The sequence below is a fragment of the Xanthobacter sp. 91 genome, from assembly GCF_000702385.1.
Classification (GTDB): Bacteria; Pseudomonadota; Alphaproteobacteria; order Rhizobiales; family Xanthobacteraceae; genus Xanthobacter; species Xanthobacter aminoxidans.
The window spans coordinates 442487-555814 of the sequence record NZ_JNIB01000001.1 but is presented as its reverse complement, the minus strand read 5'-3'; the positions used below and the strand labels follow the sequence as shown (position 1 = coordinate 555814).

103 protein-coding genes, 1 tRNA gene, 1 other RNA gene and 3 pseudogenes (1 of these 108 running past the window's edge) are annotated in these 113328 nt (G+C 66.3%); 54 read left to right on the top strand and 54 right to left on the bottom strand.

The features are described from left to right. The 3 genes from A37E_RS0102815 to A37E_RS0102805 all read right to left on the bottom strand — a co-directional run. Positions 1-2579, bottom strand: partial view of an AAA family ATPase gene (locus A37E_RS0102815; protein ID WP_029555232.1) — the 5' portion only. The gene continues 1339 nt to the left of window position 1, outside the view; the window shows 2579 of its 3918 coding nt (coding positions 1-2579); the start codon lies at positions 2577-2579; its stop codon lies off the left edge, out of view. Between the two features lie 240 nt (positions 2580-2819). Further along, positions 2820-4031: a hypothetical protein gene (locus A37E_RS0102810; RefSeq protein ID WP_156026223.1), complete on the bottom strand. Its 1212-nt coding sequence runs from the start codon at positions 4029-4031 to the stop codon at positions 2820-2822. Between the two features lie 189 nt (positions 4032-4220). Next, the gene (locus tag A37E_RS0102805; RefSeq protein ID WP_029555230.1) at positions 4221-4913 is read right to left on the bottom strand and encodes a hypothetical protein; all 693 of its coding nucleotides are present in this window, start codon (positions 4911-4913) and stop codon (positions 4221-4223) included. Positions 4914-5148: 235 nt separating this feature from the next. Here A37E_RS0102805 and A37E_RS0102800 point away from each other — a divergent pair, with 235 nt between their 5' ends. After that, complete coding sequence (locus A37E_RS0102800) at positions 5149-6525, top strand: transposase (protein ID WP_029555229.1); 1377 nt, start codon at positions 5149-5151, stop codon at positions 6523-6525. A gap of 172 nt (positions 6526-6697) precedes the next feature. Here the strand turns inward: A37E_RS0102800 and A37E_RS0102795 are convergent, their stop codons facing one another. Beyond that, positions 6698-6913 (bottom strand): hypothetical protein, encoded by a 216-nt coding sequence (locus A37E_RS0102795; RefSeq protein ID WP_029555228.1) that lies wholly within the window; start codon positions 6911-6913, stop codon positions 6698-6700. Positions 6914-6935: 22 nt separating this feature from the next. After that, positions 6936-7433, bottom strand: coding sequence for a LysR substrate-binding domain-containing protein (locus A37E_RS0102790; protein WP_197022916.1), 498 nt, complete (start codon positions 7431-7433; stop codon positions 6936-6938). Between the two features lie 95 nt (positions 7434-7528). Between A37E_RS0102790 and A37E_RS0102785 the strand changes: the two are divergent. Both A37E_RS0102785 and A37E_RS0102780 read left to right on the top strand, forming a co-directional pair. Beyond that, positions 7529-8275: pseudogene (locus A37E_RS0102785) on the top strand (type IV secretory system conjugative DNA transfer family protein); the annotation flags it as partial. 5 nt (positions 8276-8280) lie between these two features. Then, entirely contained in the window at positions 8281-8709 is a 429-nt protein-coding gene (locus tag A37E_RS0102780; RefSeq protein ID WP_029555225.1) for a hypothetical protein, read from the top strand. A 679-nt stretch (positions 8710-9388) separates the two neighbouring features. Here A37E_RS0102780 and A37E_RS0102775 read toward each other — a convergent pair. From A37E_RS0102775 to A37E_RS0102765, 3 genes are all read right to left on the bottom strand, one after another. Next, positions 9389-11605 carry a molybdopterin cofactor-binding domain-containing protein gene (locus tag A37E_RS0102775; protein WP_051678738.1) on the bottom strand — a complete coding sequence of 739 codons (2217 nt, stop codon included), beginning with the start codon at positions 11603-11605 and terminating at the stop codon, positions 9389-9391. Between the two features lie 11 nt (positions 11606-11616). Further along, on the bottom strand, positions 11617-12084 hold the full coding sequence (locus A37E_RS0102770) for a (2Fe-2S)-binding protein (protein ID WP_029555223.1): 468 nt from the start codon (positions 12082-12084) through the stop codon (positions 11617-11619). Positions 12085-12702: 618 nt separating this feature from the next. Next, a complete protein-coding gene (locus A37E_RS0102765; protein ID WP_029555222.1) occupies positions 12703-13596 on the bottom strand; it encodes a LysR family transcriptional regulator in 894 nt (297 codons plus the stop codon). A gap of 360 nt (positions 13597-13956) precedes the next feature. Here A37E_RS0102765 and A37E_RS0102760 point away from each other — a divergent pair, with 360 nt between their 5' ends. After that, complete coding sequence (locus A37E_RS0102760; RefSeq protein ID WP_029555221.1) at positions 13957-14784, top strand: SDR family oxidoreductase; 828 nt, start codon at positions 13957-13959, stop codon at positions 14782-14784. Between the two features lie 323 nt (positions 14785-15107). On the opposite strand, the gene A37E_RS0102755 is transcribed toward A37E_RS0102760, so the two are convergent. The 6 genes from A37E_RS0102755 to A37E_RS0102740 form a co-directional block, all read right to left on the bottom strand. Then, positions 15108-16316, bottom strand: coding sequence for a carboxymuconolactone decarboxylase family protein (locus A37E_RS0102755; protein ID WP_029555220.1), 1209 nt, complete (start codon positions 16314-16316; stop codon positions 15108-15110). Positions 16317-16509: 193 nt separating this feature from the next. Next, positions 16510-16680, bottom strand: a complete 171-nt coding sequence (locus tag A37E_RS26780; RefSeq protein ID WP_156026222.1) for a hypothetical protein — start codon at positions 16678-16680, stop codon at positions 16510-16512. Positions 16681-16796: 116 nt separating this feature from the next. Next, entirely contained in the window at positions 16797-17438 is a 642-nt protein-coding gene (locus A37E_RS0102750) for an NAD(P)H-binding protein (RefSeq protein WP_245279256.1), read from the bottom strand. Then, on the bottom strand, positions 17375-17977 hold the full coding sequence (locus tag A37E_RS25115) for an MFS transporter (protein WP_245279255.1): 603 nt from the start codon (positions 17975-17977) through the stop codon (positions 17375-17377). Before A37E_RS25115 ends, A37E_RS0102750 begins: the two co-directional genes overlap by 64 nt. A gap of 5 nt (positions 17978-17982) precedes the next feature. Further along, the gene (locus A37E_RS0102745) at positions 17983-18723 is read right to left on the bottom strand and encodes an SDR family oxidoreductase (protein WP_029555218.1); all 741 of its coding nucleotides are present in this window, start codon (positions 18721-18723) and stop codon (positions 17983-17985) included. Between the two features lie 41 nt (positions 18724-18764). Next, complete coding sequence (locus A37E_RS0102740; RefSeq protein ID WP_029555217.1) at positions 18765-19754, bottom strand: aldo/keto reductase; 990 nt, start codon at positions 19752-19754, stop codon at positions 18765-18767. A gap of 122 nt (positions 19755-19876) precedes the next feature. On the opposite strand from A37E_RS0102740, the gene A37E_RS26775 reads away from it, so the two are divergent. Together A37E_RS26775 and A37E_RS25110 are read left to right on the top strand one after the other, a co-directional pair. Further along, complete coding sequence (locus A37E_RS26775) at positions 19877-20014, top strand: hypothetical protein (protein ID WP_156026221.1); 138 nt, start codon at positions 19877-19879, stop codon at positions 20012-20014. Between the two features lie 202 nt (positions 20015-20216). After that, a pseudogene (locus tag A37E_RS25110) lies at positions 20217-21202 on the top strand (alpha/beta fold hydrolase). 91 nt (positions 21203-21293) lie between these two features. Here A37E_RS25110 and A37E_RS25105 read toward each other — a convergent pair. Beyond that, positions 21294-21872 (bottom strand): annotated as a pseudogene (locus A37E_RS25105) (IS3 family transposase); the annotation flags it as partial. Positions 21873-21999: 127 nt separating this feature from the next. Here A37E_RS25105 and trbB point away from each other — a divergent pair. The 10 genes from trbB (at position 22000) to A37E_RS25790 (ending at position 30373) form a co-directional block, all read left to right on the top strand. Beyond that, the gene (trbB, locus tag A37E_RS0102720; RefSeq protein WP_029555216.1) at positions 22000-22986 is read left to right on the top strand and encodes a P-type conjugative transfer ATPase TrbB; all 987 of its coding nucleotides are present in this window, start codon (positions 22000-22002) and stop codon (positions 22984-22986) included. Between the two features lie 5 nt (positions 22987-22991). Beyond that, on the top strand, positions 22992-23315 hold the full coding sequence (locus tag A37E_RS0102715; protein ID WP_029555215.1) for a TrbC/VirB2 family protein: 324 nt from the start codon (positions 22992-22994) through the stop codon (positions 23313-23315). After that, complete coding sequence (locus tag A37E_RS0102710) at positions 23315-23587, top strand: VirB3 family type IV secretion system protein (protein WP_029555214.1); 273 nt, start codon at positions 23315-23317, stop codon at positions 23585-23587. The genes A37E_RS0102715 and A37E_RS0102710 overlap by 1 nt, the downstream gene beginning before the upstream one ends. Before the next feature lie 12 nt (positions 23588-23599). Continuing rightward, on the top strand, positions 23600-25852 hold the full coding sequence (locus A37E_RS27140; RefSeq protein WP_197022915.1) for a hypothetical protein: 2253 nt from the start codon (positions 23600-23602) through the stop codon (positions 25850-25852). A 14-nt stretch (positions 25853-25866) separates the two neighbouring features. Then, positions 25867-26325, top strand: a complete 459-nt coding sequence (locus A37E_RS0102700; protein ID WP_029555212.1) for a hypothetical protein — start codon at positions 25867-25869, stop codon at positions 26323-26325. Between the two features lie 275 nt (positions 26326-26600). Continuing rightward, the gene (locus A37E_RS0102695) at positions 26601-27101 is read left to right on the top strand and encodes a type II toxin-antitoxin system antitoxin SocA domain-containing protein (protein ID WP_029555211.1); all 501 of its coding nucleotides are present in this window, start codon (positions 26601-26603) and stop codon (positions 27099-27101) included. A 144-nt stretch (positions 27102-27245) separates the two neighbouring features. Continuing rightward, a complete protein-coding gene (locus tag A37E_RS26290; protein WP_081837416.1) occupies positions 27246-27554 on the top strand; it encodes a type II toxin-antitoxin system HigB family toxin in 309 nt (102 codons plus the stop codon). A gap of 1 nt (position 27555) precedes the next feature. After that, positions 27556-28767, top strand: a complete 1212-nt coding sequence (locus A37E_RS27690; protein WP_029555210.1) for an ImmA/IrrE family metallo-endopeptidase — start codon at positions 27556-27558, stop codon at positions 28765-28767. 65 nt (positions 28768-28832) lie between these two features. Further along, positions 28833-29561 carry a hypothetical protein gene (locus tag A37E_RS0102685; protein ID WP_029555209.1) on the top strand — a complete coding sequence of 243 codons (729 nt, stop codon included), beginning with the start codon at positions 28833-28835 and terminating at the stop codon, positions 29559-29561. Between the two features lie 59 nt (positions 29562-29620). Further along, entirely contained in the window at positions 29621-30373 is a 753-nt protein-coding gene (locus A37E_RS25790) for a nucleotide-binding protein (protein ID WP_197022914.1), read from the top strand. Between the two features lie 181 nt (positions 30374-30554). Here the strand turns inward: A37E_RS25790 and A37E_RS0102675 are convergent, their stop codons facing one another. From A37E_RS0102675 to A37E_RS0102665, 3 genes are all read right to left on the bottom strand, one after another. Then, on the bottom strand, positions 30555-30854 hold the full coding sequence (locus A37E_RS0102675; RefSeq protein ID WP_245279254.1) for a hypothetical protein: 300 nt from the start codon (positions 30852-30854) through the stop codon (positions 30555-30557). Between the two features lie 178 nt (positions 30855-31032). Then, a complete protein-coding gene (locus tag A37E_RS25785; protein ID WP_051678736.1) occupies positions 31033-31572 on the bottom strand; it encodes a hypothetical protein in 540 nt (179 codons plus the stop codon). Positions 31573-31626: 54 nt separating this feature from the next. Beyond that, complete coding sequence (locus tag A37E_RS0102665) at positions 31627-31872, bottom strand: helix-turn-helix transcriptional regulator (RefSeq protein WP_029555205.1); 246 nt, start codon at positions 31870-31872, stop codon at positions 31627-31629. Between the two features lie 105 nt (positions 31873-31977). Here A37E_RS0102665 and A37E_RS0102660 point away from each other — a divergent pair, with 105 nt between their 5' ends. The 5 genes from A37E_RS0102660 to A37E_RS0102640 all read left to right on the top strand — a co-directional run bounded on the left by A37E_RS0102660 (position 31978) and on the right by A37E_RS0102640 (position 36847). Continuing rightward, entirely contained in the window at positions 31978-32565 is a 588-nt protein-coding gene (locus A37E_RS0102660) for a hypothetical protein (protein ID WP_029555204.1), read from the top strand. After that, positions 32544-33146, top strand: a complete 603-nt coding sequence (locus A37E_RS0102655; protein ID WP_156026220.1) for a hypothetical protein — start codon at positions 32544-32546, stop codon at positions 33144-33146. Before A37E_RS0102660 ends, A37E_RS0102655 begins: the two co-directional genes overlap by 22 nt. A 404-nt stretch (positions 33147-33550) precedes the next feature. Continuing rightward, positions 33551-33856 carry a helix-turn-helix domain-containing protein gene (locus A37E_RS0102650; protein WP_029555202.1) on the top strand — a complete coding sequence of 102 codons (306 nt, stop codon included), beginning with the start codon at positions 33551-33553 and terminating at the stop codon, positions 33854-33856. Positions 33857-33923: 67 nt separating this feature from the next. After that, positions 33924-34517: a hypothetical protein gene (locus tag A37E_RS0102645; RefSeq protein WP_038192458.1), complete on the top strand. Its 594-nt coding sequence runs from the start codon at positions 33924-33926 to the stop codon at positions 34515-34517. Continuing rightward, positions 34514-36847: a bifunctional DNA primase/polymerase gene (locus A37E_RS0102640; protein ID WP_038192455.1), complete on the top strand. Its 2334-nt coding sequence runs from the start codon at positions 34514-34516 to the stop codon at positions 36845-36847. Before A37E_RS0102645 ends, A37E_RS0102640 begins: the two co-directional genes overlap by 4 nt. Before the next feature lie 1241 nt (positions 36848-38088). Here A37E_RS0102640 and A37E_RS0102630 read toward each other — a convergent pair. Then, positions 38089-38163: transfer RNA gene (locus A37E_RS0102630), tRNA-Gly, on the bottom strand. Between the two features lie 160 nt (positions 38164-38323). Then, complete coding sequence (locus A37E_RS0102625) at positions 38324-38797, bottom strand: cupin domain-containing protein (protein WP_029555199.1); 474 nt, start codon at positions 38795-38797, stop codon at positions 38324-38326. A gap of 125 nt (positions 38798-38922) precedes the next feature. Between A37E_RS0102625 and ettA the strand changes: the two genes are divergently transcribed. From ettA to A37E_RS0102605, 5 genes are all read left to right on the top strand, one after another. Continuing rightward, positions 38923-40578: an energy-dependent translational throttle protein EttA gene (gene ettA, locus A37E_RS0102620; RefSeq protein WP_029555198.1), complete on the top strand. Its 1656-nt coding sequence runs from the start codon at positions 38923-38925 to the stop codon at positions 40576-40578. 22 nt (positions 40579-40600) lie between these two features. Further along, positions 40601-41713, top strand: coding sequence for a hypothetical protein (locus A37E_RS26770; RefSeq protein WP_156026219.1), 1113 nt, complete (start codon positions 40601-40603; stop codon positions 41711-41713). Positions 41714-42075: 362 nt separating this feature from the next. Next, the gene (locus A37E_RS0102615; protein WP_245279252.1) at positions 42076-42723 is read left to right on the top strand and encodes a DUF938 domain-containing protein; all 648 of its coding nucleotides are present in this window, start codon (positions 42076-42078) and stop codon (positions 42721-42723) included. A 127-nt stretch (positions 42724-42850) separates the two neighbouring features. After that, positions 42851-43930, top strand: coding sequence for a hypothetical protein (locus A37E_RS0102610; RefSeq protein ID WP_029555196.1), 1080 nt, complete (start codon positions 42851-42853; stop codon positions 43928-43930). A 15-nt stretch (positions 43931-43945) separates the two neighbouring features. After that, the gene (locus A37E_RS0102605; RefSeq protein WP_029555195.1) at positions 43946-44965 is read left to right on the top strand and encodes a peptidoglycan -binding protein; all 1020 of its coding nucleotides are present in this window, start codon (positions 43946-43948) and stop codon (positions 44963-44965) included. A gap of 33 nt (positions 44966-44998) precedes the next feature. On the opposite strand, the gene A37E_RS0102600 is transcribed toward A37E_RS0102605, so the two are convergent. From A37E_RS0102600 to A37E_RS25090, 3 genes are read right to left on the bottom strand one after another with little or no spacing between them, the layout of a single operon-like run. After that, complete coding sequence (locus tag A37E_RS0102600; protein ID WP_029555194.1) at positions 44999-45340, bottom strand: DUF1491 family protein; 342 nt, start codon at positions 45338-45340, stop codon at positions 44999-45001. A 14-nt stretch (positions 45341-45354) separates the two neighbouring features. Continuing rightward, positions 45355-46041 carry a peptidoglycan-binding domain-containing protein gene (locus tag A37E_RS25780; protein ID WP_029555193.1) on the bottom strand — a complete coding sequence of 229 codons (687 nt, stop codon included), beginning with the start codon at positions 46039-46041 and terminating at the stop codon, positions 45355-45357. Beyond that, positions 46038-47519, bottom strand: a complete 1482-nt coding sequence (locus A37E_RS25090; protein ID WP_156026218.1) for a HAMP domain-containing sensor histidine kinase — start codon at positions 47517-47519, stop codon at positions 46038-46040. The genes A37E_RS25780 and A37E_RS25090 overlap by 4 nt, the downstream gene beginning before the upstream one ends. 243 nt (positions 47520-47762) lie before the next feature. Between A37E_RS25090 and A37E_RS25775 the strand changes: the two genes are divergently transcribed. Both A37E_RS25775 and A37E_RS0102580 read left to right on the top strand, forming a co-directional pair. Next, positions 47763-48251, top strand: coding sequence for a DUF5330 domain-containing protein (locus A37E_RS25775; protein WP_051678734.1), 489 nt, complete (start codon positions 47763-47765; stop codon positions 48249-48251). Positions 48252-48408: 157 nt separating this feature from the next. Beyond that, complete coding sequence (locus tag A37E_RS0102580) at positions 48409-48831, top strand: SufE family protein (RefSeq protein WP_024277798.1); 423 nt, start codon at positions 48409-48411, stop codon at positions 48829-48831. Between the two features lie 63 nt (positions 48832-48894). On the opposite strand, the gene A37E_RS0102575 is transcribed toward A37E_RS0102580, so the two are convergent. From A37E_RS0102575 to A37E_RS0102565, 3 genes are all read right to left on the bottom strand, one after another. After that, positions 48895-49449 carry a hypothetical protein gene (locus tag A37E_RS0102575; RefSeq protein ID WP_029555190.1) on the bottom strand — a complete coding sequence of 185 codons (555 nt, stop codon included), beginning with the start codon at positions 49447-49449 and terminating at the stop codon, positions 48895-48897. 25 nt (positions 49450-49474) lie between these two features. Beyond that, a complete protein-coding gene (locus A37E_RS27600) occupies positions 49475-49603 on the bottom strand; it encodes a hypothetical protein (RefSeq protein WP_280938287.1) in 129 nt (42 codons plus the stop codon). A gap of 180 nt (positions 49604-49783) precedes the next feature. Then, positions 49784-50824 (bottom strand): GntR family transcriptional regulator, encoded by a 1041-nt coding sequence (locus tag A37E_RS0102565; protein WP_245279251.1) that lies wholly within the window; start codon positions 50822-50824, stop codon positions 49784-49786. Between the two features lie 233 nt (positions 50825-51057). Here A37E_RS0102565 and A37E_RS0102560 point away from each other — a divergent pair, with 233 nt between their 5' ends. After that, complete coding sequence (locus A37E_RS0102560; RefSeq protein ID WP_029555188.1) at positions 51058-52155, top strand: Ldh family oxidoreductase; 1098 nt, start codon at positions 51058-51060, stop codon at positions 52153-52155. A 254-nt stretch (positions 52156-52409) separates the two neighbouring features. Here A37E_RS0102560 and A37E_RS0102550 read toward each other — a convergent pair whose 3' ends face one another. After that, positions 52410-52838, bottom strand: a complete 429-nt coding sequence (locus A37E_RS0102550; RefSeq protein WP_029555187.1) for a thioesterase family protein — start codon at positions 52836-52838, stop codon at positions 52410-52412. Then, positions 52838-54103 (bottom strand): phosphoribosylamine--glycine ligase, encoded by a 1266-nt coding sequence (gene purD / locus A37E_RS0102545; protein WP_029555186.1) that lies wholly within the window; start codon positions 54101-54103, stop codon positions 52838-52840. Before purD ends, A37E_RS0102550 begins: the two co-directional genes overlap by 1 nt. A 152-nt stretch (positions 54104-54255) precedes the next feature. On the opposite strand from purD, the gene xseA reads away from it, so the two are divergent. Continuing rightward, entirely contained in the window at positions 54256-55707 is a 1452-nt protein-coding gene (gene xseA, locus A37E_RS0102540) for an exodeoxyribonuclease VII large subunit (RefSeq protein WP_029555185.1), read from the top strand. A 75-nt stretch (positions 55708-55782) separates the two neighbouring features. After that, positions 55783-56007, top strand: a complete 225-nt coding sequence (locus tag A37E_RS0102535) for a DUF2093 domain-containing protein (protein WP_024277804.1) — start codon at positions 55783-55785, stop codon at positions 56005-56007. A 194-nt stretch (positions 56008-56201) separates the two neighbouring features. Here A37E_RS0102535 and A37E_RS0102530 read toward each other — a convergent pair whose 3' ends face one another. Then, positions 56202-57542, bottom strand: a complete 1341-nt coding sequence (locus A37E_RS0102530; RefSeq protein WP_029555184.1) for a dihydroorotase — start codon at positions 57540-57542, stop codon at positions 56202-56204. A 77-nt stretch (positions 57543-57619) separates the two neighbouring features. On the opposite strand from A37E_RS0102530, the gene A37E_RS0102525 reads away from it, so the two are divergent. From A37E_RS0102525 to A37E_RS0102505, 6 genes are all read left to right on the top strand, one after another. Continuing rightward, positions 57620-58498 (top strand): folate-binding protein YgfZ, encoded by an 879-nt coding sequence (locus A37E_RS0102525; RefSeq protein WP_029555183.1) that lies wholly within the window; start codon positions 57620-57622, stop codon positions 58496-58498. 13 nt (positions 58499-58511) lie between these two features. After that, positions 58512-59123, top strand: coding sequence for a DNA-3-methyladenine glycosylase I (locus tag A37E_RS0102520; protein ID WP_038193803.1), 612 nt, complete (start codon positions 58512-58514; stop codon positions 59121-59123). 57 nt (positions 59124-59180) lie between these two features. Then, positions 59181-59545, top strand: a transfer-messenger RNA (tmRNA) gene (gene ssrA, locus A37E_RS26280). 137 nt (positions 59546-59682) lie between these two features. After that, positions 59683-60255, top strand: a complete 573-nt coding sequence (locus tag A37E_RS0102515; RefSeq protein WP_024277808.1) for an SspB family protein — start codon at positions 59683-59685, stop codon at positions 60253-60255. 17 nt (positions 60256-60272) lie between these two features. Then, the gene (locus A37E_RS0102510) at positions 60273-61538 is read left to right on the top strand and encodes an FAD-dependent oxidoreductase (protein ID WP_029555181.1); all 1266 of its coding nucleotides are present in this window, start codon (positions 60273-60275) and stop codon (positions 61536-61538) included. Continuing rightward, on the top strand, positions 61535-62056 hold the full coding sequence (locus A37E_RS0102505) for a dihydrofolate reductase (protein WP_029555180.1): 522 nt from the start codon (positions 61535-61537) through the stop codon (positions 62054-62056). Before A37E_RS0102510 ends, A37E_RS0102505 begins: the two co-directional genes overlap by 4 nt. Positions 62057-62065: 9 nt before the next feature. On the opposite strand, the gene A37E_RS25085 is transcribed toward A37E_RS0102505, so the two are convergent. Continuing rightward, positions 62066-66019: an AsmA family protein gene (locus A37E_RS25085; RefSeq protein ID WP_038192451.1), complete on the bottom strand. Its 3954-nt coding sequence runs from the start codon at positions 66017-66019 to the stop codon at positions 62066-62068. Between the two features lie 63 nt (positions 66020-66082). Then, positions 66083-67495, bottom strand: coding sequence for an FAD-linked oxidase C-terminal domain-containing protein (locus A37E_RS0102490; RefSeq protein WP_029555179.1), 1413 nt, complete (start codon positions 67493-67495; stop codon positions 66083-66085). A 205-nt stretch (positions 67496-67700) separates the two neighbouring features. On the opposite strand from A37E_RS0102490, the gene A37E_RS0102485 reads away from it, so the two are divergent. Both A37E_RS0102485 and A37E_RS0102480 read left to right on the top strand, forming a co-directional pair. Next, the gene (locus tag A37E_RS0102485; RefSeq protein WP_024277813.1) at positions 67701-68210 is read left to right on the top strand and encodes a thioesterase family protein; all 510 of its coding nucleotides are present in this window, start codon (positions 67701-67703) and stop codon (positions 68208-68210) included. Between the two features lie 259 nt (positions 68211-68469). Then, positions 68470-68676 carry a hypothetical protein gene (locus A37E_RS0102480; RefSeq protein WP_024277814.1) on the top strand — a complete coding sequence of 69 codons (207 nt, stop codon included), beginning with the start codon at positions 68470-68472 and terminating at the stop codon, positions 68674-68676. A gap of 19 nt (positions 68677-68695) precedes the next feature. On the opposite strand, the gene A37E_RS0102475 is transcribed toward A37E_RS0102480, so the two are convergent. From A37E_RS0102475 to A37E_RS0102445, 7 genes are all read right to left on the bottom strand, one after another. Continuing rightward, positions 68696-69607, bottom strand: a complete 912-nt coding sequence (locus A37E_RS0102475) for a 50S ribosomal protein L11 methyltransferase (protein ID WP_024277815.1) — start codon at positions 69605-69607, stop codon at positions 68696-68698. A 10-nt stretch (positions 69608-69617) separates the two neighbouring features. Next, positions 69618-70892: a GGDEF domain-containing protein gene (locus A37E_RS0102470; protein WP_029555178.1), complete on the bottom strand. Its 1275-nt coding sequence runs from the start codon at positions 70890-70892 to the stop codon at positions 69618-69620. A gap of 107 nt (positions 70893-70999) precedes the next feature. After that, positions 71000-73411, bottom strand: coding sequence for a UvrD-helicase domain-containing protein (locus A37E_RS0102465; protein ID WP_051678733.1), 2412 nt, complete (start codon positions 73409-73411; stop codon positions 71000-71002). 136 nt (positions 73412-73547) lie between these two features. Continuing rightward, positions 73548-73781, bottom strand: a complete 234-nt coding sequence (locus tag A37E_RS0102460; protein ID WP_029555176.1) for a hypothetical protein — start codon at positions 73779-73781, stop codon at positions 73548-73550. A gap of 76 nt (positions 73782-73857) precedes the next feature. Beyond that, on the bottom strand, positions 73858-74244 hold the full coding sequence (locus tag A37E_RS0102455) for a cupin domain-containing protein (protein ID WP_051678732.1): 387 nt from the start codon (positions 74242-74244) through the stop codon (positions 73858-73860). Between the two features lie 5 nt (positions 74245-74249). Further along, positions 74250-75674 carry an MFS transporter gene (locus A37E_RS0102450; RefSeq protein ID WP_245279250.1) on the bottom strand — a complete coding sequence of 475 codons (1425 nt, stop codon included), beginning with the start codon at positions 75672-75674 and terminating at the stop codon, positions 74250-74252. An 82-nt stretch (positions 75675-75756) separates the two neighbouring features. Then, a complete protein-coding gene (locus A37E_RS0102445) occupies positions 75757-76059 on the bottom strand; it encodes a hypothetical protein (RefSeq protein ID WP_029555173.1) in 303 nt (100 codons plus the stop codon). 152 nt (positions 76060-76211) lie between these two features. Between A37E_RS0102445 and A37E_RS0102440 the strand changes: the two genes are divergently transcribed. After that, positions 76212-78071: an AI-2E family transporter gene (locus tag A37E_RS0102440; RefSeq protein ID WP_156026217.1), complete on the top strand. Its 1860-nt coding sequence runs from the start codon at positions 76212-76214 to the stop codon at positions 78069-78071. 15 nt (positions 78072-78086) lie between these two features. Here A37E_RS0102440 and A37E_RS0102435 read toward each other — a convergent pair whose 3' ends face one another. After that, a complete protein-coding gene (locus A37E_RS0102435; protein WP_029555171.1) occupies positions 78087-82913 on the bottom strand; it encodes an NAD-glutamate dehydrogenase in 4827 nt (1608 codons plus the stop codon). A gap of 296 nt (positions 82914-83209) precedes the next feature. On the opposite strand from A37E_RS0102435, the gene A37E_RS0102430 reads away from it, so the two are divergent. From A37E_RS0102430 to A37E_RS0102400, 7 genes are all read left to right on the top strand, one after another. Further along, complete coding sequence (locus tag A37E_RS0102430) at positions 83210-83758, top strand: peroxidase-related enzyme (protein WP_038193797.1); 549 nt, start codon at positions 83210-83212, stop codon at positions 83756-83758. Between the two features lie 79 nt (positions 83759-83837). Then, on the top strand, positions 83838-84371 hold the full coding sequence (locus A37E_RS0102425; protein ID WP_156026216.1) for a hypothetical protein: 534 nt from the start codon (positions 83838-83840) through the stop codon (positions 84369-84371). 257 nt (positions 84372-84628) lie between these two features. After that, positions 84629-85399, top strand: a complete 771-nt coding sequence (locus tag A37E_RS0102420) for an ABC transporter ATP-binding protein (RefSeq protein ID WP_024277826.1) — start codon at positions 84629-84631, stop codon at positions 85397-85399. Position 85400: 1 nt separating this feature from the next. Further along, positions 85401-86114, top strand: a complete 714-nt coding sequence (locus A37E_RS0102415; protein WP_024277827.1) for an ABC transporter ATP-binding protein — start codon at positions 85401-85403, stop codon at positions 86112-86114. Between the two features lie 54 nt (positions 86115-86168). Next, the gene (locus tag A37E_RS0102410; protein WP_024277828.1) at positions 86169-87377 is read left to right on the top strand and encodes an ABC transporter substrate-binding protein; all 1209 of its coding nucleotides are present in this window, start codon (positions 86169-86171) and stop codon (positions 87375-87377) included. 123 nt (positions 87378-87500) lie between these two features. Next, a complete protein-coding gene (locus A37E_RS0102405; protein ID WP_029555168.1) occupies positions 87501-88382 on the top strand; it encodes a branched-chain amino acid ABC transporter permease in 882 nt (293 codons plus the stop codon). Between the two features lie 10 nt (positions 88383-88392). Beyond that, complete coding sequence (locus tag A37E_RS0102400; RefSeq protein ID WP_029555167.1) at positions 88393-89388, top strand: branched-chain amino acid ABC transporter permease; 996 nt, start codon at positions 88393-88395, stop codon at positions 89386-89388. A gap of 94 nt (positions 89389-89482) precedes the next feature. On the opposite strand, the gene A37E_RS0102395 is transcribed toward A37E_RS0102400, so the two are convergent. The 4 genes from A37E_RS0102395 to A37E_RS0102380 form a co-directional block, all read right to left on the bottom strand. Continuing rightward, complete coding sequence (locus A37E_RS0102395) at positions 89483-90628, bottom strand: benzoate/H(+) symporter BenE family transporter (protein WP_029555166.1); 1146 nt, start codon at positions 90626-90628, stop codon at positions 89483-89485. A gap of 46 nt (positions 90629-90674) precedes the next feature. Further along, entirely contained in the window at positions 90675-91523 is an 849-nt protein-coding gene (locus A37E_RS0102390) for a penicillin-binding transpeptidase domain-containing protein (RefSeq protein WP_081837412.1), read from the bottom strand. Continuing rightward, positions 91523-92365 carry a 3-methyl-2-oxobutanoate hydroxymethyltransferase gene (gene panB / locus A37E_RS0102385; protein ID WP_024277833.1) on the bottom strand — a complete coding sequence of 281 codons (843 nt, stop codon included), beginning with the start codon at positions 92363-92365 and terminating at the stop codon, positions 91523-91525. The genes A37E_RS0102390 and panB overlap by 1 nt, the downstream gene beginning before the upstream one ends. 114 nt (positions 92366-92479) lie before the next feature. Continuing rightward, a complete protein-coding gene (locus A37E_RS0102380) occupies positions 92480-93046 on the bottom strand; it encodes an NnrU family protein (RefSeq protein WP_029555164.1) in 567 nt (188 codons plus the stop codon). A gap of 188 nt (positions 93047-93234) precedes the next feature. Between A37E_RS0102380 and A37E_RS0102375 the strand changes: the two genes are divergently transcribed. Both A37E_RS0102375 and guaB read left to right on the top strand, forming a co-directional pair. Continuing rightward, positions 93235-93759: a L,D-transpeptidase gene (locus tag A37E_RS0102375; RefSeq protein ID WP_348550872.1), complete on the top strand. Its 525-nt coding sequence runs from the start codon at positions 93235-93237 to the stop codon at positions 93757-93759. A 218-nt stretch (positions 93760-93977) separates the two neighbouring features. Further along, positions 93978-95504 carry an IMP dehydrogenase gene (gene guaB, locus A37E_RS0102370; RefSeq protein ID WP_024277836.1) on the top strand — a complete coding sequence of 509 codons (1527 nt, stop codon included), beginning with the start codon at positions 93978-93980 and terminating at the stop codon, positions 95502-95504. A 28-nt stretch (positions 95505-95532) separates the two neighbouring features. Here guaB and A37E_RS0102365 read toward each other — a convergent pair whose 3' ends face one another. The 9 genes from A37E_RS0102365 to A37E_RS26765 all read right to left on the bottom strand — a co-directional run bounded on the left by A37E_RS0102365 (position 95533) and on the right by A37E_RS26765 (position 104474). Beyond that, a complete protein-coding gene (locus tag A37E_RS0102365; protein ID WP_029555161.1) occupies positions 95533-95991 on the bottom strand; it encodes an ion channel in 459 nt (152 codons plus the stop codon). 80 nt (positions 95992-96071) lie between these two features. Next, positions 96072-96371 carry a hypothetical protein gene (locus A37E_RS0102360; RefSeq protein ID WP_029555160.1) on the bottom strand — a complete coding sequence of 100 codons (300 nt, stop codon included), beginning with the start codon at positions 96369-96371 and terminating at the stop codon, positions 96072-96074. Between the two features lie 109 nt (positions 96372-96480). After that, on the bottom strand, positions 96481-98007 hold the full coding sequence (gene ppx / locus A37E_RS0102355; RefSeq protein ID WP_029555159.1) for an exopolyphosphatase: 1527 nt from the start codon (positions 98005-98007) through the stop codon (positions 96481-96483). Position 98008: 1 nt separating this feature from the next. Beyond that, the gene (locus tag A37E_RS0102350; protein ID WP_029555158.1) at positions 98009-100195 is read right to left on the bottom strand and encodes an RNA degradosome polyphosphate kinase; all 2187 of its coding nucleotides are present in this window, start codon (positions 100193-100195) and stop codon (positions 98009-98011) included. A 106-nt stretch (positions 100196-100301) separates the two neighbouring features. After that, on the bottom strand, positions 100302-101033 hold the full coding sequence (locus A37E_RS0102345; RefSeq protein ID WP_038192446.1) for a chromosomal replication initiator protein DnaA: 732 nt from the start codon (positions 101031-101033) through the stop codon (positions 100302-100304). Positions 101034-101037: 4 nt separating this feature from the next. Further along, positions 101038-102120: an AI-2E family transporter gene (locus tag A37E_RS0102340; RefSeq protein WP_245279249.1), complete on the bottom strand. Its 1083-nt coding sequence runs from the start codon at positions 102118-102120 to the stop codon at positions 101038-101040. Positions 102121-102306: 186 nt separating this feature from the next. Then, positions 102307-102837: a CDP-alcohol phosphatidyltransferase family protein gene (locus A37E_RS0102335; RefSeq protein WP_029555155.1), complete on the bottom strand. Its 531-nt coding sequence runs from the start codon at positions 102835-102837 to the stop codon at positions 102307-102309. Positions 102838-102908: 71 nt separating this feature from the next. Then, positions 102909-104198 carry a UDP-N-acetylglucosamine 1-carboxyvinyltransferase gene (gene murA, locus A37E_RS0102330; protein WP_029555154.1) on the bottom strand — a complete coding sequence of 430 codons (1290 nt, stop codon included), beginning with the start codon at positions 104196-104198 and terminating at the stop codon, positions 102909-102911. 69 nt (positions 104199-104267) lie between these two features. Further along, a complete protein-coding gene (locus tag A37E_RS26765; RefSeq protein ID WP_156026215.1) occupies positions 104268-104474 on the bottom strand; it encodes a hypothetical protein in 207 nt (68 codons plus the stop codon). Positions 104475-104774: 300 nt separating this feature from the next. Between A37E_RS26765 and A37E_RS0102325 the strand changes: the two genes are divergently transcribed. The 5 genes from A37E_RS0102325 to gmk all read left to right on the top strand — a co-directional run bounded on the left by A37E_RS0102325 (position 104775) and on the right by gmk (position 109563). Further along, positions 104775-105011, top strand: a complete 237-nt coding sequence (locus tag A37E_RS0102325) for an acyl carrier protein (protein WP_012115109.1) — start codon at positions 104775-104777, stop codon at positions 105009-105011. A 109-nt stretch (positions 105012-105120) separates the two neighbouring features. Further along, a complete protein-coding gene (fabF, locus tag A37E_RS0102320) occupies positions 105121-106383 on the top strand; it encodes a beta-ketoacyl-ACP synthase II (protein ID WP_029555153.1) in 1263 nt (420 codons plus the stop codon). A 473-nt stretch (positions 106384-106856) separates the two neighbouring features. Further along, positions 106857-107894: an endolytic transglycosylase MltG gene (gene mltG / locus A37E_RS0102315; protein WP_245279248.1), complete on the top strand. Its 1038-nt coding sequence runs from the start codon at positions 106857-106859 to the stop codon at positions 107892-107894. Positions 107895-107986: 92 nt separating this feature from the next. Further along, positions 107987-108856 (top strand): YicC/YloC family endoribonuclease, encoded by an 870-nt coding sequence (locus tag A37E_RS0102310; protein ID WP_029555151.1) that lies wholly within the window; start codon positions 107987-107989, stop codon positions 108854-108856. 101 nt (positions 108857-108957) lie between these two features. Continuing rightward, positions 108958-109563, top strand: coding sequence for a guanylate kinase (gene gmk / locus A37E_RS0102305; RefSeq protein ID WP_051460801.1), 606 nt, complete (start codon positions 108958-108960; stop codon positions 109561-109563). Positions 109564-109584: 21 nt separating this feature from the next. Here the strand turns inward: gmk and rnd are convergent, their stop codons facing one another. Further along, positions 109585-110733: a ribonuclease D gene (gene rnd / locus A37E_RS0102300; RefSeq protein ID WP_029555149.1), complete on the bottom strand. Its 1149-nt coding sequence runs from the start codon at positions 110731-110733 to the stop codon at positions 109585-109587. Between the two features lie 66 nt (positions 110734-110799). Then, positions 110800-113124, bottom strand: coding sequence for an EAL domain-containing protein (locus tag A37E_RS25770; protein ID WP_197022913.1), 2325 nt, complete (start codon positions 113122-113124; stop codon positions 110800-110802). Between the last annotated feature and the right edge of the window lie 204 nt (positions 113125-113328).

The following is a 113328-nucleotide window of genomic DNA, read 5'->3' as shown; positions in this document are numbered from 1 at the left end:
CGTAGAGCGGAGACCACATCGTCGGCGAAGCCACGATCGTAGGTCGCGATGAATAGTTGGGCGCCGGCCTCGATTAGCTTGTTCAGCATCCCGGCTAACAGGCGACGGTTATCCTGATCCAGCAATTCTTGCGGATCGTCAAGGATCAGTAGCTGCAGCCCACCACGGTTCTTCAGCACATGTTCCCAAAACGCCAGATAAAATCCGACGAGGCTTGCGCGAAGCGCGGAAGCATTCGAGACATGCTGGGCGGGTGCCTTGGCGTGTTCCGATCCCACTTGAATCTCGATCACGCCTTTGACGCTCATCGCCGTTTCGCGCATGTCGTGCCCGGCGGTATTGTAGGCATTCTGATAACATTGCTTCCGCCAATATAGCGCGCGGGCGTGAAGCTGATTTTGAAGCGTGGCGACTTGCGCTTCGGCGAGTCCACCGAGCGAGACAGCGGGTTCTAAGGCCGCCTGGGCTTCGATGTAGAGCGCAACGCGCGCCTCTTTCGTCCGTCGCGCCTGAAGGGCCTCTTTCATGCGGGCACAGAGCGACAGCGCCGCATCGATCGGTGCGGTGCCTTTCACCGTGCTGTCTAGCGCAACCAAGCGCCCCCTGATGGGTGATATTTCGGAAATCCGCGCATCGTCTGAAGTGCCGGTTCCAAGGACGGCCTTTACCGCGGCTTTGACAGCGGCATCATGTTCCGTGCGCCACATCGCGAACGCGCGCGCGCGTGCCAGTCGGCCAAGCTGATCGAGGAGCGGCTTGGCGACAGCACCGACCGGAAGCAACGGGACGTCGGGCTCGTCGAAGCGCGGGAGCTTCGCGAATTCACTATCGCATAGCGTGGCGACGCCCGGCTTCAGTGCGGCAAGCGCCTTCGCGAATGCTGGTAGCGTGAACAACTCGTCGACGAATGTCGTCCGGATCAAATCGATAGGCCTATCCGGAAGGTCCTTCGCGATGTCGGAAACCAAAGCCGGTGGCATTTTCTCGGCGATCAGCCCGGTCCACTTTGCGACCCATGCAAGTTCCGTCATCGACAACAACTCATGGTCTTCGCGGGCCACTTCGTCCAGATGCTCCGCCACAGCACGTTTTGTGATCGGATCAATGACACCATCGAGTGAGCGGCTGCATACATCGCATGCCGAAAAGTCATGACCCTTCTGACCGGTCGACCACGAGGCGACACGCGCGTAGAGCTGCTTGCGCCGCGCGATATCCGGCTGTTGGTTTAACTCGGCAAGGACGGCAGCTTCCTGATGAAGCTGCGCGATCAGCCCATCGACCTTTTGCCATTCCGCATAGCTTATCGTCGCCAAGGCCTTCAGGCGGCGTGCGCTTGAAAGCTCCCCGATTGTTTCGAGTTGGCCGAGAGCGGGACCGATGCTTTTCTCAAGATCATCACGAGCCGCTTTTTGTGTCGGATCAAAGGCATCGCCAAGCACGGTGCGCGCGGCTTTCAAGGCATTCGTCTTTTGGCCAGTGAAATGCTCTTCCAACGCTGCTAGCTGTTGTTCGATCTCGGCAGCACCGGACGGCTCGGGGAGAGGGTCTGCGTAGGCCATGCTGGTAAATTCAGCGATACGATCCTTCAGGTCGGACCGCGCTTCCGAAAATCGTTTATCGGCCTCGGCAATCTCGGCTTCGCGCGCCTTGCGCATTTCTCCCTTCAGCTTCTCCCGTGCCTTGGAAGCGTGCTTCGCCAAATCCGACAGCTCCGCTAGACCGGTTAGCTGGGCGACGGCGCGTCCGAGATCGGATGCGTCGCCGATCTGCAAATACTGTAAGATTGCAGGCATCACTGTGCCGACGCGTAGTGCCGCCGGATCAACTCTCAACGGCGATACGTTCGGAGGGACTTCTTCCAGCTTTCCGCGCTGGCTCCGTCCGTATTGCCGACGGATCGGCGGAAGATGCGCACCCGTTTGATCCGCGAAGGTCAATTCAACCCATGTATCGATCGGCACCCTTTCATTCGGTCCAGGTTTGTAGCGTTGCCCATCAGGAAGCGGCGTGACAGGAGGAATCGTATGCGCCCGCCCATCGCTGTCGCTGGAGATGCCTGAGAACGTCGCATCGAATTCATGAAGCGCACTTTCCGGTGGGCGTTGTGGCCGCAGGATTTCGCCAGTCAGGCACCAGACAATTGCGTTGAGCAGCGAAGTCTTGCCCGCGCCATTCCAGCCCTCAAAAAGGGTCGCTGATTCGTGCGGCTCGAAGGTAAAATCTTCCGGCGGATTTCCCGGTTCGCCATAGGCGTGGACCCCCGCAAAGCGATGAGCGACGACCTTTACAAGTTTCAGACGCCGCGCGGAATCAGGCGTGACAATTTCGGGGACAGGAAGAACCGGGGGCGTCGTCGCCATGTAATCGCAAATCGCCTCGATGTCCGTGATTGTCACATTGCCCGGCCATTTTGGCCGGTTGCGTCGATACCAGTCGAGCACCGCCTTGCTTCTTGGAGTTTCAAGCCCAAACGTTTCGCCATCGGCGCCAACCCCAATGCGCTCCCCGCCGATCAACTCGGCGAAAAGGCTCTCGATGGTCTGGAGGTGAAGCGGTCTCGGAATGGATGCCTCCATAGCAGTAGACTATAGTCGCAATTAACCCTTCCAGCACGAGCTGCGATAACATAACCAAATTAGCCCAAGGTCGAGAGTACTCGATATTTTATTCGAAACGATCCTACCGCGCAACGGCAGGACCTTGCTCTCAGCCTCCCTTCGGTCGCATCGTACCGAAGCTTATTGGCCGAATACGTTCTTGCACAAGCGCGGACCTCCACTTCGCAACTTGGCACTTGCAGTCTTGTGGGGGTCTGTTCAGTAGTCCATGTTTGCGTGGGTCGTCCAATCATGGCCCCAGCGCTCTATCCACTGCTCGACGGCGTCTGCTCCCATGGCTATCGCGCCAGCATATTCAGAGAGAGTTTTGGCATCAAATGATGGATCGACGCCCGCATCCACGAACCGGTGAGGAAATTCCAGCGCTCCCGTCGACAGCATGTCGTGGACTGCATCGAACACCGAACAGCATTCCTCAAAGTTGTCGACCTTAATGGGGATGAATGAGAAGCGAGGACTGTCGGCAAAGTTCGAAAAATTCGCTGGAATGACTCCGATACCCGGAAGGTGAAAGAACAGCGATCCCCCGTCGTTTTCGACGCCACCATGGCTGAACGGATTGCGCAGCCGCTCCTTGATCCGCCGGAGCTTGCCTAGTGTGACGCCAGCCCGATGATTGTTGTCGAGTGGGAAGACCGCCTTGAGCTTCTCATCCCATGATTTTTTCAGGAACACCTCAAGGCCTCCTGATTCGAGCGGCAGGCCGCTAAATGCCCGAAGGAGAATTAGTCTGTGCTCCAGTGCGCTGAAGAAGGACTCGATCATCGCGGTGGTCAGATAGTACCCCTCGGTTTGCGCTGCATGCAGGTCGTTGAGCACAGCCGCAACCATGCCGACCGGCAATCCTGTCTCGCTTTTCTTCTTCTTTTTTCCTTTTGGTTTGGCAAACTGGGCCGGCTTGTCGGCCTTGGCGAATGCCTTCTTGGCCTTGCCGCGAAAGTAGCGGTAACGGCTTTCGAACTCACCGAAGCGGTTGGCGATCAGGACCCTGCCCAAGCGGGCCTGTTCGATCGCGAACGGCGCTAGAAGGTCTTCGATCTGCCGCATGGCCGCGCCCACCTGCCCAACGATACGATCGTAAGGTACCTTGGGGTCCTTCGCGCGAAGGATGGTGAAGCCGAACTTCCTCAGTTCAAACCCCACTGGTTCGCCCAACACGCTGCCATAGACGGTCCAACGCACCTTTTCGCCGACCCCACTCCACCGCCAGCCCAGGATGTTGCGGAAAGCGAATAGCACCAGTTCCGGCACCGGAAACAGCTCTGCAGGTGGGCGTGACGACTCCATATCCCAAGGATCCAGGCCGGCAGGGAAATCAGATGAGAAGCCTGCAAGCGTTTTTCTGAGACGCTTGCGGATCTTCGTCAGCGCCTCGTCCGTATTCTGGTCGTTTTCACTTGTCTTGGGCATGAACGATCGCATTTCGGCTGGTGGCGCGCGGAGACGACGGCCGCACTAGGCTGTAGTGAATTTGCGCTTCTGGGTGGCAACACCATCGACGATGTACTGTTGGGTGGCACCCGAGATACAAGGGTCGACACGCGGACCTACCGAAACGAGCGACACGAACGGCCCCAATTTTCCGAGTACCTTGACCACCTAGATGAGGGCCGCAATTGTGCTCATACCATCAAGGTACAGCTTGATGCGGGGCGATTGCATCCCGACTGGCGTGGACTTCAGGAAGGAACCGACGTGGTTGACCGCGTTGGGGCCGACTCTTCCCAAGCCGGTGCCATGAAGCTCCCCCTTGGCCAGGGCAGCGTTCATCGCTTTGCCTGATCGCTCTGACCGATGTGCGATGTGATTGCGGATCGCGATCCACGCGTTAACCGACGCCTTTTGAGCCGCCGTACGTCCTGTGATCCGACCCGCTGATGCAGGCACAAGCCATCTGTTCGCAGCTTCGACTAGCTCGCCAAAGTGGCTGAATGTGATGTTGTTGCCGCCGGCATCGACGAGCTCAATTATGTCACCCTTCTTGATATGCACCGGCACGGAGAGGCTGGCATAGTTGGTGTAAATGGTCTTCTGCTTCGTACTCATGCCCGCTTCGAGGGCGTCTTTTAGGTGTTGCCGGAAGCGGGTCGTGTCACGGTTGATATACGCGATGAGCAGATCGCTGACGTAGCCTTCCCAAAGCACGGCGGCCGCAAGGAACGTGTGCTCAACAAGCAGGGTGCGATCCTTGTCCCCTGTTACGGCGGCGAAGGCTGTGTCATAGAATGAAACCACGTCTGCCAACCCGGCAGCAAAGTCGTTGCGAACGTCATCCGGATCCGTTTTTCTCATATCGCTTACCCCCGCGTGCGATGAGATACATTCCCGCGCCAATATCAAGGACAATCGCCAGGTCGTAAGCTGACGAAGCAATACTATGCCTGATGAGGCACCCAGAACGGCAGCTTACTGTCCGGCGCTACCCAGAACCGGACTGTCGGCAATCGGCCGATTCCGTTGAAAAAGTCGGTGTTGCTGCGGGCTCGAAGTCCTGATTCAGTTGTCCTCATGGATGGAGGGCAGGCCGATGATGGGCGAGCGGACGGGGGCGCAGGAGGCGCTGTTCTACGAGTTCAGCCTCGAACGCCACGTTCCTGCCGGCCACCTCGTGCGCGCCATCGACAGGTTCGTCGACCTCGCCGGCATCCGGGCGCACCTCAAGCCCTTCTACAGCGAGACCGGCCGGCCCTCGATCGACCCCGAGCTGATGATCCGGATGCTGCTCGTCGGCTATTGCTTCGGCATCCGCTCGGAGCGGCGGCTGTGCGAGGAGGTCCACCTCAACCTGGCCTATCGATGGTTCTGTCGGCTTGGCCTCGACGGCCGCGTGCCGGACCACTCCACCTTCTCCAAGAACCGGCACGGCCGCTTCCGCGACAGCGACCTGTTGAGGCACCTGTTCGAGACGGTGCTGCAGCGTTGCATCGCTGAGGGGCTGGTCGGCGGGGAAGGCTTCGCCGTCGATGCCAGCCTGATCAAGGCCGAGGCCAGCCGGCAGAAGGGTGTCGATGGCAAAGCCGGGCTGTCGCCCGAGGCGGCCGGCCGCGCGGTTGAGGAATATCTCGCCGTCCTCGACGATGCGGCCTTCGGCGCGGCCACCGAGGTCACCCCGAAGTTCCTCTCGCCGGCGGATCCGGCCGCCCGCTGGACCGGAGCGCACGGCGGCCAAGCCTTCTTCGCCTATTCCACCAATTATCTGATCGACGTGGACAACGCGATCATCGTCGACGTCGAGGCCACCACCGCGATCCGACAGGCCGAGGTCCTGGCGGCGAAACGCATGATCGAACGGTCGATGGAGCGTTTCGATCTTTATCCGGCACGGCTGATGGGCGACAGCGCCTATGGCTCCGCCGAGATGCTCGCCTGGCTCGTGCACGAGCACGGCATCGAGCCGCACGTCCCGGTGTTCGATAAGTCGGCGCGCCGCGACGGCACATTCAGCCGCACCGACTTCGCCTACGATCATGTTCGGGACCTCTACACCTGTCCGGGCGGCAAGGAGCTGCGCCGGTATCGTCGCCACTTCAGTGTGACCCGCGACAGCGTCGATCCACACGGCTTCATGCGCTACCGCGCGGCCAAGTCCGACTGCGGTGCCTGTGCGTTGAAATCGCAGTGTTGCCCAGCCGAACCGCCACGCAAGGTCTTGCGGTCGATCCATGAAGGGGCCCGAGACATGGCGCGGGACATCGCCGCCACCGAGGCCTACGTCACGTCCCGGCGGCAGCGCAAGAAGGTGGAGATGCTGTTCGCCCACCTCAAGCGCATCCTGAAGCTCGACCGGCTCCGCCTGCGGGGCCCGAATGGCGCCCGGGACGAGTTCCACCTCGCCGCCACTGCCCAGAACCTCAGGAAGCTCGCCAAGCTCATGCCGCGTGGAGCACGAGCGGCTGCGGCCTGAGGAGAGAGGCTCGTTCTGCGTGCAAAAAGAACGATCTCGCCGCGCACCCAGCGGAGGGTTTTTCAACGGAATCGGCCCATACCGGACGTTCGGACGCGCGCTTGGCAGGGTCTGCTCCTGGCGCATCGGTCTTACGCGGGGCTCAGCAGCTTGACGCGTTGATTGGCCGGATTCATCGGCACGCCAGTGCCGCCTTTCGCAGATCGTCAAAGATCGACGTCGATGGCGGATACGCCACGCCGTGATCAACTTGGCCAAGCGCGTGCAGAAGGACGGCCTGTCGATCTTTGGGGATCGCACTCCAGAGCGACGGCTTCAGGACCCAGTGGTCGGTGCCCCGGACCATCCAAGCCTCGACGATTTCGAGGAGGCAGAGGTCGAGGTGCATGTTCGGCAGGTAATCGTGGCGGTCAGGCCTGCACCCTGATCCGGTCTCCGGCCGGGCCGGCCGCGATGATCTGGTCGATCCCCTTCAGAAAGGCTGCCAGAACCGGCGAGCGGTTTTCTGGTCGGTAGCCGACGGCGAGGTCGATGGTGGGCGGCTCCCCCTTGAGGGGGCGGCTCACCACTGACCAGGGCAGGAGCGGCTCCACATAGGCGGGCAGCAACGCGACGCCGCGTGTCGAGGCCACCAGCGAGATACCCATGGCGAAATTGTCGATGTGATGGCTCGGCGTGATGTGGACCTTGTTCCGCCGCAGGTAATCCTCGACCACCTCGCGCAGGATGTGGGGAATTTCGGTGAAGCCGATGAAGGCTTCCCCCTGCAGGTCGCGGGGGTCCACCTGTACCTGCTGCGCGAGAGGGTGGTCGCTCGGCAGGATGGCGAGCAGCGGTTCTTTCGCAATCACCTGATAGGCAACATCCGGCCGCGGCTCGACGCGCAGGAAGCCGAGATCCAGCCCCATTGTCCGAGACATGCGCGTATGCCGAGGATGGCCTCACCCTCGACCAGCTCATGGCCTTCACCGTCTCTGGCGACCATGAGCGGCAGGAACAGGTGCTGGGGCGGCTCGACTTCTTCGAGAGCGCGCTCGCCTTCATGGCGGGCTACGGGCTCAAGAGCTTCCTCATTGCTCAATCCCTGAACCAGATCGAGAAGGCCTTTGGACCGAACAACTCCATCCTCGACAACTGCCACGTGCGGGTGAGCTTCGCCACCAATGATGAGCGCACTGCCAAGCGCGTCTCCGACGCCCTCGGCACCGCCACCGAGATGAAGGCCATGAAGAACTATGCCGGCCACCGGCTATCCCCCTGGCTCGGGCACCTCATGGTCTCGCGCTCAGAGACGGCGCGCCCGCTTCTGACTCCGGGCGAGGTGATGCAGCTTCCGCCGGCCGACGAGATTGTGATGGTGGCCGGGACGCCGCCGATCCGGGCGAAGAAGGCCCGGTACTATGAGGATCAGAGATTCAAAGAGCGAGTGATGCACCCGCCGGAGCTCCAGGCCCCTCGCGATCGTCAGCCTGACGACTGGACCGTCCTTCCGCTGCCGGCGCCATCACAGTTAAGCCTGATGGTCGAGGGAAGCGACGACGAGGACACCACGGGTTCGGAGCAGCGGCGTCAGCCGGAGCTCGCGAGGGTGGCGCCGGTTGAGGCGCCACTGCAATCGGTGAACGAGTTCGAAATCGATCTGGTCGATGAGACTGAGGACGACGTGGCCCGGACCAGTCGCATGACCCGTGTCATGCAAGGCGTCGCGCGTCAGGTTTCGCTCGATCCCAACGACGGCATGGAGCTGTGACGGCGATGGCTCTACGCAAGAAGAAGACGCAGATCTCCGCTTATCTCGATCCCGCGACCATGGGGTTGCTAGCTGACTATGCCGCACGACGTGATCAGCCTCAATCCTTGATCGCAGAGGCCGCGATCGCGTCCTTCCTGTCGCCGGATGCGGCTGAACAAAGGGAAGCCGTCTTCACCAAGCGGCTCGATCAGCTGGACCGACGGATGGCCCGACTGGAGCGCGATCTCAGCATCTCTGTCGAGACGCTGGCGGTGTTCATACGATTCTGGTTGGCCACCACGCCGGCATTGCCGGAGCCCGCAGCCCAGGCAGCCCGAGCCAAAGCGGGGGAGCGGTATGAGGCATTCATCGGTGCGCTGGGGCGGCGGCTCGCGCAGGGACCGAGGTTGGCTCAAGAAATCTCGGAGGAGCGCAGCGATTCGAAATCATGAGTAAGGCCCCTTGCGCCAAGACGGATCGATGGAATGCCGCCAAGAACCAGGCATTGGCTTGCTGCCTTGCGAAATGATGTCGAGCAAGAACGCCTCCACCAGCTAACCTCACGATTGGCGAGGACGAGTCGGTGCATTGTGCTGAGCCAGACGGCGATTGCGGTCCACCGTCCGGCTGCCTACCCCGTGTGAAACTTGGACCGTGGCAGGCGCCGAAAGATAGTGAATGCTTCAGCTAGGTGGCAAGAACATCGAGACCGCACCTTGCATCCAGCGTCATGCACATTGTTGCGTGGGTTTGGCCCTCCGATCGATTTTGGTCGATTCGGGTCCGAAGCGACGCCTGCCACCACATCGCCGTGGCCGTGATGCGGGACGGAACAGCTCCGACGCGGTCACAGCCAACTCGCCGAGTAACACGAGCCGTTCGTCTTCCTGCCGGGAAAGCCACTCCCACAACACGCGGCCGAACCACTCGCGTAGCGTGACATCTACCTCTTCGGCGTCACTGGCGTCCCGATCGGCATCCAGAACCTGCATATTCGTGTGGATCGTGCTTCATGCCGAGCGGCGGAAGCCTCTCTCCCAGCCCTCAGCCAGTCACGGAAATGCGTCTTTCCCCGCCTCTAATCGTCATCTCCGCGACGTGTTGTACATAGAATCCAAAATAAGAGGCCTGTCAGCTCATGTTTAGATCCACGTTCTTCAATGGCAGTTGGCGTACCCGCTTTCCGGTTGCGGCGAAGATTGCGTTAAGAACAGCCGGTGCGGCAACTGCGATGGTCGGTTCGCCCACGCCGCCCCAGAAGCCCCCCGAAGGCACGGGGATCACCGTGACGTCGGGCATCTCGTCGAGACGCATCACATTGTAGGTGTCGAAATTCTCCTGCTCGATGCGTCCGTCCTTCACCGTGCATTCGCCATAGAGCATGGCGGAGAGCCCGTAGACGAAGGAGCCGGCGACCTGCGCCTCCACCTGCTGTGGGTTAACCACATGCCCAGGATCGGTCGCCGCCACGATGCGGTGGATCTTGAGCTGCCCTTTATTGACGGAGACTTCCGCAGCCGCCGCGACATAGCTGCCAAAACCCATAATCTGGGCAAGGCCACGGTGGACCCCATCGGGCGGGGTGCTGGTCTCCCAGCCGATCCCTTTCGCGGCGGCTTCGAGCACCGCCAGATGCTTGGGGTGGTTGGCCATCAGCTTGCGGCGGAACGCCAGCGGATCCTGCTGCGCGGCATGGGCCAGCTCATCAATGAAGCATTCCAGATAGACGGCGTTCTGGTTGAGATTGACGCCGCGCCATGCACCCGGCCGGATGTGCGGATTACGCATGGCATAATCGATCAGGACGTTGGGGAATGTGTAGCCGATGGTCATTTCGGCGCCATCGGGCAGGAGGCCCTGAAACACGAAGGGATCCCCATTGGCGGTCATGGCGGAGGGATAGGCGTAGATCGCGATGGATTGACCGGAGAGGCGCATATGGAGTGCCTCGACATTGCCCTGGGCGTCGAGGGACCCGCGCAGCCGGCATTGGGTGACCGGATGGAAACGCCCTTGCACCATGTCCTCTTCACGCGTCCACATCATCTTGACCGGCGTGTTGGGAACCTGCTTGGCGATCAGCGTCGCAAGGCGCAGATAGTCGGTCTGCAGACGCCGACCGAAGCTACCGCCGATGCGCATGACGTGGATTTCGCAGGATTCAGGCGGCAGAGCCGCCGCCATCGAGACGGTGGCGAGCGCAGCCTCGGGGACTTGGGTCGGGCCCCACACATCGCACCGCTCCGGCGTCCAGCGCACCGTCGCGGCAAGCACTTCCATGGGCGCATGGTTCTGATAGGGGAAACCGTAATCCGCCTCAATGACCCGCGCAGCCTTCGCCAGGACGCCCTTCGCATCCCCGGCGCGGTTACCGACATAGGGGGTCTCGGCCGAAAGCCCCTCTGTGAGCATGGCCGCGATCTGCTCGCTGGAGATAGCCCCGTTCGGCCCTTCATCCCAGACGATGGGCAGCGCTTCTAGCGCCGACTTGGCGCGCCAGAACGTATCTGCGACGACGGCGACGGTTTCATCATCAACTTTCAGAACATGCTTCACTCCGCGCCTGTTCATCACCGCGGAGGCATCGAAGCTCTTCAGCTTGCCGCCGTGTACCGGGCAGGCCTTGGGTACCGCGACCAGCATGCCGGGCATGGTATAATCGACGCCGTAGATCAGCGAACCGTCGAGCTTGCCGGCGGTGTCGAGCCGCTTTACGGGGTGGCCGGCAATGCTCCAGTCTTTCGGATCCTTAAGGACCACGTCGGTGGGCGGAGCTATGGCGCTTGCCGCCCCCGCCACGGCGCCATAGGTGGTCGTGCGCCCGCTTTGGGCATGGCTGATGACCCCCTTCGAGACGCTGCATTCAGCGGCCGGTACGCCCCACTGCTTCGCCGCCGCTTCCACCAGCATGGCGCGTGCCGTCGCGCCACCCTTGCGGACATAATCGTGCGAGCCGCGGATGGCGCGCGAACCGCCCGTGGATTGCGTCCCCCAGGCATTGGCTCGGCTCTTGTTCTGCGCAGGCTTCACCAGTTCGAAGCGAACATGGTCCCAGTTGCATTCGAGCTCCTCGGCGAGAAGCTGGGCGAGACCCGTGAGCGATCCCTGACCCATCTCGATCCGCGCGATCCTCAGGATCACGGTCTCGTCCGGCCGGACCACCACCCAGGCATTGACCTCGCCCGCGCCGGCTTGCGCCATCGCCCTGTCCGGAAAGGGAAGAGAGAAGCCGAATGTAAACGCACCTGCGGTGGCGCCGATGCCGGCGAGAAAGCCACGGCGAGAGAGGGGCGCCTGTGCTGCGGAGGTCCCGGGCAGGGGGCGATCCGAGGAGGAGTGCGTGCTCATGGCGGTGGTCCTCAGCCTTTGTTCGCGGCCATGCGTTCGGCCGCGAGCTTCACGCTGGCCAGTACGCGCGGATAGGTGCCACAGCGGCATATATTGGTGATGTCGGTCCGGATATCGTCGTCACTCGGGCTGGGATTCTGCGCGATCAGCGACGCCGCAGCCATGATCATGCCAACCTGGCAGTAACCGCATTGAGCGACGTCCAACTCGGCCCAGACTTGTTGTACCGGATGGGGCTTCTCGGTGCCGAGTCCCTCGATGGTGACGATCTTCTGGTCTTCTGCAACGGCGCTGACCGGCAAGGAACAGGAGCGTGTTGCCTCACCATCGAGATGCACCGTGCAGGCGCCACACTGCCCTACACCGCAGCCGTATTTTGTCCCCGTGAGGCCGATTTTCTCCCGAATAACCCAGAGTAGAGGTGTATCATCCTCGACATCGACTTCGACGAATTTGCCGTTAATGTTTAGTTTTGGCATGTCGCGCTCCCATCTAGGGACGTGTTGCATTCATTTCGTGGGAGTCAGGGTCTGAAAATATGAAACGATAAATGTCCCGTTAGTGCCGTTGGGAACCGAGACCGTCATATTTGTACCTGGGGCCATTGCGCGCAAATTGGCGATGTATGTTTTGAGCTATGCGGCAACATAGGTACCGTCACGGTTGCGCTTGGAGTCGGAAGAACGTGCACCTTCTGGGCTGGCCGCTTTGTGGCCGAACACGCCCGCCAGACATGGGTCGATCCGATTCTGATGTGTCAGTACCGTGTGACGGGAAGAGCAATGTTGGCATAAAAAGCTACATAATGCGGCACTATTGGCCAACACTGACGTAAAAAGAATCATTATTATATCCGAAATATTCAACTATATTATAACTATATTGTGACGAATCGGTCTGCGCGGATCGCTCAATGCCAATCAGCCTGGGTGGGATAATGAGAATGCCACAAACTTTTCACTGTTTTTCGATCGCACGCTGTTTGTCAGTTTACGTTAGCGGAGCTTGGGGTGGAAAATTAGGTGGCCTGTCCCGCATGAACCTATATCGGCGGTTCATGAGTGGCCGAATTGATGATGACGCCGCCGTTGTCTCTCTCACCCGCGATAGCGAAGGGCATCGACCAGCAGGGAGAAGGCCGCAGATGGCTGACGTCGGCTGGGGTAATAAAGATGATAGCCCGAAAATGATGGGCACCAGTCCTCTAGGACGCGTATGAGGCTGCCGTCAGCCAATTGCGTCTGGACACGATCTTCCATCACAAATGCTAGGCCAAATCCGGCGATCGCCGCCCGTGTGATTGCATTCACGTTGTTAAAGGTGAGTTGTCCCTCGACGCGCACCCTTACTTCTCGTCCATCGCTTTCAAGCTCCCAAGCGTAAAGGCCGCCGGTGCTCAGCATGCGCATGTTTATGCATTTGTGATTAGAGAGGTTGTGAGGCGTTAGCGGAATCGGATATTCTGCGAAATAAGCAGGTGATCCCACGATAGCCATTCGCAAGTCTGGACCGATGCGGACAGCAACCATATCTTTGGCAAGGGCTTCCCCGAGGCGTACTCCGGCATCAAACCGTTCCGTTACAATGTCCGTGAAGCTCGAATCGATGCTCAGTTCCACGTTGATATCGGGATATTTGGGCAAAAGTTTTTCGAGTGCCGGCCAAAGTATCGTTTCGGCCGCGTGTTCCGATGTCGTGATGCGGATGGTGCCTGCGGGCTTCTCACGCAGCTCGCCCAAAGACGACAGTTGCAGTTCAATGCTTTCGAGAGCGGGCCGCAAGGTCTCAATCAGCCGTTCTCCGGCATCCGTCGGGGCGACGCTTCGCGTCGTTCGCGTGAGCAGGCGCACCCCGAGTTGGGTTTCCAGCCTCCGCACCGTATAACTGAGTGCAGACTGCGAGGTGCCCAGGCGGGCGGCGGCGCGCGTGAAGCTCCTTTCCTCCGCTACGGCAAGGAAGGCGTTCAGGTCAACCAAATCCTCGCGCCGCATTCATGAACCTCCAATATGGCTTTATGCCTTTTATAACCTCTAATCGGGCGAATGCGTCACGAATAGGTTATGAATCATTCCCGACACATGAGCGGGTTGCCGTGCAAGGATCCAAGACCGTGACCATTACAATAAGTGGTTTGCGGTTCGCCGAAGAAAAGTCGCGCGGCTTGCCGGTCCTTTTTGGGAGCAGGACACCCTCGTGCAATCAGCGAACGGGCCGAAGGTGTCAGCGAATTCGAGAGCGGCCGCTTTCATGCCAACGCCTGTTGAGATGTATTTGAATACCCGAATTTCTTAGGCGCGTTGTTCTGTCTGCCGCCTCCATGTCAGCAGTCAACCCAGAGAAAGAGATTGGCCATGATCGATGTCATCGTAGTGATCGGGGCAGGCTCGATCGGTCAGGCGATCGCGCGCCGCGTCAGTTCCGGCAAGCGCGTCCTGCTAGCAGACCTCAGATTAGATAATGCCGAGGTTGCGGCGGACGTTCTCGCCAATGCGGGTTTTGAAGTGAGCACGACGACGGTGGATGTCGCGTCGCGGAAATCTGTCGGTGCGCTGGTGGAGGCCGCGACGAAGCTAGGTGAAGTGACCGGTGTCATCCACGCCGCCGGTGTTTCGCCGTCGCAGGCGTCGCCGGAAACCATCCTTCGGGTGGACCTCTATGGCACAGCGCTGGTTCTGGCGGCGTTTGGAAGCGTCATTGCGTGGGGGGGCTCGGGTGTCGTTGTTGCCTCCCAATCCGGGCATCGCCTCGGGGCTCTGACCGCCGAGCAGAATGAGGCGCTCGCCATGACACCGGTGGAAGATCTGCTGGCGCTGCCCATGCTCCAGCCCGACCAGGTCACGGATTCGCTCCATGCCTATCAGCTTTCCAAACGAGGAAACGCATTGCGTGTAATGGCGGAGGCCGTGCGCTGGGCGAAGCGTGGCGCGCGGATCAACACGATTAGTCCTGGCATTGTCATCACGCCGTTGGCGAATGACGAACTGACCGGACCGCGCGGTGCCGGCTATCGCCGTATGATCGAACTCTCGCCGGTTGGCCGTGCAGCGACACCAGACGAAGTTGGTAATGTTGGTGCGCTTTTGATGGGACCTGACGGCGCGTTCATCACCGGCAGTGATTTTCTGATGGATGGCGGCGTGACCGCCTCTTACTTCTTCGGCGAGCTCGCCCCGAGCTAGCCGAAGTTGGGACCGACGGCACGGCCCGCAACCTGTGCCGTCGGTCCTATGCGGCAATCCTCATCGGGACGATATCGAGCGGTGAACGAGACAACCGTCGAAACTGATACGTCGTACTACGCCTGATCGTAAGTCGAAGGCCGTTGCTTAGAGCAAATCTTGTGCACTTCGATCCACGTAATTTGCCCTAAAAGTCCGATGTTGCGCCAATTCCGGACGCAAAAATTCCGAATTTTCCCCGAGATTGCTCAGGCGAGCGCTAAAATAGAAAGCGATCAGATTGAAAAAACCGATCGGCGCTTCCTCTCGATCCCCCCTGAAATTCATGGTTTACGCGGCGCCGCCCGATATTGCGCCTCCGACACTTGCTCCATCCATGTCACGGAGCTTCCGTTCAGGGATTCCAAAATCGCGAAATGCGACATGGGCGCATCGGCGCTGGCGCCGTGCCAATGCTTCACGTTCGGCGGAATCCAAACCACATCGCCGGGGTTCACCTCGATGATGGGGCCACCCTCCTTCTGCACCCAGCCGCGGCCGGAGACGATGAACAGGGTCTGGCCGAGCGGGTGGGTGTGCCACGCGGTACGGGCGCCGGCGGCGAAGGAGACGACGCCCCCGCCGATCCGTGCCGGAGCATCGGCGGCATAGCGGCTGTTGACGCGGACCTCGCCGGCAAAATTGGACGCCGGACCGGGCGTGCCGGTGCTGACTGGCTCAGCGCGGATGACCTTCAGCTCCGGAGACGGAACCGTGTTGGCCGAGGCGGTCGCGGCCGCACGTGAGGCGAACACTTGCTTGAGAACAGGAACCGCCGACATGCCCCGGGGCCAGCCTGCATAAAACGCGACATGGGTCAGCGCTTCGGCGGCTTCCTCACGAGTGAGCCCATTGTCCATGGCTCGATTGGCATGGAAGGGAATCTGCTCGGGTTGGCCGATGGCGATCAGTGCCGCCATGGTGACCAGGCTGCGGTCGCGCGGAGACAGGTTCGGTCGGCGCCACAGGTCTCCGAACAGCACGCGGTTTGTCAGTTCAGCCAAAGCCGGGGCGGTCGGCGCCACAGTGTCGGCAACGAGGGCCGCGCGTGCGACTTCGGCTGCCGCCTCCAACTGGACGCGTTCCGCCGTGTTGTCGGCGGCAGCACCGATTTTGCGCTCGTCGAAGACCTTCTTCGTCTCGGTGACGGCCGAGACGGCGTTGGGCCAACCGGAATAGAAGGCGAGCTGGGTGATGAGCTCACCGATTTCATCCGGCGCCACGCCGTTATCCAGCGCGCGGCGGACATGACCTGCGATCTGCGCGGTCTTGCCCGTCGATATGATGGCCGACACTGTAACGAGGCTTCGATCGCGCGGCTTCAGAGCCTCGCGCAGCCAAACCTCCCCGAACAGCACATCGTCGGTGAAATGCCCGAGCCCCGGGGCGACCTCGTAAACCGCCGGCGGTGCTACCCGACGGCGCGGCTCCTCTGCATGAACCGCGGTCGTGGCCAGAACCGAGACCGCGAGGCTTGCTGCGATGTCCTTCATGAAAGGCCTCCTTGTGATGGGTTCGCAAAAGCTTGGCCGGGCAAACCTGCGTGGGGTCACTGATCCGGGCGTCTTCTCGCCCGAGGAGTCTCGTGTCTTCAAGGCAAGAGCTATCCGCCGAACAGCTCCTTGGAGTGTATCCGGGCATCGGCGGGCACCACGGTCGCTCGGCCCGACCGGCGCCGGAGCGAGGTCATGCGGCAATGCGATAATCCTCCAAGATGATCTGTGTGACATCCAGCGTGCGTTCGCCAATATGTGCCGCTTGTGTGGCCCCCCGGCTGGTGACCGTGCGCTCGACGACATCGCCACGGTTAACGGTTGTGGAGTGCACCCGTTGGTCCATGTTGCTTGGATAGGTCACGCGCGTCGCTTGTGCGTGGGCCTGCCAGCCCAAAAACGTTGCCGCGCTAGGGCTCTCAAAAAATCAGCCCCAGGCTGCCGAGCGTCATTTGCATGGATAGCTCGCTGCTTGCGTTTTCAAGCAGCACCAACGCGCGATCGCACCGCCTCCAGATCATCGCGGACATGCTGCGGCTCGGCGGCGAGCGGCATGTTGCTTTGGTCCCGCACACCATCGAGCGTGTCAACGGGGTCGGCGTCGAGGGCCGCGAAGAGAGGGGCGAGGGTGTCCGGAGCCGCGCCGGCCTCGGCGACGAGTTCAAAGGTCTTGCGCAGGGCCGCAGGGGAACTGAGGCTGCGGACGAGCGCCTCCGCAATCTGCTGGCGTGCAACCACCCCGTCGGCCGGGGTTCCTTCGTGGCGCGTGTCACCCTGCAAAAGCACCAGCCGGTGCTGGCCGGCAGAGTTGTAGTCGAACCACCCGGGCCGCACGATCGTGTAGGGCAGGCCGCTCGCTCGCACGAGGCGCTCGGACCTCCGCTTCCAGTCATGGGCTCTCGTCGCCCTGTTGTAGGCGCCCAGCCGGTCGGTGACACCGATGGCTGTCATAAGTGCGATCCGGGCCTGATGAGGACCCAGTACGGCGAGGATGTTTCGCACCCCGGCGTAGTCGACCGTCTCCGGGTCTCCGTCGCCCGAGGCGCCATGAGTGAAGATCACCGCGTCGATGCCGGCGACCGCGGCTTGCAGCGTGTCTGGCCGATTGAGATCACCGACCACTTGCTCGGCTTCAGGCGGCAGGGCGCGGGCGCGCGCAGCGGCGCAATCGCCATGACCGTCATCAGGCTCGACATCATCTGCGCCGCCCGCGGACCTTCGTAAAGATCGCGGACCATCGCGCGTGAGAGCACGACACCGGCACTGGCGCCGATGGCTTGGACCATCCGCCAAAAAATCATCGTCCCCGCGTCATAAGACAGGGCGCAGCCGGCCGAGCCGATGACAAACAGCACGAGGCCCACCGCCACCGGCAGGCGGCGCCCGTAGCGATCGCTGACCGGGCCCCAGAACAACTGGCCCAAGGCGAAGCCGATCAAATAGCCCGAAACAGTGAATTCGATGGTCCCCGCGCTGGTGCCAAGCGCCCGGCCCATCTCCGGCATGGCCGGAAGATACAGGTCCGTCGAGATCGACGCGAAGCCCATCAGGCCGCTCAGCACCGCAAGCACACGCCAGCCATGCTCGGCCGCCGCCGTGTGTGGGTCCGCCTTATGGGCGCGGAGCGCCCCGCCGTCTTCGTTCACAGCGTGCGAGCCCATGGCATTCACAATTCCTGGGCCGTGGGGCGGAACAGGATCTCGTTGATGTCGAGATCCTCGGGCTGGCTGATCGCGAAGGCCACGATGCGCGCGAAGCGATCCGCCGGAATGGCATAGGCCTCGTAGAACGCCTCGATGCCCTCCGCCACATCTGTCTCAGTGATGCTGTGAACCAGCTCGGAGCGGACGGCACCCGGCGAGATGACTGTGGTGCGGATATTGTAGGGCTTCACCTCCTGGCGAAGCCCCTCCGACAGCATCAGCACGGCCGCTTTGGTGGCGGCGTAGACGGCGCTGCCCGGACGCACCTTGTGACCGGCGACCGAGGACACGTTGATGATATGGCCGCTTTTCTGCTGCGTCATGTGCGGCAGGGCGGCGGCGATGCCGTGGAGGACACCTTTGATATTCACGTCGATCATTCGGTTCCAGTCGCCGATCTTGCCGCGCTCCAGCGGCGAATGCGGCATCAGGCCGGCGTTGTTGAGCATTACGTCGATCCGGCCATAAGTTGAAACGGCCGTATCGACGAGGCGCTTCACCTGTTCGGCGTCGGTGACGTCCGTCTCCACCGCCGCAGCAGGCGGCAGGTCCAGTTCGGCGGCCAGAGCCTGCAAGCGGTCGAGGCGACGGGCGCCCAGAACAATCTTGGCCCCCTCGGATGCAAGATGGCGGGCGGTTGCCTCGCCAAGGCCACTGCTGGCGCCAGCGATGACCACGACCTTTCCGGCGATCGTCTGTGACATTTCGTATTCTCTCTGTCCTTGCCCGGCGGGCGCCGCGTGGATCAGCGGCCCACGGTCGCCAGCAGATGCGCGGGATAGCGGTCGCCCTCGACCTGAATATCCGCCGCGGCGCGATCAATGCGCGCGACGTCCTCAGCGGTGAGGACAATGTCGGCTGCCCCAAGATTTTCCTTCAGCCGCTCCAGCTTCTTGGTGCCCGGAATGGGCACGATCCACGGCTTCTGGGCCAGCAGCCAGGCGAGCGCGATCTGGGCTGGGCTTGCGCCCTTCTCGGCGCCGACCTGCTTGAGCAGATCGACCACCGCGGTGTTCTTCTTCATGGCTTCCGGCGTGAAGCGCGGCAGAATCTTGCGGAAATCCGTATCGGCGAGCTGCGTCTTCCCGCTCATGGCGCCGGTCAGGAAGCCCTTGCCCAGCGGGCTGTAGGGAACAAAGCCGATGCCGAGTTCTTCACAGGCTTCGAGAATGCCGTTGGTCTCCGGCCCGCGCGTCCAGAGCGAATATTCATTCTGAAGCGCCGCGACCGGCTGCACGGCATGCGCGCGGCGCACAGTCTGCGCTCCGGGCTCGGACAGGCCAAAATGCTTCACCTTGCCTTCGGCGATCAACTCCTTGACCGCTCCGGCAACGTCCTCGATCGGCACGTTCGGATCGACACGATGCTGATAGAACAGGTCGATCTGCTGAATGCCCAGTCTCTTGAGCGAACCCTCGGCGACCGCGCGGATCTGTTCGGGCCGACTGTTGGTTCCGGCCATCTTGCCATCGACGATGTTGAAGCCGAACTTGGTGGCGATCACCACCTCGTCGCGCACGGAGCGCAGGGCTTCACCGACGATTTCCTCGTTGGTCCAGGGGCCGTAGATTTCAGCGGTGTCGAAGAAGGTGACGCCTAGCGCCACTGCCTCCCGGATGAGGCGGATGCTTTCCGCATTCTCAAGCTTTTCGCCATAGCTGAAGTTCAGACCCATGCAGCCGAACCCGATGGCTGAAACCGCCAGCCCGCTGTTTCCGAGTATGCGCTTTTTCATGGCTCTTCCTGCTGCTTGAGGGCCGTGGGCCTCGCTTGCAGGGAAGCTAATCCCCGGCGCCGGATTCAATTAGACCGCAGGAACTGCATGCATCCATATTTTCGGTTCATGAATGAGCCGCTATGGGGTTCAGTCTGCGGTGGCCGCTCTTTTCACGGCGCGCGGATACCGACATGGATGAGATCGAGACCGCCATCAGCGCGATGGAGATCAAGGGCGCGCGCCTGCCGGCGCATGTGCTGGAGCTTTCCTACCGCTGATCGTCGGTTCCCGCGGCGCCAGCCCTCGCCGCCTTTGGCTTCCGGGGCGGCGGCTCGACGATTGGCCGACATGAGAACAGGAGCCTACAGCTCATGCCTATCACCGGACGTTATCGCCTCGCTCTGAGCCTCGCGGCGGCCGCTTTGGTCGTATGGTCAGCGGCGGATATAATCCCATCCCGCTCTCGCCCGGGAGCCCCTGATGATCCAGGATCAGGGCAGCTTCGCGGCCGGAGGAAGCATCGCCAGCGAGCCCGGCAGCTTTGATCCGAAGCAGCCGCTCAAACCGGCTGGCCAGACCTATCGCGGAGACCACCTCTACGCTTTTTTATCAGGTGCCGGTGGAGGCGCGCCCCTTGCCGATCGTGATGTGGCACGGCGCGGGTCAGTTCTCCAAGACATGGGAGACGACACCGGACGGCCGGGAAGGTTTCCAGACGATCTTCCTGCGCCGAAAGTTCGCAACCTATGTGATCGACCAGCCCCGGCGCGGCAATGCCGGCCGCAGCATGGTGGAGGGCGTGATCAAGCCTGTTGCCGATGAGCAATTCTGGTTCGGCCGGTTCCGGCTTGGTGTTTGGCCGAACTAATTGGACGGGGTTCAGTTCGACCGCAAGCCTGATACGCTCGACCAGTATTTCCGGGCGATGACGCCGAACACCGGCCCCTATGACGCCAAGGTCATCTCGGACGCCGCCGCCGCCCTGTTCACCCGCATTGGGCCGGGCATTCTGATGACGCACTCCCAGAGCGGCGGCCCGGGCTGGCTGACCGCGATCAGGAGCGGAAACGTCAAGGCGATCGTGGCCTTTGAACCCGGCAGAGGTTTCGTGTTCCCGGAGGGAGAAGTGCCGCCGCCTATCCCAACCTCATTCGACACGCTTCAGAGCGTGCCGGTGCCGATGAGCGATTTTCTGGCGCTGACGCGAATTCCGATCGTCATCTTTTACGGTGACAACATACCGGACGCGCCGACGGACATTACTACGCAGGATGCCTGGCGCGGGCGGCTCGAAATGGCACGGATCTGGCGCGATACGGTCAACAGGCTTGGGGGGCAAGGTCAGCGTCATTCATTTGCCGGAGATCGGTATTCGCGGCAATACGCATTTTCCATTCTCGGATCTCAACAATAACGATATCGCCGATCTTGTTTCCAAATTCATCGCCGACAACAAACTTGACTGACGGCGAATTCGCATCGTTTTGCGCACAAAATGCTCGCGCCGAATCCCCGCAATCGTATCCACGCCCTTCATCCTGAACCGCCCCGAGTATTCTAGACGCCTTCGGGGGGCGCTTTGTGCTGCCGTTCGAACTCGATGGGCGACATCATCCCGTTGCGTCCGTGTTTGCGGGTGGGGTTGTAGAACATCTCGATGTAATCGAAAACGTCCCGGCGTGCCTCGTCGCTCGTCCGGTAGACCTTGCGGCGGATGCGTTCGCGCTTGAGCAGGTTGAAGAAGCTCTCGGCCACGGCGTTATCATGGCAGTTCCCGAGACGGCCCATCGAGGGCTGCAGATCGTGGTGTTTCAGTAACGAAGCCCACTCCATGCTTGTGAACTAGCTCCCCTGACCCGAATGCGCCAGCACGTGCCCCTTCGGTTTGCGTCGCCAGACGGCGGCCAGCAGCGCCTGAAGCACGACGTTGGTCGTCTGCCGGGCCTTTATGGACCAGCCGACGACGCGGCGGGAGAAGAGGTCGATCACGACCGCCAGATAGGCGAAGCCTTCGTGGGTGCGGATATCGGTGATGTCGGTCACCCAGGCCTTGTCAGGCACCTCCACGTCAAACCGGCGATCGAGCGTCTTGTCGACCGCCAGGGATGGCTTGCCTCCATATTGGCCGAGGCGCCGATTTCAGGCAATCGCACGCCACGCCGCGATGCCTGTGTTCTGTTGTTGAATCTCCCCCAATTCCCCCTCTTTTAATCATCCCCGTCCGGGAAGCCCTTGCATCGCTCCCGGCCAGGGCGGGGATGGGATGGCGGATTCAGCTCACAATCCGGAGGGTATGACACGCGGGGTGCGCATGCTGCGCACCGCACTCGGCCCGGTGATCTCCCATCTTCTCGATGACCCTACCGTCGTCGAGGTCATGCTCAACCCTGATGGTCACCTCTGGATCGATCGGCTGTCCGAGGGCCTCGCGAGCACGGGCGAGCGGCTGGCTCCCGGAGACGGCGAGCGCATCATCCGTCTCGTCGCCCACCACATCGGCGCCGAGGTCCACGCCGCCGCTCCCAGGCTCTCTGCCGAACTACCCGGGACCGGGGAACGCTTCGAAGGTCTGCTCCCGCCCGTCGTCGCGGCTCCGACCTTCGCTATCCGCAAGCCGGCCGTCGCCGTCTTTACGCTCGACCACTATGTGGCCGGCGGCATCATGTCGGTACCGCAGGCCGAAGCTCTTCGCCACGGTGTTGCCTCCCGCGCCAACATCCTGGTGGCCGGCGGCACCTCCACCGGCAAGACCACCCTCACCAATGCCCTCCTCGCCGAGGTCGCTAAGACCTCCGAGCGGGTCATCCTGATCGAGGACACGCGCGAACTTCAGTGTGCCGCGCCCAATCTGGTCGCCATGCGCACGAAGGAGGGCGTCGCCTCACTCTCTGACCTCGTCCGCTCCTCGCTCCGCCTGCGCCCCGATCGCATCCCGATCGGCGAGGTACGAGGTGCCGAAGCCCTCGACCTCCTGAAGGCCTGGGGCACAGGGCACCCCGGGGGCATCGGCACCATCCACGCAGGTAGTGCCATAGGCACCCTGCGACGGCTGGAGCAGCTCATCCAGGAAGCCGTGGTCACCGTCCCGCGCGCTTTGATCGCCGAGACGATCGACCTCATCGCCGTGCTGTCCGGCCGAGGCGCGTCGCGCCGGCTCACGGAGCTCGCCCGCGTCGAAGGGCTCGGCCCCGACGGCGACTACCGGGTCTCTCCCGCTATCCCTCCTGCAGAAGAAGGAACCTCCCCGTGACCTCGATGCTCGTTGTCCGCCATCGCCGCTTGCTGCGAACCGCCGCTGCAGCTCTCGCCTTCGCCTGCGCGGTGTCGGCTGCCCACGCCTCCGGCTCCTCCATGCCCTGGGAGACGCCGCTGCAATCGATCCTGGAGTCCATCCAGGGGCCTGTCGCCAAGATCATCGCGGTGATCATCATCATATCGACCGGCCTCGCGCTCGCTTTCGGCGACACCTCGGGCGGTTTCCGGCGGCTGATCCAGATCGTGTTCGGCCTCTCCATCGCGTTCGCTGCCTCCAGCTTCTTCCTGTCCTTCTTCTCCTTCAGCGGCGGAGCGCTGGTCTGATGGCGGGCGATGCCGGCGAAGTGCCGGGCTTCTCCGTGCCGGTCCACCGGGCGCTCAGCGAGCCGATCCTGCTCGGCGGCGCGCCGCGGGCGATCGCCATCTTCAACGGCACGCTCGCCGGCGCCGTCGGACTGGGGCTCAGGCTCTGGCTGGTGGGCCTCGCCCTCTTGGCGCTCGGCCACCTCGCTGCCGTCTGGGCCGCCAAGCGCGATCCGCTCTTCGTCGACGTTGTGCGCCGGCATCTGCGCATCCCCTCCCATCTGTCGGTCTGAGCGGGGCGCACCATGATGAACCTCGCCGAGTATCGTCGTCAGGGGAGGCGTCTGGCGGACTACCTGCCGTGGGCGGCCCTGGTGGGCCCGGGCATCGTCCTCAACAAGGACGGCAGCTTCCAGCGCACCGCGCGCTTCCGCGGGCCGGATCTCAAGTCCTCTGTCCCTTCCGAACTGGTCGCCGTTGCAGGTCGCCTGAACAGCGCCTTCCGCCGCCTCGGCTCAGGCTGGGCCCTGTTCGTGGAAGCCCAGCGGCACGAGGCGGGCGCCTATCCCGAGAGCTACTTCCCTGATCCCGCTTCCGCATTGGTGGATGCGGAGCGGAAGGCCGGGTTCGCCGAAGCCGGCAGCCATTTTGAGTCGAGCTATTTTCTGACCTTCTGTTGGCTCCCGCCGGCGGAGGATGCCGCGCGGGCAGAGAGTTGGCTCTATGAGGGGCGTGGGCGCGAGGGTGTCGATCCACGGGAAGCATTGGATGGCTTCGCTGATCGGACAGACCGTGTCCTGCGCCTCGTCGAGGCGCTCATGCCGGAGTGCCGCTGGCTCGATGACGCGGAGACCCTGACCTATCTGCACGGCTGCGTCTCGACCCGGCGCCAGCGGGTCAGTGTCCCCGAGACGCCCATGTACTTGGACGCGCTGCTCGCCGATCAGCCGCTCACCGGCGGGCTGGAGCCCATGCTCGGGGACCAGCACATCCGCGTGCTCACCATCGTGGGGTTTCCCACGGCGACGACGCCAGGGATTCTCGACGACCTCAATCGGCTCGCCTTTCCCTATCGCTGGTCGACCCGGGCCATCCTCCTCGACAAGACGGACGCCACCCGGCTCCTCACGAAGATCCGCAGGCAGTGGTTTGCCAAGCGCAAGTCCATCGCCGCCATCCTCAAGGAGGTGATGACCAACGAAGCGTCCGTGTTGGTGGATTCCGATGCCGCCAACAAGGCGGAGGATGCCGATCTCGCTTTGCAGGAGCTCGGCGCCGACCATGCCGGCATCGCCTATGTCACCGCCACGGTGACGGTCTGGGATGCCGATCCCCGCATCGCCGACGAGAAGCTCCGGCTAGTGGAGAAGGTAATCCAGGGGCGCGACTTCACGGCCATGGTCGAGACCATCAATGCGGTCGATGCCTGGCTCGGCAGCCTGCCGGGGCATGTCTATGCCAATGTCCGCCAGCCGCCCGTCTCCACCCTCAACCTCGCGCACATGATCCCGCTCTCGGCGGTCTGGGCGGGAGACGAGCAGGACGCGCATTTTGCGGCGCCACCTTTGTTCTATGGGAAGACGGAGGGGTCGACCCCGTTCCGCTTCTCGCTTCATGTGGGAGATGTGGGGCACACGCTGGTGGTGGGCCCGACGGGTGCCGTCCGCAACGCCGGCCTGCGGCGCGTGGATGAATTGATGCGGGACGCGATGCTCGATCCCGCCATCGCCAAGGCTCTCCTCGCCAAGGTGCCGGCCGGGCGCGAGTCCGCCGCAGGCCGGGCCTTCGCCGACACCCTCGCCCGGCTCTCGCTGGTGCCGCCCATCGTCTCCTATTCACGCGCTGGTGCCGACCATGATGCCACGGACCTCCGAGATGACCCCCGCCATGGCGATCGACCTGTTGGCGGAGGCGCACCTGATTTCCGCCGCAGAGGCGGAGGCGCTGATGCGCGCGGTCGAAACCAAGGTGCCGCCACCGAAGTGGCTTCACCCGGCATGCGCAATGGTCTGGCTCCTGCGCCTGACGCCCGCGAGCGTCGCCCTGCACTGAGCGACACCGCCGCGCATGAGGCTGCCACATCCCCGACCAACGACCGTCCCGAGCCGACGCAGGCCCAGAAGGAGGCCGGCAACTACAAGCTCGGCCACCTCCGCCTCGGCGGCCTCGACATCTCCGTTGAGAACCCGCAGGGCTCCGAACGCAAGGGCGTGGACCCGAATGGCAAGGCGTGGTCGGTGCAGATGAAGCACCACTACGGCTACATCAAAGGAACCGTGGGCCGCGACAAGGACCACGTGGACGTGTTCGTTCGGCCGGGCACCGAGACGCTGGCAGACGATGCTCCCGTGTTCATCGTGAACCAGAAAGACCCGCGCACCGGCCGCTTCGACGAGCACAAGGTGATGCTGGGCTACCAATCCATTGGCCAAGCCGAACGCGCCTACCTCTCCAACTACGCCAAGGGCTGGGATGGCCTTGGCGGCATCACCCGCATGACCCTCCCGGCCTTCCGGGAGTGGGTCCGCGATCCCACGAGCACCAAGAACCAAGCCTAGAAAGGGCCTCAGCCATGACCTTCAACCGCAATACCTATCGCAACCGCGACGCCGACAAGCGCTCCTGCGCGACCTGCAAGTTCGCTGCGGTCACGACCTTCGATCGGGCTCAGCACGACACCCGCCCGGCACAGGAAGTCCGCTGCCATCGGCATCCGCCCGTCCTGAACGACAGCGCGCGGTGGTTCTTCCCCCTCGTGGGCGTTGGGCAGAAGTGCTCCGAATGGGAAGCCGATGCTCCGGGCACCCGTGATCGAGAGGGCACGCCGAGCGGCATGCGTTGCAACCTATGCCAGCACGCGAACAACGGCGCGACCGAGTGCCGTCGCAGCGCTCCGGCCGCCGTCACGCACGAAGGGCAGGCAAGCTTCCCAGGCGTCGGCGCGTCGCAATGGTGCGGCGATCACCAGCGCGAGGCCGGAGTGGAGCGCGAGGTCTTTATCGGCGTGGTGCCGGGGTTCTTGAGGGGGTAGAAACATAGCGACGCTCCCACATCAACGTTTGAGATCGACATACCCACAGAGCCCCGGCGAAGCGGGCCGAAGGCCACACCCGAAGATTGTGAGAGCACCAGCATCTCTCGCAATGGGCCGTTTGACAGTGTGCTATAGCCCCCGTGACGAATCGGCGCCTCCGGTAGCGCAAACATTTACAGCCAAGGCGACAGTCCTAGGGGGCGAGCAAACGCTATGTTGAAGATCCGCAGGAAGTCGGGCATTAGAACATAACCGGAACACGAGTTGACAGCATGACCCACGACGGCAGAGCGATCGCCAACTTCGTCCTGGACCAAGCCGAAGTCGCCGGCTTGGACGTAACCCCTATGGCGCTGCAAAAGATTGTGTATTTTTGCCACGCTTGGACGCTCGTCGAGATTGGCAGGCCTCTGATAAGGCACTCATTCGAAGCATGGGAGCACGGCCCCGTGCTTCAGTACCTGTACCGCGAGTTTAAGGAGTTCGGCGCCTCTCCCATCCGGCGAAGGGCGCGCCGGATAAATCTCTTCACGGGACGGGAAGAGACTGTGCCATATGAGTTCGACGCCCCAACGTTGGATCTCTTGACGCGTGTCACCGCGATATACGCCCGGCTGAGCGCGAGCACCCTGCGTGATCTGACCCATGCGCCTGGCGGGCCGTGGTCTAAAGTTTGGAACCACGACGGTAAAATAAGACCTGGAATGCGGATCCATAACGACGACATCGAGCAATTCTACTCTCGCATGCCCCTTTCAGCCTGCGTTCAGTAGGGGATCACGCGCCCGCGACCGTTCTAGGACGGCAACCTGCGGTATAGACTGGCCCCGCTTGAGGCCGCATTCATCGCTCCCAAATTGGGAGCGATTGACAAACTCCCAAGCAGGGACTATCTCAATCTCGGTCGGGAGCCGGGCATGCATATTCTGTCGATGAAGGCTCTCCGCGATTATTGGGAGACATACAAGGGTGCTGACCAAGTCGCTTTAGAACAAGCGCTTAAATCCTGGTATCGCGAAGTAAAAAACGCCCAGTGGAGCACCGCAAACGAGATAAAAGACAAATATCGCAGCGCAAGTATACTGAAAAACGGGCGTGTCGTTTTCAATATTTGCGGCAACAAATTCCGACTCATTGTCGGCGTAAATTATAAACTTAAGACTGTCTACGTTAAGTGGGTCGGCACGCACGCTGATTATGACGGCATAAATGCGGAGGAGGTGTGACATGGCGAGCGTACATCTAATCCGCACGGCAGATGAATACAAAGCGGCGTTGGCACGGGCCGAAGAGATTATGGACGCCGAGCCCGGGACGCCACTTGGCGACGAGCTTGAGCACCTTGCCATGGTGATCGAGGCTTACGAGGAGAAGCACTACCCTATCGGATTGCCAGACCCCATCTCGGCGATACAGTTTCGCATGGAGCAAGAAGGCCTCTCAAATAAGGACTTGACCCCCTATTTGGGCAGCTCTGCGAAGGTCTCTGAGGTTCTCTCTGGCAAGCGGGATCTCACACTTCCGATGATCCGTGCGCTCAACAAGCACCTCGGAATTCCTGCGGAAGTTCTAATTCAGGAACAGGGCGGATCTATTCCGGACGATGTGGAAGGTTTGGATTGGGGCCGTTTCCCCGTAACTGAGATGGTCAAGCGTGGGTTCATAGCTGCTCATAAGAACGCCAAAGCGAATGCGGAGTTTCTTATACGGGGGCTCATGGACCGCGCGGGCGGTTTTGAAGTTGCGGCTCCGCTTTGCCGCAAGAGTGATGGTGCGCGTCGGAACGCCAAAATGGATAGCTATGCACTCGCTGGTTGGTGCATGCATGTTCTGTCTGAAGCCCAAATGAGAAGCCACACCCACAATTATCGCAAGGGCGTTATCTCGCACGCCTTTCTTCGCAAAGTCGCGAAGCTTAGTGCGTTCGATGACGGCCCGAAGCGGGCGGAAATGTTTTTGGCAGAGCACGGCATCAGGTTGATTGTGGCACCGCACCTGTCGAATACCTATCTCGACGGCGCAGCTATGCTTCTCGCCGACGGCACTCCCGTGATCGGCATGACGCTCCGCTACGATCGGCTAGACAACTTCTGGTTTTGCCTGCTCCACGAACTTACGCATGTCGCGCGCCATCTAGCAGACGGAAGCGAGCGGATGTTTGTGGACGATCTGGACCTAAGAGCAAAGGACGATGACGAACGGGAACGAGAGGCCGACGAATGGGCTGAAGAAGCGCTTATTCCTCGCAAGGAGTGGGACGCTCACCCGGCTCAGGACGCCCCCTATCCCTCAAACGTAATTTCCCTGGCGCAACGCGTGGGCGTCCATCCCGCGATCGTCGCCGGCCGCATCCGCTGGCGTGATCGAAATTACCGTATTCTCTCACAGTTTGTCGGCGCCGGTGAAGTCAGGAGGCACTTCAAAGGGCATTGGAACTGACACTTTCCCTGAGCGGGCGCTTGTAGCTGGTTCGCCTCGCATAGATCTGCTTCCGGAGGCGGCCTATGGCCAAGACAGTGAAGGTCCCGTCCTTACAGCACATGGCGCGCAATTGGGCCGATACGCCAACCGGCGTGCGCAAAAAGTTGGTCCGGCTGGCGAACAGCCCTCCCCAGTTCAGTTACGAACCGCTGTTCGCTGCGGTCCGCGACATGCTGGTCTTTCGAGTGACCCATGAGGAGGTAATTGAAGGCATAAAGCGGGCCGAGAAGCGCAAATGGGTGCAAGACCTTCTTATCGAAGCCCTTCCCCTGATCGGCGAGCACTTCTCTGCGATTGAGCCTGACGGTCCGCCCCGACGGGTAGCGCGGCGCTACTATCCACTGGCACGGGACATAATGATCCCATTTGAGGCACCCTTAGAATATAGCGTCGGAGGGCAGGTATATTTCCCTTGGTTTAGCTTCTGGCGAAGCAATCCGCTTGCGGGTCGACAGCTTTCACTTTTTGTCACTTTGGTCGAGGAGATGCTTTTGCAAGACCCTGACCTCGATCAGGCGAAATTTCAAATTCTTGATTTCAGCATACCTCCCGGCAGTACAAGTCGTCAGCTTTTTATTCTGGACGCTAGTGAGGTTCCTTGCCTCAGCGAAAGCGAGAAGAAGGAAATGCTGGAAATTTTCGCGGACGGCTATCGCCTTGCGCGCTCTGAGCTCATGGGAGCCAAGCCGGACAAGGATGCTCGGAGCGACGCCCCGGGCCCAAACCCAGATCAGAAAGATTTTTTCGACTGAGGAGCCTGGGGCGACCCGTAAGCGTCCTCATGCCAAACGCCATTCAATTGGAAACCCGCATGCCAAAGCCGACCATGTTTATTGCGTCCTCAGTCGATAACCTCGACTTGGCTTACGCTGCCCAAGAGGGGCTTGAGCATGATGTAGAGCCCACTGTGTGGACGCAGGGGGTCTTCCAGCTCTCGAAAAGCACCATGGCATCTTTGATGGACCGTCTTGATCAAACCGATTTTGGACTGTTCGTGCTGGCGCCGAGCGACGCGCAGAAAATCAAATCCGAAACGAAGGATGTGGTCCGTGACAACGTGATATTCGAGCTCGGGCTTTTTATCGGGAAGCTTGGTCCAGAGCGCTGTTTCATGATCGTTCCACGCGATTCAGAAGAACTTCACCTGCCTACAGATTTGCTTGGACTTACCCCGGCTTATTTCGATGCCGATAGGCAGGACGGTAATATGGTTGCCGCTTTGGGTCCCGCGTGCAGCAAAATTCGTAAATCGGTAAAACTACTAGGCTCCCTGCAAGCCGAAGTCATTGTAGCAGGAGCGGAGATAGTTCAGGAAACCCAGCTCGACGAGCTGTGCAGCGACCCAGACGACTGCAAATCTCTTATCCAGTCTTGGATGGGACATCGCCCAGCAAGTGACAACACCAAGGCGATTAGATTCGCAGATGTGGACCGGGAGCTGGGACTGGCGCCGGGGTCCACGGAAGCATACATCGCGGAGGTTGCAACGCGCTGGAATTACATTCCTGTACGTAAAGGAAAGGAAACAATCTTGTTCCAGCAGCGCCCGTACTCAATGCGGTAAGGTATGCCGACAATATAGAGGGATAGAAATCCGCTGCCGCCCGCTTCAGTCTGCAGGGGCGCAGGGTAGACTGGAACTTGAATGTCGGAAATGGAATCGTAAAACGGCATTTCGAAAGGGCGTGTCGGAAAGTCTGCTGTGGGGCAGCGCTGGTAGCGTCCAGTTGGTCGCCTAAGCCCTATCAAGCTCGCGGATTGAGGAAGGGGTTCTCTCGGTCACGTTTCTCCGGCAGAGCCTCGAACGCCGCGTCGATCCGGAGGCGGTCCCACACGTTGCGGGAGTTGATGAGCTTTGGCTTCGGCATCCGGCCATCGGCGACCAGCTCATCAAAAAGAGTGGTGGAGACGCCGATGTAGGCGGCAGCGATCGAGCGGCTGAGACCGCGCGGCGGGAGGGATAGGGGCAGGACGTTTCTGCGGCCGTCGGCGTCGGTGATTACTTCGGGCGCCTGGGACGCGCGCTGAGGCTTGGTAGGGGGCATGGCGGCTCTTCGTTGGTGGGTTAGGGTCGCCCTGCTCTCAACGCTTCCGCCGAGGCGCAAGACAGGCTCTCGCCGTTCTCGGCCATGAAGGTGACGTGGGCGGTTCCGACCATCGCCGCTGCATGCTCATCAACCTATAGCCTGTCGCTGGCTGAACCATATCATACGTGACCTGCGCTCACCTCTTGCGGACTGCCTCATAGGGGTTCATCCCCGACAAGAGACGCTGCCTGAGAGCCTCAAGTTCAGCAATTGTCGCAGCCGCATCCGAGCGGACGCCACGCCCGATCTCGACTCCCTCTCTGAAGGGCGCCATGTGCTCTCCATCCACGCGCCATTCGATCTTGTCGTCGGGAATGAACTCGAACGTCCCGTCAAGATAATCGGGAGCCGGCGTGACACAGAAGAAGTGGCCATCCTTCTCGACAACGGAATGTAGGACGTAATTGGGGGGTTGTACCCACCAACCGGCGACGTGCCGCATGATTCTCTCTGGATCATGATCCTGCAAGAAGCGCGCATTCGCGTGGCATTGCTTCGCGGGCATGCGCATATACTCAAGCTCATGAATGGGCCGGCGCGTGACAATAACGACCGGAAGCGCCTGAATTTCTGCGACGGTGCGTGTCTCCCAATCAGACGGGGGAAACATCCAATCGCCCAAGCCCGCGAGAAATGTTTGTCGCACCCGCTCCAACTTGCGCTTCGCGTCCCCCATCCTTCTCTCCTCAGCTGGAAGCCACGGAAACAAGCTGCAAACGTCACCCTCGCGTTATCCCTCGCGCATCTTCAGCCGCACGCCGGGGCCTCCGTCCTTCAGCTCCCCATCTGCAACGAAGATGATCCCGGCCCTCTCAAGCGCCTTTTGGATCGCCTGAAGCGTGGATGCCTTTGGGTCGGATGATCCCCTCTCGATGTTATTGAGCGCAGTCGCGGAGAGGTCCGCCGCTTTGGCTAGATCGGCCTGGGTGAGGCCAAGCATGGCGCGGGCGCCGCGAATTTGCTGAGGCGTTATCATGACGCTTGCATATCGCAGGATTGAAAATTTCTCAATCACGCTTGACGAAATTAAAGGTTGAGGTTAATCCAATCCTACTTGAGAAAATCTCAAGCGAGGTTGGCGATGCTCAACAAATCACTTCTGATGCGCCGGGCCTGGGCTCTCCATCGGCAGTCCATGGCGCCCTACAGCCGGGCGGCCTTCGCTGCCCACCTGCGGCAGGCGTGGCACGAGGCGCGCAACGCCCCGGCGACGGACTGGGCGGTCCTCCAGCGATACATCGTCGTGTCGCGCGGCGCACACCGGGCCGAGGTGATCGGCAAACTGGAAAACGCCTTGGCCGCCGCCCGCTCTCGCTCGGCCAAGTACAGCCGGGCCGCCTCGCCCGCCTCGTGGTCAGCCGGCAAGCACCGGTCCGCCGACCTAATGCGCCTCGCCAACGTCGAAGCCATCCTTCGCACCGAGAAGGCCGCAGCCGGCCTCGCCGCCAGCTACACCGCGAAGCGCGACGGTGCAGCCTACGTGCTGAAGCGCAACGGCGTCGAGTTCGGCCGGTTGATCGGCGCGGCCGACCGGCTCGCCTTCACCACTGACGATGCTGCCCTCGCTGAGCGCGTGCGCGCCACCTTCGTGCCGTGGGCCGGTGTCCCGGCAGCCCTCGCCAAGGTCCGGGCGGCCGACGAAGCCCTATGGCTGTCCCGCATCGCCTGATCCATCCCATCCCCAAAACAGCCAAAGGAAAAGCCTTGCCCGCGACCTCCTCTCTCTCCGATCTCGTCTCCTCCCTCAAGACAATCATGACCTCCATCCAAGCAATGGATGCGGCCATCGGCGCCGAAATGCTGACGCTCCGCATGAGTGCGCCGGCTCCCCATCCTGATCTGATCGCTCTCGATATTCACGGATCGCGACCTTTTACACTGTCCGATGAGGGGTATTGGCAGCTCACGTATCGGCTGGACATTGTTTTGTTCTGCATCGGGCGGAAAGACCTCATCCCGATGTTGTATGCTTGGGAAGCCGGACAGGCTGGGCACGCCACCTCCGCCGAGCTGCGGCGGTTGGAAAAAAGCAAGTTTGCGCTCCTTAGCAAGGCGGATGCGGTGGCGGGCGAAATCGCCATGGTCCGCGCCGCGACGCAGGATGACGCGTCCTTGAAGCTGGGCGCCTTGCGTGCGTACCTGGGCGGGAACGAACTTCCTGCATGGATCGGCGAGATGGCGAGGGACGAAGAGACGCCCGCCGAGACGAGGCTGCTCGCCAGCATTTTGCTAGACGCTGTAGCGGCTTGAAGGGGGCATGGGCCTGGCGACGGCGGATTTCAAAAGCAGGTTTGAAAATCCGCCCGGTGCCCTGCGGGGACGTGCATTTTTGCACAATCTGACCTTGCTGCGAGTTTTCAGCGGTCCGCCGAAATCAAGCATTCTCGGTCAGCAGTGTGCAATTGTGCGCATTGGATGTTTCAGCCAGCTTAAAACGCACTCCGGCCGGCGGATATTGTAATTCGCGAATATCGCGAAACGACACTACATATCAAAAACTGTAACCAAGGGCCTTGCCCCGGTCCGCAAACTGGAATACGTCTTTCATTCATCGGGTCGACGCGCAGGACGTGCTGAACACCCACCCTTCGCTGCACGTCCTGCATCCGAGCGTTTTCGCGCGCACTTCGTGCAGCTCCTTGTGGAGCAGAACCATGACCAGCACCGCCGTCGCGCTCGCTCTCGCGGCAAAGGGAGCCTCCTTGAAGGGGCCGATGTCCGCTGACTGGAACAGTGAGCAGCCTCCCATCACCTCACCCCATAAGCAGCATTCCATGCCTGCTGGCTGGGATGGAGAGCGCCTTCTGACGATCCGCGACCTTATGGTCCTCGCCGGGCTCAAGAGCCGCACAGGCGCTGAGTCGCTGGTGCGGCGTGCGGGCTTCAACCCTGTCTACCTGGGCCGGAATGTTCGCTTCCGGGAGAGTGAGGTGAAGCGGTTCCTTGCGGGCGAAGCGTGACCGCGAAATGAAAGAAGCCCGTCCGTTGGCGCGGTCGGGCTTCTGAGCACTCGGAAGGAATATGAACATGTTCCGTATCATCGAAAATGAAGCTAATTGCAAGCCGTCTGCGTCAGTTTCCTGTAATTTCTTTATGAAAAACCCGGAACGGAAGGCGTTTATCGATCAAACGCCCTCTTCCGATGTCCATCTTATTGATGTCGACACCCGCGATCGCATTGAACACACCAGACGCCTCTGCATCTTGCGCGACATAGGGTTCGAGATGTGGACGGTCCACGAGCGGATCACCCCGATCCGGGGTGCCGGAGGATTTCAGCAGCGATCCTCAGCTCTCCTGATCCATCGTGACGTTGGCGTTGTGGATGATGAACGGACAGCGCAAATCTTGAGCATGTTCGCGAGCCGGAACTATGTGCTGCCCGGTTTTCGCCACCTCTCCGCATACGACTTTTGGAACGAGCGCTGGTGTGAGGAATTCGTTGTCCTCGGTCGCGCGCGCATCAGCGTCGAGCAGATGCTGCGATGGACACGCCCCCGCAAGCCTGAGCTCGATCAGATCGAGGCGGAATTCGAGAAGGCGGCCCGCGCCGTCGCGCTCAAGAGGCAGAAGGCGCGCTCACATCTCCGCTTCCGCCAATCTCAATGCGTGGTGGCATGATGGGCTGCGTTCTCCACCCACCCTTCGATCCGGCCACGATCCAAACGAACGCCAAGCTCGCCTTGGCGCTGGCGTCTTCGCTCGCGGTTTTTCCATGCGATGACACCAAGCAACCGCTGCATGGCACGCCATGGAAATCGGCCCGGTCCGGCCAGATCGACAGGGTGCAGCGGTGGTGGGCGGCCCATCCCGACGCTATGCCCGGCATTCACCTGGGCGCGGTCGGCCTGATCGTCATGGACGCTGACGGCGCCGAGGGCATCGCCGCCTTCGAGCGGATTGCGGAGCAGCATGGTGGCGTGCCCGAATGCCCCATGGTGGACACCCCCTCAGGCGGCCGGCACTACTATTTCCGCCAGCGCTCAGGCGAAGCGCTGGGCAACAGCCGGGGCTCGCTGCCGCCCAAGAGCGAGTGCCCGATCGACGTTCGCGGTGACGGCGGCTATGTGATCGCCCCCGACGCCACGCGTGATGACGGGGTATATCTCTTCCCGGATGGTGATCCGCTCGACATCCTGCATGCCCCAGAGCTGCCGGATTGGCTGCACGACATCCTGACCGGCAAGCGGGAGGAGGAAGAGCCAAGCCGGCCACCCTCTACTCCAGTTCCTGCAACGGTTCCGGCCGCGTCCGCACCTGTTTGCCGGCCGGGTGCCGCGCGGACCCTCGACATGGGCCACCCCCGTCTCCGTGCCTGGGTGGAAAGCGCCTTCGACGCCGAGATCAAGGCGCTGGAGCAATGCGGAACGGGCGGCCGGAACAACCAGTTGAACACGTCCGCATTCGCCGTCTTCCAGCTCGTCGCGGCGGGGTGGGTAGCCGAGGACGTGGCCCATGGCGCGCTGGTGCAGGCGGCCGAAGCATGCGGTCTGGTCAAGGACGACGGCCGCCGATCGGTGCTGCGGACCATCTCTTCGGCCCGCAAGGGCGGCATGGCCCAACCTCGGCAGGTGCCCGAGGAGTTTCAGCGAGACGAGGAGATCGCCGCAGCGGCCGTGGAGCTGAACCGCGAACTGGCGGTGTCGTCGGACGGCACCATCCACGACGCGGCGACGGGCGAGGTGATCGAGCCGGAAGAAGCGACGGCCGTCATTCCCGAACTCCCGCGCCACCTCCTTCGGGTCCCCGGCCTCGTTGGAGAAATTGCCGACTGGATCGTCGATACCTCGCCGTCACCACTCCCTGTGCTTGCCATGGGCGCCGCGCTGACGTTGATCGGAACGTTGATGGGCCGCAAATGGTTCGGTCCGACGCGCTCCAGCACGGTGCTCTATGTGCTTGCTCTGGCCCCGTCCGGATCAGGGAAGGAGCACCAAATCCAGGCCATGCGCCGCATGATACGCGGTGCGGCGGTGAACAATGCGTTGGGCGGGAGGAGCTTCACCAGCGGGCCGGCGATCGAGGGGCAGGTCAAGCGGCAGCCTCTTACCTTGAACTGCATCGACGAAATCGGCGCGTTCCTGAAGCGCGTGCTTTCCGCCCGTGCCTCCACGTACGAAGGCGATATCGCTCGCCTCATCCGCGAGCTTTGGGGCATCAACGACGGCGTGTGGACCACCACCACGAGGGCCTCTGAGGCCGGCGTCGATATCACAGCCCCCCATTTTTCGATCTACGCGACGGGCGTTCCGGAAGAGCTGTTCGAGGCGATTGGGTCGGGAGACTTGTCGAACGGCACGATGAACCGCTTCCTGCTGCTGCCCACTGCCGAGGCAGTGGCGGCGGGCAAACCGGCCCTCGAAGATCCCGCGCCACCTCTCGATCTGCTGAATGCGGTAGCCGCGATTGGCTTCGACGAAGCGGACTTCCAGAGCCGCTGGACCGCGACGTTCATGGCCGTCGAGCCGAGATTTATCCCCTTTGCCTCAGGCGAGGTGGAGGCTGCTTTCTATGACTTCAAGAATGAAATCGCTGGCAACCTGAAGGGCGCGGGCGATTTCCGGGCGCGCACTGCGGAAATGGCCCTGCGCCTTGCCACGATCCGTGCATTCGGCCTCGATCAGCGGTCGCCATCCGTCGCTGCCGATGACTTGGCCTGGGGAATGGAGCTTGCCTCATGGAGCGCGTCGGCCATGGAGCGCATGTGCATGGACTTCATGGCGGAGAACGAGACGCAGAAGCTCGCCAACAAGGTGAAGCGGACCATCCGCGAGTTGGGCGGGCGATGCGATCGCACAGCTCTCATTCGCCGGCTGAAAAACACCGTTCGGGCGCGAGACCTGACCGAAACTCTCGATCTGCTGAAGGCGGGCCACTTCGTTGCAGAGCAGAAGGTGGACGCAGGCCCCAAGGGCGGGCGGAAGCAGACCATCTACGTCTTGACGCGTTAGCTGGGGCTATCACGCGCCGCTATCGTCCTTGAGGTGACGGTAATATATAGCCTCTGAGTTTTTTCCTTATTTCCAGTTCTTTCCTTCAGGAAGAAACTCCGGCGGGCTAAAATCGGGCGGTTTCTTCCTAGTAATTTACTCCCCGGAAAGGAAAAAACTGTGTGCCGTAAATGATTGATATATATAATATATATCCCATATTTATGAGTTTCTTCCTTATTTCCTTCCTACCTTTCTCCGTCGATGATTTCGCGTCTCTCTATCAAGGGGGAGGGTATAAGGAAGGAACATCGCGCGCACAGGGCAATGGTCCGCCACCACGATGCGAACCCCATGGATGGCGCTTGCATCAGTGGATGCCGGTATGACGACGATGCCTTTTGGCGGAAAATTCACGGATTTTGGCCGGAGATGCGGTACGGGCGCCTTAGGCGGATCAGAAAGTCGCATGCGTGACAGTGAAAATGCCTCTAATCGCAGCGGCATTGGTGAGCGGAAGCTAATAAATGCTAAGGGCCCATCGCCATTTGAGGATGCCGGCCCTGTTGACATTTGTTGCGCTTGGACAGCCCGCCTGGGAGGCGACAACGCGCGTTCCGGGAAGATACGCGCCCGGCTCCGAACGCGGGGCTCCTAACAATTCCAAAGGTTCCCAGCCGCCTTTGGGCCGGCTTCGGCGCCCGAGGAGCCGATGTGCAGGCCGCCCGGATGCTAGGCGATGCTAGGGTGAAGGCTGCCGACCTCCTGAGAATTCCGAAGGTCAGGGGAGCGAGAACCTCCGAAAACCAGACATGCGGGAGGCGCCTCGGGGGCCGGCTACAGCGAGAAGACGGCTGACGCTCAAGGGCCTCGCCTGTTGGAGTTTGTAGACGTGAAGGCTGCCGTCGAAGCCGCCATGGCCGAACGGGCGAGGCACCGCGCAGCACCTCGCTTGGTGGAGAATGTTGAGGTTGGGAGCGCGGTGCTCTTATGAAAACTTATGGTCGAGAGCGCCTTTCACCACACCAAGGTGGGAAGCCCCTCAGGCCGCCAGTTCATATGGCCGGATCAGAAGCCCGGCCGGGATGCCTCCGCCACGTGACCAGCCTCGGTGCAGCGCGCGGCGTTATCTGGAGCGCAGCGCAATGGCCACCGACAGGCCAAATTTCGTCGCGTGGGTACCGGGTGGGTACCAAGCGCAAACTTAAGCCCACCGCCCGAAGGCGGCGTTGCTGCAAGTCTTTGATTTTCCTGAGAGAAACTGGAGCGGGCGAAGGGATTCGAACCCTCGACCCCAACCTTGGCAAGGTTGTGCTCTACCCCTGAGCTACACCCGCATCCATTTGCCGGCGAGACAGTGTGTCGGCGGCAGGTGCGGTTCTATAGAAAATGCCGGCGGCGAATGCAACACCCCTTTGCATTCTTTCTCCGCCGGCCTGTGGATGGCTTGGCCGCAGCGCCCCCGCAAAGCCTTGCAGCGCAAGGCCGCAATACCCCTCACTCGCGATGGATCGGGTCTATCCACTTCACCGCTTCCGGCTTCTCGACCGGTTCGATGTCGAGATTCACCACCACCGGGTCCTGGCCGGAGCGCACCAGCACGCATTCCAGCGTCTCGTCGGCGGAGGCGTTGATTTCCTGGTGGGGCACGAAGGGCGGCACGAAGATGAAGTCGCCCGGCCCGGCTTCGGCCACGAACTCCAGATTCTCGCCCCAGCGCATGCGGGCGCGGCCCTTGACCACGTAGATGACGCTTTCGAGATCGCCGTGGTGGTGGGCGCCGGTCTTGGCGTCGGGGTGGATGTGGACGGTGCCGGCCCAGATCTTCTCCGCCCCGGCGCGGGCGCGGTTGATGGCGGTGGCGCGGTTCATGCCGGGGGTCTGGGCGGTATTGGGATCGAGGCTGTCGCCGGGAATCACCTGCACGCCGTCGGTGCGCCAGTCCTTGTGGTGGTGGTGGTCGGAACCCATCTTTTCCTCCAGAGCGCGCCGGCGGCATTCGTCTCGCGAAACACGCTGCGAACCTTGCCGCGCCTCGCCTGCGAGGCTAGAACGGCGCCAACTTTCCCGCACCCCTTTTCAGGAGACGGCGGCCCATGGCCCCCTATCAGTACGCCTACCACATGCACGGCATGACCAAGACCTATGCCGGCGGCAAGAAGGTGCTCGACAACGTGCACCTCTCTTTCTACCCGGATGCCAAGATCGGCGTGCTGGGCAACAACGGCGCGGGCAAGTCCACCCTGCTGCGCATCATGGCCGGCATCGACAAGGATTTCACCGGCGAGGCGCGTCCGGCCGAGGGCGTGCGCGTGGGCTACCTGCCGCAGGAGCCGGCGCTCGATCCCACCAAGAACGTGCGGCAGAACGTTGAGGACGGAGTGGCCAAGCAGAAGGCCATTCTGGAGCGCTACAACGAACTCGCCATGAACTACTCGGACGAGACCGCGGACGAGATGACCCAGCTTCAGGACGAGATCGAGGCGCAGGGCCTCTGGGATCTCGATTCGAAGGTGGAGCAGGCCATGAACGCGCTGGGCTGCCCGCCGGACGACTGGGAGGTGACGCGCCTGTCGGGCGGTGAGCGTCGCCGCGTCGCACTGTGCCGCCTGCTGCTGGAGCAGCCGGAGCTGCTGCTGCTCGACGAGCCCACCAACCATCTCGATGCCGAGACGGTGAACTGGCTGGAAGGGCACCTGCGCACCTATCCGGGCGCGATCCTGATCGTCACCCATGACCGCTACTTCCTCGACAACGTCACCGGCTGGATCCTGGAGCTGGATCGCGGCCGCGGCATTCCCTACGAGGGCAATTATTCCTCCTGGCTCGGCCAGAAGCAGAAGCGTCTCCAGCAGGAGGGCCGCGAGGACGAGGCCCGCCAGCGCGCCCTCTCCCGCGAGCAGGAGTGGATCGGCGCCTCGCCCAAGGCGCGTCAGGCGAAGAACAAGGCGCGTATCCAGCGCTACGAGGAGCTGCTGCAGCGCGCGTCCGAGCGCCAGCCCTCGGCCACCCAGATCGTCATCCCCGTGGCCGAGCGCCTGGGGCAGAACGTCATCGCCTTCGACCATCTCAGCAAGTCGTTCGGCGAGAAGATGCTCATCGACGATCTCTCCTTCAAGCTGCCCCCCGGCGGCATCGTCGGCGTCATCGGGCCGAACGGCGCGGGCAAGACCACGCTGTTCCGCATGATCACGGGGCAGGAGAAGCCGGACGGCGGCTCCATCGAGATCGGTGACTCGGTCAAGCTCGGCTATGTGGACCAGAGCCGCGACGCGCTGGACGACAAGAAGACCGTGTGGGAGGAAATCTCCGACGGCAACGAGGTGATCTACGTCGGCAAGAAGGAGATCCCCTCGCGGGCCTATTGCGCGGCCTTCAACTTCAAGGGCGGCGACCAGCAGAAGAAGGTGGGCATGCTCTCCGGCGGTGAGCGCAACCGCGTCCACCTCGCCAAGGTGCTCCAGCGCGGCGGCAACGTGCTGCTGCTCGACGAGCCCACCAACGACCTCGACGTGGACACCCTGCGCGCGCTTGAAGAGGCGCTGGAGGATTACGCCGGCTGCGCCGTCATCATCTCCCATGATCGCTTCTTCCTGGACCGCATCGCCACCCACATGCTCGCCTTCGAGGGCGACAGCCACGTGGAATGGTTCGAAGGCAACTTCGCCGACTACGAGGAAGACAAGAAGCGCCGCCTGGGCACGGACTCGGTGATCCCGAAGCGGATTCAGTACAAGAAGTTTTCGCGGTGAGGGGAGGGAGGCCTCTCAAATAATGTCCTTAACCTCGAAAATAACTTACTCAAACGTGCGGCTCACGATGCGTCGTGAGCGGCACGTCTTGGCTATTGGGTCCGGATTCATATATAAAAAAAATTCAAAGTTCTATATTGTAACGGCTTGGCATAATTTATCTGGAAGAAATTCTCACAGTTTGAGGCCACTGCATGATATAGGTGGTCTTCCAGATAATATTGTCGTAGATTTTCCTGTTGAGTACGAAGTGGGCGGTATAGTATATTACTCCCGTGTGCCTATTCGTATATCTATAGATGACGGTGGTGGCGCTAAGTATCTCGTCCATGCCCAAAGTTGGCCGCGAGTCGATGTCGCAATTATTCCAATCGACTTAGATTCATCGTTTCAAGTGGAAATGTTTCTCTCAACAGGGGAGGTTCGGGAGTACGAGTGGGCAATTTTTGCCCAAAAAAGTCGTGATATTAAGCTTGATATTCCATCTTTAGAAGGAAATGATTTAATATCTGTTCCGTATATCGATGTGCACCAAAGCAGAATTAAACATACAGTTGGAGATGATCTGTTTCTAGTCGGATTTCCTGCGGGCATCGTCGATCGGCATATTAATCCAATTTGGAAGCGGGCGACGATTGCAACCGATCCAAGCATGGGTTGGAATGGTCAATCACAGTTTTTAGTTGATGCGGCATCCCGCAAGGGGATGTCTGGATGCGTCGCGCTCTATTTTAGCAGAGATGGAAATATTCCGTCACCTGATGGTTCAACATTGATGCTTTTGAGGCCGGTTTACGCCATCCACGGTGTATATGTTGGGCGTATAGGAGATGATCTTTTCGAGGCTCAGGTTGGTATAATCTGGGATAAAAAGGTTATTAACGATATTATTGACGGTAAAAAATATGGAATTTCGACGAAAATAATAGAACTTGATCCCGATAAAATCAGGGAAACTGTATCTGAAATTTACCCCACGGGGGCAGATCATATGAAATACATAAATGGAGAGCCGGCTCTCGACTTCTTGATACATGATATTATGGTTAAATTAAACGGAAGAGCCAATCCTAGCGAGGTCGGTGCTGAAATAAGACGTTTGGCGGGTCAAAAGGTCTCGTCCTTAGGGGGGTAGATGTTGGGGTTGGCCCCAGTTGTAACTCCCCAGCTTGCCACCTCTCCCCATCCGCAAGCCCGCGTCCCCAAACCACCCTCGCGCCCCGGCCGACTGCAATGGAGCGGCAGCGCAGGGGAAGGAGAGCCGGGGCCCCGCGCATCGGACCGCCGCAGGCGCTTCTGAAAACCACCGCTCTCAGGTCTTGCCCGCTGCGCGGACGTTCTGCGCTGGACCCCGGATCTGCGCTCCGGCGGTGCCGTCGCTTGTCCGGGGAACGGCTCCGGCTGCCCCGTCGCGGGCGGGGAGCCCCTCCGCAATCCGGTTGAGCCGCCGCGTCGGGCGGGCCAAGATCGCGTGAACGATCCCTGCCGGAGATATCCGTGACTGAACCCGATCTCGACGCCCGCCGCTCGGCGCCCGCGACGCTCAAGAACCGCGGCCCCATCGGCGACCTGCTGCTGCCGCTGCTGCCGCGCGCCGGTACCGTGCTGGAGATCGCCAGCGGCTCCGGCGAGCATGTGGTGCATTTTGCCCGCCGCGCGCCGCATCTCGTCTTCCAGCCGTCCGATCCCTCGCCTGCTGCCCGTGCCTCCATCGCCGCCTGGACCGCCGCCGAGGGCCTCGCCAACGTGCGCGCGCCCCTCGCCCTCGACGCGGCGGGGGAGGAGTGGCCGGTGGGGAAGGTGGATGCCGTCGTGTGCATCAACATGATCCACATCAGCCCGTGGGAGGCGACGGTGGGGCTGATGCGCGGCGCCGGCGCCCGCCTGCCGGCGGACGGCATCCTCTTCACCTATGGCGCCTATCTGCGCGACGGGGTGGAGACGGCGCCGAGCAACGTCGCCTTCGATGCGGATCTGCGGCGTCAGGACCCGCGCTTCGGCCTGCGGCACCTCGCCGAGGTGGCAGGGGAGGCGGCGAAGCACGGCCTCGCTCTGGCTCGGGTGGAGGAAATGCCGGCGAACAACCTGTCGCTGGTGTTCCGGAAGGTCGCGACTGTTTCGCCGCGCGGTGTCCCTGTGCCATAGTCGGCGCCGGCGCTTGCCAGAGGCCGGGCCTGATTCTCCGGCCGACGCCCCCGTCCGGGGCCGCCCGCGCGGCGGCCTTCAAGGGGGCCCTTCAGCGTTCGAGGGACACACTCGCTCGGGGAGAACCATGGCGCGCGTCGTCGATCCGTTCATCAAGCTGTCCTCGCCCCGCATCTTTCTGGTGCGGATGCTGGTGTTCCTGGCCCTGTGCGCGGCGCTGGCGGCGGTGCTGCACCGGCAGATCGTCGCCGCCTTCCTCAACAATCCGGGCCTCAACGGCGTCATCTTCGGCGTGCTCGCCGTGGGCATCATCCTCGCGCTCCGGCAGGTGTCGCGCCTGTTCCCGGAGGTGGACTGGGTGAATTCCTTCCGCCTCGCCGATCCCGGCCTCGCGGTATCACGCCCGCCGACGCTGCTGGCGCCCATGGCCGCGCTGCTGGGCGAGCGGCTGGGGCGCATGACCATCTCGCAGGCCACCATGCGCTCCATCCTCGATTCCATCGGCACCCGCCTCGATGAGAGCCGGGACATGGGGCGCTACCTCACGGGCCTGCTCGTGTTCCTCGGCCTGCTGGGCACCTTCTGGGGCCTCCTGGAGACCGTCTCCTCCATCGGCGCGGTCATCGGCGCGCTGCAGGTGGGGCCGGACGTGGGCTCCATCTTCGAGGACATGAAGAGCGGCCTCGCCGCCCCCCTCGGCGGCATGGGCACGGCCTTCTCCTCCTCGCTGTTCGGCCTCTCCGGCTCGCTGGTGCTGGGCTTTCTCGACCTTCAGGCGGGCCAGGCGCAGAACCGTTTCTATACGGACCTGGAAGACTGGCTCTCCACCACCGTGCGCGATCTCGACGACGGGCCGCGCGATCGCGCGCTCGCCGCCGACCGCGAGGCTGCCCCCCGCGTGCCCGCTGCCCCCGCTCCGGCACAGGTTGCCGCCGCCGCGCCGCTGGCGCTGCCCCCGCCGGTGCTGGACCTCGATCCTTTGGTCTCGGCCATGGGGCGGCTGGAGAAGACCATGACGGAGGCGGGCTCCCAGCGCGTCACCACGGCGCTGGCCCAGCTTGCCGAGAGCCTGCAGGGCCTCGTCACCCATATGCGCTCCGAACAGGCGCTGCTGAAGCAGATGATCGAGCAGCAGCAGGCGCAGCAGGAGCAGATGCGGCGCCTACTCTCCAAGGTCGAGGACGACGCCGGTCCGCGGCGCAACTGAGCGGAGGCAGAACCCATGGCCCTCGGCCGGCGCGGGCGCGACCGCCACATCGACTACTGGCCCGGCTTCGTGGACGCCTTGTCCACGCTGCTTCTCGTCTTCACCTTCCTGTTGTCGGTGTTCATCCTCACCCAGTTCTTCCTGACGCAGGAGATGGCGGGCAAGGATGACGTGATGCAGCGCCTTCAGGCGCAGATCCGCCAGCTCACCGACCTGCTGTCGCTGGAGCGCGCGAACAGCCAGTCCTCCGAGAGCGAACTCGCCTCCGTGCGCGCCTCGCTGGAGGCCAGCGAGAGCGAGCGCGACAAGCTGCGCGGGCAGGCCATCGCCGTGCCGGCCCCCTCCGACACCGGCCGCGCCAACGCCTTGTCCCGCGAACTCGATCTCCAGAAGGACGTGGCCGCCCGCGCCGCCGCCCAGATCGAGCTGCTCAACCAGCAGATCGCGGCCCTGCGTCGGCAGATGGCGGCGCTGGAAGAGGCGCTCAACATCTCCGAGAAGCGCGACGCCGAGAGCCAGTCTAAGATCACCGACCTCGGGCGCCGCCTCAACGTGGCGCTGGCCCAGCGGGTGCAGGAACTCACCCGCTTCCGCTCCGAATTCTTCGGCCGCCTGCGCGACATCCTCGGCAACCGGCCGGACATCCGCGTGGTGGGCGATCGCTTCGTGTTCCAGTCGGAAGTGTTCTTTGACGCCGGCTCGGCGGTGATGAAGCCGGAGGCCGTCGCCTCCCTCGACAAACTGGCGGGCGCCATCCTCGACCTCGAGAAGTCCATCCCGCCGGACATCTCCTGGGCGCTGCGCATCGACGGCCACACCGACAACCGGCCCATCTCCACCGCGCAATTTCCCTCCAACTGGGAACTGTCGGCGGCCCGCGCCATTGCGGTGGTGCAGTATCTCATCGCCAAGGGGGTGAGCCCCAACCATCTCATCGCCGCCGGCTTCGGCGAATACCAGCCCCTCGATACCGGCACCTCCGACGAGGCCCGCGCCCGCAACCGCCGCATCGAGCTGAAGCTGACGGAGCGCTGAGCGGGAGGGGAGGGCAGGGGGAACGGGGCGCCGCTACTCCACCAGATCCAGAAAGTGTCGCCCCTGGCGGTCCTCGATCTCCAGCACGAAGATGTCCGGGTCAAACTTCAGCTCGCGGGCGATGCGGGCGTCGGCGTCCGCCTCCGGGCTACCGGGGGCGACCAGGACCGAGAACTTGCGGTCCGCGGGGAAGGATTCATCGAAAGCGGACTGCGGCGCCGGGCCGTAGAGCGCGGCGGTGCCGTCGAGGCGGGCCACCTTCACGAAGATGGCGCCGGCCTCTTCCGCGCCCTTGCGCACCAGGGTCGCATAGCACCCCTCCACCTGGCAGCGGCGGATGAGGGCGGAGACGAAGATCGCGCTCTTGAGGCGCATTCAGGTGCGCGCCATCAGTTCAGCGCCATGCCGGAGACGGAGCCCAGCTCGCGCACCAGCTTGTCGGTGATCTCGCCGTCGGCGGTCAGGTTGCGGTCGCGCTGGAAGCGCACGATGGCGGCGCGCGTCTCGCCGCCGGGCCGGCCGTCCACCTTGATGGGACCGTAGCCGAGCTTGGACAGCGCCTTCTGCACCGAGAGGATGCGCGGCGAGGCGCCCACGTCCGCCGGCGGACGCACGGCGCCGGTGATGTCCCCCGACGAGACGAGGCCCGCGGGCGGGCGGCTGGGCGGCGGCTCGCCGCGGGCGTCCGCGGTGCGCGCGCCGGTCGCCGGCACGAGGGGGGCGGCGGTGCCCGTCACCGAGGTGCGGATGGAGAGATAGCCGAGCGAGCCGGTGGTGGCGCCGCCCGTAGGTGCCGACGTCGTCGCGGTTCCGGTGCCCGTGGCGGTGAGCGGGACGGTGGTGTGGTTGACCTTTCCGGCCCCGGCCGGTCGGGCCATGGGCAGCGGCGCGCTGGGCGGCGAGGTCTGAAGGACAAGCACGTTGGCGAGGAAGGCGCCGCTGCCGGCCAGCGCCACCAGCGCCGCCATCACGTCCATGCGGCGCAGCCGGCGCGCCTGCCGTGCAGTCTCCTCGGCCTCGGCGGCCTCGGCAAGTTCCGGGGGCGCTGCGTTTGCGGTGGCCGTTTCCAGCTTCATGCCGTCCTCTTTGCCCGTGTGTCTTCGGTCCGCGCCGGAAACGGCGCAACGACCCCCTGTCCCTGTCCGTACCCTGGGGCCTCGATCGCGGCTGCGACCGGCAGGCTCACCGACACGCTCGTCCCCCGGCCGAGCGCGCTTTCCACCCGCACATCGCCGTCGTGCAGCTTCACGAGACCCTTCACCACGGCGATGCCGAGGCCCGAGCCCCGCGCCTTCTGGATGCAGTCGCCGGCCTGGAAGAAGGGCTCGCCGAGGCGCGCCACGTCCTCCGGCCGCATGCCGGGGCCGGTATCGCGGACGCGGATGATGAGTTCGTCGCCCTGCATCCTGACGCCCACCTGCACCCGCCCCCCGGCGGGCGTGAACTTGACGGCATTGGAGAGCAGGTTGAGCACGATCTGGCGCAGAGCGCGCTTGTCCGCATCAAGCAGCGGCAGGCGCGCCGGCACCTTGGTCTTCACGCTCACGCCGGTGCGCTCGGCATCGAGTGCCACCATCTCGGCGCAGCCGGCGACGAGGGCGCCCACATCCACCGCCTCGCGCTCAAGCACATAGGCGCCGGCCTCCACCCGCGACAGATCGAGGATGTCGTTGACGAGGCCGAGTAGGTGCTGGCCGCTTTCATGGATGATGCGGGCGTAGTCGGCCTTGCGCGCATCGTCCAGCGGCGCGCCGGTGGGCGTGGCGAGCAGTTCGGAAAAACCGAGGATGGCGTTGAGCGGCGTGCGCAGCTCGTGGCTCATGGCGGCGAGGAAGCGGCTCTTGGCGGCGTTGGCCGCCTCCGCCTCGGCGCGGGCGCGGGCGGCGGCGTCGGCCTTCTGGCGCTCGGCCTTCATCTGCTCGGTCTGGGCCTGCTGCCACGGCGCTCGCCAGGAGACGCGCACCATGCCGCCCCGCATGGCCCGGCACCGGACCTCGGCGGTGAGGAAGGCCGGCGCGCCGTCGCCGGCCGCGTCGCAGCGCAGGCGCAGCTCCAGCGTGGCGGCACGGCCGCGCGAGGCCGCTTCCACAGCGGACAGAAAGGCGGGGCGGTCGGCCACCAGAACGCGCTCGAACAGGGCCATGCCCTCCAGCGCCGACGCGGGAGACGTGGCGAAGGGGCCGCCCTGGCGCTCCACCCGCACCACCTCGCCGCGCGGGCCGTGGCAGGTGACGAGCAGCATGTCGGAGGGCGGCGCGGCGCTCGCCTTCGTGGCGGCACGGGCGAGGCCGCCGGCCACCGCCGCGAGGGCCGCGCAGACGAAGCCGCTGGCGAGAAGGGTGGTGGCGTTGAGGAGGCCGCCGGTGGCAAGGCCCGAAACTTCCGCGAGCAGCACCAGCCCGCCGGAGCCGAGGCCGAGCAGGCCGAGGCCGCTCAGCACCGCGCCGGTCAGGCGGCCGAGGCCGGCAAGGCGCGGCAACGCTTCCCGGTCCCCGCCGTCGCGGGTCGGGAGAGGTCGCGCACCGGCCGCTGCATCGCCGAAGACGTGAGCCACGTCGCCCCCTGTCAAGTGCCGTTGTTCGCCAGCGCGTGTCGCCGCCCTGGCATGACGTTTCGCAAAACCCTGCCACGGTGGGCTTTAAGCGAACGCTAAGCCGGCGCCGATCGCGCGCTGTCAGCGTTAACGATGTCTTGAAAAGTCGGGGCACGGCCGGCGCGCATCGGCCCACGGGCGGGCGCGTCGGTGGTAGTGTCGAAGGGCGCGAATTCAGCTTCGCCGCCGTTTCAAGAGGGAGCGATGTTCTTCCTGTTCCGCCTCGCCTTCTGGGTCGGCCTCGTGCTGCTCCTCCTCCCCTTCGGCCTCAAGGGCTCGGATGGACGGGACGTGAGCGTGTTCGATGCCTTCGGCGCCGCCCAGGCGCTGGTGGCGGACCTGCGCGGCTTCTGCGATCGCCAGCCCCAGGCCTGCGCGGTGGGCGGGCAGATGGCCGGGCACTTGGTGGAGAAGGCTCAGGTCGGCGCGCGCTGGGTCTATGAGTCCATCGGCCATCACGAAGGCGCGCCGCCGGCCCCCGTGCAAGGTGCGGCCCCCGCCCAGCCGGGCAGGAATTCCGCGGAAAAGGGCAGCGCGCTCGACCTCACGCCGCAGGACCTGATGCCTTTGTGGGGCGGCGGTGACGCGGCCAAGATGGTGGTGCCGCAGGGCTTCCAGCCCGTCGCCGGGCAGCCGGCGCAGACCATGACCCCCACCCCTCTGCCGCCGCTGCCGCCTCGCCGCCCGGCCTGAGGTTGATGGCGCGGCGGGTTGCGTCGCGCCGATCCGGTACCATGTTCGGGATGTGGATTAGGCAGGCATTGCTTGCCGGCTGTGCTATGCTGCAGCGCAAGGACAGGCGGCCCTGCCCTTTTTCCCGGCCGTCATCTGGTGACGAGGAATTGGCCTCATGAACGCTGACGATCTGATTGCGGATTTTGAATTTCTCGACAATTGGGAAGACCGCTACCGGCACGTGATCGAGCTCGGCAAGAAGCTGCCGCCCTTTCCCGAGGCCGAGCGCAACGACACCAACAAGGTGCAGGGTTGCGCGAGCCAGGTGTGGCTCATCTCCCACGTAAAAGAGACCCCCGCCGGCCCGCTGCTGGAGTTCGAGGGGGATTCCGACGCCCACATCGTGCGCGGTCTCGTGGCGGTGCTGCTCCAACTGGTCTCCGGGCGCACGCCCAAGGAGATCATGGAGACCGACATCCTCGGCGTGTTCCGCCAGATCGGGCTTGAGGGCCATCTGACGCCGCAGCGCTCCAACGGGCTGAGGTCCATGGTCGAGCGCATCCGCGGCCATGCCCGCAATGCGATGGCCGCGGCCTGATGCTGCCGGCCGGCTTCCGGGCCGGCCCAGCTCCCGCCGTTCGCTAGGTTTCGCCAACCCTTATCAGGGCACCGCGCGCACGCTGATGCTGGCCTCGGCGAGGCGCTGGCAGAGCCGGCGCTGCCCGGCGATGGGCCACCAGTCGTAGAGGAAGATTTCCATCGGCCGCCAAAGCGCCACCCAGCCGAGAATCAGCAGGCCCTCGGCGGCGAGGCTGGCGAGGTTTTCGAGCCGTGGCTCGGCGATGAGCCCGGCAATGCCCAGGCACAGCGCCAGCACGAGAATGCCGATGGCGAGCGAGACGCGGCCGACCCGGAACAACTCCGACAGCTCCGCCGAAAGCGCGCGCGCCCTCAGGGCGAAATAGCCGCGGATGGCGTCGGGCAGACCCGCCGCCTCGCTGGTCAGCGCCTCGTCGGGCGGCAGATGGACGACGATGGAGAGCGGAGCGCCGCGCGGCAGCTCGCGCGCCCACTCCACGATGAAGGCTTCCGCCTCCGCGTCGAGGTCGCGTTCCCGGAAAGGGAACGGGTCCAGCATGTTGAAGAGCTGCGGGACCCGCTCGACGCGAATCTCGATGGTGGAGCCTGCGGAATCAGGCCCGGCGACCGGGGTCACGGCGGGAGGTTCGGGGCGTCGCGCCTCAGCGATGGGTGCGGCGGGCGCGCACGCGCACCGGTACCATCTGCCTCTGCTTGGCGGCGAGCTGCGCAAGCGCAACCGCGGCAAGACCAGCGAGGACGAGGGCGGAACCGGCAACGAGGGACAACATCAGATCCTCCACCACCACGCAGGCGCTCGTATTTTCCGCACCTTTCCGAAGGGAGGGTGCGACCGATGCGCCGGCGAACAATGCAATCTTAACCGGGTTCGCGCGCTTCGCCACCCGTTCAGATCAAGAAATGTTCCGTTTTGGTGCGATCGGAAGACCTGTCACGGCGATTTGAGAGGCTCAGAGCGGCGAGAGGTAGGGCAGGGGGCCCGGGGCGAACTCCCGCCGCACCCGGTCGAGCCGCTCCACCGCGCGGCCGAATGACCCGCGCAGGTGGTCGCGCAGGGCGTTTGCCGCACCCTCCACGTCTGCCGCCGCGAGGCGTTCGGCGACATCGAGATGTTCGGCGATGAAGGGCTCGCGGCCGTGGGGCTGGGGCGCGCGCACATAAAGAAAGGTGAGGGCGACCAGCAGCGTCTGGCAGGTGGCCAGCGCCTCCATCAGCGTGGCATTGCCGCAGCGGCCGAGCAGGCCGACGTGCAACTCGGTCTCCAAGGCGCCGAGGCGGGCGCCGTCCACCGCGTCGGGGTGGGCGGCGGCATCGCGCAGGTTCGCCAGCAGCGTCGCCACCTGTCCGGGGGCGAGGCGTGGAAAGGCAAGCCGCAGCGCCGCCGGCTCCAGAATGGCGCGCATCTCGAACAGCTCGGCCACATAGGCGGGCGTCAGCGCCGGGGCATACCAGTGCAGGCGGGCATCCTTGCGCACCACGCCGCGCTGGTTGAGGCGCGAGAGCACTTCGCGGGCCACCGTGCGGCTCACGCCGTAATAGGCGGCGAGATGGTTCTCCACCACGCGGAAGGCCCCGAGCGCGGTGCGCGAGACCACCTCCTGCTCCACGTCCGCATAGATGCGCTGCCAGGTCGATTCGGGGGCGAGCTGGATCGGCGCCGCGCCGCTCACATCCACGGAAGGGACCGCGGGCGCCGGCCCGGCGAGGGGCATGACCTCGAAGCCGTGGCCCTCGCTGCGGCTGACGAGCCCCACCCGCTCCAGCCGCGCCAGCGCCTGCCGCGCCGGTGCGCGGGAGATGCCGAATCGCTCGGCGATGCGGGATTCGAGCAGGCGCTCGCCGGGGGCGAGGGCGCCGGAGGCGATCTGCGAGGCGAGGATGTCGAAGGCGCGTTCATGCAGACGCGGGGCGATGCCGGCCACCGGGCGTGGTCGCCGCTCGCCCGAGGGCAACGCCTTGCCCGCAGACGCCGTGGGGGCCTCACTTGTCACGTCCCGTCCGCTCACGCTCCACGTCCATCGTTCCAGCCGCACCGGTCGCGGCCCGGCGGCAAGGTGCCCCAGGCCGGTGCAAATGCCAAGTTGTCCAAAGGGTTGCCTGCCCGTTTGCCGGCTGACCGGATGCCGCACCGTCGGCCGTGTGAAAGGGAGTTTACACCATCACCGTCCAATGCATACAAAGGACACTCGCTGAGCCACCCCAGCGCCGCCTCAAGGATTGCCCCATGTCCGCGCCGACTGCCGCGCCCGCTTCCGCCCGCTCCACATCCCTCGAACGGCACCGGGAGGACGCGCTGTTTGCCTTCTGCAGTGCGGCCCTCGCGGCGGCGGGGGCGGATGCGGCCAGCGCCGAGGCGGCGACGCGCGCCATGCTGCACGGCTCGCGCTTCGGGGTGGACAGCCACGGTGTGCGGCTGCTGGACCATTATGTGGCGGTAATCGCGGGCGGCCGGGTGAACGGCCATCCCACGCTCGACTTCCGGACCAGCGCGGCGGCGGTGGCGACGCTCGATGCCAACCACGGCCATGGCGCCCGTGCCGCCTATGCGGCCATGGACCGGGCGATGGAGAATGCCGCCCTCTACGGCATCGGCGCCGTGGCCATCCGCAACTCGTCCCACTTCGGCGCGGCGGGGGCCTATGCGCTGGCGGCGGCGGAGAAGGGCTATATCGGGCTCGCCTTCTGCAATTCGGACAGTTTCGTGCGCCTGCACGGCGGGGCGGAGCGCTTCCACGGCACCAATCCCATCGCCATGGGCGTTCCGGTGAAGGGTGAGGCGCCGTGGTTCCTCGACATGGCCACCAGCGCCGTGCCCTACAATCGGGTGCTGCTCTACCGCAGCCTCGGCCAATCCCTGCCGCCGGAGGTCGCCTCCGATGGCGACGGCTTCGACACCATCGATCCGCACAATGTGGAAATGCTGGCCCCGCTGGGCGCCGCCTTCGGCTTCAAGGGGGCGGCGCTGGCCGGGGTGGTGGAAGTGTTCAGCGCCGTGCTGGCGGGCGCGCGGCTCTCGTTTGACATCGCACCCATGGGCGGGCCGGACTTCGGCACCCCCCGCAATGTGGGCGCCTTCGTGATGGCGATGAAGCCAGGCGCCTTCCTGCCGGAGGAGGAGTTCGACGCCGCCATGCAGCGCTATCGCCGCACGCTGCGCAATTCACGTCCCGCGTCGGGGGATATGGTGATGGCGCCGGGCGATCGCGAATGGAAGGTGGCGGACGAGCGCCGCCGCGACGGCATTCCCATCGACCCGGCCACTGCCGAGGCCTTCGACCGCCTCGCCGCGCGATTCGGTCTGGCCCGGCCGAAAGCCGTTTAGCCTCAGGCCTTTCAGCCGAAGATGACCGCCGCGGCGATGATGCCGTAGGCGGTGAGGAAGAGCAGGCTGTCCCGCAGGACCTGTCCGCGAACCGCTGTCATGATGAGCCTCGTGGATTTCACATTCGACTATTTCTCCGAATTTAATATCTAATGTGAATCCACGTCAAAAACATAATTTTAATGTGAATTTGGGGTGCGCAGAATTCCGGCATGGCCGCCGCGATTCCTGGAACTTGGGGGATGTGGCGCCGGTCAGGCGATCCGGAGCGCTTCGAGGGCGGCCCGCATCTCGTCGGACAGGGGCGCGGCGCGGCGTTCGGTGAGATCGAAGAGGACGATCACCGTCTCGGCCGTGGCCATGCACTGGCCATCCTGGAAGATGGCCTGCCTGAGGCCCACGGAACTGCGGCCGAGGGAGATGACGCCCGTTCCGATATCCGCTTCGCCCGGCCAATGCATCTCCGCCCGGTAGTCGAGCACGAGACGGACCAGCGCGAAGCCCATGCCCTGCGGCGCCAGACGGCGCGGCGTCAGCAGCAGGTGGGTCCGCCCCGTCTCCAGGAAGGTGGAGAACACCGCATTGTTGACGTGCCCGAGCATGTCGGTGTCGCCATACCGGATGGTGTCGCGCGCCTTCACCGGGAAATCGTCGAGGACGGGGAGGGGGGCCTTTTCGGCCATCAGCCGGCCTTCCCCAGCGCCCGCCAGCCGATGTCGGAGCGGAAGAATCCGTCCGGCCAGTCGATGCGGGCGACGGCGGCATAGGCGCGTTCGCGGGCCTCAGCCAGCGTCGCTCCGGTGGCGGTGACGTTCAGCACCCGCCCGCCGTTGGAGACGAGCGTGCCACCCTTCATCCGCGTGCCGGCCTGGAACACGGTGACTCCCTCCAGCGCCGAGGCCTCGCCGAGGCCGCCGATAGGCGAGCCGATCTGGTGCGGGCCGGGATAGCCGCGCGAGGCATAGACCACCGTCATGGCCGCGACGGGGGACCACAGGGGCGTCACCTCGGCGAGGCGGCCGGCGGCGGTGGCGTGGAGCACTTCCACGAGATCCCCCGCGAAGCGCGGCATCAGCACCTGGCACTCGGGATCGCCGAAGCGACAATTGTATTCCACCAGCTTGGGGCCGTTGGTGGTGAGCATGAGCCCGGCATAAAGCACGCCGCGATAGGGCGTTCCGGCCTTGACCATGGCGCGGGCGGTGGGGATGAGGATTTCCTCCAGCGCCCGGCGCTCCAGCTCTTCCGTCAGCACCGGGGCGGGGGAATAGGCGCCCATACCGCCGGTGTTGGGGCCGAGGTCGCCGTCATAGGCGCGCTTGTGGTCCTGGGCGCTGCCGAAGGCGACGACGGTCTCGCCGTCCACGAGGGCGAACAGGCTCGCCTCCTCGCCCTCCATGAATTCCTCGATGAGCACCTCGGTGCCGCCGCCGGCGAACACCTGCTCCACCGCGTCCACCGCCTCCTCGACGGTGAGGGCGACGACCACGCCCTTGCCGGCCATCAGCCCGTCCGCCTTCACCACGATGGGCGCGCCCTGCGCGCGGATGTAGGCGGCGGCCTCGGCGGTGGAGGTGAAGCGGCCGAAGGCGGCGGTGGGAATGTCGTTCGCCTTGCACAATTCCTTGGTGAAGAGCTTGGAGCCCTCCAGCCGGGCGGCCGCCGCGGTGGGGCCGAAGGCGAGGATGCCGGCGGCGGCGAGGCGATCCACAAGGCCGGCCACCAACGGCGCCTCGGGGCCGACCACCACCAGGTCGATGGTGTGCTCCTGACACCATTTCACGATGGTGTCGTGGGCGGACAGCGGGATGCCTTCCACCACGTCCGCGAACTCGGCGATGCCCGGATTGCCGGGCAAGGCGTAGAACTGACCGATGGTTGGGCTCTGCGCCAGCTTCCAGGCGAGGGCGTGCTCACGCCCTCCCGAACCGAGCAGCAGGATGTTCATGCGGCCTCCCCCGAGTTTCCGACGGATCTTGGTTTTCTGTTCTCTTCGCCTATCGGCTCAAGGCCGCGCAAACAAGGGGCAGGGCTCTGCGCTCGCCGCATGGGGCACCTTCCCGTTATGCTGGTACACCACCCGTCCGGGTTCCGATTCGCATGACAGATGATGCCGAAGTCAGGGCCAATGCGCCCGAATGGAGCGTTTCCGAGCTGTCCGCCGCCCTGCGCCGGACGGTGGAGGACGCCTACGGCCACGTTCGGGTGCGAGGCGAAATTTCCGGCTATCGCGGCCCCCATTCCTCCGGCCACGCCTATTTTTCGCTGAAGGATGCCGGCGCGCGGCTCGATGCGGTGATCTGGAAGGGCACCTTCCAGCGCCTGCGCCTCAAGCCCGAGGAGGGGCTGGAGGTGGTGGCGACCGGCAAGCTCACCACCTATCCGGGAAAATCCGGCTACCAGATCGTCATTGAAACGCTGGAGTTCGCCGGCGCCGGCGCCATCATGGCCATGCTGGACGAGCGCAAGCGTCGCCTCGCCGCCGAAGGCCTGTTCGATCCCGCCCGCAAGCAGGAGCTGCCTTTCCTGCCTAGGGTGATCGGTGTCGTCACCTCGCCCACCGGGGCGGTGATCCGCGACATCCTCCACCGCCTCAACGACCGATTCCCCCGCCGGGTCCTGGTATGGCCGGTGCGGGTGCAGGGCGAGACCTCGGCCGCCGAGGTGGCCGCCGCCATCCGCGGCTTCAACGATCTGCCCGAGGGCGGGCCGATTCCCCGGCCGGACGTGATTGTGGTGGCGCGCGGCGGCGGTGCGCTGGAGGACCTGCTCGGCTTCTCCGACGAGGCGGTGGTGCGGGCGGCGGCGGAGAGCATGATTCCGCTGGTCTCGGCCGTGGGCCACGAGACCGACGTGACCCTCATCGATTTCGCCGCTGACGTGCGCGCGCCCACCCCCACGGCTGCGGCCGAGATGGTGGTGCCGGTGCGCACCGATCTGATCGCCACGGTGGAAGATCTCGGCGCCCGCCTGATCGCCGCGCCCTTGCGCCTTCTCGACCGGCGCCGAGCCGATCTGCGCGGCCTCGCCCGGCTCCTCCCGGCGGCGGAAACTCTGCTGGCCCAGCCGCGCCAGCGCCTCGACCTTGCCGCCGAGCGGCTGCCGCGCGCCTTGCGGGCCAACGCTTCCGCCCACCGGCTTCAGCTGGCGGCGGTGCAGGCGCGCCTCTCGCCGGAGGCGCTGCGCACGCGGCTGGCGCGGGCGGGCGAACGGCTTGAGGTGCTGGATGGGCGCATGCGCCGGGCGCTGGAGGTGCAGAAGGAGCGCCGCACGGCGCGCCTCGCCTCGCTCTCTCAGCTTCTCAAGGCACTCTCTTACAAAGAGGTGCTGGGCCGCGGCTTCGCTCTGGTGCGGGATGCCGGCGGCCATGCGGTGCGGCGGGCGGCGGACATCGCGGACGGCGCGGCCCTGAGCCTGGAATTCGCCGATGGTCGGGTCGCCGTGCACGCGGGGGAGGGGGCTCCGGCACTGGATACGCCCCCTCGGGCGGCGCCGCGCCCCGCCGGCCGCAAGCCGAAGAAGGTAGAAGGGCCGACACTTTTCGACCCCTGATCGTGCGCCCCTTTCGCGTTGCGGCGCAAAGGGCTATCCTCCCGGCAAACCAGTTTTCGGGACGCTCCCCAGGTGATGAACAGATTCGAACGCTTCCCCGAGCCCCATGGCGAGGCGGAAGTGCGCTACCTCGATGGTGAATTCCGCATCCTGCGGCCCGGCAGCTTCGTGCGCTGCGCCGTGACCGGGCAGACCATCCCGCTCGACGAACTGCGCTACTGGAGCGTCGATCTTCAGGAAGCCTATGCCAGCCCCGAGGCTGTGCTCACCCGCGTGCGCGAGCAGCCCCGGCAGGGGTGAGGGCAGCGCTCTCGCGCCCCGGACGCATGCAGCGACAGCGGAATGCGAGCCGGGGCCCAGCGCAAGGGCCCGCCGAAGGCGCGTCCTGATCCCACTGTTCTCAGACATTGCCCTGCTGCGCGGAACTCTTGCGCTGGACCCCGGATCAGCGCTCCGGCTGCGCCGTCGCTTGTCCGGGGAACGGGGCGCCCGCCTCAGCCCTGCGGCTGAAGCGTCTCCAGGAAGCGGATGGGCTGGCCGGCGGACGGCCCCGTCAGTTCGCCTTCCCACATCACCTTGCGGCCGCGCACGAAGGTGCCCACGGGCCAGCCGGTGACCTCTTTCCCGTCATAGGGCGTCCACTGCGCCCGCGAGGCGATCCAGTTGTTGGTGATGGTGGCGCGGCGCTTCAGGTCCACCACGGTGAAGTCGGCGTCGTAGCCCACCACGATGCGCCCCTTGCCGGCGATGCCGAACAGGCGCGCCGGGCCGGCGCTGGTGAGGTCGATGAAGCGCTCCAGCGTCAGGCGGCCGGCAGCGACGTGATCCAGCATCAGCGGCACCAGCGTCTGCACGCCGGTCATGCCCGAGGGGCTTTCGGGATAGGGCTTGCTCTTTTCTTCCAGGGTGTGCGGGGCATGGTCGGAGCCGAGCACGTCGACGACGCCGTTGGCGATGGCCGCCCACAGCCCGTCGCGGTGGCGCTCGCCGCGCACCGGCGGGTTCATCTGGGCCAGCGTCCCGAGCCGCTCGTAGCATTCCGGGGCAGCCATGGTGAGGTGGTGGGGCGTCACCTCCACCGAGGCCACATCGCGCGCGTCGGCGAGGAAATCCATCTCTTCGGCCGAGGTCACGTGCAGCACATGCACCCGCGCGCCGGTCTCGCGGGCGAGGTTCACCAGCCGCCGGGTGGCGGTGAGCGCCGCGATCTCGTCGCGCCACACCGGGTGGGAGGAGGCATCACCCGGCACGCGCAGGCCCTTGCGCTCCTGCAGGCGCGGCTCGTCCTCGCAATGGAAGGCGGCGCGGCGGCGGATGACCTTCAGGATGTTGCGCACGCCGTCGTCGTCCGGCACCAGCAGCGAGCCGGTGGAGGAGCCAATGAACACCTTGATGCCGGCGGCGCCGGGCAGGCGCTCCAGCTCCGGCAGGTCCTTCACATTGTCATGGGTGCCGCCCACATAGAAGGCGAAGTCGCAATGCATGCGGTTCGTGCCGCGGGCGATCTTGTCTTCCAGCGCGGAGGGATTGGTGGTCTGGGGAATGGTGTTCGGCATCTCGAACACGCCGGTCACGCCGCCCATGACGGCGGCGCGGGAGCCGGTCTCCAGGTCTTCCTTCTGCTCCAGCCCCGGCTCGCGGAAATGCACCTGCGTGTCGATGACGCCGGGCAGGATATGAAGGCCGGTGGCGTCCACCACCTCGCCCGCGCTCGCGGCGGAGAGATCGCCGATGGCGCGGATGCGCCCGCCCGTGACACCGATGTCGGCAACGGCAATGCCGGCGGGGGTCGCGACCGCGCCGCCCTTGAGCAGCAGATCGAAAGTCACGGGCATGGGAGGGGCTCGCTCTTGATGGGGACAGGCTGGCGGCCTTAAATCTGTTTTTTATTTTGCTGACAAGGACGGCCCCCATGCCGCTCATTCATTTGAACGATCGTACCCTCATTCGTGCCGATGGCCCCGATGCGGTGAAGCTCCTGCATTCCGTCATCACCTGTAACGTGAAGACCATGGCGCCGGGAGACGCCCGCTATGGCGGCCTGCTCACCCCGCAGGGCAAGATCATCTCCGATTTCCTGTTCTACGGCCTCGCCGAGGAGAGCTTCCTGTTCGACGTCCCCGCGGAGCGGGCGGAGGACCTGCTCAAGCGGCTGATCTTCCATCGCCTTCGGGCCAAGGTGACGTTCGAGGTGGCGGCCGACCTCGCGGTTGCCGCCGTGTTCGGCGATCACGGCGCCCTGCCGGAAGGCCGGCTCTTCACCGATCCGCGCTTCCCCGGCCTCGGCCAGCGGCTGGTGCTGGAGAAGGCCGTCGCGGACGGGCTTTCGAGCGACCTTGCCGCCTATGAGGCGCACCGCATCGCCCTCGGCATCCCCAAGGGCGGCGCCGATTTCACCTATGGCGACACCTTCCCCCACGAGGCCGACATGGACCAGCTCGGCGGCGTGGACTTCAAGAAGGGCTGCTATGTCGGGCAGGAGGTGGTGAGCCGCATGGAGCACCGCTCCACCCCGCGCAACCGGCTGGTGGAGGTCATCTTTCCCACCCCGCTCGCGGTCGGGCAGGAGATCGTGGCGGGCGACAAGAGCGTCGGTCAGCTCACCTCCGTCACCGAGGGGCGGGGCATCGCCACCGTCCGCCTCGACCGCGCCACCGACGCCCGCGCTGAGGGTGTGCCGCTGACCGCCGGGGCGGTGGAGGTGGAATTGCGCAAGCCCGAATGGGCGACCTTCCCATTGGACTGGGAAAAGAAGGTCAGCGCGCTGGACGCCAAATTCAAAGCCACCTGAGGAGCCCAAGAGAATGGACGATGCCGCGCCGAAGCCCGTGCGCCAGCCCTTGATCGCGCACGCGGACGGCCATGCCCGCTGCTTCTGGTGCGGCACCGATCCCTTCTACATGGCCTATCACGACGATGAATGGGGCGTGCCCGAGCGCGACAGCCGCGCCCTGTTCGAGAAGCTGCTGCTGGACGGCTTTCAGGCCGGCCTCTCCTGGATCACCATCCTGCGCAAGCGGGAGAATTTCCGCCGCGCCTTCGACGGCTTCGAGCCGGAGATCATCGCCCGCTACGACGCCGCCAAGGTGGAGGCGCTGATGCAGGATGCCGGCATCGTGCGCAACCGGGCGAAGGTGGAGGGCGCGGTGCTGTCCGCCCGCGGCTATCTCGATCTGCGCGACAAGGGGATCGCGTTCAGCGATTTCATGTGGGATGCGGTGGACGGCGAGACGAAGGTGAACCGCCCCCGCCGCATCGCCGACGTGCCCGCCGAGACGGCCGAATCGAAGGCCCTGTCCAAGCGGCTCAAGGCGGCGGGCTTCAAGTTCGTCGGTCCCACCATCGTCTATGCCGCCATGCAGGCGTGCGGCCTCGTGGACGACCATCTGGAAGGCTGCCACTGCGCCAAAGCGTGAGGCTTGAAGGGAGGTGCCGCGCGGAACCGGGGACAGGGTGGCACATTTCGCCCCGCGCCCCTTTCATCGGCGGACGGCGGCGCCTATATTCACCGGGCCGGCGCAAGTCGGCTATGGCGATAAATCGGTGTTGGAATAAGCCTTTCGGACCCGGGGGCGGTACCCGGCGCCTCCACCAAAGCCCGTTTTTCCCTTGGGAAAGTCGGGCTCCGGCGGGGGCGAAATAGGATCGACGAGGGTGTAAAGAGCATTCTTTCGCTCGGCATTGTACCGCCGTTATCGGGCTAAACTTATAGTTGCCAACGACAACTATGCTCCGGTTGCTCTGGCCGCGTGAGCGGTTTGACGATCGAAATCAAAGTCCTACCGGGTAGCACTGGATAGGCGGGGTTCGGAGGCACCTGGCAACAGAAGCCTCCACTTCCCTCCCGACCGGCCGAAGGGGGGAAGCGCGCTCCTTCGTTCGTCCTTTCGGCCGCGGCGCCACCTGTTCACGGTGCCGCCCGGAAGGTCTCCGGAGCCTGGCTCGTCATCAGGCCGGAGGGACTTAAGCGGGCTCATGACGGTCGATCACATCCGCTACGATCTTCTCGCACAGGAGGCCCTGCGCTCCGTGGTGCGCCGTGTGCTCACGGACGTGGCCAAGACCGGCCTGCCGGGCGACCACCATTTCTTCATCTCCTTCGATACCCGCGCCCCCGGCGTCCGGCTTTCCCAGCGCATGCTGGAGAAATATCCGGAGGAGATGACCATCGTGCTCCAGCACCAGTTCTGGGACCTGATCGTCACCGAGACCTCGTTCGAGGTTGGCCTCTCCTTCGGTGGCATTCCCGAGCGCCTGCTGGTGCCCTTCACCGCCCTCAAGGGCTTCTTCGACCCGGCCGTGAAGTTCGGCCTCCAGTTCGAGACCCTCACCGCCGATGCGGACGGGGAAGAGACGGACGACGCCCCGCTGGAGACGCCCGTCTCGGCCAATGGCGCGGCCTCCAATGCACCGACCCCGCTCAAGCCCGCGCCCGGCGCCGCCTCCGAGCCGGCGCTGGCCAGTGCGGCGTCCACCGCCGAGGGGGCGGAAAAGCCCGCCGGCGGTGCGCAGGTGGTGCAGCTCGACGTCTTCCGCAACAAGAAGTAGCCGGCCGGACCCCGCCGGTGACCGCCGAGACCGATGTGGTCGTGATCGGGGCCGGCGCCGCCGGCCTTGCGGCCGGAGTGCGGCTGAAAGCGGCGGGTGTCCCCTTCGAGATCGTCGAGGCCGCCGCTGTCGCCGGCGGCCGGGCGGCGACCGACACCACCACCCTTGGTGTGCCCTTCGACCTCGGCTGCCACTGGCTGCACGATGCGCGGGACAATCCCTTCACCGCCCTCGCCGATGCGCACGGTTTCCGTGTCGGTCGCAGCGCCGTGCCGCGCAGGCGCCTCCTCCTCGGCGACCGCTTCTCCAATGACGCGGAAAAGGATGCCGCCGATGCGGAGGTGGATGCCGTCTTCGACGCCATTCACGCCGCCGGCCGGGCCGGCCGCGACGTCTCCGCCGCCGCGGTGATCGCGGAGCGGGGCGCCGGGCGCTATGCCGTCCTCGCGCGGCACTGGCTGGAGCTGATGTCGGCCGCCGGGCCGGCTGATATCTCCACCGTGGACTTCGCGCTCTATCGCGACACGGACGACAACTGGCCGGTGCTCGACGGCTATGGCGCGCTGGTGCTGGCGGTGGCGGGCGATCTGAAGGTGACGCTCGGCTGTCCGGTGCGACGCATCGATCGCAGGGGCCGGCGCCTCTCCATCGAGACGGAGCGGGGCGCCATCGCCTGCCGCGCGGCGGTGGTCACGGTGTCCACGGCAGTGATCGCCGCCGGCCGGCTCGCTTTCGATCCCGCCTTGCCGCCGGACGTCGCGGAGACGTTCGCCGCTTTGCCGCTCGGCTTCGCCGAGAAGGTGGCACTGCTGTTCGACCGGGACGTGTTCGGCGTGCCCGAGCGCACCGGCCTCGATGCGGTGGACCCGTCCCGTCCCGACCAAGCCGGCGCCTCGGTGATGCTGCGGCCGGGTGGCGCGCCGGCGGCTCTCGTCCATGTGGCCGGGCCGGAAGCGCAGGCGATGGCGGGCGAGGGGCCGGATACGCTGGCCGATTTCGCCGTCGGTGTGCTGGTGTCCGCCTTCGGGGAGGATGTGCGGCGCCATGTGGTGCGTCGCCTGACAACCGACTGGGCCGGAATGCCCTTCATCGGCGGCGCCTATTCCTGCGCGCTGCCGGGCAAGGCGCATCTGCGCGCCAGGCTTCATGAACCGTTCGATTCGCGCATCGTCTTCGCAGGGGAGGCGCTGGGCGGCCCCGCCTTCTCCACCTGCCACGGCGCGCACATCTCCGGCATCGCAGCCGCCGAGACCGCCCTCGCCCAATTGGAGCACGCCGCATGAGCGCGACCCGTCATCCCCTCGCGCTGGTGGTCGCGGTGTCGCGCAACGGCGTCATCGGCGTCGGCGGCGGCCTGCCGTGGCGCCTGCCTTCGGACCTGAAGCGCTTCCGCGCCATCACCTGGGGCAAGCCGATCCTGATGGGGCGGCGCACCTTCGAGTCCATCGGCAAGCCGCTGCCCGGACGCACCTCGGTGGTGGTGAGCGCCGATCCCGCCTTCTCCCCGCCCGAGGGTGTGCTGAAAGGCGCCTCGCTGGCGGAAGGGCTTGCGCTGGCGGACGATGCGGCGGATGCCATGGGCGCGGACGCCATCATGGTCATCGGCGGCGAGCGCGTGTTTCGCGAGACGCTCCCCATCGCCCGCTGGCTGCACCTCACCGAGGTGGATGCCGCCCCCGAGGGCGACGTGCTCTTCCCGGCCTTCGATCGCAGCCAATGGCGGGAGACCGGCCGCGAGGGGCCGATCCGCGGCGAGAAGGACGAAGCCGCCTTTACCTATGTGACGCTCGAACGGACCTGACAGGCCCGCTCAGCGCGCGCCCACCAGACCGGGCGGGCGCGGCAGGTCGCCGAAGCCGGAGGTGGGCGGCAACTGGCCGTCCGTGGGCGCCGGCACGCTGAAGCGCGGCGGGGGCGGCGGCTCGACCCGGTCGGTGCGGCGCGGCGCGGGGGGCTGCGTCTGGCGCACCACCGGCTGATGGCGAGGCTCGCCCGTGGGCTCGGGCGTGGCGTGGCTTTCCAGCTGGCGCTCGGGTTCGGCGCGGGCCGGCGCGGCCTGATGGGTCTGGCGGGACTGGACCTCGCCCGGCGTCGCGCTGCCGGCGGTGCCTGAGGCGGTGGGCACGCCGAAGCCTGACGCGGGCGCATCCCGCCGCTCGATCTCCTGATTGCGATCCACCGCACGCGGCACCGGCACCGGAGCCGGCTGGGGCGCGGGCGGAGCTATGGCCACAGGGGCTGGCGCGGGCGCCGGAGCAGGGGCTGCCGGTTGAGCAGGCGTCGCTGCCGCCGGAGGGATGACGGCAGGTTTCGCCGCAGGCGTCACCGGGGCGACCACAGCCGGGGCAGGGGCGGGAACGACCGGAGCAGGAATAACCGGCGCCGGGGACACGGACACGGGCGCGACGGGCGCCGGCGCTGCCGGAGCGGTCGCCGGCTCGGGGGCCGGCGTGCCGCCGCGCTGGCGGTCCTCCAGACGGCGGGTCTCACGCTCGATGGCCCGCATGGCGATGACGCTGGTCGCTGCCGCCGCGCTCACCCGCCGCTCGGGCGAAGCCACCGGCCCGCGCCAGGAGATGGCGCCGCCGGGCACACCGCCGGCGGCTTCGGCGCCTTCGAGGTCCATGCCGGCATCGAGGACCAGCCGCGACAGGTCGAGGCTACCGGAGAGGCCGACGCGCACAGTGTCCGCCGTGGTGCGGGCGGGGGAAAGGCGGGCGACGCCGTTCACCACGCCCAGCGTCGATTCCACGAAGGCGAGCTTGAGCGGCCCCTTGGCCAGCGCGCGATCCAGCATCTGCGCGGTGCGGCGCTCATCAGGCGGCGGCGAGAGGGGGGCGGCTTCGGCCAGTACCGCGTCGAGGGCGGCGGGGCTGGCATTCTCGATCACGAGGTCGCGCACGCCGAGGGTGCCCTGCCCGGAGAGACTCTGCACGATGGTCTGCACGCTGCGGCCCGAGCCGCCGAGATCGAGCAGCAGGTTCACGCGTCCCTTGGGCGGGGTGCGGGCGCCACTAGGGGCGATGAGGGCGCTTGCGTCCACCTGCTCCAGCACGAGGCGGCCGTCGGCCTGGATGAGGTCGTTCTGCCGCTTCAGCCGGAGCGAGGCGGCGACCCGCCCGCCGCCGAGGCTGCCGGAGAGGTCGCGCAGGTCGAAATCCGTGCCGTCGCTGACCAGCACGACGCGGCCCTTGTCCAGCGCATAGGGGCCGAGCGCGGCGATGCGGCCGGCGGAGAGTTCCAGATTGAGGCCGATACCGCCCGCCGCTGCCGGCGCGAGCCGGGCGGTGTTCCACAGGCCGGCCGGCCCGCTCTCCGCCCCGGCACGGGCGGCGAACATGCCGAGGATGCGCGGAACGGAGAGGGTATCGAAGGCCAGCTTGCCGGAGAGGCGCGGCACCGCGCCGGGCTCGAACTCCACGCTGCCGGAGACGGGCGCCGCCGCCAGCGAGCCGGTCAGCTCGCCGAGGCGCCACGCACCGGCACGGCGGGAGAGGGTGAAGGCGAGGGCGGTGGGCACCGGGCCTTCCACGGCGGCGGAGGCCTGCGGAAGCAGCCGGCCGAGGTCAGCGCCGTCGAGGCGCATGGCGAGATTGGGCTCGATGCTGCCGCCGGACAGGCGGGCCGTGCCCTGCGCCTGCGCCGTGAGGTCGGCGACCGTGATGCGGCCACGCACCTGCGCCTCGTCCTGCGTCAGCGGATCGACGGAGAGTTCCACACGGGCCGGGCCGAGCCTTTGTCCGAGCCCGTCCACGCCGAGGGCGGCGAGCGCGCGGCCTCCGTCCGTCGCGTCCGCCTTCAGGGCGATGCGCAGCGGCACGCCGGCGGTGGTGCGGGCGAAGGCGACGTCGCCGGAGATCTGCCCCAGCGTGCCGGCGATGGTGACATTGCGCCCGCCGGCCTCGCCCCAGACGACGGTGCTGTTGAGTTTTACGGGGGAGGCGATGGGCAGGAGGTTGCCGATGACCTGCGCCGTTTCCTCTCCAGCCAGAAGCCGCGCCACGGGCACGAGCCCGTCGGCCCTGGCGCCGGAGGCGGTGATGTTGAATTCGCCGCGCGGGGTGGTGGAGAAATTCTCCATGCGCCCGGCGCCCTCGACGCGCAGGCCGGCGAAATCGTCCATCACCATGCGGGCGAGGCGCCAGTTGCCGCTGGTGGCGGAGCCTTCGAGGTTCAGGCCGCGCAGCGGCAGGCCGGACAGGGTGAGGTTGCGCCCGTCGATGGCCACCTGCCCGTCCGCGCCCCCACCCACGGCGGCGGAGGCGGTCTGCACGGCGGCGATCAGCGGGTCGAGGTCGAAGCCGTCCAGCGACAGGCGCAGGTCGAGCTTGGGCGGCGCGTTGTCCGGCAGCGCAGCCGAGGCCGAGCCGCGTACCCGGCTGGCGGCGAAGGTGGCGTCCAGCATGTCCACCGCGATGCGCGACGGGCCAGCAGTGACGCGGCCGGAGATGCGCACCGGCCCCTTGGCCGCCGCCACATAATCGCGCGGCGCGGTGGGGGCGGCCCAGCGCAGGAAAACGGCTGGGTCATCGGCGGAGAAGGAGACGTTGCCGTCGAAGCCGCCGCCGCCATTGGCGCGGGTGGGCATGCCGGAGAGGCGGAGGGAGGCCTTGCCGGGCAGCTGCGCCTCGGCGCTATCCACCCGCCAGCCGGCGGCGGAGCCGGAGATGTCGGCCCGCACATCGCGCACCATGGTGCCGCCGAGCACCAGCTGCTCCACGGAAAGACCGATGCGCGAGGCGATGTCCGGCGCGGGCAGGGCCGCGACGCCGCCGAGGAAGCGGGCAAGCGAGGCGGCCGGGCTGCCGCTGCCGGCGTCAGCGTCCTTGGTGCCGGTGGCGGCGCGCACGGCATCGATGTCGAGGCTGCGGGCATTCAGCACCGCATCAAGGCCAATGGCGCGGCCGAGGGCGAGGCGCGCGGAGCCGGTGAGCTGCGCCGGGGTGGCCGAGCCGCCCAGCGCGAGGTCGAGGCTTTCCGCCAGCACCGCTTCCGGGCTCGCCTTCAGCGTGCCGGAGAGCTGCCACGCCTCCGCCCCGTCACCGGCATGGCGGGAAAGGGTGACGCGGCCATCGAAGCGTGGCTTGGCGCCGGCCACGTTGAGGCTGCCGTCGAGATCGAGGGCAAACGGGCGGGTGCGCCCGTCCAGCACGATGCGCAGCTTGCCGGCGCCGTCATCGCCGATCTTACCGAGGGTGGAGCGCACGGCGAACCGCGCCGCGCCGGCCTGCACCTCGCCGTCCAGCCGGAACGGGCCGGAGAGGGAGCGCGCCTCACCCTTGAGGTCCACATCGTCGATGCTGACGCGATGGTCCGAGGCGCGGTCGAGCAGATCGAGGCTGCCGTCCTCCACCTCCAGCCGGGCGATGGAGAGTTCCGCTGCCCGTCCGCTGCCCGTGGGCATGGCGACGCGGCCGGCGCTGTCCAGCACCACGCGGATCTGCGGCTTGCGCAGGGTGACGCCGGTAGCCTGGATGTCGCCGCGCATCAGGGCGCCGAGGGAAAGCTCGGCGGTGAGTTCCTTCACCGTGCCGCCGGTGGACACCACGTCGCCGAGGGTCACGTCGCGCAGCACGATGCGGGGGGCGGGCAGAATCTCGGCGTCGATGGAGCCGCGGATGACCACGGGCAGGCCCAGCGTGCGGCCCATCTCGGTCTCGAACGTGCCGCGCCACTGGTTCCAGTCCACCACGAACGGCGCGGCGAAGGCCGCGCTGATGGCGAGGACTATGGCCGAGGCGAGGCTGATGAGAATGCCCTGCACACGCGTCTCCCGATGAGGCCCCGATCGTAAAGGGACGCTTAACCCTATGCGCAGGGATTGCGATCAGATCGCGACGATCTTTCCCGGATTCATGATGTTTTTGGGGTCGAGTGCCCGCTTGATCGCGCGCATGGCCTCCAGCGCCGCGGCGCCGTGCTCGCCTTCCATGTATTTCATCTTGCCCTGGCCGACGCCGTGCTCGCCGGTGGAGGTGCCACCCATGGCCAGCGCCCGTTCCACCAGCCGCTTCATATAGTGCTTGGCCTTGGCGAGATCTTCCGGGTCGTCCACGTTCACCATCAGCGTGGTGTGGAAATTGCCGTCGCCCACATGGCCCACGATGGGGGCGATGAGGCCCATCTCCACGATGTCGCGCTTGGTCTCCATCACGCATTCGGCGAGGCTGGAGATGGGCACGCACACGTCGGTGGCCACCGCCTTCGCGCCCGGCCGCATGGGCAGGACCGACCAATAGGCGTCGTGCCGCGCCTGCCAGAGTTTGGTGCGCTCCTCCGGCTTCACCGCGAACACCGAGGGGCCGCCGCCATATTCCGCCGCCAGCTCGCCGAAGCGATCCGCCTGCTCGTGGACGCTGGCCTCGGTGCCGTGGAATTCGAGGAAGAGGGTGGGCGTCTCGGCCAGCGTGAGCTTGGCGTAGGCGTTGGAGGCCTTCACCTGCTCTTCGTCCAGAAGCTCGATGCGCGCCACCGGGATGCCGCTCTGGATGGTGGCGATCACCGTGTTGCAGGCGGCCTCGATGCTGGGAAAGGGGCAGACGGCGGCGGAAACCGCCTCCGGGATGCCGTAGAGCTTCAGCGTGATCTCGGTGACGATGCCGAGCGTGCCCTCGGCGCCCACATAAAGGCGGGTGAGGTCATAGCCGGCGGAGGATTTGCGCGCGCGGGTGGCGGTGGTAAGGATTTCGCCGGTGGGTGTCACCACCTTCAGGGACAGCACGTTGTCCTTCATGGTGCCGTAACGCACCGCATTGGTGCCCGAGCAGCGGGTGGAGACCATGCCGCCCAGCGAGGCGTCGGCGCCGGGATCGAGCGGGAAGAACAGGCCCTGGTCGCGCAGCTCCTCGTTGAGCCGCTTGCGGGTGACGCCGGGTTCGATCACGCAGTCGAGGTCGGCGGTGTTGACGGCCAGGATGCGGTTCATGCGCGAGAGGTCGATGCAGATGCCGCCGAAGGGAGCGTTCACATGGCCCTCCAGCGAGGTGCCCGCGCCCCACGCGATCACCGGGACCGACAGCTCGTCGCACACGCGGACCACGGCCTGCACATCTTCCGTGCATTCAGCGAAAACAACGGCGTCCGCGGGCTCGTTGGGCAGGTAGGTCGTCACGTTCGCGTGCTGTTCCCGCACCGAGCGATTCGTAACGACCTTGTGATCCAGTGCGGCCTGCAGGCGCTGCACCGCCTGGGCGATGCGATCGGGCATTGCACTGTCGGATTTCGCGGCTGCGGCAACCATTTACAAATCCTTAACCTTTGTCTGCGTCAGGCGAGCGGCGCCCGGATGACGCGAAAGTGGATTGAACCGTTTTAGGAACAGTTTCGACTTGACAGTGACTTTTATGATTCTGTCCGGGGCGCGATTTCAGGGTGACGGATGCCTCCTAGCACGGCACAGTGCTTCCACAAGCGGCAAAATCTGCAACCAGCGAAGCGAGGCGGCCATGCTCGACCGAATCGACTTTGAACCCGTGTTCTTTGCCCCGTTCGTGTCCTCCTCCATGAAGGTGGAGACCAACTGGATCGATTATAACGGCCACCTCAACGTGGCCTATTACACGCTCATCTTCGACCGGGCGCTCGACGAGGCGCTCGGCCTGCTCGGGCTGGGACCGTCCTACGCCCGGGCGCGTCGCGCCTCTTTCTTTACCGGCGAATCCCACATCCGCTACGAACGCGAACTGGCGCCCGAATCGCCGGTGCGCGTGACCATGCGGCTGCTCGACTATGACGAGAAGAGGCTGCACCTCTTCCAGTCGCTGCATCATGCCACCGATGGCTGGGTGTCCGCCACGTCGGAGCAGATCACGCTCCATGTGGATCTCGGCTCGCGGCGCGTGGTGCCGTTCCCGGATGACGTGCTCGAGCGGATCGCCACCATGCGCGCCGCCCATGCCGGCCTGCCGCCGCTGAACGGCGTGGGCCGCAAGGTGTCCATGCCGTCGCGCTCCTGAGGCGCGATTTTCGAGGCCGCCATGGTCCTTGCGTCCATCGCGGTTCTCGCGGCGCAGTGCGCCGATGGCGGCTGAGGCGATCGCGCCCGGCCGCCTTTCTCTTTTGGGGGCATGGTCGGTGAACTGCCTAATCGGCAACCATGCCTTTACCGTGCGCTCCGCGCAGATCTGGCATGCCAAGCCCGTAGTTCTGGTGCGCTGCACAGAGGCATATATTGCACTGCGATAAAGCCCCGTAGGGCCAGTGCAGGAGGCCTCCATGAGCGCCGTTACCTTTTCTCCCGACACCCTTTCCCGTGACACCCGCGCTGCCGCCCCCAAGGCTGGCAAGGCTGCGGCCGGCAAGACCGCCGGCAAGGGCTTCTTTGCCCGCCTGATGGGCGCCATCATCGCCGCCCGCATGGAACAGGCCGAGCGCGAGCTGTCCCGCTACGTGCAGCTCAACGGGCGTGACCCGCTGAACTGACACGCTTTATGTAAGCCCCTCATCCGCGCGGCCGATCCGACCGCGCGGCGAGGGTCAGGGTGGCCCAGCCCTCGATATGCCGCTGGTTGACGAGGTGCAGCCCCTGCGCGCGATAGGCCGCCAGAGCGGCCGGAACCTGCGCGGTGAGCAATCCCGACAGGACGATGCGTCCTCCCGGCGCCAGCAGGGAGGCGAGCGGGCGCGCCAGCCGTTTCAGCGGCGGCAGCAGGATGTTGGCCAGAATCAAATCGTAGGGTCCGTGGATGCGGATCGCCCGCGCCCCGGCGCCGGCCGCATGGACCATGCGCACCCCCGGCGCCTTGTTGGCCGCCGCATTCGCTCTCGCCGTGCGCACGGCGATGATGTCGATATCGCTTCCCACGATCTCGGTGTGAAACAGCCGCTCGGCCGCGATGGCGAGCACGCCCGTGCCCGTGCCCACGTCCAGCACGCGCTGCGGGCGTCCCTTGCGCGCGGCGTTGACGATGGCGTGCAGGCAGCCCTGCGTGGTGCCGTGGTGGCCGGTGCCGAAGGCCAGCGCGGCCTCGATCTCGATGCCGATGCGGTTCGGCCCCACCCGGCCGCGATCATGGGAGCCATGGACCACCACCGGGCCGACGGCCACCGGGGCGAGGCCTTCCAGGCTCGCGGCCACCCAATCCTTCTGCTCGATCTCGCCGAACGTGACGGCGGCGGCCATCTCCGGGCCGGCCGCGATCTCCACCAGTTCGAGCAGCATCTCCGGATCGAAGGCGGAGCCCGCATAGACCTCCACCACCCAGTCGTCGTCCGTCCGCTCGAAATTGGCCACCGCCACCTCTGCGGGGTCGAATGTTTCCGAGATCAGGTCGGCGATGCGCTGCGCCTGCCGGCGGGGCGCCTCGACCCGCATCACATGGGTGGCGTCGTTGGGGGGGAGGCCTTCGAGCATGGGGAAAACGTCATCCGTTGTCGCTGTGGCCGCCGTCGCCTGTCGCTCCCGTCACGCGGTTGCGCCCGGCGGCCTTGGCCGCGTAGAGGCGCTTGTCGGCCGCTTCGAGCAGTGCCGTCAAGGTCTGGCCGTCCTCCGGCAGCGTGGCGACGCCGATGGAAAGGGTCTGCTGCCGCACCCCGTCGGGCAGCGTCAGCCCCGTCACGCTTTCGTTGAGCATCCGGGCCAGGGCCACCGCCGCGACGTGGGACACGCCCGGCGCCAGCACGGCGAATTCGTCGCCGCCATAGCGCACCACATGGTCCGACTGCCGAAGGCTCTCGGAGATGGCGCCCGCCAGCTGCCGCAGCACCGCGTCGCCGGTGGCATGGCCGTGGAGATCGTTGACCTCCTTGTAGTCGTCCACATCCACCAGCAGCAGGCTCATGGGCCGGCCGGTCTTGCGGGCGATGGCCACGAGATCGCGGCCCAGCGGCTCCAGCTGGCCGCGGTGGAGGACGCCGGTGAGCGGATCGAGCCGGGACGTCACTTCCAGCTGCTCGTAGCGCTGGCGGTAGGTGAGGGTGTCGAACACGTCGGCGATGCGCGGGCGCAGCGGATCGCCGGCCATCTCGAAGCGGTCGAGATAGAGCGCGAGCATCAGGGCATAGAAGCCCGCCGCCATCAGCTTGCCGACCCAGCCGCCGATGCCCGCCGACAGCGGCACGTCGAGCGCGAAATGCAGCACGCCGAAAAAGCCGACCTGATCGAAGGTGAGCACCAGCGCCAGCGTCGCCCAGATGACTGTCACCGGATACCGCTTTGCCCGCGACGACAGGCGCTCGTAGACAAGGATCATGGCAATGGAATCGATGAAGAGCAGCAGCGTGCTCCACACCGCCAGCGCGCCCAGCTGGTCCATGAACGTGATGTCCGCCGGCGCGCCGGGAGCCGGCACCACGTTGTGCTGGCGCAGCAGGAAGACGAGCGCCAGCAGCACCAGATTGCCGAGGAACAGCCCATAGATGGGCTGGCGCGCCACCAGCGCGTCCTCGCGAATGTACACGAGCAGCAGAAGTGCCAGTTTTCCGGAAAATAATACCACGGAGCCGGGCGAGAGCGAGACGCCGAACGGCAATTGTACGTAATAGGCGGCGGCGAGATACGTCTCCATGAAATGGAGCGAGCCCAGCGCGCAGAAGAACACGCCGATACCCAGCGTTCCGCGCAGGCGGAACAGCGCGAGCATGGCGCCGAAATACACCAGCATTTCGGCGCCGAGCAGGAGGATGTTGAGTGCGATCATCGATCTGAAATCTGCGGCGCGGGCGACGCTAGGGGAAGATCAGGGCGAAGATGAGGGGCCGCCCCGACGGACCGACACGCCACCTCTCGTCGCCCGCAAATATTGCGTCAGGCCTTTTCGACGAAGGTATCCACCACCCGCTTCTCGCCCGCCTTGTCGAACTGCACGGTCAGCTTGTTGCCGTCGATGCCCGTGATTTCGCCATATCCGAACTTGATGTGGAACACCCGCTCGCCCCGCTTGAAGGCGGAGGAGGGGGCGGAAGACGAGGCCACCAGCGTGCCCTCGATCACCATCGGTCCGCGCCGCGCCGAAGCACCGGCATCGTAGCGCCCGCCGCGCTCGGAGAAGCCACCCCGTCCGCCGCCGCTCCCGCCGCTGTCCGTGCGGCCACGCTGGGTCTGGGCCCGCTGCCAGCCGGGCGTGGAATAGGAGGAGGCGGCGAAGGGCTCGGCCCGGTCGAACCGGCTCTGGCCATAGCTGCCGCCCCCGCCGTAGGAAGAGCCGCCCCACCCCATGCCGCCGCGACTTTCTTCCACCTGCACATGGGCGTCGGGCAGTTCGTCAAGGAAGCGGGAGGGCACCGTGGAATTCCACATGCCGTGGATGCGCCGATTGGAGGCGAACCAGATGCGGGCCGAGGCGCGGGCGCGGGTGATGCCCACGTAGGCGAGCCGCCGCTCCTCCTCGAGGCCAGCCTTGCCCTGATCGTCCAGCGCGCGCTGGTGGGGGAACAGGCCTTCTTCCCAGCCGGGCAGGAAGACGGTGTCGAATTCCAGCCCCTTGGCGGAATGCAGCGTCATCACCTGCACCGCATCCTCGCCGGCGCCGTTGTCCACGTCCATCACCAGGGAGATGTGCTCGAGGAAGCCGGAGAGGTTCTCGAAGGGCTCCATGGAGCGCACGAGTTCCTTGAGGTTTTCCAGCCGCCCGGCGGCCTCGGCGGAGCGGTCCTTCTGCCACATCTCGGTATAGCCGCTCTCGTCGAGGACGATCTCGGCGATCTCGGTGTGGGACATGACACGCGCCTGCTCGCGCCAGCGCTCGAACGCCTGGATGAGCCCACGCAGGGTGCCGCGCACCTTTGGCTTCAGCTCCTCGCTCTCGGTCAGCACGCGCGCGGCTTCCTGCAGCGGCACGCCGGCGGCGCGGGCGACATCATGAATCTGCTTCACCGTGGCATCGCCGATGCCGCGCTTGGGCACGTTGACGATGCGCTCGAAGGCGAGATCGTCGGCGGTCGAGTTCACGCAGCGCAGATAGGCCAGCGCATCGCGGATTTCCGCCCGCTCGTAGAAGCGCGGGCCGCCGATGACGCGGTAGGGCATGCCGAGCGTGACGAAACGGTCTTCGAACTCGCGCATCTGGAAGGAGGCGCGGACCAGGATGGCGATCTCGGACAGGCGATGCCCGGCGCGTTGCAGCGCCTCGATCTCCTCGCCGACGGCGCGGGCCTCCTCGCCGGAATCCCACGCTCCGGTGACGCTGACGCGCTCGCCCTCGTCGCCCTCGGAGAACAGGGTCTTGCCGAACCGTCCCTCATTATGGGCGATGAGGTGGGCGGCGGAGGCGAGGATGTGCCCGGTGGAGCGGTAGTTGCGCTCCAGCCGGATGACCTTGGCGCCGGGAAAATCGCTCTCGAACCGGAGGATGTTGTCCACCTCGGCACCGCGCCAGCCGTAGATGGACTGGTCGTCGTCACCGACGCAGCAGACATTCTTCGAGCCCTGGGCGAGCAGGCGCAACCAGAGATACTGGGCGACGTTGGTGTCCTGATACTCGTCCACCAGCAGGTACTTGAACCGGCGGTGGTATTCGGCGAGCACGTCCGGATTCTCGCGGAACAGGCGGATGCCTTCCAGCAGCAGGTCGCCGAAATCCACCGCGTTCAGTGCCTTCAGCCGGTCCTGATAGGCGGCATAGAGCATGCCGCCCTTGCCGTTGGCGAACACCGCGCCCTCTCCGGGGGGCACGTCCTTCGGGGACAGGCCACGGTTCTTCCAGCCGTCGATGGTGGAAGCGAGCAGCCGCGCCGGCCAGCGCTTCTCGTCGATATTCTCGGCGGCGAGGAGCTGCTTGAGCAGGCGGATCTGGTCGTCCGTGTCGAGGATGGTGAAGCCGCTCTTCAGCCCCACCAGCTCATGGTGGCGCCGGAGGATGCGCACGCCGATGGAATGGAAGGTGCCGAGCCAGGGCATCCCCTCGATCTGGTCGCCGACCATGCCGTGGATGCGGTCCTTCATCTCCCGCGCCGCCTTGTTGGTGAAGGTCACCACGAGGATCTGCGAGGGGAAGGCGCGACCGGAGGCGAGGATATGGGCGACGCGGGCGGTGAGCACGCGCGTCTTGCCCGTACCTGCGCCGGCGAGCACCAGCAGCGGGCCGTCCAGCGTTTCCACCGCCTCACGCTGCTCCGGATTGAGGCCGGCGAGATAGGACGCCTGCGGCCCGGCTGGGGCGATGGCGGCGCGCGCACGCGCGGCGATGCCGCCGGGCTTCAGGCCGGGAAGCTCTGGCACTCCACCGGGCTCGTGGCCCGGACGGCGCGGGGATTCAGGCGGTCTCAATGCAAAAGGTCTCGGTGCGCGTGATTCGCTCAAGGGAACAAAATGGCATCGCGCGCGCCGGATTGCGAGCTTGGCCGCAGGCGGACCCTTATCTGAGCAGTTCGGCGGTGCCTTCGCGCCGCCAGGTGCGCGCCCGAAGCCGCGGCGCCAGCCACCAGGACAGCGGCGCGGAGACGATCGACGAGCCGAGCACCACGAAGGGCATCAGGCCCATGGCCTCGCGCGCCAGCGGCGACAGCAGCAGCGCCAGCAGGCCGGCGAAGAATGTGACCGCCTGGATCATCATGAACAGCATGGCGGCGAGTTGCAGCCGGATCGACATGGTCGGAGCCTCCTTCCGAGACGGACATTTCGGAAGGTCAACCGGCCCACGTGGACCGGGGTTCCCCGCGCGGTGTTCAGGTTCCCGCGAGGTCGGCGGCCGCATCCGGAAGGGTGGGGGCCGCCTTGGGATCGGCGGCCGGCGCCACGGGCAGATGCACGACGTAGAACTTGCGGACCGCGGTCACGCTCTTCCACACCCCCTTGAAGCCCGAGGGGATGACGAAGGACTGGCCGGCATGGAAGGTCTCCGTATGGCCCGAAGCGTCCGTCAGCTCGACGGTGCCTTCCACGAGGACGCAGAACTCGTCCTCGTCATAGCTCACCTCGATCTCCGACGGTGCCGAGGCCCAGAACCCCGCCGAAAAGGCGCCGGTGCGATCCTGATACCATTCATGCACGGTCGTGGCGGCATCGGGATTCAGCGGCGGGGAAGGATCGAAGCGGATGGAGCGGATGGTCATGGGGGTCACTCCCGGCGCGTCTGGCTCGCTGTGTGTGGCCCATCCTTCGCCCGTCCGCCGTCCTGCCGCAAGGGCGTGCGCAACCCTGCAATCAGCACAACGCCCATCCCGAAGAAGGCGACCAGCACCGCCACCCCCGCGCGCTGGCTCTGCGTCAGGGCGGTGACGATCGCCACCGAGGTCGGCGCGGCGAACGAGGTGATCTTGCCGGAGAGCGCAAACAGGCCGAAGCATTCGCCGATGTTCTCCGGCGGGGCGAGGCGGACCAGAAGGGTGCGCGAGGCCGCCTGGAGCGGGCCGGCGACGGCGCCGATGAGGAGGCCGAGGCCCACATAGACCTTCTCCGGCACCGTGCCGTAGAGGCCGGTTCCCGACGCCGTGGGCACAAGGCCGAACAGGATGGATGTCCGGTCCACCGACAGCAGCCCGATGCAGGCGAACAGCAGCCCGAGGAGCGCGCCGAGGATGACGAGGCGCGGGCCGAAGGCATCGTCCAGCCAGCCCCCCGCCAGCGCCCCGGCCGTGCCGGTGAGGGTGAGGAGGATGCCGAAGATGCCGATCTCGATGGAGCCCCAGCCGAAGGTGCCGGCGGCATAAATGCCGCCGAAGGCGAACAGGGCGACGAGGCCGTCGGCATAGATCATGTTGGCGAGGAGGAAGCGGGCGAGTGCCGGGCGCGTCCTCAGCTTCGGCACCAGCCCGCGGATTTCCGTGAGGCCCTTGCGCACCGCCTCGCGCAGCGGCAGGCCCTTCTTGCGGTCGGGCACGAACAGGAACATGGGCAGCACCAGCACCGCGAACCACACGGCCGTGAGCGGCCCCGAGAAGCGGTCGCCCTCGCGGGTCGCTGCGTCGAGCCCGAGCGCCGGCGGCAGGCCGATGAGGGTGAGGCCGGTGTCCGGCGCGGTGGAGAAGAAGCCGAGCATCAGCGCCAGCGACACCAGCCCACCGAAATAGCCCGCCGCCCAGCCGGTGCCGGAGAGCCGGCCCAGCCGCTCCGGCGGCACGAGGTCCGGCATGATGGCATTGTTGAAGACGGTGGCGAACTCGACGCCGATGGTGCCGATGGCGAAGGCCGCGAGCACCAGCGGGATGCGCGCCGTGTCGCCGGGCACCGCGAACCACAGCAGCGCCGATCCCGTAATCAGCATCAGGCCGAACACCGCGATCCACGGCTTGCGCCGGCCGGAGGCGTCGGCCACCGCGCCGAGGATGGGCGAGCAGACGGCGATAACAAGTCCTGCCGCCCCGGTGGCAAAACCCCACAGGCTCTGCCCCTCGGCCGGTGTCGGGGCCACGGCGGAGGCGAAGTAGGGCGCGAAGATGAAGGTGGTGATGAGGGTGAAATAGGGCTGGCAGGCGGGATCGAACAGGATCCAGCCGACCACGGCCCGGCGCGGGAGGCGGGAGGCAGGCCGGGAGGAGGGCAAGGGCAAATCCGCAATGGCTGGCGAGCGATGCCCCACCATGGCAGTCGCCGCGCCCGAGGGAAACCGTCTCCGTCGCGAAACCTCAGGCGGGAAAGTCGGGCAGGGGCTCGGCCCCGGCCGGCACCACATGCTCCACCAGCGCCGCGATCGCGGATGCAACCAGCACGGCGGCGCCCACGGGCGCGGCAGAGAAGAACTCCTCCTGCACCGCATGGCCGTCCTCGTCCTTGAAGGCGGAGGAGGCGGCGCGCACGACGACCGCCTCGGTCACGAGATAGCCGTCCTTGACGAGATCGCGGGCGATGGCTTTGGGCGGGCGCTTGTCACGCACGTGCAGCGGTTCCTCCTCGCCCGAGGCCCGCCAGACCACCTTGTAGATGTACATGGCGCTTCGCTGCTCCCTGCGGACATCCGTCCCCTGAACGCCACGGTGGAGCCCCTCGTTCCGATCCTTCTGCATTCCTATGGATCAACTGCCACGCCGCAGCGTTAATGCCGTGTTCGGCGCCGCGGGCGCCTGATTGGGGAGAGGCGGCGATGCTGCAGTCACAGGATCCGTCGTTGTCCGGCCCGGCCAGAGGCGCCGATCTGCCCGGACGGGACCGGCTGCTCGCCTTCTTCACCGCCATCGCCATCGTGACCGTGCTTTATGTGGGGCGCGACGTGTTCGTGCCCATCGCGGTGGCCATCCTCCTGTCCTTCGTGCTGGCGCCGGTGATCCTGGTGCTGCGGCGGGTGAAGGTGCCGCGGACGGCCGCGGCGGTGGTGGTGGTGATCGCCACTTTCGTCGGCCTGCTGGCGCTGGGCTCCGTGATTGCGCTCCAGACTTCCGATCTCGTGGCCGAACTGCCGAAATACCGGCTGAACCTCAGCGAGAAGATCCGCTCCGTGAAGGAGGCGACCGGCGGTTCCGGCACCTTCGAGCGGACCATGGACATGATCCAGGACCTCGGCCGGGAACTTGAGGCGCCGGACCCGGCCAAAGCCGTGAGCGAGGAAGGCGGGCCCTTCGCGACCGGCGGGCGGCCGCTGCCGGTGGAAATCCGCGAGCCGCCCCCCGGTACGCTCGGCACCCTCTCCGCCGTGATGGCACCGCTGCTGCATCCGCTCGCGACGCTCGGCATCATCTTCATCTTCGTGCTGTTCATCCTGCTCCAGCGCGAGGACCTCAGAAACCGCTTCGTGCGCCTCGCCGGCGCCCACGACATCCAGCGCACCACGGCGGCGCTGGATGATGCGGGGCGACGGCTGTCGCGCTTCTTCCTCACCCAGGTGGCGCTGAATGCCGCGTTCGGCACGGTGATCGGCCTCGGCCTGTGGCTCATCGGTGTGCCGAGCCCGCTTTTGTTCGGTATCGCCGCCGCGGTGCTGCGCTTCGTGCCCTATGTGGGTGCGGCGGTGGCCGCTGCATTGCCCATCGGCTTCGCGCTGGCGGTGGACCCCGGCTGGACCATGGTTCTGTCGGCGGCCGTGCTGTTCATCGTGGTGGAGCCGCTGGTGGGGCACGTCATCGAGCCGCTGCTCTATGGCCGCTCCACCGGCCTGTCGCCGGTGGCGGTGATCGCCGCCGCCACCTTCTGGACCTGGCTTTGGGGCCCCATCGGGCTTCTGCTCTCAACGCCGCTCACCTTGTGCCTGGTGGTGCTCGGGCGTCATGTGGAGAGCCTCGAATTCCTGGACGTCGCCCTGGGCGACCGGCCGCCGCTTTCGGACAGCGAACTTCTCTACCAGCGCCTGCTGGCGGGCGACCCCGTAGAAGCCGCCGCATCCGCCGAGGATGTCCTGCGCCAGACCGATCTCGACGCCTATTGCGACGGCGTGGTTCTGCCGGCGCTGAAGCTGGCTCAGCGCGATGCCGCGCGGGGGGCTCTCGATGCCGAGCGTCAGGCCCGCATTCGCGACACCCTCGCCGATCTCCTCGAGCATCTGCCGGCGTCCGAGGAGAAGGTCGCGGCCGACGGGGAGGGGGCCGACGATGGCCGTCCGCGGCCGGAAGGCCCCTCCGTGCTGGTGCTTCCCGCCCGCTCGGTCCTTGATGAGGCGGTGGCTCAGCTTCTGGTCTACCGGCTGACAGCGGACGGGGTCGCGGCCGAGGCGGCGGCGCCCGGCGGTGCCCGGCGGCTGGCGACGGGACAGGCGGGGGTGATCGTCCTCGCCTATCTCTCCCCCGCGACGCCCGCGCACCGCCGCTACACCATCCGCAGCCTCACCCGCGACCGCACAGGCCGGCGCGTGGTGGTGGCCGATTTCATGGCCGAGGGACCGCCACCCGTGCTTCAGGGCGAGGCGGCGGCAGTGTCCACCGTGAGGGGCGCGGTGGAGGCGGCGCAGGTGGACGCGCCCGCGTCGGGGCCTTCCGCTCCCGCACTGGTCCCGGCGCGGGCGGGAGCGGCCTGAAGGGGGGCGCCCCCTTCAGGCCTTCACCAGATCGCCCAGCAGGCTCGCGGCCAGCGTCAGCTTGGAGAGGCTGAGGCCGGACTGGGCGATGTCGCGCACCGTTCGGCACATGCGCTCCACCTCCTCGCGGCGGCGGGCCACATAGGCGTCCACGGCGGCCTCGCCGGAGATGCCCTCCGCCAGCATCGCCTCGGTGATGCGGCGGAGGAAGGTCTCGAGCTGCGCCAGCGAGCGGTCCAGCGCCAGCCGGTCATAATAGTCCGGCGCCATGATGCTGCGCGCCTGGGTGAGCAGGTCGTCGATGGCGAAATAGCGGCCGGCAGCGAAGAAGGTGCTCGCCGCGCTGGGGATGGCCTTGCCGGTGGTCTCGGCGATGAGCGCGATGTCGGAGGCCGCCGCCAGCGCCGGCATGGAGGCGATGCGGCGGGCCAGCTCCTCCGGCACTCTCTGGGCGACGAGATCGGCCACGCGCCCGGCGCGGTCCTTGCGCCAGGCCTCGGGCAGGCTCTCGTCGAGCGCCGCGGCCACCGCCGCGACCCCGCTGCGGTAGCGCTCGACCACGCCGGCGATGCCGTCCGCGAACGAGACGTTGCCGAGGAACCAGATGGTGCGTCCCACCATCAGGTCCTGCACCGCTGCATAAAGCTGGAGCTGGACGTGCCCGTCCACCTTGTTGTCCAGCGCGTCGATGGCGGCGGTGAGTTCCGGTAGGTGATAGCTGTCGCGCACCGCCGCGAAGGCGCGGGCGATGGAGGCGGCATCCCCGCCCGTCTGGTCGGAGATGCGGGCCATGGCGGAGGGGCCGCCCTGGTTGACGATGGCATTGGCGAGGCCCGTCGCGATGATCTCCCGGTGGAGGCGGTGGGTCTCGATGGCGTGGGGATAGCGGTCCTGCAATTCGTGCGGGAAGTAGTGCACCAGCTCGCCGGAGAGATAGGCGTCGTCCGGCACGCTGGAGCCGACGAGGTCGTCCTTCAGGGCGAGCTTGGCATAGGCGAGCAGCACCGCCAGCTCGGGCCGCGTGAGATGCTCCCCGCGTGAGCGGCGGTCGGCGATCTCGGCATCGGACGGCAGGAACTCCACCGAGCGGTCGAGTTCGCCGCGCGCTTCCAGCATCTGCATCAGGCGCTGCTGGAAGGCGAGGTCGTCCGCCCCCTTCAGCTCGGCTAGGGACAGCGCGAGGGTCTGGTCGTAATTGTTGACGAGTACGAGGCGCGCCACCTCGTCCGTCATCTGCTTCAAGAGCGCCGCCCGGTCCGGCACGCTGAGGTCGCCCATCTCCAGGGGCTTGGCGAGCGCGATCTTGATGTTCACCTCCACGTCGGAGGTGTTCACGCCAGCGGAATTGTCGATGGCGTCCGTGTTCAGCCGAACGCCCTTGCGCGCCGCCTCGATGCGCCCGCGCTGGGTCATGCCGAGGTTGGCGCCCTCGCCGATGACCTTCGCGTTGAGATCGGCGGCGGCGATGCGCACCGCGTCATTGGCGCGGTCGCCGGCCTGGGCGTCGGTCTCGGTGGACGCCCGCACATAGGTGCCGATGCCGCCGAAGAACAGCAGGTCCACCGGCGCCTTGAGGATGGCGTTGATCAGCTCCGCCGGCGTGGCGCTGGCCTTCGGGAACCGCAGCAGGGCGCGGACCTCCTCGGAGAGATCGATGCTCTTGGCGCTGCGCGGGAAGATGCCGCCGCCCTTCGAGATCAGGCCGGCGTCATAGTCCGCCCAGGAGGAGCGGGGCAGGTCGAACAGGCGCCGCCGCTCGGCAAAGGAGGAGGCCGGGTCCGGATCGGGATCGAGGAAGATGTGGCGGTGGTCGAAGGCCGCCACCAGCTCCAGCGCCGACGAAAGCAGCATGCCGTTGCCGAACACGTCGCCCGACATGTCGCCGACGCCGGCCACGGTGACGGGCGTCGTCTGGATGTCGATGTCCATTTCCCGGAAGTGGCGCTTCACCGCCTCCCAGGCGCCGCGGGCGGTGATGCCCATGGCCTTGTGGTCGTAGCCCACCGAGCCGCCCGAGGCGAAGGCGTCGTCCAGCCAGAAGCCGTGCCGCGCGGAGATGGCGTTGGCGGTGTCGGAGAAGGTGGCCGTGCCCTTGTCGGCGGCCACCACGAGATAGGGGTCATCCCCGTCGAGGCGCATCGTGTCCGCCGGGGGCACCACGGCGCCGCCCTTCAGATTGTCGGTGAGATCGAGGAGCGAGGAGACGAACACCTCATAGGCCGCCGTGCCTTCGGCGAATACCGCCTCGCGGGAGCCGCCGACCGGCAGGCGCTTGGGCACGAAGCCGCCCTTGGCGCCCACCGGCACGATGACCGCATTCTTCACCTGCTGCGCCTTCACGAGGCCGAGGATCTCGGTGCGGAAATCCTGCGGCCGGTCGGACCAGCGCAGGCCGCCGCGCGCCACCTTGCCGAAGCGCAGGTGCACGCCCTCCACGCGGGGCGAATAGACGAACACCTCGTAGAGCGGGCGGGGCAGGGGCAGGCCCTCCACCCTCGCGCTCTCGAACTTGATGGCGATGGGCTCGCGCAGGCGGCCCTGTGCATCCTTCTGGTAGTAGGTGGTGCGCAGCGCCGCATCCACGAGGTTCACGAAGCGGCGCAGGATGCGGTCTTCGTCGAGGCTGGACACCTCGGCGAGGGCTGCGTCGATGGCTTCGCGCAGCGGCGCCTCCCGAGAGGCGCGCGCCTCGGCGGAAGTATCCTGCGCCGGATCGAAGCGGGCGTGGAACAGGCCGACGATGGCGCGGGCGAGGCCGCCGTGGCGGTTCAGCGTCTGCCAGATATAGTCCTGCGAGAAGGGGATGCCCGCCTGCCTGAGATAGCGGCCGAGCGCGCGCACCAGTGCCGCCTCCCGGAAGTCGAGGGCGGCATCGAGCACGAGGGCGTTGTAGCCGTCATTCTCCGCCGCGCCGCGCAGCACGGCGTTGAGGCAATCCTCAAGGCGGACGGCCGAGCCCTCCACCGAGATGGTGCCGCCATCCGCCCGCTCCAGCGACATGTCGTGGACCCAGCTCTTGGGGCCGCCGGCAGGCTCGATGCGGAAGGTGCGTTCGTTGATGGCCTTGAGGCCCATGTTCTCCAGCATGGGCACCCGCGCCGCCAGCGGCAGCGGCGCGCCGAAGGAGAGGAGGCGCAGGGCGATGCGCCGGTCGTCGTCGCCTTCCCGGCGGTAGAAATCAAGGGCGACGGGCCGCTCCTCGGAGAGACGCTCCAGCAGCTCTATGTCGGCGATCGCCGTGGGCACGCCGTAGGCCGCGCGGTAGCCGGGATCGAACGCCTCCACGTAGCGGCGGGCGAGGCGAACCGCGTCGGTGCTGGTCATGCCGGGTAGCGCCGACACGGCGGCCGAAAGGCGGTCGCGCCAGGTGAGGATGGCGTCCGCCACCGCCCGTTCCAGCTCCCCCTTGTCCACCTCCGGGATGCGCCCCTCGGTGCGGCCGATGTCGTAATGCACGCGCGTGAGCGGCAGGCCGGCGACGAAGGCCTGCTCGAAGGACGTGACCGTTCCGCCGTAGGACTTTTCGAGGATGGCGCCCACCCGGTCGCGCACCTGCGCATCGAACCGTTCGCGCGGGAGGAAGGTGAGCACGGAGACGAAGCGGTCAAACCGGTCGGCCCGCGCCAGCACCTTCAGGCGCGGCCGGTCATAAAGCGAGAGGATCTCGCGGGCGTGGGCGAGCAGCGTCGGCACGTCGATCTGGAACAGGTCGTCGCGCGGATAGGTCTCCAGCACGGTGGAGAGCGCGCGGGCGGAGTGGCTGTCCGGCTCCAGCCCGGCGCCGCGGATGACCGAATCCGCCTTGAGGCGTAGATAGGGGATCTCGCGCAGGGAGTGGGTGTAGGCCGTGGAGGCGAACAGGCCGATGAGGCGCACCTCGCCGATGAGCCGGCCTTTCTCGTCGTGGGCCTTGATGCCCACATAGTCCATCACATCCCGCCGGTGCACCCGCGAGCGCAGGCTGGCCTTGGTGAAGAGGAGCGGGGTGGGGCCTTCCAGGAAGGCGCGGATTTCCGGCGTCGTCACCACCGGCGCATCGCCGAGGCGCAGTTCGTGGACGTCAGGATTGCGCAGGATGCCGAGGCCGCTGTTGGCCTCGGCCTTGAGGCCATCCTCGCTCAGCTCGTAGTGGCGCAGGCCGAGGAAGATGAAATTGTCCTCGGTCAGCCATTCAAGCACGTCGGCGGCTTCCTCGCGGGCGTCGTCGCCATAGGGCCGTTTCTCGCGCCGGTAGCCCTTCGAAAGGCTCTTCACCTGCTTGCGCATGGCGGAGAAATCGAGATTGGCGGCGCGCACGTCGGCGAGCGTTCGGTCCAGTCCCGCCTTCAGCTCCGCCGCCGCGGTCTCGTCGATGGCGGCGACGTGGATGTGGATGAGGCTTTCGCGGTTCTCCTCAGACAGGCCCCGGGGGCCGGGGGTCTCCAGGCCGCGCACCGTGCCGTCGCCGTCCCGCTCCACATGCAGGATGGGGTGGGCGGCGAGCTTCACCACCAGCCCGCGGTCGGCCAGCTCGCCGGCGACCGAGTCAAACAGGAAGGCCATGTCGTCGTTCACCGCCTCGATGACGGTGATGGCCGCCCCCGGCAGATCGGGATTGAAGACGCGCACGCTCGGCTGCCCCTTGGGGCGGCCGGCCACATGGGCCCAGGCTTCGCGCAGCAGCAGGACGACGCAGGCCGCCGGGAGAGGCGCCAGATCCTCCGGCGCCACGGCGGCGAGGAAGATGTCGGCGAAGCCGGCCGGCAGATGGGGCGCCTCGCGTTCGACGAGCGCTTTCACCGCGGCCAGAGCCGTCTCGTCGTGGAGTCCGTGCGCGCCGGCTTGAAATCCCATGACGTTCATGGCCTTTCCTCACTGTGTGGCCGCCGGCTGCGGGTCCCCCGCTTACGGCGAGCATGACGTTGTGGCCCGGAGCGGCGACGCTGGAATGACGAGGCGACCCAATGGCATCGAAAGTGAAGGCAGTAGGGGGCGTGGAAAAGGCCAAAAGCGCGACTGCCGCAAATAAAGGCAGGCCCGAAACGCAGGCGGCGCCATCCGGCCGAAAGTCTTCGGCCAAAACTTCTGCACCGAAGACGGCGGTTCCGGCCGCTGAGCCTGCCCGCCAGCGCGACGATCTTCCCGCTGTCGCCCTCGCGATCCCGCCTGCCGAACTCGATGCGTCGAACAAGGCTTATTTCGACAAGTGTGTGGAGAAGATCGGCTTCGTGCCGAACGTCCTCCAGGCCTATACGCTCGACATGGCGAAGCTGAACGCCTTCGCCGGCATGTACAATGATCTGATGCTCGCCCCCTCCGGCCTCTCGAAGCTGGAGCGGGAGATGATCGCGGTGGTCGTTTCCAGCATCAACCGCTGCTATTACTGCCTCACCGCGCACGGGGCCGCAGTGCGCCAGCTTTCCGGCGATCCCATCCTCGGCGAGCAGATGGTGATGAACTATCGCGCCGCCCGGCTCGACCCGCGCCGCCGGGCCATGCTCGACTTCGCCGCCAAGCTCACCGAGCGCCCCCACGCGGTGGAGGAAGAAGACCGGGAGGCGCTGCGCAAGGTCGGCTTTTCCGAGCGCGACATCTGGGACATCGGCGCCGTGGTCGGCTTCTTCAACATGTCCAACCGCATCGCCTCGGCCACGGACATGCGCCCGAACGAGGAATATCACGTCCAGGCGCGCACGCCGAAGGGGTGAGGCCCGGCCGAAGGGCTCGCCTGCCGTTCCGAAAAGATATATTCATATAGATATAGCTTTCCGGATCCTGAGGCGCGGCATGGCTCTGGCACGCCGTCTGTTGATGCTTGTGATACCTGCCCTCGTCTGCGCCGCAGTCGCGGCCGTTCCGGCGGTCGCGGCGGCGGAGCCGGGCGGTGAGGATTGCCGCAAGGCGGCATGGCCGCTCGCATCGGCCCGTACCCGCCTTGCGGCGCCGGTTCGGACGGTGGAGGTCGGCGGACGCCTGTCCTTGCCGCTGGAGGGCGCCGTGACGCTCGCCTTGTCGGATCGCGCTTCCGCGGCACTGCCGTTCCCGCCGACCCGGCAGGGGCGGGAATCGCGGGCCGGATTCGCCCGCATCGCAGTGCCCCCGCCGGGTGGGGACTATCAGATCACGGTGTCGGACGGCGCGTGGCTCGACGTGTTCGCGGAAGGCAGGCCGCTGGCGCCGCTCGCCTTCACCGGCGTGCATGCCTGCCCGGGCGTGCGCAAGAGCCTGCGCTTTCGTTTGCCGGCCGGCGAGGCGGTGCTGGTCGTGACCGATGCCGCCGGCTCCGGTCTCGGCATGGTCATCGATCCCGTTGGGCCTTGAGAGCAAAAACAACTTCGGCTCAACCACGGCGAGTATGGCTATTGATTACCTCCTGCCGCAGCGTCTCTCAGACAATAGTGGTAAGATCGAGCTAGACATTCGTCGGCGCGTCGGTCTATTGACGCAGCCGCGGCGGAGCATGATAGCTTGCGCCCCAAGATCAAGCGCACCAGCCAAGGTGCCGAATGTTGCGGAGATCGGCTGGAGCGCGTCGCTTGCGATGTGCGGCCGGGGAACAGCGAGGGCGCCTTACGATCATGGACAGCGTCTCAGACGTGCCCTACATCGTTGAAGCTTCAGGTCTTACGAAGGAATTCAAGGGGTTCGCTGCGGTCAAGAACGTTGACCTCAGGATCCGCCGACACACCATTCACGCCCTGATCGGGCCGAACGGTGCCGGTAAGACCACGTGCTTCAACCTGATTACCAAGTTTCTGGAGCCGACGCGTGGCACCATCAAGTTGAACGGCCGCGATATTACGCGCACGCCGCCAGCGGATGTTGCGCGGATGGGCATGGTCCGTTCGTTCCAGATCTCCGCCACGTTCCCGTACCTCACGGTGCTGGAGAACGTGCGGATCGCGCTGCAGCGGCCCATCGGCAACTCGTTCCACTTCTGGCAGTCGGAGAAGAGCCTCGAAGCGCTCAACGACCGCGCCATGGAACTGATCGCCGACGTGGACCTGACCCAGTACGCGAAGCACCTCGCGGTGGAGCTGCCCTATGGCCGCAAGCGCGCGCTGGAGATCGCCACCACGCTGGCGCTCGAGCCGGAAATGCTGCTGCTGGACGAGCCCACCTCCGGCATGGGCCGCGAGGACATCGCCCGCACGGCGGACCTCATCAAGCGCGTCTCGGACAACCGCACCATCCTCATGGTGGAGCACAACCTTTCGGTCGTGGCCAATCTCTCGGACCGGATCACCGTGCTGGCGCGCGGCGAGATCCTCACCGAAGGCCCCTATGCCGAAGTGTCGAAGAACCCGCAGGTGATCGAGGCCTATATGGGCACCGGTGGAGCGCATTGAGATGGCCGCGAACGGAACGCCCCTCCTCGAGGTGAAGGACCTGCACGGCCACTATGGCGAGAGCCATGTGCTGCACGGCATGACCTTCGACGTCCATCCGGGCGAGGTGGTGACGCTGCTCGGCCGCAACGGCGCCGGCAAGACCACCACCATGCGGGCCATCATGGGCCTGCTGCGCAAGCGCGCCGGTTCCATCCGCTATCAGGGCACTGAAACGGTTGGATTGGCGCCCAACAAGATCGCCCGGCTCGGCATCGCCATCTGTCCGGAAGAGCGGGGCATCTTCTCCTCGCTCTCGGTGCGCGAGAACCTGCTGCTGCCGCCCGTGGTGCTGCCCGGCGGCCTGACCGTGGACGAGGTGCACGAGCTGTTCCCGCGGCTCGAAGAGCGCCGCAACAGCCAGGGCACCAAGCTGTCGGGCGGCGAGCAGCAGATGCTGGCCATCGCCCGCATCCTGCGCACGGGGGCAAAGCTCCTGCTGCTGGACGAGCCCTCCGAGGGCCTTGCGCCGGTGATCGTGCAGCACATCGGCCAGATCATCCGGGACCTCAAGAAGAAGGGGTTCACGGTGCTGCTCGTGGAGCAGAATTTCCACTTCGCCTCCACTGTCGCCGATCGCCACTACGTGGTGGAGCATGGCCGTGTGGTCGACATGGTGGAAAACGACAAGATCGCGGAAAACGCGGCTCGTCTCGAAGCCTTTCTCGGCGTCTGACGCCGGGTTTCCGACAGCGAGAAAATCCGGTTCCAGCCGGAGGGAGGACACATCATGCGTCTTGCAGCCGTATTGCTGGCCGCCGCCAGCGTCGTCGTTGCCGCTGGCGCCGCCAAGGCCCAGGTTCCCGTCAAAATCGGCGTTCTCAATGACCAATCGGGCCTCTACGCCGATCTCGGCGGCCAGGGCTCCGTGTGGGCCGCCAAGAAGGCGGTCGAGGACTTTGGCGCCGCCGCCAAGGGCCTCAAGGTGGACGTGATCTTCGCCGATCACCAGAACAAGGCCGACGTCGGCACCTCCATCGCCCGCCAGTGGTACGACGTGGACGGCGTGGACGTGATCCTGGACGTGCCGAATTCCGGCGTCGCGCTGGCGGTCAGCGGCGTGACCAAGGAAAAGAACAAGGTCTTCATCAATTCCGGCGCGGCCACTTCGGACCTCACCGGCAAGGCCTGCACGCCCAACACCGTGCACTGGACCTACGACACCTGGGCGCTGGCCAACGGCACCGGCAAGGCGATCGTGAAGACCGGCGGCGACACCTGGTTCTTCCTCACCGCCGACTATGCCTTCGGCCATGCGCTCGAGCGCGACACCTCGAAGGTGGTGGCGGAGAATGGCGGCAAGGTGGTCGGCTCCGTGAAGGTGCCGCTCAACAACGCCGACTTCTCCTCCTTCCTGCTGCAGGCGCAGTCGTCCAAGGCCAAGGTCATCGGCCTCGCCAATGCCGGCGGCGACACCATCAACTCCATCAAGCAGTCGGCGGAATACGGCATCGTCGAGGGCGGCCAGAAGCTCGCCGGCCTCCTCATCTTCCTCACCGACGTGCATTCGCTGGGGCTGAAGACCGCCCAGGGCCTGACCCTGACCGAAGCCTGGTACTGGGACCAGACCGACGCCAACCGCAAGTTCGCGGACGCCTTCGCCGCGGCCAACGGCGGCAAGCGTCCGACCATGGTGCAGGCGGGCGTCTATGCCGGCACGCTGCACTATCTGAAGGCGGTCGAGGCCCTGAAGTCTGCCAAGGACGGCGCCGCCGTTGTGGCCAAGATGAAGGAAATCCCCACCGACGACCCGCTGTTCGGCAAGGGCGAGGTGCGTGTCGACGGCCGCACCATTCATCCCATGTATCTCTATGAGGTGAAGAAGCCCTCCGAATCCAAGGGGCCGTGGGACTACTACACCCTGAAGGCGACCATCCCCGCCAACGAGGCGTTCCGTCCGCTCTCCGAGAGCGACTGCCCGCTCGTCAAGAAGGGCTGATCCAGAATCCGGATCGGGCGGGTCCTCAGGGCCCGCCCGATCCTTCTCCTCCGTGTCCGGTACCCCCAGTTCCGGTTGTCGCTTGCGGTTTCCGCCGTTTCCTCCTGACGAGACGGGTCTTCGATGTTCGAGCTCATCGGCATTCCCCCCCAGGCCCTGTTCGGGCAATTGCTCCTGGGTCTAATTAACGGCGCGTTCTACGCCATGCTGAGCCTCGGGCTCGCGGTGATTTTCGGCCTTTTGAACGTCATCAACTTCACCCACGGCGCGCAGTACATGATGGGCGCGTTCGGGGCGTGGATGCTGCTGAACTATGCCGGCATCCCCTTCTGGGGGGCGCTCGTGCTTTCGCCCATCATCGTGGCGATCATCGGCATGGTCATCGAGAGGACGCTGCTCAAACGGCTGTACCATCTCGATCATCTCTACGGCCTGCTGCTGACCTTCGGCCTCGCTCTCATCCTCGAGGGCCTGTTCCGGCGGCAGTACGGCTCCTCGGGCCTGCCGTACAACAATCCGCTGCCGGGTGGCACCAATCTCGGCTTCATGTTCCTGCCCAACTACCGCGCCTTCGTGGTGGTGGCCTCGCTGGTCGTCTGCCTCGCCACCTGGTTCGTGATCGAGCGCACCAAGCTCGGCTCCTACCTGCGCGCCGCCACCGAGCGGCCGGACCTGGTGCAGGCCTTCGGCATCGACGTGCCGCGCATGATCACGCTCACCTACGGCTTCGGCGTGGGCCTTGCGGCGCTCGCCGGCGTGCTCGCCGCCCCGGCCTATCAGGTGAGCCCCACCATGGGCTCGAACCTCATCATCGTGGTGTTCGCGGTGGTGGTGATCGGCGGCATGGGCTCGATCATGGGCGCCATCGTCACCGGCTTCGGCCTCGGCGTCGTGGAGGGCCTGACCAAGGTCTTCTATCCCGAGGCATCGTCCACCGTGATCTTCGTCATCATGGCCATCGTGCTCATGGTGAAGCCCGCCGGCCTGTTCGGCACGGCCAAGTGAGGGCTGCTACATGAGCTCCGCAACCCATCCTGCTTCCGCCCCCGCCCCCGCCACCTCCGGCGCCGGCTCCAACGTCATGCTCCTGTTCGCCGTCGCCGCGGTGGCGGTGCTGCTGGTGGCGCCGTTCGGCGTCTATCCCGTGTTCCTGATGAAGGTGATGTGCTTCGCGCTGTTCGCGTGCGCCTTCAACCTGCTGCTGGGCTACACGGGCCTCCTGTCGTTCGGCCACGCCATGTTCTTCGGCGGGTCGGCCTACATCTGCGCCCACACCACCAAGGTGCTGGGCTTCACCCCCGAGCTTGCCATTCTCTCCGGTGTCGCCTTCTCGGTGGTGCTGGGCTTCCTCGCGGGGCTGCTGTCCATCCGCCGGCAGGGCATCTACTTCGCCATGGTCACGCTGGCTCTGGCGCAGATGTTCTTCTTCTTCTGCCTGCAGGCGAAGTTCACCGGCGGCGAGGATGGCCTTCAGGCAGTGCCGCGCCGGCCGCTGTTCGGCGTCATCGACATCAGCCAGGACATCCACCTCTACTACTTCGTGCTGGCGATCTTCCTGTTCGGCTTCTTCGTCATCTACCGCACCATCCATTCGCCCTTCGGGCAGGTGCTGAAGGCGATCCGCGAGAACGAGCCGCGCGCCATCTCGCTCGGCTACCGGGCCAACCAGTACAAGCTACTCGCCTTCGTGCTCTCGGCGGCGCTGGCGGGACTCGCCGGCTCCACCAAGGTGCTGGTGTTCCAGCTCGCCTCCCTCACCGACGTCGCCTGGCAGATGTCGGGCGAGGTGGTGCTGATGACGCTGGTGGGCGGCATGGGCACCGTGCTCGGCCCGGTGGTGGGCGCGGCGGTGATCGTGACCATGCAGAACTATCTCGCCGGTCTCGGCGAGTGGGTGCTGGTGATCCAGGGCGTCATCTTCGTGCTCGCCGTCTCGCTGTTCCGCCGCGGCTTCGTTGGCGAGGTCATCGCGATCTGGCAGCAGATGAAGGCCCGCAAGGCCAACAACTAGGCCGTCAGTCGCCGGCCCTGGGGCCGGCCCGACATCCTCCCACCCCGCGGGCGCCCGTCGCTCGCGGGGTTTTTCATTTCAGGGCGCGTTCCCGTCAGCGGCGGCGAACGGTATCCATGGCGAACACGGCGAGGCCGGCGGCCAGTCCCCACACCGGGGCGCCGAGGCCGAGGGCACTGATTCCCGACGCCGTGGTGGCGAAGGTCACGATGGCGGCGGTGCGGTCCTTGTCCACGTTGAGCGCCGCGGTGAGCGAACCCGTGAGGGGGGCGATCAGCGCCAGCCCCGCGATGGTCGCGACCAGCGCCGGCGGCAACGCCGCGAACACCGCGACGAGGGAGGCCCCCGCCGCGGCCAGCAGCAGATAGAACAGGGCATAGACCGGCCCCGCCTTCCATCGCGCCCGCGGGTCCGGGTCGCAGTCCGGCCCCGTGCACAAGGCGGCGGTGATGGCGGCAAGATTCGAGGCATGGGCGCCGAACGGCGCGGTGAGCACCGAAGCAATGCCGGTGGTGGCGAGGATGGAGCGCACGGGCGGCACGTAGCCGCTGGCGGTGAGCACGGCGAAGCCGGGCAGGTTCTGCGACGCCATGGTCACGAGGAACAGCGGCAATGCGATGCTGAGGAGCACGCCGCCGTCGAATTCCGGCGTCACCCACACCAGCGCCGACAGCTCCGGCGCGGGCATCGGTCCCACCACGCCCAGCCCGAGGGCCGCGCCGATGCCGGCGACGAGCGCCGCCGGCACGGACCAGCTCGGCGCCAGCCGGCGGGTCAGGAAGAAGGCGGCCACGACAGGCAGCACCAGCAGCGGGCTCTTCACCGCGTGTTCGGCCAGCACGGTGACGAAGCGCACCAGCACGCCCGCCAGCATCGCTGCCGCCACCGCCACGGGAATGCGGGCCACCAGCGTGCCGAGCGGCTTCACCGCGGCGCAAGCCACCATGAGGAGCCCGGCCACCAGGAACGCGCCCACCGCCCGTTCCATGCCGATCCCCGCCCCGAATGCGGCCAGCAGGGCCGCGCCCGGGGTGGACCAGGCGGTGATGATGGGCAGGCGGTGGCGGATGGAGAGGATTGCGCTCGATCCCGCGATCGCGAGGCAGAGCGCCGCCACCCAGGACGACGCCTGCGCCGGGCTCGCGCCCACTGCCGCGGCGGCGGAGAGAATGAGGGCGAGGGTTCCGCCGAAGCCCACGAGGGCGGCGACGAAAGCCGACACGATGGCGGAGACCGGCACGCTCAACTCCTCGCGGATATCTATCGGAAGGCCTCCGCCGGCAGGCTCAGGGGGCCTGAGCCGACAGGACCGGGACGAGCGCCGCCAGCATCTGCCGCCGTGCCACCAGTCCGAGGGATTCGGGGGAGGCCATGTCGAGGGAGGTGTAGCGCACGAACACGGCGGTGTGGCCGTCCTTCCTCGCGAAGCCCACGAACCAGCCGAACGGGCGCGACCGGTCGATGCGTCCGTCCGGGAAGCGCCCGAAGCCGGAGCCGGTCTTGCCGAAGGTGAGCCAGCCGGCGGGCTGCTCATCGATGGCCATGATGCGGATGGTCTCTTCGACGGCGTCGGCCGAAACCGGCAGCTGGCCCTTCAGCATGCGGCGCAGGAAGTCGATCTGCTCGCGCGGGGAGATGACGAGGGAGGAGGAGATCCAGTAGCGCTTGCCGGGCTCCGCCTCGCCCTTCACCCCGCCCATGTTCTCGTTGCCGTAGGTGAAGACCTTGAGATAGTGGGCCATCCGCTCGTGGCCGAGCTCGGCGGCCAGCACCTCGGAATACCAGACCACCGAGTTCTTCATCCAGGAGCGGGGTGTCTGCGGCCCGCGCGTGACCTCCCGTTCGAGGTCCGCGCCGGGCGGGGGCTCGTAGACCGGCTTGCTGTCGCTCTTGAGGATGCCGGCGTCGTAGCCCATCAGCGCCAGAACCACCTTGAAGGTGGAGTTGGGTGGATGCCGCGCGGCGCACAGCCCCTGCTTCGCCAGCACCCGGCCGCTGTCGAGATCGGTGACGAGCAGGCAGTCCTCGGCCGCGGTCGCCGGGCGCATCCCGAGGAGCGCCGGAGCCAGAACGAGGGACAGGGTGAGGGCGAGGCGGGCGAGGGGCGTTGCCGCCCCGGAGCGCATCCGCCCCATCAGGAGGCCTTGGCCGGCTTGTCCACCAGGCGGGGCGCGTAGGTGTGCTCCTTGGCCGGGAAGGTGCGGGCGCGCACTTCCTCGGCATAGGTCGCCACCGCCGTCTCGATGGCCGGGCCGAGGTTCGCGTACTTCTTCACGAACTTCGGCACCCGGTCGCCGAGGCCCAGCATGTCCTCAAGCACCAGGATCTGCCCGTCGCAGGCCGGCGAGCCGCCGATGCCGATGGTGGGGCAGGGGACTTCCTCGGTGATGCGGCGGGCGAGCGGCTCGGCGATGGCCTCCAGCACGATGGAGAAGGCACCGGCCTCGGCGATGGCGCGGGCGTCGTCGAGGATGATGGAGGCCTCGGCATCGTCGCGGCCGCGCGCCTTGAACGAGCCGAGTGTGTTGATGGCCTGCGGGGTGAGGCCCACATGGCCCATCACCGGCACGCCGCGATCCACCAGGAAGCGCACGGTCTCGGCCATGCGGCGCCCGCCTTCGAGCTTCACCGCGCCTGCGCCGGTCTCCTTGAGCACGCGGGCGGCGGTGTGGAAGGCTTCGGTGGGGCTCGCCTCGTAGCTGCCGAAGGGCAGGTCCACCACGATGAGCGCGCGCTGCGTGCCGCGCACCACCGCGCGGCCGTGGACGATCATCATCTCCACGGTGACGGGGACGGTGGTCTCCAGCCCGTGCATCACCATGCCGAGGCTGTCGCCGACGAGGATCAGGTCCACGTGGCGGTCGAGCAGGCGCGCCGTGTGCGCGTGGTAGGAGGTGAGCGACACGATGGGCTCTCCCCCCTTGCGGGCCTGGATCTCGGGCGCGGTGACGCGGCGGGCGTCGGCCTGAATGGACATGGCGTTCCTCTTGGCTTGGCCGCCGTCTTGGCTGCGGCCGGGGTCGTTCGCGGCTCCGGCGGGAGCCGTCCTCACCTGTGCGTTGTTCTTGTTCCCCTGCGGCGTTGGCCGCTTCTACATCACCGGCACGCCGACGACGTAGGGATGGAATAGGTAGGCGAGGGCGAGATAGAGCACCAGCCCCCCGCCCACCACCAGCGCGTCGCCGGCCCAGTTCTTCGGCGCCACCGGCACGGGCAGGTCGCGCCGCTTCAGCGAGATGCGGTCGAACACCGCCCAGGCCAGCACCGCGCCGAACAGCACGATGGAGGCGATGTCGCCATTGGCGAGCAGATGCGCCACCGCCCACGTCTTCACGCCCACCAGCATGGGGTGCTTGAGCCAGGCCCTCACATGGCTCGGCACATAGGCGGCGACGATGGAAATGGCGGCGAACAGCATCAGGAGCAGCGTGAGGTGCCGCATCCCCACCGGCGGGTTCCACACCTGCATGGGGCCGGACGCGCGCCACAGCGCATAGCCATAGGCCGTGAGCAGGAGGCCGGACGCTGCCAGCAGGGAATAGAAGCCCTTGTAGGGGCCCTCCCCCAATTGGGCGATGAGGCCGGCGCGCAGACCCCGGACAGTCGTCACCAGATGGATGCCGAGGAAGACCACGAGGCCGAGCAGCATCATCACCATGGGGCAGGTCTCCTTCAGGCGCGGACCCGAAACATCCGCCGCCGACGGGCGGACCTTAGTGGGGCTGGAGCCGGATGGAAACGGGGCACCGACGCCCGGCCGCCGGCATCGGCCAGATGTCCCTGCGGCAGCAACACCTTGCGCGCGGTTGCAAGCGTGGCACTATGGCTGACGGGAGGGTAACGGGCATGAGTCTACCGTTGGTTGTGCGGCCGCGTACCGGCCGGGCCGAGGCAAGGCGTCTGCCCGCGATGCGCCCGTCGCCGGCTTCCAGCAGATGGCTGGCGTCGCTTTTCCTCGCGGTCTCGCTCATATGGGTGCTGGCCTGTGCCGCGCCGGCCTCCGCCGGCACCGCGGCCGTGGTGGCGCGGATCGACCTGTCGCGGCAGACCATGACCGTGAGCGTGAACGGCATGCTGCAATATTCCTGGCCGGTCTCCACCGCGCGCCGCGGCTATGTCACGCCCACCGGCGCCTACCGGCCCCAGCGCATGTACCGCAGCTATTTCTCGCGCAAATATTACAACTCGCCCATGCCCTACTCCATCTTCTTCAACGGGGGCTATGCCATCCACGGCAGCTATGAGGTCAGCCGCCTCGGCGCGCCGGCCTCGCACGGCTGCGTGCGGCTGCACCCGTCGAATGCCGCGACGCTCTATTCGCTGGTGCAGACCTACGGGGCGGGAAACACGCTGATTCTCGTCACCCGCTAAGACGCCGCTTTTCCGGCTCCTCGTCCGGCGCATGCGTGCCCTGCGGCGAATCCCTCGCAACAGGTCTTCTATTCGTCGCGCACCCATGGTATCGGCCACTGCCAACTCGTAGCGAGGTTCTTAAGCCCCTCGGCCAGCCCACGGCCGGGTCCAGGCTCAGTCTCTCGTTCCGGCCCCGATCCAGCGGTCGCGTTCCGCGCCGCCACCAGGAGTTGGCCATGACGACCCCCAATGGGACCGCGCATTCGTCCGCAATCGACAGCCGCTCGCGCTTCCGCGAGGCGCTGACGTTCGACGATGTGCTGCTGACGCCCGGCGCCTCCGAGGTGATGCCCGGTCAGGTGGAGATCACCACCCAGCTCACCAAGACCATCAGCCTCAACATGCCGATCATTTCCGCGGCCATGGACACGGTGACCGAATCGCGGCTCGCCATCGCCATGGCGCAGGCTGGCGGTATCGGCGTCATCCACCGCAATCTCTCGCCCGAGATGCAGGCCGAGCATGTGCGGCAGGTGAAGAAGTACGAATCGGGCATGGTGGTGAACCCCGTCACCATCCACCCCGACCAGACGCTCTCCGACGCGCTCGACCTGATGAAGCGCTATTCCATCTCCGGCATTCCGGTGGTGGAGCGGGGCACCGGCGGCATCGCCGGCCGTCTCGTCGGCATTCTGACCAACCGTGACGTGCGCTTCGCCCGCGATCCCGCCCAGCGCGTCGCCGAGCTGATGACCAAGGATCGGCTGGTCACCGTCCGCGAGGGGCAGGTGAACCAGGACGAGGCCAAGCGCCTGCTGCACCAGTACCGCATCGAGAAGCTGCTGGTGGTGGACGCGGACGACCGCTGCGTCGGCCTCATCACGGTGAAGGACATCGAGAAGGCGGTCGCTTACCCCAGCGCCGCCAAGGACGAGCAGGGCCGCCTGCGCGTCGCCGCCGCCACCACGGTGGGCGAGGACGGCTTCGAGCGCACCGAGCGCCTGATCGACGCCGGGGTGGACCTCGTGGTGGTGGACACCGCCCACGGCCATTCGCGCAAGGTGCTGGATCAGGTTTCCCGCATCAAGAAGCTCTCCAACCGCACCCAGATCCTCGCCGGCAACATCGCCACCTCGGACGGCGCCAAGGCGCTGATCGATGCGGGCGCGGATGCGGTGAAGGTGGGCATCGGCCCCGGCTCCATCTGCACCACCCGCATCGTCGCCGGCGTCGGCGTGCCCCAGCTCACCGCCGTGATGGACGCGGTGGAGGCGGCCCTCGCCACCGGAACGCCTGTCGTGGCGGACGGTGGCATCAAGTTCTCGGGCGATCTCGCCAAGGCGCTGGCGGCCGGTGCGTCCGCCGCCATGGTGGGCTCGCTGCTGGCCGGCACCGATGAGAGCCCCGGCGAGGTGTTCCTGTTCCAGGGTCGCTCGTACAAGTCGTACCGCGGCATGGGCTCGGTGGGCGCCATGGCCCGCGGCTCGGCCGACCGCTACTTCCAGGCCGAGGTGCGCGACACCCTGAAGCTGGTGCCGGAAGGTATCGAGGGCCAGGTGGCCTACAAGGGCCCGGTGGGTGCCGTGCTCCACCAGCTCGCCGGCGGCCTTCGGGCGGCCATGGGCTATGTGGGCGGCAGCAACCTGAAGGAGTTCCGCGAGCGCGCCCGCTTCGTGCGCATCTCCTCGGCCGGCCTGCGCGAGAGCCACGTGCACGACGTGACGATCACCCGCGAGAGCCCGAACTACCCGACCAGCGTCTGAAGCGGCCTGGGACTCGCACCGGCGCGGCTCAGCCCGTGCCGGTGTTGCCCCCGCGCATGCGGACCACGAATTCCACCAGGAAGGCCGTGGACCACGCCACCATCATCGGACCGATGAGCGATTCGAAACCGGCCACGGCCCTGAACGCCTTGGCGATGGTCACGCCGTCAGGGCCGAGCGTGGTGTAGGTGGACAGGGAATAATAGATGGCATCCCGCGGGTCGCCGATTGCGTCGAGCAGCACATAGGCGGCGGCCCAGATGCAGACTTCGGCGAGATGCACGAGGCTGAGGCTGAGTACCGTCGCGCTGATGATCGCGGCCTCGACGAAGACGTGGTCGACGTAGACCTTCCCTCTGATGCGGTGCGTGAGGCGCCGACGGATGACCGTCAGCGTGATCGCATGGGTGACAACCGTCAGCATCGCCAGCACGACGCAGGTTGCGACCACCGCCAGAACCGCGCCCGAACCGATCGCCCCGTGCATGTCCCAAGCCCGCTCCCGCTTCAAAGGGAGCAGACCATATCACCAGTCAGCCGGCTGAACTCCCCCGCAATGGCGAGTGATCAGACGTTGCGGCGAGGGTCCTTGGGCGGGGTCACGTCGATCATGCCACTCTCGTCCGGCGTCCCGTAGGTGCGCGTCTCGCGCAGGTCGATGACCCGGAAGGAGAAGCCGCCGTCGCGCTTCATGCCGGGTGCGCGCCCAGTGACGAGGGCATAGACGCCGCCGCCAATGACCAGGGCGGTGATGACGATGCCTGCCACCAGGATTAGGCCGCCCACGAGCGTGAAGAGGGCGAGGCCGACGAGACCCGCCACTACAAGGCCGGCGATGCCGCCGAAGATGTTCACGAGCTGTTTCATGACTGAAAGACTGCCGGCCAATTCAGGCAGAAATCCGTGCGGCGAAGCGGGGACACGGGCAACCTTTTCGTGACCGGGCAGGGGGGCGGGGCCGGGTGGGGACGGCGGATCAGTCCGCCGCGCCCTCCTCATACTGCTCCAGCGCCGGCTCGCGGCCGATGAGGCGGGCGAGCTGGCGCAGGCGGTTCTGCACCCGCTCGTTGATGAGCGGCACCAGCTGTTTCGGCACGCTCAGGGCCAGTTGGTCGCCGCGCACCTTCAGCGGCATGCGGGGCAGGATGCCGGGCATGGCGGCGGACAGCACATAGGCCACCCGCATGGCCGCGCCGAGGATGCGGGCGCGGTCCAGCATTCCGGTGGTGACAAGCTCCAGGATGCGGGTGTCGCTTTCGTCAGCCCCGAGGCCCACGTGGCGGAAATAGACCGACAGCGCCACATAGGCCCGGCCCGGATGATCGATGCCGGCGAAGGCGGCATGGGCGATCATGTTGAGGCTCTGCTCGCCGCGATAGTCGGGATGGGCGCGCCAGCCCACATCCGCCAGCAGGCAGGCGGCGCGGCGCAGCCGGCGCTCCTCCTCCGCTTCTTCCAGCACGGGCGCCGAAGCGAAGAAGCCGTCGGTCCAGGCCACCAGCTCCTCGCCGTGCAGCGGCGAGCGGGAGCGCAGGACGTTCATCTCCGCGGCGGCGATGAGCAGCGGGTCGCCGGCGCGCTCGGCTTCCGGCAGCAGCGAATAGAGCAGGCCCTCGCGCACGCCGAGCGCCGAGATCACCACCTCGGACGGACGGCCCTGCCGCACGATGTTCTCCAGCACCAGCGCGCCATAGGCCAAAAGCGGGCGGCGCGCGTCGGAGATCACGTCGATATGGGCCAGCGCCTCGGTATCGGCGCGATGGACGATGCGAGTGAAGTCCAGCGCCTCGCGGGCCGGTATCACGTAGCCGTGCATCACATGCAGCGGATAGCCCTTGGTGAACATGTGCAGGCGCGCCAGCGCCCGCCAGGTGCCGCCCACCGCATAGAAGGTACGGCCGGCGAGGCCTTCCAGAACCTGCGCCTCGGGGATGGTGTCGCGGACGATCTTCTCCGCCTTGCGTGTCGAGCGCGAGGAGCGGTCCTGCAAGGCGAGGCCGCCCAGAGGCAGGGTCACGCCCGTGCCGACGCTGCCGGCCTTCACGTCCACCAACTCCAGCGAGCCGCCGCCCAGGTCGCCGACGATGCCGTCCGGCGCATGGACGCCGGCGACGATGCCATAGGCCGCAAGTTCCGCCTCGCGCTTGCCGGTGAGCAGCTCGATGCGGGTGCCGCAGATGGCCTCGCACTCGGCGATGAAGGCGGGACCGTTCTGTGCGTCGCGCGCGGCGGCGGTGGCGAGGGCATGGACCTCGCCCACCTGCATCGCGTCGCAAAGCGCACGAAACCGCTTCAGCGCAGCGAAGGCGCGATCGACCGCATCCTGCGGGAGCCGGCCAGTGGAGAGGACCTCCCGGCCGAGCCCGCACAGGGCTTTCTCGTTGAAGACCGGCGTCAGGGCACGGTTGAGCCCCTCGTACACCACGAGGCGCACCGAGTTGGAGCCGATGTCGATGACGGCAACCGGCGCCCCCTGGGACAGCCGGCCGGGGGCATGCGTCAACTCAGCGCCCGCCTCCGCGGCGGACGAAGAGGCTGCGCGGCGAAGAATCCTTGAGAGACTTTCCACGTCCGGACAAGCTCGGATTTGTCATGAAATACTGATGGGCGTTGAACGGCTCCTCGCCCGGCGCCGGGACTATGCGTTCCGACGAGCCATCCGGCAAGACGCGCCAGCTCTGCTGGTTGTCGATAAGGTTCGCAACCATGATCTGGTCGAGCACCTGCTCGTGCACGGTCGGGTTGGTGATGGGGCACAGGGTCTCGACGCGGCGGTCGAGGTTGCGCGGCATCAGGTCCGCCGAGGAGATGTAGACGATGGCGTTCGGGCTCGGCAGGCCGTGGCCGCCGCCGAAGCAGTAGATGCGCGAGTGCTCCAGGAAGCGCCCGACGATGGATTTCACCCGGATGTTCTCGGAAAGCCCGGGGATGCCGGGCCGAAGGCAGCAGATGCCGCGGATGACGCAATCCACCTGAACGCCGGCGGCGCTGGCGGCATAGAGCGCGTCGATGATCTCGGGGTCCACCAGCGAATTGCACTTCAGCCAGATGGCCGCCGGACGGCCCGCCCGGGCAAATTCGATCTCGTCCGCGATGTGCTTCATCAGCCGCGGCTTGAGGAAGGAGGGCGACACGGCCATGGCGTCGAGTTCACCCGGCGTCGCATAGCCGGTGATGAAGTTGAAGATGCGCGCCACGTCCTGGGCGATTACCGGGTCGGCGGTGAAGAAGGAGAGATCGGTATAGATACGCGCGGTAATGGGGTGGTAGTTGCCGGTGCCCACATGCACGTAGGTGGCGAGCTGGGAGCCTTCCCGGCGCACCGCCATGGAGAGCTTGCCGTGGGTCTTCAGCTCGATGAAGCCGAACACCACCTGCACGCCGGCGCGCTCCAGGTCGCGGGCCCAGCGGATGTTGGCTTCCTCGTCGAAGCGCGCCTTCAGCTCCACCAGCGCGGTCACCGACTTGCCGGCCTCGGCCGCCTCGGCCAGCGCCTTCACGATGGGGCTGTCGGAGGAGGTGCGGTAGAGGGTCTGCTTGATGGCGACGACGTTGGGGTCGCGGGCGGCCTGACGCAGAAACTGAACCACCACGTCAAAGGATTCATAAGGGTGGTGAACCAGAATGTCTTTCTCGCGAATAGCGAGAAAGCAGTCTCCGCCGTGGTCGCGGATACGCTCGGGAAATCGGGCGTTGTAGGCCTGGAATTTCAGGTCCGGCCGGTCCACCGAGACGAGCTGTGAAAACTCGTTCAGCGCCTGCACGCCGTCCACCACGAAAATCTCGTCGTCGTTCACGCCGAGTTCGCGGGCGACGAAATTGCGCAGCTCCTCCGGCATGGCGGCGTCGGCCTCCATGCGGATCACCTCGCCGTAGCGGCGCTGCTTGAGGGCGGTTTCGAACAGGCGGACGAGGTCTTCGGCCTCTTCCTCGATTTCGAGGTCGCTGTCGCGGATGACCCGGAACACGCCTTGTCCCTTCACCGCATAGCCGGGGAAGAGGCGCGCGATGAACAGGCCGATCATCTGCTCGAGCGTCATGAAGCGCAGCGTGCCGGTACCCTGATCCGGCAGGCGGATGAAGCGGTCGACCTTGGCGGGGATGCGGATGAGCGCGTTCATGCCCCGCCCGTCCGACTGGCGCACCAGCTGGAGGGCCAGCGAGAAGCCCAGATTGGGAATGAACGGGAAGGGGTGGGCCGGATCGATGGCGAGCGGGGTCAGGACCGGGAAGACGTGGTTGAGGAAGTGCCGCTCCAGCACCTCCATGTCCTCGGGCGTCCCATCCCCGCCATCCACCAGCACGATGCCGGCGGCGGCAAGGTCGCGCCTCAGCTCGCGCCAGCGCGCCTGCTGGTCGGAGATCAGCTGTGCGGCGGCGGCGAGGATGGTGGTGAGCTGCTCGGAAGGGGTGAGGCCATCCGGGCTCTGGGTCTGCACGCCCTCGCGCACCTGCTCCTTCAGGCCGGCGACGCGGACCATGAAGAATTCATCGAGGTTGTTGGCGGAGATGGAGAGGAAGCGCAACTGCTCCAGCAGGGGATGATTGCGGTTCTCCGCTTCCTCCAGCACGCGGCGGTTGAAGCCGAGCCAGGAAATCTCGCGATTGATGAACCGCTGCGGCGACTGCGCGAGCGGGCTTTCCACTTCGGAGACGATTTCGGTGTCGGAGAGAGCCACAGCCTCGTTCATGCCCATTCGCTCCCGTCGCTCCCTCATGCCTCATTGGCGGAAACCGGCCGGACCATGGCCGGCTTGCATGACCACTCTATGACATTGCGCCGGCCTTGCGCGTTCCTCAATCGTCCGCGTCCGGATCGGTCCCGGCGGAGGCCTCGTCCGCCAGATCGCCGGCCGCCAGCACCTGGGCTGCCAGCGCGCGGGTCACCGGCCGCCGGGCGGCCAGCGCGGCCTGATCGAGCGCCTCGACGATGCGTTGGGCCCCCGCCACCGAGCGCGGGATGCGCAGCAACAGATATTGCACGGTCGCCTCGTCCACCGCGAGCTGGCGGTCGGTGAACAGCTTCACCAGCACGGCCGCCAGCAGGGAATCGTCCGCCGGGGCGATCTCGAACACCGGGATGGCGCGCAGCCGGGAGGCGAGGTCGGCTGTGGCGAGGGGGAAGCCGGAGGGCGGCGTACGCGCCGTCATCAGGAGATAGGCCTGCTGCTCGCGGGCGAGATTGAGCAGGTGGAACAGGGCCGGCTCGCTGAAGGTCGCCGGGTCGAGGTCCTCCAGGACGAGCGCGTCGCGGGCAAGGGCCGCCGGCACCGCCTCGCGCACGAGGTCGCGGGCGGCCATCGTCAGGGCGCCCGACCGCTCGGCGAAGATGGCGGCGAGGTGGCTCTTGCCCGCGCCTTCCGGGCCGACGAGGCAGGCGACACGCGACGGCCAGTCGGGAAAGGCGTCGATCAAGGCGAGCGCCGCCGCGTTGCCGGGCGCGGCGAGGAAGTCGTCGCGGCGCAGCGCCGGCTGGTTCGGCAGGTCGAGGGCAAGCTGGCGCGGCGGTTCTGCCGGGGGGCGGGGCATCGGGTCAGCGGGTCTCTGCCGGAGGATCATCGTCCGCCGCGCCCTGGTAGAGCGAGGATTGCATGTAGCGGGCGATGGCGAAGTGCACCAGAACGCCCGCCACCGCCGTCAGCGGCACAGCCAGCAGCAGGCCGACGAAGCCGAACAGGTAGCCGAAGGCGAACAGGGCGAACATCAGCCACACCGGATGCACGCCGATGCTGTCGCCCACCAGTTTCGGAGAGAGCACATAGCCCTCGATGGTCTGGCCGGCGACGAAGATGGCGAGCACGGTGCCGATCATGCTCCAGTCCGGGAAGAACTGGACGATGGCGACGCCCATGGCCAGCACGAAGCCGGTCAGCGAGCCGACATAGGGGATGAAGGTGATGACCCCGGACACGATGCCGATCAGCAGGCCGAAGTTCAGCCCCACCATGGAGAGGGAGACGGCATAGAATCCGCCGAGCAGCAGGCAGACCATAGCCTGGCCGCGCACGAAGCCGGCCACCGCGCTGTCCATGGCTAGGGCGAGGCTCCGCACCACCGGGCGGTGCGGCACGGGCACCAGCCGATCCACCAGCCCGACCATCTCGTTCCAGTCGCATAAGATGTAGAACACAACCACCGGCGTCACCACCAGCAGCGCGAACAGCGAGATCAGCGCCTGCCCGCCGGACCAGACCGACGAGAGCAGGCTCAGCACATGGCTGACCCCCTGGGTCATCAGGTCGGAGATGGAGCGCTGCATATCCGGCAGCCGGTCGCCGACGATGCCGCTCAGCCATTCCCGGTTCTCTTCGGTCAGAAGGCCCTGCAGGCGCGTCACGTAGGACGGCAGGCGCTGGATGAATTCGAACAGCTGGGACGACAGGATGGGCAGCGCCAGCAGGAAGAACAGCATCACCAGCAGCAGCATGATCCCCACCACCACGAGGGCGGAGAGGGCGCGGGCGACGCCGATGCGCTCGAGGCGCGCGACCACCGGATTGAGGAAGTAGGCGAGCACGATGCCCGCCACGAACGGCAGGAGGATGCCGGAAAGCAGCCACAGGACGAAGGCGGTGAGCAGCAGTGCGCCCACCCAGAAGCGGGCCTGGATGCGCACGGAGGTCCCCTCCATCCCGGAATGGATCGGCACGGGCATGCGCGGAAGCCGGGCAAACGCGGCACCGCGACGCGCCGGCGACGTGGGGTCGCTGCGGAGTTCCGGCATGCGGGTGCGGTCGCCGTCCATCACCTTGCGCCTTTCAACCGGCCGCCCGAAGGGGCGCCGATCCTGAACCGTTGCCCCTCAGCTTGCCATATGGCGCGTCCATGCGGCGAGATAGGCAGCGGCGGAAAGGCCCGTCAAGAGGCCGACAAGCACGAGCCCCAGATCGTACAGGCCGGGCACCGTCACCCCGAAGCCGGCGCTCGCCAGCACGAGGGCGGCGAAGCTGATCTGCGCCGCCGTGTTCACCTTGGAAATGAGAAGCGGGCTGATCGTCACCGGCTTGGCCATCACCAGCGACAGCACCACGGCACCGATGATCATGACATCCCGCGACACCACGGCGATGGCGACCCAGCGGGGGATGAGGCCAACCACCGCCAGCGTCACGTAGATGGAGATGAGCAGCGCCTTGTCCGCCACCGGGTCCAGATAGGAGCCGAGCTCCGTCTGCATCTGGAAACGCTTGGCGATGAAGCCGTCGAGCGCATCCGAGATGCCGGCGGCGAGGAACAGCCAGAAGGCAAGGAGCGGCTCGCCGGAGGCGATGGCCCACACCACGGCCGGCACCAGGAAGATGCGCAGCAAGGTGATGATGTTGGGGATGCTCAAGGCTCTTCCGCCACCCTGATAGCGTTGAAAGGCCGGTCGAATGAGAGGGGGCGCGGTGCTCCGCGCCGTCCTCAGCCGCTGATGCGCTCGATTTCCGCGCCGCAGCGCGACAGCTTCTCTTCCAGTTTCTCGAAGCCGCGGTCGAGGTGGTAGACGCGCTGCACCATGGTCTCGCCCTCGGCGGCGAGGCCGGCGATGACCAGGGACACCGAGGCGCGCAGGTCCGTGGCCATCACCGGGGCGCCGGTCAGGCGCTCGACACCCTCCACCACGGCAGTGTCGCCGTCGAGCTGAATGCGGGCGCCGAGACGGGCCAGCTCCTGCACGTGCATGAAGCGGTTCTCGAAAATGGTCTCGGTGATGCGCGAGCGGCCCTTGGCCTTGGTCATCAGGGCCATGAGCTGGGCCTGGAGGTCGGTCGGGAAGCCGGGGTAGGGGGCGGTGGAGACCTCCACCGGCAGGATTCCGGCGCCGTTGCGACGCACGCGGATGCCCTCGTTGGTCGCGTCGATCTCCGCGCCGGCGTGGCGCAGGGTCTCAAGCGCGTCCTCCAGCAGGTCCGGGCGGGCACCGGCCAGCATCACGTCGCCACCGGTCATGGCGGTGGCCATGGCATAGGTGCCGGTCTCGATGCGATCGGGCAGCACCGCATGGCGGGCGGCCTTGAGGCGCGGCACGCCCTCGATGCGGATGGTGGAGGTGCCGGCCCCCTCGATGCGCGCGCCCATCTTGATGAGGCAGTCGGCAACATCGACGATCTCGGGTTCGCGCGCGGCGTTCTCGATCACGCTCTCGCCGCGGGCCAGGGCGGCAGCCATCAGCGCGGTATGGGTCGCACCCACCGACACCTTCGGGAAGACGATGCGGGCGCCGGTGAGCCCGCGCGGCGCCTTGGCCAGCACATAGCCGGCGTCGATCTCGATGTCGGCACCGAGGGCACGCAGGGCGTCGAGGTGGAAATCCACCGGCCGCGTGCCGATGGCGCAGCCGCCGGGCAGGGAGACCTTGGCGACGCCCATGCGGGCGAGGAGCGGCCCCACCACCCAGAACGAAGCGCGCATCTTCGACACCAGCTCGTAGGGAGCAATGGTGTCCACGATGACGCGGGCGTCGATCTCCAGCGTCTGGCCGGCATAGGGGGCGTCCCCGTTGCGCTTGCCGTTGGTGGTGATATCCACGCCGTGATTGCCGAGGATGCGCTGCAGCAGCGCCACATCCGCGAGCCGCGGGACGTTCTCGAGAATCAGCTTCTCCTCGGTCAGGAGGCTGGCAATCATCAGCGGCAGGGCTGCGTTCTTCGCGCCCGAGATGGGGATGGTGCCCTTCAGCTCGTTGCCGCCGACGATGCGAATCTTGTCCATGCCGTCCTGTCCTTGCCTTGCGGGCGGCGCCCCCCTGAGCCGGCCGTAAGCGGATGTAAGAGAGAAGCTCTAGCCCGCCTCGCCGTCCGGCACAATCGCGGGCTTCCCCTCGGACGGGGCGCTGCTACCACCCGTTGCGGGATTTCCACCGGAAGCCTCGGGCGAGGCATTTTCCTCCTGCGGCGCGCGCCGGGCGCGGGCCTGCGCCTTGCGGCGCTGGAGATTGGCGCGCAATGCAGCGGCGAGCCGGTCCGATCGATCCGTGTCAAAAGCCATGATGTTCCCCTTTCGTCCCAATAGAGGGGCGGGCGAACCGGCGCAAGGGCACCCTTTCTCCTTACCTTTGCGTGCATTGCTGGCCTTGCCGCAGGGAGTGTGCTAACGAGCCCAATTGCTGGGCCGGGGGCACGCGGGCGTTCAGGCGCTCCACCATCCGCGCGCGGCGCGAGGACGGGCCGACGCGATCTCGTCTCCTTCGCGACGGAGGGGGGCTGGGCACGGCGGAAAAAAGGCATTATGCCCTCCTCCAGCCGCCGAACGGCAACGGGATTATCCGAACAACCGAGGGTTCGATCTATGAGTGACATCGCCGAGCGGGTGAAGAAGATTGTCGCGGAGCATCTGGGGGTTGAACCCGAGAAGGTCACGGAGAGCGCCTCCTTCATCGACGATCTCGGCGCGGACAGCCTCGACACCGTGGAACTCGTGATGGCCTTCGAGGAGGCCTTCAACTGCGAGATCCCGGACGATGCCGCCGAGACCATCCTGACTGTGGGCGACGCGATCAAGTTCCTGGAAAAGAACGCGGCTTGATCCATTCGCGTGTCCATCTGGCGGTCGCGTGGCGCTCGGCGCCCGCGGCCGTTGTTGCACCGGGCCGCGCGCCAGGCGCGCTGTTCGCCCGCCTCCCGGAGTTTTTCCCATGAGACGTGTTGTCGTCACCGGCCTCGGCATGGTGACGCCGCTCGCCTGCGGCGTCGAGCCGACCTGGCGGCGGCTTCTTGCCGGCGAAAGCGGTGTCAAGACGATCAGCCACTTCGAGGTCTCCGACCTCGCGTGCAAGATCGCAGCGAACATCCCGCGCGGCGACGGGTCCGACGGCACCTACAATCCCGACCAGTGGATGGAGCCGAAGGAACAGCGCAAGGTCGATGAATTCATCGTCTTTGCCATGGCTGCGGCCACCCAGGCCCTGGACGACGCCGGCTGGCATCCCACGTCCTACGAGGACCAGATCACCTCGGGCGTGCTGATCGGCTCCGGCATCGGCGGCATCGAGGGCATCGCGGATGCCTCCCTGCTGCTGAAGGATCGCGGCCCGCGCCGCATCTCTCCCTTCTTCATTCCCGGCCGGCTCATCAACCTTGCCGGCGGCTACGTCTCCATCGCCCACGGCCTCAAGGGGCCGAACCACGCGGTGGTCACGGCCTGCTCCACCGGCGCCCATGCCATCGGCGACGCCGGACGCCTGATCGCCCTCGGCGATGCGGATGTGATGGTGGCGGGCGGGACCGAATCGCCGATCAACCGGCTCGCCATCGCCGGCTTCGCCGCGTGCAAGGCGCTCTGCACCGCCTTCAACGAGGATCCGACCCACGCCTCGCGCCCCTACGACAAGGACCGCGACGGTTTCGTCATGGGCGAGGGCGCCGGTGTCGTGGTGCTGGAAGAGCTGGAGCACGCCAAGGCCCGCGGCGCCAAGATCTACGCCGAGCTGGTCGGCTACGGCCTGTCGGGCGACGCGTTCCACATCACCGCCCCGTCCATGGACGGCGACGGCGCCTATCGCTGCATGTCGGCGGCGCTGAAGCGCGCGGGGATGACGGCGGACGATGTCGACTACATCAACGCCCACGGCACCTCCACCATGGCCGACGAGATCGAGCTCAAGGCGGTGGAGCGGCTGCTCGGCAACGCGGCGGCCAAGACCGCCATGTCGTCGACCAAGTCGTCCATCGGCCATCTGCTCGGGGCCGCGGGGTCGGTGGAAGCGATCTTCTCCATCCTCGCCATCCGCGACCAGATCGCCCCGGCGACGCTGAATCTCGACAATCCGTCGGTGGAGACGCCGATCGATCTCGTGCCGCTGACGCCCAAGCCGCGCAAGATCGATGCCGTTCTCTCCAATTCCTTCGGCTTCGGCGGTACCAACGCGTCGCTCGTCTTCCGCCGCTACGCCGCCTGATGCGGCCCGACGGCCGGGCTCGCGCCCGGCCGCCCGACGCTGGGACAGCCTGCCCCCGTCACGCCCGAATGTCCCTTTAGCAAGCCGCCAAAAGGTGGCTGACTGCCCCGCCGGCACGGCGGGAGCCTTCGCCGACGACAAGGGAGCCCGGGATGGCCCAGTCCAACGACGGATCATCGACGCGCGAGGAGCCGGCGGAGGCCGGGGGCACGGCAGCCCCGACGCCGGCATCTTCCGAGCCTGCCGCTGCGCAATCTCACGTCGGCGCCGGTGAGGAATCGCCGCTTCTGCTCAAGGGGCAGATCCGTCCGCCCGCGCCCCCGAGCGCTGCCGGCGTGTCCGCTCCGCAGCGCCCGCCCGCCGCTCCTCCGATGCCGACCGGTCCTGCCCGCAGTTCGAAGCCGGGCAAGGCGCCGCCGCGCCGGCCTCCGCCCAAACCGCCGAGGCCGTCGCGCAGCGCGCGGCATCCGGCCGTGACCATCGGCAGCGGCATCTTCACCTTCCTGCTGTTCGTCTTCGTCGCGGTGGGGCTCGCCGGCTGGTATGGCCAGCGCGCCTTCACCGAGCCGGGCCCGCTGACCACCGAGAAGGTAGTGAACATTCCGCGCGGCGCCGGCGTGCGCGACATGGCCGAAATTCTGGAACGCGAGGGCGTAATCCAGAGCTGGGTGCTGTTCGTTGCCGGGCAGAAGCTCGCCCGACCCGATGCCTCGCTGAAGGCGGGCGAATACGTGTTCAAGCCGGGCCAGTCGGTGGCGAGCATCATCGACACCATCGCCTCCGGCAAGGTGGTGCTCCACCAGGTGACCATCCCCGAGGGGCTGACCAGCCAGCAGGTGGTCAAGCGGCTGATGGACAATGACCTGCTCACCGGCACACCCGCCGTGCCGCAGGAAGGCACGCTCCTGCCCGAGACCTACCGCATCCATCGCGGCATGACCCGGGATGCGGTGCTGCAGGAGATGGCGGACGCGCAGAAGAAGCTGCTCGCGACCATCTGGGCCAAGCGCGCGCCGGACGTGCCGCTCAAGAGCCCGCAGGAACTCGTCACCCTCGCCTCCATCGTGGAGAAGGAGACCGGCAAGGACGACGAGCGGCCCAAGGTCGCCGCGGTGTTCGTCAACCGCCTGACGAAGAAGATGCGGCTTCAGTCCGACCCGACCATCATCTACGGCATCGTCGGCGGCAGGGGCTCGCTCGGTCGCCCGATCTCGCGCACCGACATCGCCACGGCCACCGCCTATAACACCTATGCCATCGACGGCCTGCCGCCCGGCCCCATTTGCAATCCGGGCAAGGACGCGCTGATGGCGGGGGCCAACCCGCCGAAGACGAAAGATCTGTTCTTCGTCGCCGACGGCACCGGCGGACACGCCTTCGCTGAGACCTTGGCGGACCACAACAAGAACGTCGCCCGCTGGCGGGCGATCGAGCAGGGCGCAGCCCCGGCGCAGGGCGGACAGCCGCCTGCCGCGCCGGCCGCCACACCTCCGGCCGCTCCCGGCCGCTGAAAGACACGGAGACGGCAATGGCCGCGGGACCGATCATCAAGCGCGCAGCCGTCTCGGCCGGAAAGGTTGAGCCGAGGACGCCGCTTGCCAGCATGACCGGCTTCGCCCGCGTCTCCGGCTCGCACGGGCCGTGGCGCTTCGGCTGGGAGGTGCGCTCGGTGAACGGCAAGGGCCTCGACCTGCGCCTGCGCCTGCCGCCCGGCTTCGAGTCGCTGGAATCGGACGTGCGCAGCCGCACCGGGCAGGTGCTTTCGCGCGGCTCCGTCGCCGCCAACCTTACCGCGACCCGCGAGGGCGAGGCCTCCACCGTCCGCGTCAACCAGGGGGCGCTTGAGGCGCTCTACCGCGCCATGGCCGAAAGCGCGCGCCGCCTCGGCGCCGCCGCGCCGACCCTTGATTCGCTCCTCGCCGTGAAGGGCATGGTGGAGATCACCGAGGCCGAGGACAGCGAGGAGGAGCGCCGCGCCCTTATGGCCGCGGTGCTGGACGCCTTCGACCGGGCGCTGGCCGAACTCGGCACCATGCGCGAGCGGGAAGGCAGCGCCCTCAATTCCATCCTGACCGAGCGGCTCGATACCATCACCGGCCTCGTCTCCCGCGCCGAGCGCCTGCCCGAGCGTTCGGTCGAGGCGGTGAAGGCGCGCATCGCCGATCATGTCCGGGTGCTGATGGAGGCCGCCTCCCTCGATCCCGAGCGGCTCCACCAGGAGGCCATTCTCGCCGTCACCAAGGCCGACGTCCGCGAGGAACTCGACCGCCTCGTCGCCCACATCGCCGCAGCGCGCGACCTGATGGCCGCCGGCGGGCCGGTGGGGCGGCGGCTGGATTTCCTCGCCCAGGAGTTCAACCGCGAGGCGAACACACTGTGCTCGAAGTCCAATTCCGTGGCGCTCACGCAGATCGGGCTTGACCTCAAGCTGCTCGTGGACCAGTTCCGCGAGCAGATCCAGAACCTAGAGTGAAGTCCGCCGCGATGCCCAATTCCGCCTCATCTTCCGTGTCGTCGCACTTCGCGCTGCCGGGCTGGAAGCCGGGCGCCGGGGTGCTCGCCCGCCGCGGACTGATGCTGGTGCTCTCTTCGCCGTCGGGCGCGGGCAAGACCACCCTGTCCCGTCTGCTGCTGAAGAGCGACGACCGCATCACCATGTCGGTCTCGGTGACGACCCGCGCACCGCGGCCGGGCGAGGAGCACGGCAAGGATTATTTCTTCGTCGATCGCGACACCTTCCACCGCATGCGTGACGAAGGCGAACTGCTGGAGCACGCCACGGTGTTCGAGAACCTGTACGGCACCCCGCGCGGGGCCGTGGAGCAGGCGCTCTCCGCCGGGCGGGATGTGCTGTTCGACATCGACTGGCAGGGTACCCAGCAATTGGGCGAGAGCGCGCAGCAGGATCTGGTGAAGGTCTTCATCCTGCCGCCGTCCGCCGCCGACCTCGAGCAGCGGCTGAGGTCGCGGGCGCAGGATTCGGAGGAGGTCGTGCACCAGCGCATGGCCAAGGCCTCGGACGAGATCAGCCACTACACCGAATACGACTACATCATCATCAATCACGACGTGGAAGACAGCCTCGCCAAGCTCACCGCCATCCTCCAGGCGGAGCGGCTGAAGCGGCGGCGGCTCACCGGGCTTTCCAGCTTCGTGAAGGGACTGCGCGACCACCTCTGAGGCGCGCCGATCGGGTAGCGGCTATTTCTGCACCGCCACCACCTTGCCCTTGTCCACAGCGAGGGCGAGCTGCCCGGCCTTGAGTGCGAGGGCGTGCACGCCGAACAACTCCCGCCGCCAGCCCTTAAGCGCCGGCACGTCGGCCTCGTCGCTCACCGCGATACGCTCCAGATCCTCGGTCGTCGCGATCACCTTGGCGGCGACGGCGTTCTGCTCCGCCGTCATGCGCAGCAGCACCTTCAGCAACTCCACCGTGGCGCTGGCGCCGTTGGGCAGGGGTTTGTCCCGCTCGATGCGCGGCAGGGTCTTTGGATCGCGCGCGACACCGCGCTTCACCGCCTCCAGCACCGCCTCGCCATAACGCGAGCGCTCGAAGCCCTTGGGTAGGGAGCGCAGCTCCGCGAGGCGCTCCGGGGTCTGCGGCTGCTGCACGGCGATCTCGCCGATCACTTCGTCCTTGATGACGCGGCCGCGCGGCAGATCGCGGGTCTGGGCCTCGCGCTCGCGCCAGGCGGCGACTTCCACCAGCACCGCCAGCTCGCGCGGCTTGCGCACGCGGGATTTGAGCCGTTCCCACGCCTGTTCGGGATGCTGCTCATAGGTGGCGGGGGAGGTGAGGACGTGCATCTCCTCGCCTACCCACTCGCCGCGGCCGCGGGCGTCCAGATCCGCCGTGAGCTTGATGTAGATGTCCCGCAGATGGGTGACATCGGCGATGGCGTAGGTGATCTGCGCCTGGCTCAGCGGCCGGCGCGACCAGTCGGTGAAGCGGGAGGACTTGTCGAGGCTGTGGCCGACGGTGCGCTGGACCAACTGGTCATAGGAGATGCTGTCTCCGTATCCCAGCACCATGGCCGCCACCTGGGTGTCGAACACCGGGTGGGGAATCAGCCGTGCCTGATGCCAGATGATCTCGATGTCCTGCCGCCCGGCATGGAACACCTTCATCACCCGCTCATTGCCCATAAGCCGGTAGAAGGGGGCGAGATCCAGCCCCTCCGAGAGCGCATCGATGAGGATGGCCTCGTCGGGGGATGCAACCTGCACCACGCACAACTTCGGCCAGAAGGTGCTTTCCCGCAGGAATTCGGTGTCGACGGTGACGAAGGGGTGTCGCGCAAGACGCTCGCAGGCAGCTGCCAGCGCCTCGGTCGAGGTGATGGGGTCCATTCACCAAACATACCCACGCCGACGCGTTCGGCAAAGGGAATGTGGCGTGATCTTGTCGGAAAGACGTCAGGCGGCCGAGGCGCGGGCGCGGCGGAGGGCTTCCTCTGCGGAGCCCGGACGGCCCAGCAGATAGCCCTGAAGATGCGAGCAGCCCTCGGCCGTGAGCAGCCGCCGCTGGCCCTCGGTCTCAACGCCTTCGGCCGTGCAGCGCAGCCCGAGCGTGCGGGCGAGGCCGACGATGGCGCGCACGATGGCGAGGCTCTGCGGAGAGGTCTCCACCTGCTCGATGAAGGAGCGATCGACCTTGATGCGGCCGATGCTGAGCGTTCTGAGGTATCCCAGGGAGGAGTAGCCGGTCCCGAAATCATCGAGCGCGACGGTGATTCCCTCCTCGCTGAACTGCTCCAGCGTCGCCCGCACCATCGGCCCCTCATGCAGCAGCGTGCTTTCGGTGATCTCCACCTCCAGCCGGGAGGGGGCGAGACCCGAGCTTTCCAGCGCACTGCGCACCTGCCGGAAGGCTTCCGCCCCCCGGAACTGGATGGGCGAGAGGTTGACCGAGACGAACAGGCCCTCTGGCCAGGCAGTGGCCGCGACGCAGGCCTCGGTGAGGACCCAGGCGCCGAGCGGCAGGATGAGCCCGGTTTCCTCGGCGACCGGGATGAAGTCCGAGGGGCTGACCAGCCCGCGCTCGGGATGCCGCCAGCGCAGCAGCGCCTCGAACCCGGCGATGCGGCCTGATTCGGCTTCCACGATGGGCTGGTAGACCAGGAAGAACTGGCGTTCTCGCCACGCGGTCTGGAGATCCACCTCCATCTCGCGGCGCTCGCGCACCAGACGCTCCATCTCCTCGACGAAGACACGGGCGATGCCGCGGCCGTCGGTCTTGGCGCGGTAGAGGGCGAGGTCCGCGTTCTTGAGCAATTGAGCGACCCCGGTCCCGTCCCGCGGCGACATCACGATGCCGACGCTGCAGCCGCTGATGATCCGGTGGAGCCCGATGTGGAGCGGCGTGCGCAGCGCCTCGATCAGACGCTGCGCAAATTCCGCTGCTTCTGTCTCGTGCGTCAGCCCCGCCAGAACGACGGCGAACTCGTCGCCCCCGAGGCGGGCTGAGAAATCGTCCGGGCCGAGCATGGCGCGGATGCGTTCGGCGATCTCGGTCAGCAGGGTGTCGCCGGCGTCGTGGCCGAGGGTGTCGTTGACGGCCTTGAAATAATCGAGGTCGAGATAGAGCAGGGCGAAGGGCGTTCCGCCGCCTCGCGCATTCAGGAGTGCGGCCAGACGCTCGGCGAAGGCGAGGCGGTTGGGCAGGCCGGTCAGCATGTCGATCCGTGCCATGGCATGCTGGGTCACGGCGAAGGCCCGCTCATCCCGCAGATGCCGGCCGAGGCCCCAGCCGGCCAGACCGATGGTGAGGCAAAGCAGCACGGAGGCGACGATCAGCGGCGTCGCGCGCTGCCACATGAGGGTATCCAGAGCGGCGACGCTGTCGCTCACCACCACGGCCACCGGCAGATCGCCCACGGGGTGGACCGCAGCAATGCGCGCCTTTTCATCCAGCGTTCCGGCGGGGAGCTGGGTCATCTGGCCGCTGCCGAACACCGCCGTCGCGGTTCGCGCACGAACGGCGGAATCGCGCGGGGAGAGGCCGGCAGAGCCGGGATAGCGGGCGAGCAGCGCACCGTCGGAACGGATCAGCGCGATCATGCCGTCGCGTCCAAGCCGGATGCCGCCGTAGAAGCGCTCGAAATACGCTTGCTCCATGGCGCCCAGCACCAGGCCCAGGAAGCGGCCCGAACTGTTCGCGAAGCGCTTGGCGAGATAGATGGTGACGGAGCCGCTCCCGCGGTTCGGGACCGGCTCGCTCACGAAGATGTCCGGTCCCTTCATCCCTTCGAGGGCCAGGAAATAGTCGCGGTCGGACACGTTGACCTTGGGAATCGGCCAATAGCGCGAAAAATTGAGGAGCTGGCCGGTCTGATCGATGACGGTGATGGCATCGATGAAGGGCAGCCCGGAAATCTTCTCCCGCAACCGGGAATGGACGTCTTCCGTCGACATGGCGTCCACGAGCTGGGCCTGTGTCTCGATGTCCCTTTCCCGCGCATGGGCGATAAGGTCGTCCTGGATAAGGCCCACGCTCTGGAACGCACGGGCGGTCTGCTCCGACAGCGTCACGGCAAGGTTTTCGAGCTCACGGGCGCGATCGGCGGCCCCATCGTGCCACAGGTTCGTCACGAGGAGACTGGTGGCGGCAATCACGCAGCCGACCAGGGCCGCAGCGATCAGGGCCAGCCACAGAGGCCCGTGCAGGGCTGGTCCGGCCACGTCCTGCGACCCGGTCTCACGCCCGTTCGGCGTCTCCATGCCGGCCTCGCTCTCTGTCACGCCCGCACCCGCACGACCCATCGATTAAGACACGGCAGAACCGAGCCTACATCCTTCGCGCATGGCTGAACAAGACTGCGCGCTTGACACGGGCGGGATCGCATGCACCTTCGCCCCGCCTTAGACGCGGACTTTCGAGCCGTGGCGCGCGGTGACGCGGCGCCCGGTGCGCAAGCGGCGCCTTGGGCGTCCGGTGCGCGCCAA

Excerpts from the sequence above, each read along its gene's own strand:
- A37E_RS0102810 (WP_156026223.1), bottom strand. The coding sequence starts at position 4,031 with ATGCCCAAGACAAGTGAAAACGACCAGAATACGGACGAGGCGCTGACG.
- A37E_RS0102805 (WP_029555230.1), bottom strand. The coding sequence starts at position 4,913 with ATGAGAAAAACGGATCCGGATGACGTTCGCAACGACTTTGCTGCCGGG.
- A37E_RS0102800 (WP_029555229.1), top strand. The coding sequence starts at position 5,149 with ATGATGGGCGAGCGGACGGGGGCGCAGGAGGCGCTGTTCTACGAGTTC.
- A37E_RS0102795 (WP_029555228.1), bottom strand. The coding sequence starts at position 6,913 with ATGCACCTCGACCTCTGCCTCCTCGAAATCGTCGAGGCTTGGATGGTC.
- A37E_RS0102790 (WP_197022916.1), bottom strand. The coding sequence starts at position 7,433 with ATGGGGCTGGATCTCGGCTTCCTGCGCGTCGAGCCGCGGCCGGATGTT.
- A37E_RS0102780 (WP_029555225.1), top strand. The coding sequence starts at position 8,281 with ATGGCTCTACGCAAGAAGAAGACGCAGATCTCCGCTTATCTCGATCCC.
- A37E_RS0102775 (WP_051678738.1), bottom strand. The coding sequence starts at position 11,605 with ATGAGCACGCACTCCTCCTCGGATCGCCCCCTGCCCGGGACCTCCGCA.
- A37E_RS0102770 (WP_029555223.1), bottom strand. The coding sequence starts at position 12,084 with ATGCCAAAACTAAACATTAACGGCAAATTCGTCGAAGTCGATGTCGAG.
- A37E_RS0102765 (WP_029555222.1), bottom strand. The coding sequence starts at position 13,596 with ATGCGGCGCGAGGATTTGGTTGACCTGAACGCCTTCCTTGCCGTAGCG.
- A37E_RS0102760 (WP_029555221.1), top strand. The coding sequence starts at position 13,957 with ATGATCGATGTCATCGTAGTGATCGGGGCAGGCTCGATCGGTCAGGCG.
- A37E_RS0102755 (WP_029555220.1), bottom strand. The coding sequence starts at position 16,316 with ATGAAGGACATCGCAGCAAGCCTCGCGGTCTCGGTTCTGGCCACGACC.
- A37E_RS25115 (WP_245279255.1), bottom strand. The coding sequence starts at position 17,977 with ATGGGCTCGCACGCTGTGAACGAAGACGGCGGGGCGCTCCGCGCCCAT.
- A37E_RS0102745 (WP_029555218.1), bottom strand. The coding sequence starts at position 18,723 with ATGTCACAGACGATCGCCGGAAAGGTCGTGGTCATCGCTGGCGCCAGC.
- A37E_RS0102740 (WP_029555217.1), bottom strand. The coding sequence starts at position 19,754 with ATGAAAAAGCGCATACTCGGAAACAGCGGGCTGGCGGTTTCAGCCATC.
- A37E_RS26775 (WP_156026221.1), top strand. The coding sequence starts at position 19,877 with ATGGGGTTCAGTCTGCGGTGGCCGCTCTTTTCACGGCGCGCGGATACC.
- trbB (WP_029555216.1), top strand. The coding sequence starts at position 22,000 with ATGGCGGATTCAGCTCACAATCCGGAGGGTATGACACGCGGGGTGCGC.
- A37E_RS0102715 (WP_029555215.1), top strand. The coding sequence starts at position 22,992 with ATGCTCGTTGTCCGCCATCGCCGCTTGCTGCGAACCGCCGCTGCAGCT.
- A37E_RS0102710 (WP_029555214.1), top strand. The coding sequence starts at position 23,315 with ATGGCGGGCGATGCCGGCGAAGTGCCGGGCTTCTCCGTGCCGGTCCAC.
- A37E_RS27140 (WP_197022915.1), top strand. The coding sequence starts at position 23,600 with ATGATGAACCTCGCCGAGTATCGTCGTCAGGGGAGGCGTCTGGCGGAC.
- A37E_RS0102700 (WP_029555212.1), top strand. The coding sequence starts at position 25,867 with ATGACCTTCAACCGCAATACCTATCGCAACCGCGACGCCGACAAGCGC.
- A37E_RS0102695 (WP_029555211.1), top strand. The coding sequence starts at position 26,601 with ATGACCCACGACGGCAGAGCGATCGCCAACTTCGTCCTGGACCAAGCC.
- A37E_RS26290 (WP_081837416.1), top strand. The coding sequence starts at position 27,246 with ATGCATATTCTGTCGATGAAGGCTCTCCGCGATTATTGGGAGACATAC.
- A37E_RS27690 (WP_029555210.1), top strand. The coding sequence starts at position 27,556 with ATGGCGAGCGTACATCTAATCCGCACGGCAGATGAATACAAAGCGGCG.
- A37E_RS0102685 (WP_029555209.1), top strand. The coding sequence starts at position 28,833 with ATGGCCAAGACAGTGAAGGTCCCGTCCTTACAGCACATGGCGCGCAAT.
- A37E_RS25790 (WP_197022914.1), top strand. The coding sequence starts at position 29,621 with ATGCCAAAGCCGACCATGTTTATTGCGTCCTCAGTCGATAACCTCGAC.
- A37E_RS0102675 (WP_245279254.1), bottom strand. The coding sequence starts at position 30,854 with ATGCCCCCTACCAAGCCTCAGCGCGCGTCCCAGGCGCCCGAAGTAATC.
- A37E_RS25785 (WP_051678736.1), bottom strand. The coding sequence starts at position 31,572 with ATGGGGGACGCGAAGCGCAAGTTGGAGCGGGTGCGACAAACATTTCTC.
- A37E_RS0102665 (WP_029555205.1), bottom strand. The coding sequence starts at position 31,872 with ATGATAACGCCTCAGCAAATTCGCGGCGCCCGCGCCATGCTTGGCCTC.
- A37E_RS0102660 (WP_029555204.1), top strand. The coding sequence starts at position 31,978 with ATGCTCAACAAATCACTTCTGATGCGCCGGGCCTGGGCTCTCCATCGG.
- A37E_RS0102655 (WP_156026220.1), top strand. The coding sequence starts at position 32,544 with ATGGCTGTCCCGCATCGCCTGATCCATCCCATCCCCAAAACAGCCAAA.
- A37E_RS0102650 (WP_029555202.1), top strand. The coding sequence starts at position 33,551 with ATGACCAGCACCGCCGTCGCGCTCGCTCTCGCGGCAAAGGGAGCCTCC.
- A37E_RS0102645 (WP_038192458.1), top strand. The coding sequence starts at position 33,924 with ATGTTCCGTATCATCGAAAATGAAGCTAATTGCAAGCCGTCTGCGTCA.
- A37E_RS0102640 (WP_038192455.1), top strand. The coding sequence starts at position 34,514 with ATGATGGGCTGCGTTCTCCACCCACCCTTCGATCCGGCCACGATCCAA.
- A37E_RS0102625 (WP_029555199.1), bottom strand. The coding sequence starts at position 38,797 with ATGGGTTCCGACCACCACCACCACAAGGACTGGCGCACCGACGGCGTG.
- ettA (WP_029555198.1), top strand. The coding sequence starts at position 38,923 with ATGGCCCCCTATCAGTACGCCTACCACATGCACGGCATGACCAAGACC.
- A37E_RS26770 (WP_156026219.1), top strand. The coding sequence starts at position 40,601 with ATGTCCTTAACCTCGAAAATAACTTACTCAAACGTGCGGCTCACGATG.
- A37E_RS0102610 (WP_029555196.1), top strand. The coding sequence starts at position 42,851 with ATGGCGCGCGTCGTCGATCCGTTCATCAAGCTGTCCTCGCCCCGCATC.
- A37E_RS0102605 (WP_029555195.1), top strand. The coding sequence starts at position 43,946 with ATGGCCCTCGGCCGGCGCGGGCGCGACCGCCACATCGACTACTGGCCC.
- A37E_RS0102600 (WP_029555194.1), bottom strand. The coding sequence starts at position 45,340 with ATGCGCCTCAAGAGCGCGATCTTCGTCTCCGCCCTCATCCGCCGCTGC.
- A37E_RS25780 (WP_029555193.1), bottom strand. The coding sequence starts at position 46,041 with ATGAAGCTGGAAACGGCCACCGCAAACGCAGCGCCCCCGGAACTTGCC.
- A37E_RS25775 (WP_051678734.1), top strand. The coding sequence starts at position 47,763 with ATGTTCTTCCTGTTCCGCCTCGCCTTCTGGGTCGGCCTCGTGCTGCTC.
- A37E_RS0102580 (WP_024277798.1), top strand. The coding sequence starts at position 48,409 with ATGAACGCTGACGATCTGATTGCGGATTTTGAATTTCTCGACAATTGG.
- A37E_RS27600 (WP_280938287.1), bottom strand. The coding sequence starts at position 49,603 with ATGTTGTCCCTCGTTGCCGGTTCCGCCCTCGTCCTCGCTGGTCTTGCC.
- A37E_RS0102560 (WP_029555188.1), top strand. The coding sequence starts at position 51,058 with ATGTCCGCGCCGACTGCCGCGCCCGCTTCCGCCCGCTCCACATCCCTC.
- A37E_RS0102550 (WP_029555187.1), bottom strand. The coding sequence starts at position 52,838 with ATGGCCGAAAAGGCCCCCCTCCCCGTCCTCGACGATTTCCCGGTGAAG.
- purD (WP_029555186.1), bottom strand. The coding sequence starts at position 54,103 with ATGAACATCCTGCTGCTCGGTTCGGGAGGGCGTGAGCACGCCCTCGCC.
- xseA (WP_029555185.1), top strand. The coding sequence starts at position 54,256 with ATGACAGATGATGCCGAAGTCAGGGCCAATGCGCCCGAATGGAGCGTT.
- A37E_RS0102535 (WP_024277804.1), top strand. The coding sequence starts at position 55,783 with ATGAACAGATTCGAACGCTTCCCCGAGCCCCATGGCGAGGCGGAAGTG.
- A37E_RS0102530 (WP_029555184.1), bottom strand. The coding sequence starts at position 57,542 with ATGCCCGTGACTTTCGATCTGCTGCTCAAGGGCGGCGCGGTCGCGACC.
- A37E_RS0102525 (WP_029555183.1), top strand. The coding sequence starts at position 57,620 with ATGCCGCTCATTCATTTGAACGATCGTACCCTCATTCGTGCCGATGGC.
- A37E_RS0102520 (WP_038193803.1), top strand. The coding sequence starts at position 58,512 with ATGGACGATGCCGCGCCGAAGCCCGTGCGCCAGCCCTTGATCGCGCAC.
- A37E_RS0102515 (WP_024277808.1), top strand. The coding sequence starts at position 59,683 with ATGACGGTCGATCACATCCGCTACGATCTTCTCGCACAGGAGGCCCTG.
- A37E_RS0102505 (WP_029555180.1), top strand. The coding sequence starts at position 61,535 with ATGAGCGCGACCCGTCATCCCCTCGCGCTGGTGGTCGCGGTGTCGCGC.
- A37E_RS0102490 (WP_029555179.1), bottom strand. The coding sequence starts at position 67,495 with ATGGTTGCCGCAGCCGCGAAATCCGACAGTGCAATGCCCGATCGCATC.
- A37E_RS0102485 (WP_024277813.1), top strand. The coding sequence starts at position 67,701 with ATGCTCGACCGAATCGACTTTGAACCCGTGTTCTTTGCCCCGTTCGTG.
- A37E_RS0102480 (WP_024277814.1), top strand. The coding sequence starts at position 68,470 with ATGAGCGCCGTTACCTTTTCTCCCGACACCCTTTCCCGTGACACCCGC.
- A37E_RS0102475 (WP_024277815.1), bottom strand. The coding sequence starts at position 69,607 with ATGCTCGAAGGCCTCCCCCCCAACGACGCCACCCATGTGATGCGGGTC.
- A37E_RS0102470 (WP_029555178.1), bottom strand. The coding sequence starts at position 70,892 with ATGATCGCACTCAACATCCTCCTGCTCGGCGCCGAAATGCTGGTGTAT.
- A37E_RS0102460 (WP_029555176.1), bottom strand. The coding sequence starts at position 73,781 with ATGTCGATCCGGCTGCAACTCGCCGCCATGCTGTTCATGATGATCCAG.
- A37E_RS0102455 (WP_051678732.1), bottom strand. The coding sequence starts at position 74,244 with ATGACCATCCGCTCCATCCGCTTCGATCCTTCCCCGCCGCTGAATCCC.
- A37E_RS0102445 (WP_029555173.1), bottom strand. The coding sequence starts at position 76,059 with ATGTACATCTACAAGGTGGTCTGGCGGGCCTCGGGCGAGGAGGAACCG.
- A37E_RS0102440 (WP_156026217.1), top strand. The coding sequence starts at position 76,212 with ATGCTGCAGTCACAGGATCCGTCGTTGTCCGGCCCGGCCAGAGGCGCC.
- A37E_RS0102435 (WP_029555171.1), bottom strand. The coding sequence starts at position 82,913 with ATGAACGTCATGGGATTTCAAGCCGGCGCGCACGGACTCCACGACGAG.
- A37E_RS0102425 (WP_156026216.1), top strand. The coding sequence starts at position 83,838 with ATGGCTCTGGCACGCCGTCTGTTGATGCTTGTGATACCTGCCCTCGTC.
- A37E_RS0102420 (WP_024277826.1), top strand. The coding sequence starts at position 84,629 with ATGGACAGCGTCTCAGACGTGCCCTACATCGTTGAAGCTTCAGGTCTT.
- A37E_RS0102415 (WP_024277827.1), top strand. The coding sequence starts at position 85,401 with ATGGCCGCGAACGGAACGCCCCTCCTCGAGGTGAAGGACCTGCACGGC.
- A37E_RS0102410 (WP_024277828.1), top strand. The coding sequence starts at position 86,169 with ATGCGTCTTGCAGCCGTATTGCTGGCCGCCGCCAGCGTCGTCGTTGCC.
- A37E_RS0102405 (WP_029555168.1), top strand. The coding sequence starts at position 87,501 with ATGTTCGAGCTCATCGGCATTCCCCCCCAGGCCCTGTTCGGGCAATTG.
- A37E_RS0102400 (WP_029555167.1), top strand. The coding sequence starts at position 88,393 with ATGAGCTCCGCAACCCATCCTGCTTCCGCCCCCGCCCCCGCCACCTCC.
- A37E_RS0102390 (WP_081837412.1), bottom strand. The coding sequence starts at position 91,523 with ATGGGGCGGATGCGCTCCGGGGCGGCAACGCCCCTCGCCCGCCTCGCC.
- panB (WP_024277833.1), bottom strand. The coding sequence starts at position 92,365 with ATGTCCATTCAGGCCGACGCCCGCCGCGTCACCGCGCCCGAGATCCAG.
- A37E_RS0102380 (WP_029555164.1), bottom strand. The coding sequence starts at position 93,046 with ATGGTGATGATGCTGCTCGGCCTCGTGGTCTTCCTCGGCATCCATCTG.
- A37E_RS0102375 (WP_348550872.1), top strand. The coding sequence starts at position 93,235 with ATGAGTCTACCGTTGGTTGTGCGGCCGCGTACCGGCCGGGCCGAGGCA.
- guaB (WP_024277836.1), top strand. The coding sequence starts at position 93,978 with ATGACGACCCCCAATGGGACCGCGCATTCGTCCGCAATCGACAGCCGC.
- A37E_RS0102365 (WP_029555161.1), bottom strand. The coding sequence starts at position 95,991 with ATGCACGGGGCGATCGGTTCGGGCGCGGTTCTGGCGGTGGTCGCAACC.
- A37E_RS0102360 (WP_029555160.1), bottom strand. The coding sequence starts at position 96,371 with ATGAAACAGCTCGTGAACATCTTCGGCGGCATCGCCGGCCTTGTAGTG.
- A37E_RS0102350 (WP_029555158.1), bottom strand. The coding sequence starts at position 100,195 with ATGAACGAGGCTGTGGCTCTCTCCGACACCGAAATCGTCTCCGAAGTG.
- A37E_RS0102345 (WP_038192446.1), bottom strand. The coding sequence starts at position 101,033 with ATGCCCCGCCCCCCGGCAGAACCGCCGCGCCAGCTTGCCCTCGACCTG.
- murA (WP_029555154.1), bottom strand. The coding sequence starts at position 104,198 with ATGGACAAGATTCGCATCGTCGGCGGCAACGAGCTGAAGGGCACCATC.
- A37E_RS26765 (WP_156026215.1), bottom strand. The coding sequence starts at position 104,474 with ATGGCTTTTGACACGGATCGATCGGACCGGCTCGCCGCTGCATTGCGC.
- A37E_RS0102325 (WP_012115109.1), top strand. The coding sequence starts at position 104,775 with ATGAGTGACATCGCCGAGCGGGTGAAGAAGATTGTCGCGGAGCATCTG.
- fabF (WP_029555153.1), top strand. The coding sequence starts at position 105,121 with ATGAGACGTGTTGTCGTCACCGGCCTCGGCATGGTGACGCCGCTCGCC.
- A37E_RS0102310 (WP_029555151.1), top strand. The coding sequence starts at position 107,987 with ATGACCGGCTTCGCCCGCGTCTCCGGCTCGCACGGGCCGTGGCGCTTC.
- gmk (WP_051460801.1), top strand. The coding sequence starts at position 108,958 with ATGCTGGTGCTCTCTTCGCCGTCGGGCGCGGGCAAGACCACCCTGTCC.
- rnd (WP_029555149.1), bottom strand. The coding sequence starts at position 110,733 with ATGGACCCCATCACCTCGACCGAGGCGCTGGCAGCTGCCTGCGAGCGT.